This is a genomic window from Brevundimonas sp. SL130, from assembly GCF_026625805.1.
GTDB lineage: Bacteria > Pseudomonadota > Alphaproteobacteria > Caulobacterales > Caulobacteraceae > Brevundimonas.
In genome coordinates, this window is the sequence record NZ_CP113064.1 from 1394342 (window position 1) to 1509684 (window position 115343).

The following is a 115343-nucleotide window of genomic DNA, read 5'->3' on the forward strand; positions in this document are numbered from 1 at the left end:
TCGACCAGCACGACGTCCTGGGGCGTGGCGTGCAGTTCGCCGATGATGAAGTCGCGCAGGTCGTCGGGCATCGACGCCTCGATCTTGACCCGGACGACCGAACCCAGGCGACGCTGTTTCAGCGCCTCCTCGAACTCCAGCACCAGATCTTCGGCCTCTTCCTCGATCTCGATGTCGCTGTCGCGGATCAGGCGCAGCAGACCTCGCTCCAGAACCTCGCAGCCGGGGAAGAGGTGGTCGATGAACAGCAGCAGCACGTTTTCCAGCGTGATGAACCGCTTGCGGCCGGGCGCCGAGCGGCCGTCCGTCGGCAGCTCCCAGAAGCGCCGCACCTGCGTCGGAACCGGCACCAGGGCGTAGAAGGTCTTGGTCTCGCCCTTGCGCTTCAGCTTCAACGCCAGGGAGAAGCCCAGGTTTGGCAGGAAGGGGAAGGGGTGGGCAGGGTCGATGGCCAGGGGGGTGAGGACCGCGAACAACTGGTTCAGGAACTCGGGTTCCAGCCGGTCCCTTTCGGTCTTGGTCAGACGGTTCTGATCGACCACTTCGATATCTGCGGCGGCCAGCTCCTTTTTCAGCAGCCGCCAGCGCACCTGCTGTTCAGCCATCAGCTCCCCGGCGGCGATATTGATCCGCTCCACCTGTTCGGCGGGGGTCAGGCCGTCGGCGGACAGTACCCGCACCCGTTCTCGCAACTGTCCCTTCAGGCCCGCCACGCGGGTCATGAAGAACTCATCCAGGTTATTGGCCGAGATGGAGAGGAACCGCAGCCGCTCGAGCAGGGGATGGTTCGGATTAGCCGCTTCTTCCAGCACGCGCTCGTTGAACGCCAGCCAGGAAATCTCTCGGTTGAAGAACCGAGTGGGCGAGGCCATCAGCTCCTCGTTCAGCGCCAACTGAGGGGCGCGGGAGGCGGGGACTTCTTCACCCCGTGTGGCGTCGTGGATCGCGGCGTCGGTCATGATTCGGTTCTCGCGCGCCCGTGTGACGGCCGCAAGCGGGCTTTGACATTTTCATCAACTACCCTTCGCAGATGCGAAAGGGCTTCTCGCGTTTGCGAAGTTGTGGTTAAGATTCAGGCTCCCGTAGGTAGGTCGACGTGGAGGCCTTGGTGGCGTTTTTGTTCATAGCCTTGGTCGTCGGAACGGCGGCTCTCGTGATTGGCTGGGACATGTTGGGACAGCCGACTCCGAAGCGGATTTACCGCAGATTGAAGCGCCGCCGGAAGCGTGGCGCCTGACGGCGATCAATCGGCCTCGACCTCAGCATCCATCTGATCCAGCGCCTGGCGGGCCAGGACGCGGGTGACGGGGCGGTGCAGGGCGTCAAGCCGGGCGACGACGGTCGCGGCTGTGTCGGCCGACCGGTCCAGGCGCCGCACCAGATAATCGATCACATCCTCGGACGGGGTGATGCTGCGCTCGGCGAAACGGGCGCGCAGTATGGCGGACAGAACCACGTCGTCGGGGGTCGCGATCGCGACGGTGCGAACCGCATCGAGGCGCGAACGCAGGTCGGGCAGTTCAGCCGCCCAGGTCCGCGGCGACGCTCGATCCGCCAACAACAGGGCGCCTCCGCCCCCTTGGGCCAGATTGATCAGGTGAAACAGGCTTTCGTCGTCGGCGTCGCGGGCGTTGTCCAGCAGTACGGGCCGCCCTTCCAGCTCCAGCGGATCGACCAGGGCGGCTTCGACGCCGTTCAGCGGCACGGCGCCCACCCGTTCGGCCCAGTCGGCGGCGATCCGGCTCTTGCCCGACCCCGCCGGCCCATGCAGGGCCAGAACCGATCCGGCGCCGTCGGGCCAGCCGGCCAGAACGCGTGCGGCCTCTGCGTTGCTGTCGGACGTCACGAAGGCCTCGCCCACAAGGGCGCGCTCCAGCGGCAGACGCAGCTGTTGGGCGGTCGTTCGGATCAGGGCGCTCTGCGCGGACATGGGACTGTCATAGCAGAGGCCCGGACGAACCGCGTCACGCCGGGCCTGTTGGTACCGGGGAGGGACGAGCCCCTCTGTGGATGGAATCAGGCGAATTCGGCCAGGGCGGGATTCAGCTTGCCCGCCTTGAACTCTGTGACCTTGTAGTCGGCCAGGCCGTGGACGTGGAAGGGATCGTCCTTCAGCAGGGTCTCCAGCTCTTCCGTCGTGCCGCCGCTACGCACGACAAGGATGCCTCCGGTGCGCGGAACCATGGGACCGGCGGCGATGATCAGGCCGCTGGCGACATGGATGTCTAGCCATTCGCGATGCTCGACCGTCTTGGCTTCGATGGCCTCGATCGGCTGGGTGTAGGTGATGGTGACGATGAACATGGCGTGGCCTCGAACGGATGACCGGACCGCTATCGCGCGCAGCGGCAGGCTTTGCAACGGCTGAAACCTTGACTTTCAGGGGCGATGATGCGCCCTACGCCGCTTCGATTTCGGGCGCTTCGGCGTCAGATTCCACAGCCAGATTTCCAGACGGTCTGTTCATGCACGCCTACCGCTCTCATACCTGCGGCGCCCTGCGCGCCTCCGACGCCGGTTCCACCGTCCGCCTGTCCGGCTGGGTGCACCGTAAGCGCGACCACGGCGGCCTGCTGTTCATCGATCTGCGCGACCATTACGGCCTGACCCAGCTGGTGCTGCACCCGGAGACGCCGGGCTTCGCCGCCGTGGAACGTCTGCGCGCCGAGAGCGTGATCAAGATCGACGGCGAGGTCGTCGCCCGCGACGCCTCCGTGGTGAACTCCAACCTGCCGACCGGAGAGGTCGAGGTCCGCGTCCAGGGCGTCGAGGTTTTGTCGGAAGCGGCCGAACTGCCGATGCCGGTCTTCGGCGAGCAGGAGTATCCGGAGGATATCCGCCTCGCCAACCGCTTCCTCGATCTGCGTCGCGAGCGGCTGCACAAGAATATCGTCCTGCGCTCCAGGGTCATCTCCTCGATCCGTCAGCGCATGGTCGCCCAGGGCTTCCTGGAGTACCAAACCCCGATCCTGACCGCCTCGTCGCCGGAGGGCGCGCGCGACTTCCTGGTGCCGTCGCGTCTGCACCCCGGCAAGTTCTACGCGCTGCCGCAGGCGCCGCAGCAGTTCAAGCAACTGCTGATGGTCTCGGGCTTCGACCGCTATTTCCAGATCGCCCCCTGCTTCCGTGACGAGGATCTGCGCGCCGACCGTTCGCTGGAATTCTACCAGCTCGACGTCGAAATGAGCTTCGTGACCCAGGAAGACGTCTTCGCCGCCATTGAGCCGCTGATGCACGGCGTGTTCGAGGAGTTCGGCGAGGGCAAGCCGGTGTCGCCCATCGAAGGCGCCCATGTCTTCACCAACGATTTCGGCGAGACCTTCGAACACAAGGGCTTCGAGCGCCTGACCTACGCCCAGTCGATGGCCTGGTACGGTTCGGACAAGCCGGACCTGCGCAACCCGATCAAGATGCAGGTGGTGTCCGACCACTTCCGCGACGGCGGCTTCGGCCTGTTCGCCAAGATCCTGGGCGCGGACGAAAAGAACGCCGTCTGGGCCATCCCGGCGCCGACCGGGGGATCGCGCGCCTTCTGCGATCGCATGAACTCGTGGGCTCAGGGCGAGGGCCAGCCGGGCTTGGGCTATATCTTCTGGTCCGAAGACCAGGGCGCCTGGGGCGGTCCCATCGCCAAGAACCTGGGTCAGGAGCCGACCGAGGCCCTGATGTCGTCGCTGGGTCTGGGCCAGGGCGACGCCGCCTTCTTCACCGCCGGCCTGCCGTCCGTCTTCGCCAAGTTCGCCGGCCTGGCCCGCACCCGTGTGGGCACGGAGCTGAAGCTGGTCGACGAGAACCAGTTCAAATTCTGCTGGATCGTCGACTTCCCGATGTTCGAATGGTCGGAAGAAGAGAAGAAGGTCGACTTCAGCCACAACCCCTTCTCGATGCCGCAGGGCGGGCTGGAGGCTCTGGAGACCCAGGATCCGCTGACCATCCGCGCCTTCCAGTACGACATCGTCTGCAACGGCTATGAGCTGTGCTCGGGCGCGATCCGGAACCACAAGGCCGAGATCATGCTGAAGGCCTTCGAGATCGCCGGCTATGACGCCTCGGTGGTCGAGGAACAGTTCGGCGGCATGCTGAACGCCTTCCGCTACGGCGCGCCGCCGCACGGCGGCCTGGCCCCCGGCATCGACCGGATCGTCATGCTGCTGGCCGGCGAGACGGCCATCCGCGAGGTCATCGCCTTCCCGCTGAACCAGCAGGGCGAGGATCTGCTGATGAACGCCCCGACCGAGGCGGAAGAGCGTCAGTTGAAAGACGTCCACATCCGCACGGCGCTGCCGATCAAGGTGTGACGGGCTGACATCGCCGACTACGACAAAGGGGACGCCGCGAGGCGTCCCCTTTTTTGGTTTGGGCGGGCCTAGTTGTCGGCGTTGACGATGTGGCGCACGGCGGGCGGCGCCGGCGGGGTGCGGATCACCCGGATGGTCCCCCGACAGGCGTGGGCCGTCAGACGACCGGGCAGGCGGGTGGAACCGTCGCCGCAAGCTTCGCTGACCTGGTCCTGGGTCAGGTTGCGCGCCCCGGACAGGTCTGCGCCCCGGATGTCGGTGCGGCGCATCGAGGCGTCGCTGAAGTCGGCCCGGGTGAAGGTTCCGCCGGTCAGGCGTGCGCCGTCCAGGCTGGAATCGCGGAAGGAGGCGCCCGAGAAGTCTCCCCCGGACAGGTTGGAGGCGTTGACCTCTGCGTCGCTGAAGTCGGCGCCGACGGCATGGACATTGGCCAGGGTCGCGCCGAACAGTTCGCTGCTTGAGAAGTCGGCGCCGGCCAGGGTCGCGCCGTTGAAATTCACCCCGTGCAGCTCTCCTCCCGAAAGATCCGCACGCGTCAGGTTGGCGCGGACGAAGGACGATCCCTGGGCCTCGGCCCCCGTCAGGACGGCGCCGGTGAAGTTGGCCGAGGAGAAGTTGGCGCCGACGATCTCGACGCCCTGCATATTGGCCCGACTGAAGTCGCTGCCGGTGAAGTTCGAACCGACCATTTCGGCGCCGCGCAGATTGGCGCCGACCAGGGTGGCGTTCATGAAGCTGGCGCCGGTGAAGGTGGCGCCCGACAGGTTGCGGCCGGACAGTTCGCAGCGATTACACGATCCGCCCAGGGATACCGACCGGGCCACGTCGCGGTCCTGAATGGTCATCTCGACCCCGGCGAAGGCGGGGGTGGCGAGCATCAAACCCGCCGCCGCGATCAGGGCGGTTTTCAATCGGATGGGGGTGGGGCGGGCGATCTGTTTCACGAACTCTGAATGCCCCGAAACACCGGCCACACCTACTTAAATCGAGGTAATTTCGTTAAAACCACGCAAGGTGGATGGCCATCAACAGGCGGGAATACGTAGGTTTCCCGACAGGATGGTCGAAGAGTCGCCGCAGGCGCGATTCAGTTGCCCCTGGGTCAATCCGATCGCCCGCGATAGGTCGGCGCCGGACAGATTGGTCCCGATCAACTTGGCGCCCGAGAAGTTGGCCCCTTGCAGATAGGCGCCGACGAAACTGGCGTTGGTCAGGTCGGCCCCCGAGAAGTTCGAGCTGGAGAAGACGCCGCCATAGGCCTCGACGTCGCGCAGATCCGCGTTGGAGAAGCGGGTGCGGTTCATAACGCTAAGACTGAGGTCCGCCTGGCGCAGGCGTGCGCCGGACAGGTTCAGGCCGCGCGCCTCAAGCCCCGAGAAATCGCCCTGAAACAGGTTGCAGCCGGGGCAGGAGGCGCCGCGTTTCACATTGGCGATCTGGCCGGCGTTTTGCGCCAGAGCAGGGCTCGCGGCGGCCGCCAGCAGGACGACGGCGATGGACAGGGCGGTCAGACGAGACATGGGGCGCTCCAGCGAAAACCTCGCTGGGCGCCAGCCTAGAGCCCACCCGTTAACTTAGCCCTGATCGCCGCCGTGCTGCGCCCGCGCGTCGCCGCAGGTGTCGCAGACCCAGACGCCGCCGCGATTCTGCAAGCTGAAGTCCCCGCACGACGGACAGGCGACGGCCTCGGTATTGGCGGCGGTCCTTGGCTCGGGCTCAGCCTTCTTGCCGAAGGGCAGGACCACCAGATTGTCAGGGGCGGAGCCGCGGGCGAAGCCCTTGGAGATGAAGCGCGCGGCGGGAACGGCCTCTCCACCCTCTGTCTTGCCGTGACCCAGGCCGTCGGCGTTCAACTCGTCGGGGCCGGCGTTGGCCAGCTCGTGGCGGTCCAGATAGGAGACGCCCAGCTCGCGGAAGATATAGTCCAGGATCGAGGTGGCCGAGCGGATGGAGTCATTGCCCGTGACCCGTCCGGCGGGCTCGAACCGGGTGAAGACAAAGGCGTCCACGAACTCCTCCAGCGGCACCCCGTATTGAAGCCCGATCGAGATGGCGATGGCGAAATTGTTCATCAGGCTGCGGAAGGCGGCGCCTTCCTTGTGCATGTCGATGAAGATCTCGCCCAGTTCGCCGTCGTCGTATTCGCCAGTGTGGATATAGACCTTGTGCCCGCCCACGGCCGCCTTCTGGATATAGCCCTTGCGGCGGTCGGGCAGTTTGCGGCGCGCGCGGGCGCGCTCGACCACACGTTCGACCCCCCGTTCCGGCGGCGGGACGGGGGCGGGGCGGGGCGTGTCGAAGCGGGGCGCCGCCTCCGCCTTGGGCAGGGTCAGCAGGGGGCCGGCCGGGGGCGCGGCGCGACGCAGGCGGACGGCGCGACGTCCGTCGCCGGCGGCCAGGCTGAGTCGACGCGCGGCCTGGGCGGCGGTTGCACGCCAGTCCAGGATTTCGATCGCGGCGTAGGGGGCGTCGCTGAACGGCTCCAGCGCGCGCCGCAGCGCCGCCTCGGTCCCGACGGGATCGGTCACAAACATGGCCACGGCGGCGGGCGCCTCGGCCCAGTCAGCCAGGTCGCCATGGCCGAAGACCCAGCGCGCGGCCTCGGTCTCGGCCTCTTCCGGCACGCCCAGCAGATTCAGCAGGGGGCCGTCGCCGTCTTCCAGGCCCAGGACATCGCGGATGAAGCCGGGGTCCAGGACCGGAGCGGCGAAGACCGTGTCGAAACTGTCGGCATATGCCAAAGCCTGCTCGACGGCGGCCAGTTCGATGTCGGTGAAGCCGAAGCCGCGCAGGGCGGCGTGATCGACGCCGGGCGCCTCGACCAGGGTGCGGCGGCCGAACAGTCGGCGCTCGGCCGCCTGGACGTCGCCCCCCGCGTGAGCCAGGGCGGCCGCAACGCCGGGCGACAGCCGACGGCCGATCAGGCCGTCGGCTGTCTGGAAGACATCGATGACGGACGGCGCGCTAAGACCCAGACGCAAGCGGGCCTCGGCGTCATCGACGAACAGGCCGATGGCCGCATGACGGCGCGGGGCTCCAGGCTTGATCTGACTCTTGGCCGCCAGGGCGGCCAGCGGGTCCGGATTGGCCTTCAGCCGCGCGCGACGCAGCCTGTCCGCCTCGGCTGCCTGGGTCTTCAGACTATCCCATTCGGCGCTGGGCCCGCGTAGCTGGGCGAGTTCGGCGGAGGTCGCCGCGGCGACCGTCGCCGTCAGACCCGCGATCGCCCCGGCCCGAGCGGACAGATCCCCGCCTGTCGGCGCCACGGCGGCCGACAGGCCATCCAGGCCCAGGGCGATGGAGGCGGTGTCGGACTCGAGGTCCAGCGCCACAGTCCACAGACGGACCAGCTCCGGCAGACGGTCCTGGGATCCGTCGCCCAAGGCGGCGACAGCGGACAGGTCCAGCATGGCGCAACTGACGCCGCCCTCGGCCAGGACGTCGGCCTCGCGCGGGTCGAACGTCAGGATCAGGCCGCCGTCCAGCGCCGCCTCGGCCGCCGTCAGGGTCTCGGGCGCGCCGGCGGCGGTCCGGGTGCGATCGGCCAGGGCGATCAGGGGCGTGGTTTCGTGGAAGGGACGCAGGGCCAGGGCAGGCCGTTCGCCGTCGATGGCGCGCAGGATGTCTGCGTCGGTCGCGCCGCGACGCCTTGCGGTGGCGGCCGCCCGGCCCAGGGCCGGATTCCGCGACGGGTCGGCGCAATCCCCTTCACGTCCCTCGCACCGATCCACGGCGTCAGCGACGGCGGACAGGGCGTCGGCCAGGGCCTCGGCCGACTGAAGGGCCAGCCGCGCGGTCATCCGGTCGGCGCGGTGCTCGGCCAGGCGTTTGGACGCGGCTGGGTCGGCCAGATCGACGACCTCCGCTGCAGCCTTGGACGCCGCCGGCGAGGCCAGGCCCAGCTGGACCGTGGCGGCCAGCTCGGCGGCGAAGACATAAGCCTCGGCCCGGTCGGTGAAGACGCCCGCGGCCAGACCGCGGCCGGCCAGACGTTCGGCCCAGGCGTCGATTGCTCCGTTCAGCCAGCCGCCGGTCGGCAGCAGGGAAGGGCTGAGGGATTCGCTCCAATCCAGCCAGGCCTCGATCCGCGCGTCGGACCAGGCCGCCGGCGCCAGAACCTCTTGAACCGTATCCGCGCGTTCGACGGCGCGCGTCTCCATCGTGACGCGTCGGGCTTGTTCGACGAAGCCGGATTGAAAGCGCATGGACAGCGTCTCCCCGAATGCTTCCGACTAGATTACGGTGTTGTTGGGCCGTGCGCCACTAGATGTAGTAGTTATCAACCGCTGAATCTGTTTGGCGCTTTTACGGCTATCACGGACATTTCTAGCGGGATCGGCCGGCTCGGACGCCGGATGGGGCGCGGCGGGCGGGCCACAAATCGACACAAAGCGATATTGCGCCGCTTGCGGGACCCGCTGTTCCTATGCCATGTAACCGATTACATTATTTATCGACAGACCTTCGATAAGGGGGCTGGGACGATGACGCTCAGAGAGGAAAACGTGGAAATCACCGCCCCGTCAGGCTTGAACGGACATGCGCCGGCCGCCAAGGCTGCGACCATTCGCGACGTGGCGGAACGGGCTCAGGTGTCTGTGGCCTCGGTGTCGCGTGTGCTGAACGGTTCCGACGCCATCACCGAGACCACCCGTCGGCGTGTGCTCGATGCGGTCGAACATCTTCGCTACGTGCCCCATGTCGGGGCGCGCAGTCTGTCCACCAGCCGGACGGACACCATCGGCGTCATCCTGCCGGACCTGTACGGCGAGTTCTTCTCCGAACTGATACGCGGCATGGATCTGGCCGCGCGGGCTCACGGCAAACACCTGATCGTGTCCAGCTCCCACGGCGACACCGAAGAGACCATGGCTGCGCTGCGCTCAATGCGGGGCCGGGTCGACGGCATGATCGTGCTTTCGCCCCACCTGCGCGCCGCCAACCTGGCCGCCGATGTGGCGGGCCGGACCCCGGTCCTGGTCATGAACGGCGGCCTGGACGAGGGCGGTCGGCCGTCGATCGCGGTGGACAACCACGGCGGCGCCGTGGCGGCGGTCCAGCATCTGATCGCCACCGGGCGTCGCCGCATCGCCCACATTCGGGGCGCCGCCGGCAACCTGGAAGCCGACATCCGGGCCGAAGGCTACGCCAGCGCTCTGGACGGGCAGGAACCCATCATCGTCGAGGGCGACTTCACCCAGGCGGCCGGGCATCGCGCCGCCACCCGGCTGATGGCGCTGGATCCGCGCCCGGACGCGGTGTTCGCGGCCAACGACATGATGGCCCTGGGCGCCATGCTGGCCTTCCAGGAGGCGGGCGTGCGCTGCCCCGAGGACGTGGCCGTGATCGGCTTCGACGACGTGCCGCTGGCGGCCCTGGTCCGGCCGACCCTGACCACGCTGAGAGTGAATATCGCGGAAATGGGCCGCCGGGGCGTCGAACGCCTCATCGGCCTGGTCCAGGCCGGCGCCAACGCCGATCCGGACACCGTTTGTGAAATCGTTCGACCGGCCCTGGTCGTTCGTCAATCCACCGCGGCGGCCTCAACCGCCGGGTCAAACCCCGATCAGACAGCAGCGTCGCCGTCGTGAATCGGACCTATCAGGAGGGGACTTCAGGATGATCAAGTTCAAGACACGCAGCGCGGCCCTGGCCGCCGTATCCGCCTTCGCCATCACCGCAGGCTTCGCGGGGGCGGCGACGGCCCAGGTCGCCACCTCGACGATCCGCGGCAACGTCACCGACGGCGCCCAGGTCGAGGCCGGAGTCACCGTCGTCGCCCGCAACGTCGCTTCGGGCTTCACAAACCGCACCACGGCGAACGCCCAGGGCGGCTACACCCTCTCGGGTCTTCGTCCCGGCACCTATGAGGTGACGGTCACCACGGCAGAGGGTGAAACCGCCACCGACACCGTCAGTATCGGCGTGGGCCAGGTCGGCAGCCTGGACCTGGTGGTCGCGGCTCCGGCGGCGGCGGGCGAAGCCGGGGCGGCTGAACTCGGGGAAATCGTCGTCGTCGGCCGGCGTCTGGCCGAGGTGCGGACGCCGGAAAGCGCGACCAACGTCACCACGCAGCAGATCCAAAGCTTGCCGCAGATCAATCGCAACTTCCTGAACTTCGCAGCCCTGGCCCCGGGCGTGCGGGTCTCGCAGAACGATAAGGAAATGACCATTACCGCCGGCGGCCAGCGCGCGGAATCGGTCAACGCCTTCATCGACGGCGCCAGCCTGAAGTCCAACATCATCTCGGGCGGCATCGCCGGTCAGGACGACAGCCGCGGCAACCCCTTCCCGCAGGCGGCGATCCAGGAGTTCCGCGTCGTCAGCCAGAACTTCAAGGCCGAGTACGAGCAGGCTTCGTCGGCTATCATCACCGCCGTCACGCGGTCAGGCACTAACGAGTTCCACGGCGAAATCTTCGGCACCTATCGCGACCAGAGCATGGTCACCCAGGACGCGATCTCGAAGCGGAATGGCGACGAGAAGATTGACCAATCAATCAAGCAATATGGCGTGGCGCTTGGTGGGCCGATTATCGAAGATCGTCTCCATTTCTTTGGCAGCTATGAGCATAAAGAAGAAAATCGCTCGTCCACCGTTGATCTGGGCCGGAAGGATCCAGAGTATCAATCTCAGTTCGCGGACTATCTTGGCAGCTATGAGACCCCGTTTGAGGAAGATCTCTATTTCGGTAAGCTGAGCTTCCAGCCGATGGAAGGTCATCTGATCGACTTCAGCGTCACCTATCGTGATGAGGGCGAGGTTACGGGCGTTGGCGACGAAAACGCCTATGAACGCGCTACCGGTTTACAACAAACGACCAAGAGCGCGAACCTCCGCTATCAGTGGCAGGGACAAGGCTTCCTGAACGAGTTCGCGGTCGATTACCGCAACTACAACTACAATCCGACGGCCGCCAACTTCGACGAAGCCGGCGCAAGCTACCGGATCTTTGAGAACGGCTACGATCCATACGGCGGCGTGACGGTCCTGAACACGGGCGGGGCCAACACCCGTCAGGACATCACCGATGAAGCTCTGACCTTCCGCAATGACCTGACCTTCAACGAGGTCTCCTTCAAGGGTTTTCACACGTTCAAGTTCGGCGCGAAATTCTCGAAGCAGGATTATCACGTCGAGAAGGAGTTCAGCCGCAACCCGGAGTTCTTCTATGACCTGGATGGCGCGGCCAGCGGCGACGCCTCGGTGCCTTATCGCGTGCAGCTGGGCACCGCGACGCCGGTCGTCGATCTGACCAACAACGTCTTTGGCCTGTACATCCAAGACGACTGGGCGATCACCGACAAACTGGAACTGAACCTCGGCATCCGTTGGGACTACGAGGACAACGCCAACAACCCGGACTATGTCACGCCCGATTCGGTGGTCGATGGTTTGAACCAGTGGATCGCCTCGACAGACGGCGGCAAGCCGGCCGGTTACAAGCCCAGCTGGCTGAATGTGGATGATTACGTGTCCACCGGCAGCAACCGCGACCCGTTCGCCAAGGCCTTCCAACCGCGGATCGGCTTCTCATACGACGTGTACGGCGACCGTGGCACGGTCATCTTTGGCGGCGCCGGCCGCTACTACGACCGGGTGAACTTCAACTTCTCGTTCGACGAGATCGCCAAGCCCTACACCACGACGAAGAATATCTTCTTCACCACCACGCCTGGCGCGGTCCAGGACGGCAGCTCGGACAATCCGTACCTATGGAATTCGTCCTATTCGACCACCGAAGGTTTGGACGCCCTGCTGTCCACCGTCAGCGGCAGGGGAGAGGCCTTCCTGCTGAAGAACGATTTCGAGCCGCCGCGGACCGACCAGTTCAATCTGGGCGTCCGCCAGCGTGTGGGCGAATGGCAGACTGAATTCACCCTGGCCTACGGCAAGACCGAGAACGAGTTCACCTGGCAATATGTGACCCGCTGCCGCGAACCCACATATGGCAATGACGGCGACGGCTACGGCGACAACGGCGGCTATTGTGCGCCCGGCGCCAGCAACCCTTACAGCGGCTACTATGTCTCCGATCACAGTAAGGAGCGCGAGTTCAAGGCCCTCTACGTCAAGCTGGACAAGCCCTATACGCATGACTCCGGCTGGGGGGTGAACATCGCCTACACCCTATCGGATTCCAAGCAGAACGGCGGCAGCGACAACTTCTGCTTCGACTGCTTCTCGGTCGAGACCTCGCCGATGCGGAACTCTGCAGAAAACGAACGTCACCGGATCGTCGCCAACGGCATCCTTGATCTGCCGCTGGACTTCCAGCTGTCGGGCATCCTGACCCTCGGTTCGGGCACCCCCTACAATGTCTATGATGGTTCAGGATCGACCTTCTACTACCGGCCGTATGCGGGCTATCCGGAGAAGGAAAACTTCTTCATCCCCAACGCCTTCGCCTATCGGAACTTGGATCTCCGCCTGACGAAGAACATCGACATCGATGGGGCGGGTCAGATGCAGGTCTATGTCGATGCGATCAACATCTTCAATTTCAAGAACTATACCGATTACGACGGTACGGTGACGTCCTCGACCTATGGAAATCCGAGCAACGTTCTTAATCCGACGCGGACGTTCCAGGTCGGCGCCCGCTACTCCTTCTAACTCCCCCTGAGCCTGGGCCGCCTTCCGCTTGCGCGGGAGGCGGCCTTCTTCTTGATACAGACCCAGTGAGCGTGCCCATGAACCGCCGACACTTCCTGATGCGAACCACGGCAGGGGCTGCGGCCCTGGCGGTCGGCGGCATGGTCGCAGGCCAGGCGGCGGCGCAGCAGGCGGTGACGGGCGCAGTCAACGGGACCGAACGCCGGCCCTTGCGGCTGGACCGCGAAATCAACGAGCTTCAGGAACGCACCTTCCGCTGGTTCGAAAAGGTCACGGACCGGCGCACCGGTCTGACGCCCGACCGCTGGCCCAGTCCGTCCTTCTGCTCCGTCGCGGCGGTGGGCTTCGCCCTGACTTGCTGGCCCATCGGCGTCGAGCGGCGCTGGATGAGCCGGGACGAGGCGCGCGAGCGGACCCTGATCACCGTCCGCTATTTCCACAGCCTGCCGCAGGGCCCGGAGGCCTCAGGGACGGCGGGCCACAAGGGCTTCTTCTATCATTTCCTCGAGATGGAGACCGGTCATCGCTACCGGACCAACGAACTGTCCACCGTCGACACGGCCCTGCTGATCGCCGGCATGCTGTTCTCCGCCCGCTATTTCGACGGCGACCACCCGGACGAGGTCGAGATCCGAGGCCGGGTCCAGGCCCTGTACGAGCGGATCGAATGGGATTGGGCTGTGGTGCGCGACAACCGGATCACCATGGGCTGGCATCCCGAGAGCGGCTTCATCCGCTCAGACTGGCACGTCTATAATGAGGGCATGCTGCTGCTGCTGCTGGCCATCGGCAGCCCGACCCACCCCGTCTCGGTCAATGTCTGGCACGAATGGGCCGCCAGCTATGACGAGAGCTGGACCGACCGCTGGGGCAGCTGGCATCTGAATTTCGCGCCGATCTTCGGCCATCAGTACAGCCATATGTACATCGACTTCCGCGGCATCCAGGACGCTTGGATGCGCGGTCAGACGGCCCAGTTGGGCGAGTATCTGGACTATTTCGAAAACAGCCGCCGCGCCGTCTACGCCCAGCAGAAATACGCCCATGACAACCCGGGCCAGTGGGTCGGCTATTCGTCCGAGACCTGGGGGCTGACGGCCTGCGATGGGCCGGGCGATTTCAAACAGACGATCAACGGGGGCGAGCGGGAGTTCTTCAGCTATTCGGCGCGCGGTCCCGGCGACCGGGACGACGGCACCATCGCCCCCACGGCGGCGGCCAGCTCCATCGCCTTCGCGCCCGAGATCGTCGTGCCCTGTATCAAGGCGATGAAGAGCCGGTTCGGCGCGGGCGTCTATACCGAGTGGGGCTTCCTCGACAGTTTCAACCCGACCCTGACCCAGCGCGACGGGCCGTTGCAGCACGGCAAGATCGTTGACGGCGTGGGCTGGGTCGCCGACGACTATCTGGGCATTGACCAGGGGCCCATCGTCGGCATGACCGAGAACCATCGCTCGGACTTCATTTGGCGTTACATGCGCGGCGAGCCCAACATCCGCCGGGCCCTGGATACGGCCGGATTCACCGGCGGCTGGCTGACCGCATGAGGCCTGACCCGCACAGGCGGGGCGCCTTGGCGCTGCTGGCGGGCGGCGCGGCCTCGGCCTGCACGCCGCGAGGGCAGGCCGAGACGGTGCTGCGCTTCTGGGCCATGGGCAACGAGGGCGGGACGGTCGGCCAGTTGATGCCCGAGTTCGAGCGCCGCAATCCCGGCGTCCGGGTCGAGGTCCAGCCCCTGCCGTGGACCGCCGCGCACGAGAAACTGCTGACCGCCTACGCCGGGGCGTCGCTGCCGGACGTCAGCCAGATCGGCAACACCTGGGTCGCGGAGCTGAGCGCCATCGGCGCCCTGTCGCCGACCCCGCCCGAAGCCGCCGACCTGCTGACCGACCAGTTCCCGGCGGTGCTGGAGACCAATCAGATCGCCGGCCGGGCCATGACCACCCCCTGGTATGTGGATACGCGTCTGCTCTTCTATCGCAAGGATCTGCTGGCCCGCGCCGGTTTCGACGCGCCGCCGCAGGACTGGGCTGAATGGAAACGGGCCATGCACGGGATCAAGCGCGCGGCCGGCGAGGGGAACTACGCCATCCTGCTGCCGCTGAACGAGTTCGAGCAGCTGCTCACTTTCGGATTGCAGACCGAAGAGCCGCTGCTGCGCGACCGCAATACGAGAGGCAACTTCTCCAACCCCGGCTTCATCTCGGCCCTGGCCTTCTATCGCAGCCTGTTCGCCGAGGGGTTGGCGCCCCTGGCTTCGGCGGCGCAGATCTCCAACGTCTGGACCGAGTTCGCGCGCGGCTATTTCAGCTTCTATTTCTCCGGCCCGTGGAGCGTCGGCGACTTCCGTTCCCGCCTGCCTGCGGCGTTCCAGCCGAACTGGGCTACGGCCGGCGTGCCGGGCCCGACCGGCCTGGGCGCCTCGGCGCCGGGCGGCTCCAGCCTGGCGGTGTTCAAGTCCTCGCCGCATCAGGACGCCGCCTGGGCCCTGGTCCGCTATCTGTCCGAGCCCGCCGTCCAGGCCCGGTTCAACACCATCGTCGGCGACCTGCCGGCGCGCCAGAGCGCCTGGGACATGGCAAGGATCGAGCGCGACCCGATGCTGGCGCCCTTCCGGGGCCAGTTGGAGCGCGCCAAGGCCGTGCCCAAGGCGCCCGAATGGGAGCGGATCGTGACGGAGATGCAGATCGTCGCCGAACGGATGGTGCGCGGCGAATACAGCCCTGAGACCGCCGCCGCCGAGATCGACCGCCGTGTCGATCGGCTGCTGGAGAAACGCCGCTGGATGCTGGAACAGGGCAGGGCCGTATGACCGTCGCCGATCCGACCCTGGCCCGACCGAAGCCGTCGCGTGGACGCGCGGCGAGAGAGCGCGCAGCCTGGGCCTTCGTCGCCCCGGCCATGATCGCCATCGGCCTGTTCTTCGCCCTGCCGGTGATCGCGGCCCTGCTGCTCAGCCTGACCGACTTCGACATCTACGCCCTGGCGAACCTCGATAATCTGCGTTTCGTCGGCTTGCAGAACTACGAGCGGCTGATGACCAATCCGCTGTTCTGGGGGGCGATGAAGAACACCCTGACCTTCGCGGTCCTGGGCGTGCCTCTGTCCATTGCGGCCTCCCTGGCGGCGGCGGTGATCCTGAATGCACGGGTGGTGAAGTGGCGGCCCATCTGGCGGGTCATGTTCTTCGCCCCCTATGTCACCACCCTGGTCGCCACCGCCGTGGTCTGGCGCTATCTGCTGCACACCCGCTACGGCGTCATCAACTGGGGGCTTGAGAGCATCGGCCTGCCGGCGGTGGACTGGCTGGGCCAGCCCTCGACCTCCATCCCCGCCATCCTGATGTTCGTGGTCTGGAAGATCTTCGGCTACAATATGCTGATCTTCCTGGCCGTGCTTCAGACCGTGCCGGACGACCTGTACGAGGCAGCCCGCATCGACGGCGCCGGGCCGTGGAAACAGTTCCGCCATGTCACCCTTCCGGCCATCGCGCCGACCATGTTGCTGGTCTCGATCATCTCGGTCGCCAGCTTCTTCCAGCTGTTCGCCGAACCCTATGTGATGACGCAAGGCGGGTCGGCCCAGAGCACGGTGACGGTGCTCTACTTCATGTACGAGGAAGGCTTCAAATGGTGGAACCTGGGCTCCGCCAGCGCGGTCGCCTTCGTCCTGTTCCTGTGCATCCTGGCGATTACCCTGGTCCAGTTGGCTGTGGCCAAGCGGGTGGGGGCGTATCAGTGACTTGCCCCACTCACATCCGTCATCCTCGCCCTTGTGACGAGGATCCATACGCCCGGTGTATGGGCCGTGCCCCCGCTCTGAGACCGGGAGTATGGATCCTAGGGACAAGCCCTAGGATGACGGCAATGGGGGAGGGCTGCCTGTGAAAATCCGCGCCATCCTCCTCAACCTCGCCGTCGCCCTGATCGCCCTCATCGTCCTGTTCCCTCTGGTCTGGATGGCGTCCGTCAGCTTCATGCCCACCGGCGAAGCGGCCACCTTCCCACCGCCGCTGGTCCCTTCGCACTGGACGCTGGAGCATTACCGCGACCTGTTCCTGAACCAGGGCATGGGCCGCTATCTGTGGAACAGTTTCGCCCTGGCGACCCTGGCGACGCTCCTGGCGCTCAGCTTCACCGTCCCGGCCGGCTACGCTTTCGCCAAGCTGAAGTTCACGGGGCGCGAGCGGCTGTTCCAGGTCCTGGTCGCCGCCCTGGTGGTGCCGGCCCAGATCGGCACCTTGCCGCTGTTCCTGATGCTGAAGGGGATGGGGCTGGTGAACACCTATGCCGGGGCCCTGGCGCCCTGGCTGGCCTCGATCTTCGGCCTGTTCCTGGTGCGCCAGTATGCGCTGAGCATTCCCGACGAGATGCTGGAGGCCGCCCGGATCGACGGCGCCAGCGAAGGCCAGATCTTCCGCCGCATCGTCCTGCCGACGCTGCAGCCGATCATCGTCACCCTGGGCCTGTTCGTCTTCCTGGGCAGCTGGAACGACTTCCTGTGGCCATTGATCGTCCTGACGGACCAGTCGAACTACACCCTGCCGGTCGCCCTGGCCGCCCTGTCGCGCGAACATGTGCAGGACGTCGAACTGATGATGGCCGGCGCCGTCGTCACGGTCGCGCCCGTGCTGATCCTCTTCCTCGCCCTGCAACGCTACTACATCCGCGGCATGCTCGCGGGCAGCGTGAAGGGGTGACGCCTGTTCCCATTCCCACCCCTCCAAGACCGTCATCCTAGGCCTTGTGCCTAGGATCCATGCGCCGCCCTGATGGCCGCTCCGGCCGTCGTGCGCTAAAGCCCTTTCCCGGCGGGAAAGGGAAGGGCGGGTCAGAAGACCTTGCGGCCGCCCACCCATGTGCCCACGATCTTGCCCTGCAGCCTGCGCCCGTCGAACGGCGAGTTCTTGGACTTGGAGCGCAGCTTGTCCGCATCGACGATGATCGGCGCGCCGGGGTCGAACAGCACCAGGTCGGCGGGCGCGCCTTCGGCCAGCACCCCGGCGTCGAGGCCCAGCAGGGCCGCCGGTCCCTGGGTCAGGGGCCGCAGCACGTCCAGCAGGTCCAGCCCGTCGTCGTGGTGCAGGGTCAGGGCGGCGGGCAGCAGGGTTTCCAGGCCCACGGCGCCGGGCGCGGCCTCGGCGAAGGGACGGCGCTTGTCCTCGGCGGGGGCGGGGGCGTGGGCTGAGGTGATGACGTCGATCAGACCTTCGCGCACCGCCTCGATCAGGGCCTGACGATCGGCCTCGGAGCGCAGCGGCGGGTCCAGCCGGTAGAAGGTGCGATAGTCGCCGATGTCCACCTCGTTGAAGCACAGGTGGTTGATCGAGACGCTGACCGCGACCTCCAGCCCCTTGGCCCGCGCCCGCGCCAAGGTCTCCAGCGCCCCTTCGGTCGAGATCTGATCCACCAGGAACCGGGCGCCCGTCTGTTCGACCAGGGCCAGGTCGCGCTCCAGCCCGATCCGCTCGGCGATGGCCGGGCTGCCGGACAGGCCCAGCCGCGTGGCCAGTTCGCCCGACGCGGCGACCGATCCTTCCGTCAGCCACGGATCGGACGGACGACAGGCGATCAGGGCGTTGAAGGCGGCGGCGTAGCTCATCACCCGCTGAAGGGTGCGGCTGTTGACGATCACCTTGTCGCCGTCGGTGAAATACAGGGCGCCGGCCTCGTCCATCAGGCCGATCTCGGCCATCCGCTGGCCGTCCAGAGCCTTGGTCGCCGCGCCGGCCGCCCGGACATTGACCAGGTTCAGGGCCGCGCCGCGACGCTGGATGAAGTCGATCATCGCCGGGTCGTCCACGGCGGGATCGGTGTCGGGCTGAACCACGATGGTCGTCACGCCCCCGGCCGCGGCGGCCAGGCTGGCGGACTTCAGCGTCTCTTTCGGTTCAGCGCCGGGTTCGCCGGTCTTGACCCGGATGTCGATCAGGCCGGGCGCCAGGCACAGGCCGTCCGCGTCGATGACCTGGTCGGCGTCGATGGGCGATGCGCCGTGAACGACGCGCACGATGCGGCCGTCTTCGATCAAGACGCCGCCGGGACCGTCATAGTCCGTCGCGGGATCCAGCAGGCGGGCGTTTAGGATGGCGACGGTGGTCATCACTTGTCCCCCCAACGGGCCGACAGGGAGGCCAGCACGGCCATGCGGGCGGCGACGCCCATCTCGACCTGATCCTGGATCAGGGAGACGTCCAGGTCGTCGGCCACGTCGGAATCGATCTCGACGCCCCGGTTCATCGGCCCGGGGTGCATGACCCGGGCGCCCGGCTTGGCCCAGGCCAGCTTCTCGCGGTCCAGGCCCCAGAAGCGGAAATATTCGCGGGTCGAGGGCACCAGGGCGCCGGCCATCCGCTCCAGCTGAAGCCGCAGCATCATCACCACGTCGCAGCCGGCCAGCCCCTCGCGCATGTCATGGAACACCTCGCAGCCCCAGCGGTCGGCGTCGCCCGGCACCAGGGTCGGCGGGCCGATCAGGCGCACCCGCGCCCCCATCATCTGCAACATCGCCACGTTCGACCGCGCCACACGGCTGTGGGTGATGTCGCCGCAGATGGCGACCGTCAGGCTGGTTACGTCGCCGAAGGCGCGACGCATCGACAGCAGGTCCAGCAGGGCCTGGGTCGGGTGTTCATGCCGGCCGTCCCCGGCGTTGACGACGGCGCAGCCGACCTTCTGGCTCAGCAGCTCCGCCGCGCCCGAGGCCGAGTGGCGGATGACCAGAATGTCCGGCTTCATCGCATTCAGCGTCACCGCCGTATCGATCAGGGTCTCGCCCTTCTTCACCGAGGACGAGCCGACCGGCATGGTCACCACATCGGCGCCCAGCCGCTTGGCGGCGATCTCGAAGGAAGAACTGGTGCGGGTCGAGTTCTCGAAGAACAGGTTCACCACCGTGCGCCCGTGCAGCAGGTCCAGGGCCTTGGACGACTGGCGATTGAAATCCACAAAGGCGTCGCCGAGATCCAGCAACTGCGGCGTGACGAAGGGGTTCAGGTCCGAGGCGGCCAGGAAGTGGGCCTTGGGGAACGGAACCAGCCGCTCGCGAATGGTCTGGTCGGTGACGTCGTGGGGCTGGGTCATCGAGACGCGCCTATAGGCGGGAGTCGGTGCAAACGCCAGTGTCGGGCGCCCGTCAGGTGAAGTGGAACAGCATCAGAAGGATTGGAATGACCACGGCGCTGCCTACGGTGGTCAGGGCGATGACCCCCGCGATCAGGGGCGCGTCCCCGCCCATCTGGCGCGCCAGGATGTAGGAGGCCGCCGATCCCGGCGCCGCCCCGCAGATCAGGGCGATCCCCTGGGCCAGGCTGTCGCCGCCCAGGGCCCAGGCGATGAACCACATCAGCGGTGGCATGACCCCCAGCTTGACCAGGGTCACGGCGGCGATGGTTCCCTGGCGGCGCTTGACCTCGGCGAACGAAAGCCCCGCCCCGGCGACGATCAGCCCCAGCGGCAGGGCGGCGGCCCCCAGCAGGTCCATCGCGTCCGACAGGCCCGGGATCAGCGGCGCGCGCAACAGGTTCAGCGCCAGGCCGATCAGACAGGCCAGCAGGATCGGATTGGCGAGCATCGATTTCGCCAGCCCCAGGGCCGAGGGCTCGCGTTTCAACGAACCCCATTTGGCCAGCACCGCGACACAGGCGATATTGGTCACCGGAATGATGAAGGCGATGGCGACCGCCGCCATGGCCGTGCCCTCCGAGCCATAGACCGACTGGATCACCGGCACGAAGACGAAACTGTTCCAGCGGATCACCCCCTGAAACACGCTGGTATAGGCCGGCCCGTCCAGCGGGATCAGCGGTTTCGCGGCGAACGTCGCCGCCGCCACGATCAGGGTCGCCCCCACCGCCGCAGCCCCCGCCACCGTCGCCCCGCCGCCCGACAGATCGGCGTGCCAGATCGCGGGGATCAGGAAGCTGGGGTAAAAGATGTTGATCGACAGCTTCTCGATCGGCCGCCACGCCTCATCGGGCAGGAAGCCGGATTTTCGCAGCCCATAGCCCAGGGCGATCATCAGAAAGACCGGCAGGACGCCGGCGATCAGCCCCGTCAAACCCAGGTCGCCTGATCCCGCACCCGATCCAGCGCCCCCTGCAAGATCCAGGCGGCGGCGGTGCGGTCCACGACCTGCGCCCGGCGCTTGCGGTTCAGGTCCAGGTCCTCAATCAGGAACCGCTCGACCGCGCTGGTGGACAGCCGCTCGTCCCAGAAGGCGACGTTGATGGGCCGCAGCCGCTCCAGATTGCGGGCGAAGGCGCGGCACGACTGGGCGCGCGGCCCCTCGGTCCCGTCCATATTGGCGGGCAGGCCGATCACCAGGGCCGAGACCTTGCGATGGGCCATCAGCTTGAACAGCTGCTCGGCCTCCAGGGTGAACTTGGATTTGCGGATCAGCTGGAGCGGAGAGGCGATCAGGCGCGTGGCGTCCGACACCGCCACCCCAATGGTCTTCTCGCCCAGATCCAGCCCCATCCACGGGGTGTCGGGCGGGCAGGCGGCGGGCAGGTCGAGGAGGTCGAGAACGGGCACGGCCTGCGGTTAGGACCGGCGCGGGCTTAAGTCAAAGGCGATGGTTCGAGAAATCTCGGCCGGGGAGGGCGTGATGCGTACGATTTCACGGGTGGTTGCGCTTGTCGTCATGGCGATTGCAGCGAGCCCTGTATCGGCTTTTCCCCCGGTGACTTCGATGAAGTTGAGGCCCGTTGAGGCCGGAGTGCTGACACCCCAAGAGAAAAGCGCGGGCCTCCTTCTCGGCTCGCCCGGCGTTCGCCTGTACGGCAAATCCCAAGGCAGGAACGGACGGGCAGCGATGCTCTACATCGGAGTCCCCGGTCGCGACGGTGAACGGCTGTTCCAGCTTGAACGTGTGGCGAACTGGAGCGGCAGCCAGGTGCCGGTTGGCTGCATAGCGAGGCAACCTGGCGATGAAGAACGGATCATGTCCGTTACGCTCGACCTCGATGTGGTCATCCCCGGCCCGAGCGGCGGCCAGGAAGTCGTGCTGATGCAGTACAATCTGACTTGGCCGGAGCAGCACCCGCATCTCCTGTCTGCCGGGGTCACGGGGCGATCTAACCCCATCGTTTGGCGCGCGCCGCGTGCAGAGCCGCTGCCTGACTGCTTGCGCTGAACAGCGCGGCGACCAGCCGACAAAATTTATTGATCGCCCACGCTGTACTGCGTCTGCACAAGCGTTTGAGGCTGATTTCACGCCCGCCAACCCATCGCTCTTTCCGGCCGGGTTATAGTTTCAGGTCGTAAACGCGGGAGGGCGCGATGCAGTGAGTTTTGGCGGTTTGGCGGTTTGTCACCCTGTTTTTACGACACGGGATGCGACCCATATCCGGCCAGTGGCGCGCCAGCGGGGCGATGTTCTTGTGAATCCGCGCCTGTGCCGCTAATCCCGCCCCCTAGACCCCATTATCGACGTGCATTGGAGGGCCGCATGGCCATCGACGCTGCGACGGTGCGCAAGGTTGCGCATCTCGCCCGCATCAAGACCCCCGAGGATCGGCTGGAGCCGCTGGCCCAGGAGCTGAACGGCATCCTGCAGTGGATCGAACAGCTGAACGAGGTCGATGTCGACGGCGTCGAGCCCATGACCTCGAACGTCGCCCAGCCCCTGCGCCTGCGCGAGGACGTGGTCACCGACGGCGACAAGATCGACGCCGTCCTGTCCAACGCCCCTAAGTCCGCCGACGGCTTCTTCGTCGTGCCCAAGGTGGTCGAATAGTCATGAGCGACCTGACCAAACTGACCCTGAAGGGCGCCGTCGACGGCCTGAAGGCCAAGGACTTTTCCTCGGCCGAAATCACCCAGGCCTTCCTGACCAATATCGAGGCCGCCAATCCGACGCTGAACGCCTATGTCGAGGTGACCGCGGACAAGGCCATGGACATGGCCCGCGCCTCCGACGCCCGCATCGCCGCCGGCGAGGGCGGGGTGCTGGAAGGCGCGCCGCTGGGCATCAAGGATCTGTTCTGCACCGAGGGCGTCCAGACCACGGCCGGCTCCAACATGCTGCGCGGCTTCGTGCCGCCGTATGAATCGACCGTCACCGCCAATCTGTGGCGCGACGGCGCGGTCATGCTGGGCAAGCTGAACATGGACGAATTCGCCATGGGCTCGTCCAACGAGACCTCGGCCTTCGGTCCGGTGGTCAATCCGTGGAAATCGGCCGGCTCCAACGCCGATCTGACGCCGGGCGGATCCTCGGGCGGTTCGGCCTCGGCCGTCGCCGCCGACCTGTGCCTGGCCGCCACCGCGTCCGACACCGGCGGCTCGATCCGCCAGCCCGCCGCCTTCACCGGCACGGTCGGGATCAAGCCCACCTATGGCCGCGCCAGCCGCTTCGGCATGGTGGCCTTCGCCAGTTCGCTGGACCAGGCCGGCCCGATCACCAAGACGGTCGAGGACGCGGCCCTGCTGCTGCAATCCATGTGCTCGTTCGACGCCAAGGACTCCACCAGTCTGGACATCCCGACGCCCGACTGGACCCAGTCGGTCGGCAAGTCGGTCAAGGGCCTGCGCATCGGCGTGCCGCGTGAATATGTCGTGGACGGCATGCCCGCCGAGATCCAGGCCCTGTGGGATCAGGGCGTGGCCTGGCTGAAGGACGCCGGCTGCGAGATCGTCGAGATCAGCCTGCCGCACACCAAATACGCCCTGCCGACCTATTATATCGTGGCGCCGGCCGAGGCCTCGTCCAACCTGGCCCGTTACGACGGCATGCGGTTCGGGCACCGGGCGGATCAGTTCAGCTCGCTGGACGACCTCTACGCCACCTCGCGCGCAGAGGGCTTCGGCAAGGAGGTCCAGCGTCGCCTGACCATCGGCGCCTATGTGCTGTCGGCCGGCTTCTACGACGCCTATTACGTCCGCGCCCTGAAGGTGCGTCGCCGCATCGCCGAGGACTTCGACAATGTCTGGGGCCAGGTCGACGCCATCCTGACCCCCTCGACCCCGTCGGCCGCCTTTGCTCTGGGGGACAAGCAGATCGACCCCCTGACCATGTATCTGAACGACGTCTTCACGGTCACGACCAACCTGGCCGGCCTCCCGGGCCTCTCGGTCCCCGCCGGCGTCGATTCCGGCGGCCTCCCGCTCGGCCTCCAGGTCATCGGCAAGGCCCTGGACGAGGCGACCGTCTTCCAGGTCGGGGCCGCGCTTGAAAAGGCGGCGGGCTTCACGGCCAAGCCGGGCCAGTGGTGGTGAACTGATGGGAAAGCTGTTGCTGGTCGTCGCCGGCTGTAGTCTTTCCCTGGGGAGCCTGTTCTTGGCGATTATAACATCTCCAATCGGAGTCTACCCGATTTGGCAGATGATGCTGGTCTCAACTATTCTAGCTGGGGTGGGGGTGCTTGTCGCGCGCTTGGGATTCATGCCGGACGAGCCGCGCCGACCTATTGATCCGCCCCAACCGATTTCTCCCGATGACTGGGACGGATAGGGCCGCCGCAGCTGCGGCGGCCCTCGCATCTTACTCCGTCGGCAGCGCCTTCAGGTCGGCTTCGATCGCCGCGATCTTCTCGTCGGTGATGTTGCCTTGGGAGTAGGGCGCAACCTGCCGCAGCGTCATGCCCTTGAACTGGCCATAGGCGGGATGCTTGTCCATGCCGGGCAGGTGCTTCTCCAGCACCGCCTTGGTCGCCGGATCGTTCACCAGGGCCTCGATCGGGCTGTCGATGGTCGGATGCGCAGCGTGGTGCTCGTCATGGGCGTGATCTTGCGCCGGAGCCGGGGCGGTCTGGGCCGAGGCGGCGCCGACCAGAAGCAGGGAGGCCGCAGCGGCGGCGAACAGGGTCTTGGACATGGGATTCTCCATTGAGGCGACCGATGTTGAGCGCGATTTCGCGACACCCTCAAGACAGCCTCTTTCTCGCCGCCGCCGACGGCGCTAGGACGAACCCATGACCGACACTGTTCCGAACTCGAAAACGATCAAGGGCCGCACCGGCGATTGGGAAATCGTCATGGGGCTGGAGATCCACGCCCAGGTGGCCTCCAAGGCCAAGCTCTTCTCCGGCGCCGCCGTCGGCTTCGGCGCGGGACCGAACGAACAGGTCTCGCTGGTGGACGCCGGCTTCCCCGGCATGCTGCCGACGCTGAACAAGCACTGCGTCGAACAGGCGGTGAAGACCGGCCTGGGCCTGCGCGCGCAGATCAACAAGCGCAGCCAGTTCGACCGCAAGAACTACTTCTATCCCGATCTGCCCACCGGCTATCAGATCAGCCAGCTCTATTATCCCATCGTCGGCGAAGGCGTGGTCGAGGTGGAGGCCGAGGACGGCAGCTTCTTCAACGTCGGCATCGAGCGGCTGCACCTGGAGCAGGATGCGGGCAAGCTGATCCACGACCTGTCGCCGACCGAGAGCTATGTCGACCTGAACCGGGCCGGCACCGCCCTGATGGAGATCGTCTCGCGCCCCGACCTGCGCACGCCGGAAGAGGCGGTGGCCTACGTCAAGAAGATCCGGACCATCCTGATCTATCTGGGCACCTGCGACGGCGACATGGAGAAGGGCAATCTGCGCGCCGACGTGAACGTCTCGGTCTGCCGTGCGGGCAACTACGAGAAGTTCAAGGCCAGCGGCGATTTCAGCTTCCTGGGCACGCGCTGCGAGATCAAGAACGTCAACTCGTTCCGCTTCATCTCCCAGGCCATCCAGTACGAGGCGCGCCGTCAGATCGAGATTCTGGAGGACGGCGGCTCGATTACTCAGGAGACGCGCCTGTATGATCCGACGGCCGGCGAGACGCGCTCGATGCGGTCCAAGGAAGAGGCGCAGGACTATCGCTATTTCCCCGATCCCGACCTGCTGCCGCTGGACCTGGAAGAGGCCTGGATCGCCGAGATCAAGGCGTCCCTGCCTGAACTGCCGGACGACAAGCGCAAACGGCTGATGGACCAGTACGGCCTGTCCCAATACGACGCCATCGTGCTGATCTCGGAACAGGCCAAGGCCGATTATTTCGAGGCCGCCGCGAAAGGCCGCGACGCCAAGCTGGTGTCCAACTGGGTCACCAACGAGATCTCGGCGCGCCTGGCCGCCGACCACAAGGACTTCAGCGAGAACCCGCTGCCGGCCGCCCATGTGGCCCAGCTGGTCGAACTGATTGAGACCAACGTTATCTCCTCCAAGATCGCCAAGGAGGTCTTCGATCACGTCTGGAACGGCGAGGGCTCGCCCGCCGAAGTGGTCGAGAAGCATGGTCTGAAACAGGTCACCGACACCGGCGCTATCGAGAAGGCGGTCGATGAGATCATCGCCGCCAACCCGGACAAGGCGGCTGCGGTCGCCGAGAAGCCCCAGGCCCTGGGCTGGTTCGTCGGTCAGGTGATGAAGGCCACCGGCGGCAAGGCCAATCCCGCGGCGGTCAACGACATCCTGAAGGCCAAGCTGGGGCTTTGATTTTGGGGGCTGCGGCCCCCAAACCCCCGGCTGGCCGCTAACGCTCGCGGCGCGGCCGCTCTCTGCTTGAGCGACCCATTCTAGTAAAAAGGCCCGGAGATCGCTCTCCGGGCCTTCTTCGTCGAGACTACCAGCGCCAGGCGTCCCGAATGACGTCGATGATATAGCCGTCGTACTCGTCGATCAGATAGATGGTGTTGTCGACCAGCACCCAGCGCGTGCCCTCGGGCGGATAGCCCAGGCCATAGGTGCGCCAGTCCTCCAGCCGGTAGCGCCAGAAGACGTCCGGCAGATAGTTGCCTACCGACCAGTAGCGACCCCAGTAGGAGCGCGGGACGCTGTAGTAGCCCCAGCCCGGCGCGAAATAGAAGCCGATCCGCACGCCGCTGTAGCCATGGAAGCGTCGGTCGTTCCGCCACCAGTCAGAGCGGTGGTTCCGATAGAAGTCGCGCCGCCACTGATCGCTGTTGAAGCGGCGCCGGAAGTCGTCATGCCGGTCACGGTCCTGGTTCCAGCCCGAGCCGGGACGGTCAGGGCGGCTGGGTCGGTTCCAGTTGTCATTCGGCCGGTCCGGCCGGTTCCCGCCATTGCTCGGACGATCTGGACGCCCCGCATCGTCGCCTGGCCGCTCCGGCCTGCCGCCGGCGTCGGGCCGGTCAGGACGACCGGCGCCGTTTTCCGGCCTGTCGGGCCGGTTCCAACCGCCTTCCGGCCGATCGGGGCGGGAAGGGCGGTCAGAGCCGCTGCCGGTGTTTGGACGGTCCGGCCGCGAGGGGCGGGATTCGTCGGTCCTCGGCCGATCTGGGCGAGGTGCGCTGTTCTGAGGCCGTTCCGCCGGGGGCGCGGCTTCCGGGCGAGACGCGTTCGGACGGTTGGGCGTCGGACGTTCACCGCGCGAGATCTGCGGGCGTTGGGGGCGGTCGGCGTCGCGCTGTTCGCGACGAGGCTGATCCTCCTGCGCCAGGGCCTGGACCGGGGCGGCGAGCGGCCCTGCTACGGCGGCGACTGCGGTGAAAGCCATAAGGAGGCGTTTCATGGTCTTTTGTTCCTGCACGCCGGTTCTCCGGCGGCTCGTGGGGATGATTGCGCCCTGTCGATGAACCCTGACTGAACAGTTTTCTCATCGAAATCCGCCTGTCAAAAAGCCCCGCGAACGGGTCTCGCGGGGCTTTCAGCTTCACCTATCCGGCATCTTTAATAGACGTTGGCCAGGACGCTGGCGATCAGGCCGGTGGCGACCGCGATCAGCACAATGTCGCTGCCGGCGTGGACATAGCGGTAGCCGCGCGGAGCCGGCCTCAGATTGTAGAAGTAGGGGTCGCTGACATAGTAGCTGCGGTACTGAGCCGGCAGGTATCCGCCCGTTCTCCAGCGATAGCCGGAGTAGCGCGGTTCGACCCTGTAGTAGCCGTAGCTGGGCGCATACCAATAGCCGGAACGCGGGCCGTTATACCCACGGAAGTCCGACCGCCCGCGCCACCAATCGCGATTGCTGCGATCCCAACGGTCGTTGCGATAGTCGCGGCGGTCATCGCGATAATCACGCCGGTCGTCACGGCGGTCCTGACGATAGTCCTGGCGATTGTTGTAGTCGCCTTGACGCCAGTCCCGGCGGTCGTCCCGACGTTCGTCACGATAGTCACGCCGGTCATCGCGGCGATCTTCACGATATTCCCGACGGTCGCGGTTCTGGGCCTCGGCCAGCATGGGGACGGCCGTGGTGGACAGGGCGATGGCGACGACGGCTGCCTTGGTGAAGCGGTTCATTTTCTTGCTCCATTCTGGGCCGCCGACGGAAACGACGAACTGGCCCGTTGATGAGGGCCAAGCTCGGATTTCTCGCCTGAACGCCTCCTGAACGATCGTGTCAGGAATGAAACGCCCGTTGCGGGGGGCCGTCGACGCGCCCAAATGTCAGCAAGACATTCATTGAGGCCGTCGATGACCGCACCGATCCAACTCTGGTACTGGCCTACGCCGAACGGATGGAAGGTCTCTATCGCGCTGGAGGAGATGGCGCTCCCCTATGAGGTCAAGCCGCTCGATATTGGCGTCGGCGAGCAGTTCGACCCGGCGTTCCAGGCCATAAGCCCCAACGGGCGAATGCCGGCCATTGTCGATCCTGCCGGACCGGGGGGCGAGCCGATCTCTATCTTCGAGTCCGGGGCTATCCTGCAGTACCTCGGGAACAAGTCGGGACGCTTCTATCCTACGGAGACGCGCGCCCGGGTCGAGGTCGATCAGTGGCTGTTCTGGCAGGTCGGCGGGCTGGGACCTATGGCGGGCCAGACGCACCATTTCCGCCAGTATGCGCCGGCCATGATCCGGGATCAGCGCCAGATCGCCTATGGGGTGCGACGCTATACGAACGAGACCCATCGGCTTTACGGCGTGATGGATCGGCGCCTGCAAGACCGTGAATACCTGGCCGGCGACTACTCCATCGCGGACATGGCCGCCTGGCCGTGGATCTTGCCGAAATTGCAAGGCCAGACCCTGGACGAGTTTCCAAATCTTGCGGCCTGGCTCGAACGGGTCGGGGCGCGGCCGGCGGTCAAGATCGGGCGAGCCCTGCTGGAAGATCGACGGGGAAATGCGGGCGCGTCCGGCAAGGATTCGGAAGCGGCGCGGGCGATCCTGTTCGGTCAACGGGCTCGAAAGTCGTAAACAAGAGATTTCCAACAGATTTCAAACTTCTGAATCGTCGTGGGAGTATTCATTCCTGCTTTACTTAAAAGTTTGGCGGCGGATTTCGCTGTTAACTTTAACTTCAAACCGGCGGTATTTGATGCGTGATCAGAGGCGGGCCCAGAACGGAGCCCGTTCAGGAGATACGGTGATGAACGCGCAAGAAATGGCGCACGACCTGCAGGCCAACTCGGAGACCGAGGGCCTGCCGCTGCCGACGACCGATATGTCGGGCGACGACCTGTTCAAGCTGGGCATGATGTATTCGGCCGGATCGGGCGGTTGCCCGATGGACCGGGTCTCGGCCCACATGATTTTCAACCTCGCCGCCATGAAGGGTTCGATCGAAGCGCGCGTCTATCGCCGCGAGATGAGCCTGGAGATGGAACGCGAAGAGATCGCCGAAGCGCAGAAGGCCGCGCGCCGGTATATCGACATGGGCGTGGTGCGGCTGGCCGCCTGATCTCTAGAAGGTGGCGTAGCCGTTGCCGTTCGATCCGTTGATCGAATAGCTGAAGCCGATCGGCATGGCGGCGCGCACCTGAGTGAAGAAGGCGGCGAGTTCGCCGAGCGTCGAACGCGGCACGAAGATGATGTCGCCGCGACGCAAGGCCACGACCTCGCCGCGACGTGGGCGCAGATCGACCACCCGCATCATGCGCGACCCGCCGGGGCCGCGCCGGATCAGCGCCACGCGATCCGGCTTGCCCGAGGGCAGGAAGCCGCCCGCCTGGACGACGGCCTGATAGGCGTCCAGGTCGCCGGTCATCTCGATGACGCCCGGGGTCCGCACCTCGCCGTCGATCCAGACCCGGATCGGGCCGGCCTGCTTCAACGTCACCTCCACCACCGGACGCACCAGTTGCGAGGCGTAGGCCGAGGAGGCGTCGCGCTCCAGCTCGGGCAGGGTGCGGTCGGCCGCCATCACCTGACCGATCAAAGGCAGGGCCACGCGTCCGTCCGGGCCGACCTTCAGCGTGCGGGTCAGTTCGGTTGCAGTGGGTAGGGCCACCTCGATCTCGTCGCCGGGGTAGAGCAGGTATTCCGGCTCTTCGTCGGTCCAGTCGGCGAAGGGGATCGCCGGGAAGTCCTCGCGGCTGGAGGTCTGCACCCTGTCGGTGCGAGCGATGGGGCGCGGCATGCGGGCGGCGTTGCCCCCGCCGCAAGCGGCCAGGGTCGCGGCGGCCGATCCGAGGGCCAGCAGGAACAGTCGGCGATCTGGCGTCATGGAATCGGTTTGGTCCGACGAAAACAGGTTGATTGCAGCCTCGCGCCTTATGGGTAACCGATGGTTAACGCCGGTGGGCGAAAGGTGAAACGGACCAAGAGTTTCCTGGATTCGCCCGCCCATGCGTTCGACGGCCTATGTCACGACCCGACCGCGTTACGGCGTGCTGGATGTCGTCGGCCTGCTGTTCCGCGAACTGCTGCTGATGATCGTCGTCTTCCTGGTCATCTTCGCCTTGGGTACGGCGGCGGTGTTGACGCTGAAGAAGACCTATACGGCCCAAGGCGCGGTGTTTGCGGGCGTGGGCCAGGAATATGTCTATCAGCCGCGCGTCGGCACGGCGGAGCGGGGGCAGGCGCCGCAGGGGGACGAGGTCGCGAGTTCTGAGGCGGCGATCCTGAGTTCGGGGCAGGTGCGCCAGCGCGTGGTCGAGGCCTTGGGGGCGGCGGCGATCCTGGGCAAGACGCCGACGGGATCCAAGGCGCAGGCCGAGGCGGCGGCCCGAAAGGTGGTCGGCGGAAGCCTGGGCGTCGGCACGGCGCCGGGCAGCGCGGTCATCCGCCTGAGCTATGAGGCCGACGATCCCGAACGGGCGGCGCGGGTGCTGAACACGGTGATCGAGCAATACCTCGCCTATCGCCGCGAGGTGTTCCAGGACAAGACCCCGGCGATCGCCACCCAGAGACTGGCGTTCGAAGGCGATCTGAGCGCGGCGGATCAGGCCTATGAGCAGTTCCTGACCAGCAACGATATCGGCGACTTCACCGCCGCCAAGACGACCCTGGCCGCCGTCTATCAGACGGTCTTCACCGACCGGATGTCGACCCAGAGCCTGTTGAATCAGACCAGCCAGAGGCTGAACACCCTGGTGGCGCAGCAGGCGGCGACGCCGGCCGAAGTGGCGCTACAGCAGGACCTGAACATCTCGGCCCAGGACCAGGTGCTGCAACTGCGGACGGAGCGGGAACAACTGCTGTCCCGCTACCAGCCCGACGCCCAGCCGGTGAGGGACATCGAGGCGCGGATCGCCCAGCTTCAGGCCTATGTGGGTACGGGTACGGCGGTGGGGCCCAAGGAGGTCCGCACGGGGCCGAACCCGGTCTGGACCGAGCTGGAGACCAATCGGATCAACACCCAGGCCGACCGCGACGCCCTGGCGGCAAGGCTCTCGGCCCTGGATCGTCAATTGACGGACATTCGGGCGCGGCAGGCGCGGCTGACGGCGCTGGAGTCGGAAAACGCGACCCTGGCGGGCAATCGCGAAGTCCTGACCGCCAACATCCGCGAGTTCCAGCAGCGCGAGAGCCAGAGCCGCGCCGACAACGCCCTGGTCGCCGCCGGCGCCGACAATGTCACCGTGATCGAGCGGGCGCAGCCGCCGGCGACCGGCAAGAGCCTGAAGGTTCCGGCCCTGGCCGCCGTCTTCCTGTTCGCCGGCTTCACGGCCCTGTGCCTGGGCCTGCTGCGGATCTTCACGCGGCGGGGCTTTTCGACGCCGGATTCGGTGCGGCGGACCCTGGACATGCCGGTCCTGGCGGTGGCGCCGGCCAAGGCGCACTGACAGCGTGGCCGTGATAGGCTGGGACCTGGTGGAGCGCGCATAGCGATTCGATGGTCGATTTGACGTCAGAGATGGCTGGCCTGTGGGCGGCGCTGGGGCCTGCTCCGGCGCATCGCGCCCGCGTGATCCAGTTCGCCGCCGCCACGAGCGGAGAAGGCGTCTCGACCGTGGCGCGAGAGTTCGCGCGTCTGGCCGCCGTGCGGGCGCGCAAGCCGGTCTGGCTGGTGGACGGCGACCTGGCCCAGCAGGGCCAGCTGGACGCCATCGCCGCCGAACCGGACCGGTTTGGCCAACTGGGCAAGCCGGCCCAGGCCTCGCCCGACGGCTCCAGCTTCTTCGCCGTCACGCCGGCCCCGACGGGGCGGGACGGCAAGCCCATTCCGCCCGCGCGCCTGCTGACCGCACGCCCTTGCCTGGGCGGGCGATTGTGGACGACCCAGTTCCATATGGAGTCCCTGCGGTCGGGCCACCGCGTCGAGGCGGTGGGGGAGCCCCGCTACTGGGACGCCCTGAGGCCGCACGCCGACACCATCGTCATCGACAGCCCGGCGGCCGACCGCAACGATATGGCGATCATCCTGGCGCCCTTCGTCGACATGACGGTGCTGGTGGTGGCGGCCGGCGGGGCGACCGCGAGCGGACCGGTGATCCTGCGCGACGAGATCGAGGCCGTCGGCGGCCGTATCGCCGGGGTGGTCATGAACCGCTCGACCTATAAGCCGCCGAAGTTCCTCAGCCGGCTGGCGGGCTGACGTAGAGCCGACGTCGGTGAGTGGCGCTCGAGAAAAATGAGTGCAATCTGTGCAATTTGAGGCAAGTCTCTGTTATTGAGGCGGAAAATGCTGCGCTCAAATTGTACTGTGCAATGAGTCCCACCTCAGTGGCGTTCACGCTCGGATCCGATAGCGATGTCAAAGACCAGCGCCAGATCATACTTCTGATCCGCAGAGTGGTGGTTTGACCGCCGTTTTTATTTTCAACCGCTTGATAAGACGGCGGTTCGTCTTCGGAATTGTGCGCGCTGACCCATAGTCCCGGCTCAGGTCGTGCTCCGCCGCACCATCGCCGCGCCATAGAGTTTCGGCTCGAACCCCTTGGTCCAGAAGACCTTTCCCAATCCCCGCGCAGTGCGGTCCAGGGTTTCGGCGCGGGCGGGGCGGCGGAGCAGGGTGAGGGCGAAGGAGGCGAGGCCCCAGACGGCGGCCTGGGCGGCGCCGATCAGCATCCAGCGGGCGACGCCGGGCCAGTCGCGGCGGGCGGCGGCCATCTGGCTGGGGCTCTGGCCATAAGCGAAGGCGCGCAGCAGGGCGTAGTTCAGGGTGGCGCGGTCGGGGGGCGCGAACTCGTCCACCCAGGCGTCGGCGGCCCAGCCGAACCGGCCGCCGCGCGCTTGCAGGGCGGTGAACAGGCGGTCGTCCTCGCCGCCCGTCTGGTCCATGGCGGCGTCGAAGGGGGCGGGGCCGGGCAGGGCCGTGGCGCGGACCATCAGACTGTTGCCGCAGCCGTGGACCTGGTCGGTCAGGCCGCTCTCTGTTGGGCCGTCCCGGCCGAAGAAGCGTTCCAGATAGGCGGTGGTCCATCCCGTGCCCTCAGGCACGCGGCCCCGGATCGGGCCGAACAGGACGTCGGCGTCGGTCTGAACCTGGGCCTGCAACAGGGCGGCCAGCCAGCCGGGGGAGGCGGCCTCGTCGTCATCCAGGAAGGCGATCAGGGGGGCGTCGGCAGCGGCCAAGCCGATGTTGCGGGCCGTGGCGACCCCGGGGACGGGGGCGTGGGCGTAGGTCAAGGGAACCGGCGCCTCGGCCCGGAGGCGGTCGATCAGGGCGGCGGCCGAACCGTCGGGGTCATTGTCGGCGACGACCACGGCGGCGATCCGGTCCAGGGATCCGACCTGGTCGAAGACCGAACGCAGGGCCCGCTCCAGCATGACCGGGCGACGCAGGGTGGGGATGACGACGGCGACATCCCGCATCAGATCGCGTCCGCATAGACGGCCGCCCGGTAAAGACGCAGGGCGAAGGCGCGGGTGCGGGTCGGCAACAGGGGCGACAGGGCCGCGCCCCGGGCCATGCGACGGATCAGGGGCAGGGACGGCAGGCGTTTCAGGGCGCGGGCGGCCTTGTAGCTGGGGTAGGTCTGGACGATGGCGGGATGAAGGGCGACGACGCGGGCGAAGTTGGCCGCGCCCTGGTCGAACTTGCGCGCCAGGTCCGGCACGGTGTCCAGGCCCATGTGGGTGGCCGGATTGTCGATGTGGACCACCTGGAACCGGCGGGCGACCCGCATGGCCCATTCTACATCCTCCCACCCCCAGCCGGTGAAGCCGGGGTCGAAGGATTCGACGGCGAAGACATCGCGCCGGACCAGCAGGTTGGAGGTGTAGACGTATTTCTCGGGCGTCTTGGCGCGCTGGGCGGCCCGAACGCACTCGCTGGCGCCGGACAGGGCGCGGTGGACGGCGAAGCGGCGGTCGCGCGGCGCCTGTTTCAGCGAGAAGCCGCCGAAGGCCACGGCCGGGTCGTCGCGCGCGATCAGATCGACCCAGGTCTGGAGGAAGCGCGGGCTGTCGGGCTTCATGTCGCTGTCGAGGAACAGCCAGGATCCGGCGCGGGCGGCGATGGTCAGGCGGTTGCGGCCCCGCGCCCGGCCTTCGTTGGCGGACAGGGTGACGAGGCGGGCAGGCAGGGCCAGGGCGTCCAGCGCGGTCTTCAGTCGGGCGGTCAGGGCCGCGTCGCCCGTGCCGTCGTCCAACAGGATCAGCTCGACTCGGGCGGCCAGGGTGGGGGCTTCGGTATCCAGCCGGCGCAACAGCGGCTCGGGATCGTCGCCCAGGAAGGGGATCAGGACCGACAACCGGGGCCGGGCGGCGACCCAGCCGGGATTGTCGTGGATGTCGGCGCGGGAGCCGCTCATGCCTGCGCCCCCCGTCGGGACTGGATCAATCGGTTCAGCACGTCGCGCACCCCGGCGGCGTTCAGGGTGAGCGCCAGGGCCGCATAGACCAGCCCGCCGACGCTCGCGTCCAGCACCAGTTCGACAAAACCGCCCAGGGGCGGAAGGCGCCAGACCACCAGGGCCATGCCGACCGAGGCGAGGCCGCAACGGATCAGGGCCTCCCATGGGATGGGCAGGGCGATGGCGCGGCGGCTGATCAACAGGCAGGCGGTCAGGCCTATGGCGAAGCTGAAGGCCGTGGCGACCGCGGCGCCCAGAACGCCAAGACGGGGGATCAGCACCAGGTTCAGGACGATATTGGCGAAGGCGGGTATGGCCATGGTGACCAGCAGCAGGCCGGTCTTTTTGGCCAGGGTGAAGCCGAAGCCGAAATAATAGGCGATCAGGCCGGACATGAAGGCCGAGGCCGCAATCCAAGGCGTGACCAGGGCGGCGGCGACGCGCAGGTCGGGGCCGATCATCAGCTCCGCCAGGGGGCGGGCGACCAGGGCCAGGCCGACGGCGGCCGGCAGGCCGATCAGGATCAGGGTCGAACCCTGTTCCTGAGCCGTCTGGCGCAGGGCCTCGCGGCCGCCGCGCTCCAGCGCCATGACCATGGCCGGGGCGCCGGCCGCGCCCAGCCAGATGAACATCACATCCAGGGTGCGGTTCGCCAGGCTGTAGCTGGCGTGATAGGCGCCGACCGCCCCCGCATCCATGAAGGCGGCCAGCAGGAAACGGTCGGTCGAGGCCAGGACCAGGGTCAGGGTCAAGGAGGCGGCGATGGGATAGCCGTAGGCGGCGTAGGTCTTCAGCCGCGCGCGATCCACGGTCCCGCCGGCCGACTGGCGCAGTTCGCCGGGCAGGATGAAGGGCAGGGCGAACAGGGGGCCGATCATCAGCCCCAGCATGGGCGAGGCGGCGCCCGCGCCGGCCAGGGCGAAACCGGCCCCGACCAGAAAGCCCAGGACGGCGACGGCGATGTCCACCGAAGCGGCCTTGGACACCTCGCCGGCGGCGCGATAGCGTTCCTGCGCCAGCTTGGCCAGGTTGCGGATCGGCGCCCCCGCCAGGCCGAAACCGACCGCCAGCTTGAGGGCCGGGGTCAGGGGCAGAAGCCAGACCGTCAGGGCGGCCAGCGGCACGAAGACGGCGATGACGGCGAAGGAGGTGCGGTACAGGCTGGCGAAATGGATCGCCAGGCCGCTCGGCGTGCGTTCGGCGGCCCAGAAGCGCGCCATCGAGGCCTCCAGCCAGGTGAAGCTGACCGTATGGGCCAGGGACGTCACCGAGAAGGCCAGGGCGTAGTGGCCGAAATCCTCGGGGCTGAGCAGGCGCGTGAAGACGACGATGGTCAGGAAGCCGACCACGCCCTGGACAATCTGGGCCGGCAGATAGCCCCAGACGCCACGCCAGAACATGCGTTTCTCGCTCACCTGACGGCGGCCCGGTCGCCCAGCAGGACGGGCACGGTGATCAGGAGGATCCACAGGTCCAGCCAGAAGGACTGGCGCTCGATATAGTCCATGTCCAGCTCGACCCGGCGGCGCACCTCGGCCTCGGTATTGACCGGGCCGCGCGAGCCCTTGACGGCGGCCCAGCCCGTCATGCCGGGCTTGATGCGGTGACGATGGGCGTATTCGGCGACCAGAAGGGCCGACTCGGTGTCGCCGGTCTTCATGCCGATGGCGTGGGGGCGGGGGCCGACCAGAGACATCTCGCCGGTCAGGACGTTGAAGATCTGAGGCAGTTCGTCCAGGCTGGTGGCGCGGATGAAGCGGCCGACGCGGGTGACGCGGTCATCGCCGGCGGTGATCTGGCGGCTGGCGGTGGCGTCGGCGGCGGCATGGCGCATCGAGCGGAACTTCCACACTACGATGGCCTCCTGGTTGAAGCCGTGGCGTCGCTGACGGAAGAAGATCGGGCCGGGGCTGTCCAGGCGGATGGCCAGGGCGATCACGGCCATGACCGGCGCGGCGGCGACCAGGGCCAGGCCGCCGATGATCAGATCCTGCAGCCGTTTGACGAAGGCGCGACCGTCGGGGCTGACGCCACCGCCGATCTGGGCCAGAGGGGCGCCGGCCAGCCGGGTCAGGACCGCGTTCCGCCCGGTCTCTGAATCGACCAGGATCGTCAGCGGATTGGGCAGGGTCTCGAGCCGCTCCGTCAGCGCCCGCACGCGAGGGCCGGCCTCTGCGTCGATGGCCAGGATGATTCGGTCGATATAGGGCAGGATCCGGTGGCTGAGCAGGGCGTCGGCGGCCCCGAGCACGGGGACGCCCGCCAGGCTGTCGGGCGACCGGGCCAGGCGGTCGTCGAACACGCCCAGCACATTGAGATCGCGCCGCTCTAGCGCCCGTTCGATCAGGGCCTCGGCGTTGCGGGTGGCGCCGACGACGACGATATTGGGCGACAGGGCCCCCTGACGACGCCAGCGCGCCACCAGCGCCAGCCACAGGCTGTGCAGGACGATCAGGACGACGGTCGTTCCTACGCCCCAGGGAATCACCGGGCCCAGACCCTGGCCCAGCGCCAGGCCCAGGCCGCACGCCGCCCCGGTCGCCGCCACCCCCGCCACAACCACGCAGGCCAGATGGATCAGGGGCGCCGGGTTCGGTCCGAATCGGTAGAGGCCCAGGCCGCGCAACAGGCTCAGCAGCGCGACCGCGCCCAGGGCCAGCGGCATGACGGCGCCCAGGGTCAGGGTCCGGGGATCCAGGTCGCCCAGCGACCAAAGGGCCGCCAGGGCCAGGCCGACCGTGACGACGACATCGACGGCCCTGAAATAATAGACGGCCAGACGCACGCTCGACCGCTGGCGGGCGTTCAGCCAGGCCTCGGGCCTGAACGGACCTCGTCCGGCGAGGCCGGGCGCCGCCCCGTCGATCATGGTCGCGGGGGCGGGGGAAGAGGCGCAGTCAGGCATGGCGATCCGTGGTTCTGGAATGGTCGCCAGCCTGCACGGTTCGCCTCTATGTCGCGTTAACAACAGGTCTTTGCTTCGAAGCGGATTGCACGACGCATCATGCTCGGCTATCGAGCCCTTCGCTGGAGACGTGGCCGAGTGGCTGAAGGCAACGGTTTGCTAAATCGTCGTACCCTGTAAGGGGTACCGAGGGTTCGAATCCCTCCGTCTCCGCCATTTTTTCCTCAAAAAATAGTAGCTTACGGCCGACTTGCCAAATCGTGCCATGGCAAGCCGTCCTTGTGGCCCGGTTTTGGTACGGTTTTCAGAATCGCGCCGAAAGGCATGGCACGGGATGGTGGGCTAGCTAAGCTAACCAATCGCTGCCGTTACGGCTGGATATGCGGGTCGGCGCAGACAGCGGTGAAGAGGCAATCCATATATTCGCGGAATTTCTCTATTGTGTCGGAGATGTCGCTAAAGCTGAGGTCCAGCGCTTCATCGTTGTGGTGGACGATCTTGTTGCGCTTCTCGACCTTGCTTACGATCAAGTCTTTGAACGTAATAACATTCGAGGCCGATAGATCGATCCCAACGGTCTCGAACGCTTTGATGGTCTTCCAGTAATTCGGGGAGATCATTTCGGCGATCTCCTTTTTGCCTTTCGTCGCAGCGAAGGGCTTGAACTGAAGTTTTCCCTTTTCATGCTCGACGTGCCAAACGACCAGATTGTGGGGGAGGTTAGCTGCGGCGATCCTAGCTTCGATCTCTTCGACATAGGCAGTCGCGAGGTCTTGAATAAACGCTTCCAGCATCGAACACGCGCTTACGAGATACGATTTTATGAAAACGTTCTGATGTTCGTAAAACAAGGCGTCGGGCGGGTCTTGGATTGATCGAGCGCTAGACTCCGCAACAACCTGTTTCAGGTTGTCCAATTGGGCCTGGAAGTTGGTGAGAAGGGCGCCGTCTATCACGCTATGGCGGCCGACAATTTAGTCTTCCAAAGCGCGTTTCGTCGCGCGATTGACGTCTTGCGCTGGACGCCCCCTGCGGTCAGTCGTCGGAAATCGGGCGAAGCGCAGAGTTCTGTGAAAGCGGTGCGGATTTGCTCACGTCTGTCCTTCAGAACGGCCGGATCAATCGCACCGAGTGACCCCATTAAGAGGTCATAATAGACCACGCCCTGGCGACGGCGATCTCGGCTGATATCCGAAAAAATCTCATCGTCAGCGAATAGGATTTTGCAAGCGGCCAAGCTGCTTTGGAATTCGTTTCGAAGGTCATTGATGCGTTCGTCATCAAACTGGAGAGACCGCTCCATAAACTTGTCCAAGAACTTGGTCAGGTTGTCGCCGTAGTCGCCCCCGTTTTCCTTGAAGGCGAAATACCGCAGGACAAGTTCTTCGCCTTCGCGAGAGTCTTTGGGCGACTGACCGGCCTTACCCATTTTGAAATTCGTAATTGTGGGAATGGCCGATAGCTCACCCAGCAGTCTGTCGAACTTTCCGGCAAAGAGCGCGTGCCTGATTTCCTGATCCGACAGTTCGACAGCGCCCTTGTTAAGGCGTGAGAAGATCTCGGCAATTAGCTCAGGAGGATTTTCATTTCGAAGAACGACGCAACGAATAGTGGTCGACTCGAAGTCCGCGCCCAATGTCCCAAGCTCGGAGAATTTTTTGCCTTCAAGTTCAGGAAACGCGGACATGCCCTCAAGCGCGAATTCGTCGTCCATGAACCGGATGATTGTCGTGATGCGCTGAACGCCATCGATTACGAGGTGCGCTCGATCTTCATTCTCGGCAAAGTAGCAGGACGGCAGGGGGATCCTCATCAAGCATGACTCGATGAACTTTGACGCGCGGCCCCAGCCATCTTTGTCCCATTTGTATTTGCGCTGAAAGTCGGGGTCGAGAATTAGCTTGGGCGGTGAAGCCTTCGCCCGCTGAGATAGTGTCTCAAACGGATAATCGACGGTATGTAGGCTCAGCGTTGCCGATTGCGTCATCACACATCCAAAGTCTTAGGTTGTTCTGTTGTGCACTTTTCGACAAGGCCGCCGCAAGTGCTAGAGCGTGCTTCCTTCACACGGAACCGTATCCTGAGTTGACGAGGTAGTTCGCACATTCGGCGGGGCTGAAGAGATTGATGATCTCTCCGGCCTTTCGCCATGTGGCTTCAAAGGTTCTGGGCTGGGCGTTGCGCATGAGGTGTTTGAGCTTGGCGAAGACCTGTTCGATGGGGTTCAGGTCGGGGGAGTAAGGGGGCAGGAAGATCATGTGTGCGCCCTTGGCCCTGACAGCGGCGCGGGCGGCCTTGCCCTTGTGACTGCCGAGGTTGTCGAGGACGACGACGTCGCCAGGCGACAAGGTCGGAGCCAGTATTTTCTCGATGTAGACGAGGAAGATCGCGCCGTTGATCGGACCATCGATAACCCAGGGCGCGTCGATCCGGTCATGGCGCAGGGCGGCGATGAAGGTCAGGGTTTTCCAGTGACCGAAGGGCGAGTGGCCCTTCAAGCGTCGCCCCCTCGGCCCCCAGCCGCGCAAGGGCGCCATGTTGGTCTTGACCCAGGTCTCGTCCAGGAACACCAGTCGCGACGGGTCGATCCGCCCCTGATGCGCCTTCCAGCGTGCGCGGCGGCGCGCGACGTCAGGCCGGGCCTGCTCCTCAGGCAGCAGTGTTTTTTTTGAAGCTCAGTCCTTCAGCGTGCACGAACACCCACACCGCTCGAGGGCCGGTCTTGATCCCGCGCGCGGCAAGTTCGGCCGTCAGTCCTCTGAGCGTGAACGGCCCTGAGGCGATGCGGGTGCGCAGCCATTCGGCGCAGTCTCCTGACAGCGTGCGAGGCTTGTGGCCGCCGACCTGGCCCGGCGCCACCGAACCTGTCTCTCCAACTCGCTTCGTCCACTTGGACACGCAAGACGGACTGATCCGAAGCGCCGCCGCGATCTCCCGGTGTGTCTCGCCCTCCGCCTTACGCGCCAACGCTCGCTCACGAAGATCCATCGAATAAGGAGCCGTCATCCGGGCTGGCCTCCCATCCAGCACGGATGTTGAATCAGATCACCGCAAACTTGGGAATCCCGATTCCGTCAAAGCGAGCCATGCTCTAGGAGGGATTGTTGGCGACCGGGTCTCTCAATCCAGACGTCGATTATGGAGGAAGTATGCTTCACCATATTCGGCAGCCTCGACGATTGCCGCCGCGAACACGACCAGATCGGTCGCCAGACCGTGACAGAGGCCTGTGGCTGGGATCCGACACCCTTATTCACTTCTCGGCGTGATGGATGTTCGGCCTGCGCGGGCCAGGGCCACGACCCGGTCGCGCACCTGCCGGTAGAGAGCGGCGGGTAGCAGGCCGTAGCTATAGGTTTTTGCGCCCCGGCGGATGGGGCGGAGGTCAACGCCCGGCCAGATAAATCGGTTGAGGTCGGCGGCGATCACCCAGGAGCGTTCGCTATCGAGCCCGAGGCGCTGTTTGGTCGCCGCTGGAATTTCGATGGCGCTTTCCGGATGGGTAGGGGGCGCATGTGTGACCGGCGCGACGGTGACGACGGTTCGCCCACTGCCTTCCTCGACCGCAAGAATGATGACGCAGGGACGATCCTTGCGGCCGTCTTCCTGACCGCGCAGGGCTTCGTCGCGCCAGAGATAGGCATAGGAAATGATGAGGCCGGGAACTGGCTCGGGCAATGACACCGGCGATCAGCGGACTTCGTGATCGAAATCGGCGGCCTCGGCGGGCGACTCGGCGGCGGCAAGGGCGTTCAGCGCCGTATTGTCCAGTTCCCAAGGGTAGAGCGCCGTGCGGTCGTTCTGTTTGAGACGGCGGTATTCTTCGGCGGAAAGCAGCACCAGCCGTTCGCGGCCATGGCTGGTGATCGACACCGGCTCACGCAGCGCCACTTCGGCGATGCGGCCGTAGGATTTCAGGAAATCGGCCGACGAAACGGTATGGGTCATCAGTTACCTCTCTAACCTCAGGTTATCTGAATTATTCGAATAATTCAAGTTTTGGGTGGGGTAGGCCCTCAATCCCTTGCAACGGACGGGCCCCCGCCTGGGCCGTAGTCCGACAGGGCGGCGCTCATGCCGTGCTGTCGGAACCGGATGCATGCAGGATCGGATCACCTACCGGGTCAATGAAGTGCTGGCCCTGACCGGGCTGAGCCGTTCGACGCTTTACCGGCTGGTCGCGCAAGGCGAACTGCCGCTGGTGAAGGCGCGCGGTCGGACGTTGATCGCGCGCGACGATCTGGAAGCGATGGTGCAGCGGATAGCCACCCAGTCAATCACGAGGAGTGCTCGCCTCGACAAATTGCCCTTCCACAAGTTGAAAGAGAATTCGTCCGACTAGGCCGCTTCGTATTCCGCTGCGATTGGATACTCTGAATTGCGCACCTTGGGCTTCGGTCAGGGTGTGAACGATCGCCAGGCCGAGGCCGGAGCCGGACGCCTGGGATGAGTTGGCGCGGAAGAAGCGGTCGGTGAGGTGGGGAAGCGTGGCCTCATCGACGCCTGGTCCGTGATCCCAGACGCAGACCGCACCTGTCGTTTGCACATGCACCATCACAGGTGGTGCGCCGTGGTGAAAGGCGTTGTCGATCAGGTTGAGGATCTGTTCGGTGATGAGGTCTTCGGCGCCGAGGACCGTGACCGGCTCGGCCGGCAGGCGGAGGCGCAGGGCGCCGTCGGGAAAGGCGCGGCGCTCCCTAACGGCTTGACAGGCGCGGCGTGCGGCGCGGCCAAGGTCGGCGGAGGACGATATCCGCGCGCCATCGGCGCGGGCTGTGGAAAGCAGTTGTCCGACGAGGCGCGTCATACCGCTGACGGCGTCGCGCGAATCGGCGATCAGCCGCTTCTCCTGAGGCGTCCAGGGACGCGAAGCCCTCTCCAGAAGCTCGAGATTGGCGGCGACCACCGAAAGCGGGGTGCGCAGTTGGTGCGAGGCGTCGGCGGCGAACCGCTGGACGCCGGAGGTCGAGGTCTCCAGCCGCGCCAGGAGATGGTTGAAGGCGGTCAGAACGGGCCACAGCTCGCGGGGGGCGAGATCGACATTGGCCGGCGCAAACTCGGCCGAAGGGCCGCCGCGGCGCGTCAGATCGTCGATCAGACGCTTCAGCGAGTTTAAGCCCCATTGCAACGCAGGCCAGACCAGAAGCGCGGCGAGCACCACCAGCAGGGCCGGCAGAAGCAGCATGCTGCGGTAAAGTTCGCGCAGGCTGGCGTGTCGAGAATCCAGGCTCTGGGCGACCGAGACGCGCACGGGGACGGGGCGGCCGGGTATGAGGAGGGTCTGTTGCGCCATGCGCACCGAAACCCCTCTGACGGACAGGTTTGAAAAGACGGGCCGGTCCGCCTGGGCCTGGGGAAGGTTCGGCAGTTCGGCGTAGCCGGTGACCAGACGGTCGCCTTCGCGGACGCTGTAGAAGACGGCGTCGCGTTCGGGGCCGTCCAGCAGGGCCAGGGCCCAAGGCGCGACGTCCACGGTGATGCGGCCGTCGGCGACCGACACCGTCTCGCGGATGGTCTGGAGCGCGCCGGCCAGAAGACGGTCGGCATTGTTCGCCACCACCCGCTGGGCCGTCCAGGCGCCGACAGTCAGAACCACGACAGCGAAGAGCGCCAGGGGAGCGACCTGGGCGATCAGCAAACGTATGACGAGGCTGTGGGGCCGGGCGGGCCTGGCGCGGCTCATGGATCGAGACGATATCCGCGGCCACGGATGTTGGTGACGGCAGGGCCGTCAGGCTGAAGCTTGCGCCGCAACCGCCCGACATGGATCTCCAGCGCATTGAGCGAGGGCGCCTCGTCCTGGGGGAAGACTTCGGCGGCCAGCAGATCGCGGTCCACCACCTGTCCCGGCCGGGACGCCAGGACACGCAGGGCCGCCCATTCGCGGGGACGCAGGGCGAGGTCGCGGTCGTTGACGTGGGCGCGGCCGGTGCGCCAGTCGCAGAAAAGGGTTCCGACCACGACGGCGCCGGCCGCCTGTCCCTGGCGTCGACGCACGATGGCGCGCAGACGGGCGACCAGTTCGGACGGGGCGAACGGCTTGACCAGATAGTCGTCGGCCCCGAGATCCAGGCCCGCGACCCGGTCGCCGAGGGCGTCGCGCGCCGTCAGCATCAGCACCGGCGTCGACGATCCGCGAAGCCGCAGGGTCCGTAACACTTCGAAGCCGTCGATGTCGGGAAGTCCGATGTCCAGGATGGCGGCGTCGAAACCCTCAGCGGCCTCAAGCTGCAGGGCCTGTTCGCCGCCTTCGACGCACCTTGCGTCGAAACCCGCATCGTGAAGACTGGCTTCAAGTGAATGCCGCAACGCCTTGTCATCTTCTACGACGAGTATTCTCATGGCGAACAGAGGGGGCGATGGATCATGCGTGACACATAACCAGAAAGCCGGAGCGGTGAAAACGGATCGACGACATCTGCTTCTCGGCCTGGCCGGGTTAAGCGTCGCCGCCTGCTCGTCCGAGCCGGAGGGCGCGGGGACGGCGCCGCGGGTGCGCTGGCTGGCGCGGCGGGAAGGGGCGCTGCACATCCTGACCAACACAAGCCTGATGGGCCCCGTGCTGGCGGCCTTCCGCCGTCACTGGCCCGAGATCCAGATGCGCCTGGAGGACATAAACTCCACCCGGATCGCCGAGAAAGTGCGGCGGCTTGCGGACAGCGGACGGGATGGGCCGGACCTGGTCTGGAGCACGGCGATGGATATGCAGGTCAAGCTGATCAACGACGGCTATGCCCAGGCCTATCGATCACCGCACCGCGCGGCCATGCCCGACGGGTCGGTATGGCGCGATCAGGGCTATGGGCTGACGGCGGAGCCGATCGTGTTCGCCTATAATCGAAACCGGATTGCGCCCGATGTCGCGCCCCGCAGTCATGCGGCCCTTCTCCAACTGCTCACGACCCGGCCGGAGGTGTTTGACGGGCGTGTGACCCTGTATGACGCCGAGCAGAGCGGCGTGGCCCTGATGCAGCTGTCGGCGGACGTGCAGATCTATCCCGACGCCTGGCCTTTGATGGAGGCGTTGGGCGCCCAGCGTCCGCGGCTGGACACCTCGGGACAGAGGATGATGGGACAGATCGCCGATGGGCGGATGGCGTTCGTCTATAATATGAACCAGTCCTACGGCGCCTCCTGGGCGGCGCGCGCGCCAGAGATCGGACTGATCACGCCCGACGATTATCACCTGTCTGTTTCGCGGGTGGCCTTCATCCCGCGCAACGCCGCTCATCCGAATGCGGCGAGGCTGTTTCTGGACTTCCTCCTGTCCCGAGAAGGACAGCGGGCGATCGGCGCCCTGGGTGTTCGACCGGTCCGCAACGACGTGGAGGCCCCCATGCGTCCCGCCGCGCCGGGTGTTCGGCCCATCCGGGTGGGGCCGGCCCTGCTGGCCAATCTGGATCAGGCGCGCCGCGCGACCCTGCTGACCCGATGGGGTGAAGCGATGCGGAGCGGCGTCAGGGCGCCGTCAGATCCTGCCGCGCCCTGATCATTCCTGTGGATAAGTCCGAAGGCGCTGAATCCAGGCTTTCTGTCACCACGCCGTCATGGCGGCGGGCGCCGTGAAGCAGCGGCGGATCGAGACGATAGGATCGGTCTGCAAATAGCAAGGTGATGCGAAAATTGCGCTAATTTGGGCAATAAAAGTGCATTCGTGGCGTATTTGACACCAAAGGCCGGGTCGATTTTACTCAATCTTAGCAAGGCGGGAGAGATCGGCTCCGGCCGACGCCGAAGGCGCAACCGCCCCGGAAACGCTCAGGCAAACGGACCGTCTTGCTGAAGGAACGCTGGAGAGAAGGCCGGATCCGGGGGATGCGGTCTCGCCGAAGGAGAAAGGGTCGGCGACGGCTCGAAACTCTCAGGCCCAATGACAGCTGGGGTGAACGGACGCCGCAGAGCGTCAGTCGCATTGGGCATCCCTGGGGAGGGGCGTCGTCGCCATGAGGAATCTCGCTTTGTCTCGCTTAAACCGCCATCTGACCCATTATTGCAGCGCCATTGCGCTATTGGCCTGCGCCACTTCGGTTCATGCCCAGGAAGCTGATGGCGCCGCCGACGCCGACTCTTCCGTCGACGAGATCGTCGTGACCGCCTCGCGCATCGACCGCGCCGGCTTTGAGGCGCCGACGCCGACCATCCACCTGTCCGCCGAGGATCTGTCGGTCGGGGCCCGTTCCAATATCGCCGCTGCGCTCAACGACATGCCGCAGTTCCGCGCCACCACCTCCGCCCAGACGACCGGCACCAACACCGGCGCCGGCAACGCGCCGGTGGATCTGCGGGGCCTGGGCATCAACCGGACCCTGGTCCTGATCGACGGACGCCGGGTGTCCAGCGAGAACGACCTGAACGCCGTGCCGTCGGTCCTGGTCAAGAGCGTCGATGTGGTCACCGGCGGCGCCTCGGCCGCCTGGGGATCGGGCGCCGTGGCCGGCGTCGTCAACATCGGCATCGACCGCTATTTCACCGGTGGCAAGATCGGCGCCGAGTACGGCATCTCGTCCTATGACGACGCCGAGCAGGAGCGGTTCGAAGGCGCCTGGGGCACGGACTTCGCCGACGGTCGCGGTCACTTCGTCATCGGCGGCGAATATATCGACAATGAAGGCGTCATTCCCAAGACCTCGCGCCCGAACATCGGCCGGTGGGCCACGGTCAACGGTGCGATTACACCCGACGTGGGCTTCGCCAACGCGGCCTATGGCGGCCTGATTATGTCGGGCGTCAACGCCGGCAAGGTGTTCAACTCGGACGGCACGCTGCGCGCCTTCGACTACGGCACGGTCAGCGGGACCAACTCGATCGGCGGCGAAGGTCCGTCGAACGACGATCTCAGCCCGTTGGTCACGCCGCAAAGGCGCTACACCGGCCTGGCCAGCGTCACCTACGAGATCAATGACAAGCTGCGCTTCACCGCCGACGTCCGTCATTCGCGGATGTGGAACAACTACATCTGGTTCGGCGACCACAATCGCGGCAATCTGACGATCAAGAGCGACAACGCCTTCCTCTCGGACGAGATCAAGGCTCAGATGGCCGCGGCCGGCCAGACCAGCTTCACCATGGGTCGGTTCAACTCGGACCTGTCCTATTCCAGCATCGACTTCGAACGCGTCACCACTCAGGCGACCGTCGCCCTGGACGGCGAGTTCGGCGACAACTGGCGCTGGGACGCCTATTACAGCCACGGCGAATACGACAACAATATCGACACGCCCGGCTTCCTGCTGACCACCAACTACGCCCAGGCGGTGGATTCGGTCATCGATCCGTCGACCGGCCAGGCGGTTTGCCGCGTGACCCTGACCAACGCCAACTCGGGCTGCGTCCCGATCAATCTGTTCGGTCTCGGCTCGCCGTCGCAAGAGGCGATCGACTACGTCACCGGCACCCCCAGCATGCGCGCCAACACCACGCTGGACGTCGGGGGCGTCAGCCTGCGTGGCGAGCCCTTCAGCCTGCCGGCGGGTGATGTCTCAATCGCCGTCGGCCTGGAGGCCCGCAAGGAGTCGGTTGATCAGACCGTCGGCGCGCTGGATGCGGCCAAGGCCTTCACCACCTTCAGCTTCTCGGCCATGTCCGGCGAGTTCAGCGTCAAGGAGGCCTTCGGCGAAATCCTGGTTCCCATCGTCCGTGACCTGCCGGTTCTGAACGACCTGCAGTTCAACGCCGCCGTGCGCGTGTCCGACTATGACACCACGGGTTCGATCTGGTCCTGGAAGGTCGGCGCGACCAATGAGTTCTTCCCGGGCTTCCGGGGTCGGGTGACGCAATCGCGCGACATCCGCTCGGCCAATCTGTCGGAACTCTTCACCACGACGACGACCGGATACAACAACCTCAACGACCCGGCCAAGAACGGCGCCCTGGTCTATGTGCTGAACAACGGCGGCGGAAATCCCGACCTTCGCCCCGAGACGGCCGACACCCTGACCCTGGGCGTCACCTATGCGCCGCCGTCCATTCCCGGCCTCAACCTGTCGCTTGACTATTACGACATCAAGATCGACGACGTGATCACGACCATCGCGGCCCAGGACCTGGTCAACCGCTGCTACAACGGCAACCTCGACCTCTGCTCAAAGGTCGAGCGGGATGCGGCGGGCAACCTGACCCGCACCCTGTCCACCTATGTGAACCTGGCCGAGTACCATACCGACGGAATCGACGCCGAGGCCTCTTACGCCTCTGACGCAGATCTCTGGGTTCCGGGCGCCACGGGTCGGGTGACCATGCGTCTGGTCGGCACCTGGGTGAACAGCCTGACCACCGACGACGGCGTGACCGAGATCGAATATGTCGAATCCCAAGGCTATTCCTTCGGTCTGGGCGTGCCCAAGCTGCGCGTCAACGCCAGCCTCGGCTGGAAGGGCGAGGTGTTCGGCGCGAAGCTGCGAGCGCGCTACATCTCGGCGGGCGACTACAACAGCACCGTCGCGATCTCGAACAACCACATCGACGCCTTCACCTATGTCGATCTGGGGCTGACGGCCGACCTGGCGCACTACGGCGCGAACGGGGTCGAGCTGTACGCCAACGCCACCAATCTTTTCGACAAGGACCCGCCGGTCGGGTCGCTCTATTCGCCGTACTACGACGTCATCGGTCGGTACGTCACAGTTGGCGCGCGGTACCGCTTTTAGTTCTGGTCCCGCGCTCCGGGTCGCCGGCTCCGCTCCTCCAATGGGGCCGGCGATTCCCCCTTTTTCTTCCCCCTTTTCCATGCGTGCTGTTCCATGATTATGCGTCTGCCGATGGCCTTTCTGCTCGCGCTGAGCGTCGCTCCTGCGGCCCTGGCTGAAGCGCCGAAGCCCGCCGCCATCGTCGCCGACGGACTGCCCCCGGTGCCCGATGATCTGGTCGCCGCCACCCAGCCCTATCTTCAGGCCCGCCGCGCCGCCTTCCTGGGTTGGAACGCCGCAGATCGGTCTATGCTGATCAAGACCCGGTTCGGCGCCACCGATCAGCTTCATCTCGTCTCAGCCCCCGACGGCGCCCGCACCCAGATCAGTTTCGAGGCGGAGCCGATTCTGGCCGGCGCCTTGTCGCCTGCGGGCCAGACCCTGCTGGTGCAGAAGGACAATGGCGGCGACGAATTCTATCAACTCTACACCCTGTCCGCCGGACGGTTGGCGCGCATCACCGACGGCAAGAGCCGCAACTGGTTCGGCGCCTGGAGCCGGGACGGAAAAGGGGTCGGCTATGCTTCGTCGCGCCGCAACGGCGCAGACATGGACCTGTATGTCGTCGATCCCGCAGACCCTTCGAGCGACCGGCTGGTCGCACAGGTTTCCGGCGGCGGCTGGAACATCGCCGACTTCTCGGCTGATGGGACCAAGGCCCTGGTCCTGAACCGGATGTCGATCAACAACGCGGTGGTCTATGAACTGGATCTGGCGTCTGGCCGGATGACCGCTCTGACGGATCCGGCGGAGGAGGTGTCCTATGTCGATCCCAAATATGCGGTCGACGGCGCCGTCTGGGCGACCTCGAACAAGGGGTCCGACTTTCTGCGCCTGGGGCGCATCGGGCGGAGCGGGTTCGTTCCGGTCAGTCGCGAGACGCGCTGGGATGTCAGCGATTACGCCCTGGCTCCCGATGGAAGCTTCGTCGCCTATGCGGTCAACGAGGCGGGCGTCTCGCGGCTTAAGGTCATGGATGTCGCCACCGGATCCGTGCGCATCGTCACCGGCCTGCCGGAGGGCGTCATCCCCTATAGTATCGGCCCGGCCATAGACATCGCGCCGTGGGGGGCGATCGGCCTGAGCCTGTCCTCGGCCCGCGTATCCGGCGACGCCTTCTCGATTGATCCGACGACCCTGGCGGTCACCCAGTGGACCCACAGCGAAACCGGCGGCCTGGATCCTGCGATCAACATCGAGCCCCAGTTGGTCGAGGTGAAGAGCTTCGACGGCGAGACCGTGTCCGGCTTCCTCTATCGACCTGATCCGACGAAATTCCCCGGCAAGCGCCCCCTGATCGTCGATATCCACGGCGGGCCGGAAGGCCAGACCCGTCCCGACTTCCTGGGCGCGCAGAACTATCTGCTGAACGAGCTGGGCGTGTCCCTCTTCTTCCCCAATGTGCGCGGATCTTCCGGCTATGGCGCGCGGTTCGTCAATCTGGACAACGGCCCGTTCCAGCGCGAGGACTCGGTCAAGGACATCGGCGCCTTCCTCGACGTGCTACAGATGGACCCCGCCCTCGACGCGTCTCGGTTCGCGGTGACCGGCGTCTCGTACGGCGGCTATATGTGCTATGCTGCGGCGGTGCATTACAGCGACCGGCTGAAGGGGGCGAGCTGCTACGTCGGCATCTCCAACTTCGTCACCTTCCTCCAGAACACCCAGTCCTATCGTCGGGACCTGCGCCGCGTCGAATACGGCGACGAGCGTGATCCGGCCCAGCGCGCACAGCTGGAGGCGATCTCGCCGCTGAACAGCGTGGACAAGATCACCATCCCGCTTCTGGTCGCCACCGGCGGCAACGACCCTCGCGTGCCGGCGTCCGAAGCCGACCAGATCATCCGCGCCGTGCGCGGCAACGGCGGCACGGCCTGGCACCTGCTGGCGCAGAACGAGGGCCATGGTTTCCACAAGAAGGAAAACGAGGACTACTATTTCTGGACCAGCCTGCTGTTCTGGAAACAGACGCTGCTGGGCCAGGCGCCGCGCTGACCGCGAGGCCGGTCTTCCTGCTCAATGCTGTTCAAACGCATTATGGCGATGGGCGCGGTTCTGACCTCGCTCATCGCCACCCCCGGCACGGCGCAGCCCCTCGGTCCGGTTCACACCGACCATCACGTCCATGTCCATTCGCCGGCCATTCTGGAAATCCTGGCGGCCTATTGCAGCAGTCCGGGACGGCTCGCCGCCTGCGATCCGGCCTTCGTCGCGCCGCAGACGGCGGATGATCTGCTCGCCGACATGGACGAGGCGGGGGTCCAGACGGCCTGGATGATGTCCACGGCCTATCTGGCCGAAAGCCCCCTAATGGCTCCTCCACTGGCCGACGCCGCCACGCGGGTTCATCGCGCCAACGCCTTCACCGTCGCCACGGCCGCCGCCCACCCCGGACGGCTGATCGCCTTCGTCTCGGTCAATCCGCTGGCCCCGGACGCCCTGGCCGAAATCGCCGCCTGGAAGGATGAGCCCTTCGCGGGAGGATTGAAGCTGCACCTGACCAACTCGGGCGTCGATCTTCGCAATCCCGATCACGTCCGGCGTCTGACGGCCGTCTTCGACGCCGCGTCGGACGCCCGAATGACCATCCTGATCCACATGCGCACCCGCGCCGACGACTATGGCGCGCGCGACGTTCGCGTCGTCTTCGAACAGATTCTGCCCCATGCGCGCGGCGTCCCCGTCGTCATCGCGCACGCCGGCGGCTGGGGTGGTCTGGACGCGAACACCTGGGACGCGCTGGAGGGGTTTCGACAAGTTCTGGCCGAACAGCCTGACGCCGCACCCAACCTGTTCTTCGACCTGGCTCAAGTCTTTGATGCGGACACATCGCCGGAAAACCGGGCGAGACTGGTCGAGGTGATGAGGGGCGTCGGCGTCGAACGGTTCGTGCCTGGCTCAGACTGGCCGTTCTCCGGCCCTCTGGACGGCTATCTGAACAAAGCGATGGCGCTTCTGCCGCTTGCTCCACAGGAGGCCGAGACCTTACGGCAACGATCTGTCGCGGCGAGATGCTGTGGGGAGTGCGTCCTGTCGCCTGGGATCAGAGCGATATGCTCGAATCCAACGCCGTCGAACCGAGAAAGGCCGCCGGGGAGTTAGGTGACCTGCCCCTTCTGGACCTCTCATGGGCGGCTGCGGCCCCTGGCGAGCGCGTCAATGATGTTCATTCTTTCATGAATGATCGTTGACGGGGGCGGCCTTCGGTGAAACACCTTTGCGCATGGCGACGGAGATCGTCCCGGAAACACCAGCAAGAAGGGGCCTATGATGGGTCGCGGCATTTGGATTTCGAGTTCAGCCTTGGCACTGATCTGGTGCGGAGCGGCTCAGGCGCAGCAGGCGGTTCCGGAGCCGGACACGAGCCCGGCGCTGGAGGAGGTCGTGGTCACGGCCGAGCGCCGCACCAGCAACCTGCAGCAGACGCCGATCGCGGCGGCGGTCTTCAGTGGCGAGCAACTGCAGAACAAGGGTGTGACCAACATCGAATCCCTGCAGTTCGCCGCGCCATCGGTGACGGTTCAGAACTCGGGCATGGGCAACAGCTTCAATATCCGCGGGATCGGCAAGACCGAGAACTCCTCGAGCATCGGCGTGGGGGTCATCACCTACCGGGACGGCGTCGCGGCCTTTCCGGCCTATCTGCAGAACGAACCTCTCTATGACATCGCAAGCCTGGAACTGCTCCGCGGTCCCCAGGGGACGTTCGCCGGCCAGAACGCCACGGGCGGAGCGGTCTTCATTACCGAGAAGAACCCCGACCTGTCGGATGTCGGCGGCTATTTCACCGGCCAGTTCGGCAACTACGACCAGGTCCGCCTGCAAGGCGCATTGAATGTGCCGGTCACCGACACCCTCGCCGTGAGACTGGCCTTCAACACGGAACAGCGCGACAGCTTCTACAATGTCGTCGAGGGGGCCCCCACCGCCGGCGATCCGGGGGCCGTGGACAACCAGAGCTACCGCGTCAGCGTCTTGTGGCAGCCCACCGACGCTCTGCGCGTTCTGTTCAAGACCGATTACAGCAAATTGGATCTCGGGGGCTATCCCACCACCCCCGTCGGCTCGACGGACGGTCTGTTCGACATCCGCACCAACGGGCCGTTCGCGGCTCAGGACGAGATGCTCCGGTCCGTTCTGAATATCAGTTATACGTTCGACAACGGCATCATACTGCGGTCGATCTCGGGCTATCAGGACGGCAGCTCGCTGGTCGATTCCGATACGGATGGGACCGCGACCCTGCCGTTCACCTCCCACATCGATGTGAGCCAGAGGCTCTGGTCACAGGAGTTCAATCTGATTTCGCCCGACACCGGCCCGCTGCGCTGGATTGTCGGGGCCTATTATCAGGATGATCTGATCACCTTCCCCGAGGGGGGGTACATCACCACCCAGTATCTCTCATCGACCGTGCCCCTCCTGGTCGCGACCACCCTTGTGGGACGCAATCCGAAGACAACCGCGGCCGTCTTCGGCCAGGTGAGCTATGACCTCACGGACCGGTTGGAGCTTCAGGTGGGCGCACGCTTCTCGCGCTCGACGGTCGAGAACGAGGCCGTCAGCGCCATCCCGGCCCTGGGGCTTTCGATCACTCAGGACGACCGGGTCGTGGATGAGAAGGTCACGGGCAAGGTCGCGCTGAACTGGACGCTCGATGAGGACAACTTCCTCTATGGCTTCGTGGCGACCGGCTACAAGGCCGGCGGGCTGAACGGCCCGAACATCCTGGGCGTCACCCCGGGAGCCTTCGAGGGCGAGGAGGTCGTCGACTTCGAGGCGGGCTGGAAGGCCACCATGCTGGACGGGCGCCTGCGGACCCAAATCGGCGGCTATTACAACATCTACGAGAACTTCCAGGTCATCATCGGCGACCCGACCACCCCGACCATCACCACCATTTCCAATGTCACCGGCGAGACGAAAATCTACGGTCTGGAAGCCTCGGCTCAGGGGCGTTTCGGAGCGCTCGGGCTGGATGCCGGATTGTCGCTGTCGCACTCGGAGCTGGGGGACTTCTTCGCCATTGACCAACGGGGCTCGCTGACGGGCGGGTGCGACCCGGACACCGGTCCGGCTTCGTCAAACTGCGTCAATGTCGGCGGCAACGCCCAGACCTATGCGCCGGAGATGACGGTCAATCTGGGCCTCGAATACGACTTCGCCGTCGCCGGCGGCGTGCTGACGCCTCGTGTCGATTACAGCCACATCTCCGAGACCTTCGGCACCATCTTCGCCAACGAGGCCCGAGGCGACCGGTTGGAGCCCCGCAACATCGTCAACGCCCAGCTGACGTTCGAACCCTCGGGGGACGCCTGGAAGGTGCAGGCTTACGGGACCAATGTCTTCGACGAGGAATACATCGGAGCCGTGAAGAGCGGACAGCGCTATGCGGGACCGCCGCGCCAATATGGCGTGCGCATCACCCGCAGCTTCTAGACGCCAAGGCGGGAGCGGCCTTCGGGGCGCTCCCGCCACTCAGCCCCCTGTTGCCGGTACCGGGTAGATTAGAGATGACCACATCGTCCATGGAGCCGGCCGCCCCGGTGGCGCCTCAGCCCTCGGGCGGCAGGTTTCGCAAGACCGGCTGGAGTGTCATCTGGCTGCTGACCCTGACCATCTTTTCGGCCCTGACCGTGGGCGGGCTTTTGGCCCCTTTGCAGGAAGCCGCCAAGGCTGACCTCGGGCTCTCGGACCTTCAGCTCGGCATGATCATCGGCACGGCGACGGCGGTTCCGGTCGCCGTCCTGTCCCTGCCGATCGCCTGGATGGTGGATCACGGGATGCGAACCCGGCTTCTGATCGGGCTCGCTGCGCTCTGGGCCGCCGGGACCATCGGCACCGCCTTCGTGCAGGATTTTTACGGCCTGTTCGCCGCCCGGCTGGTCGCCGGCATCGGCGCCGGCACTGTCTTTCCTGTCGTCGTCTCCATCCTGGCCGACGTCTGCATGCCCGAGCGTCGGGGGCGGTCGATGCTGCTGGTCTCGATCGGGGCCTGGGCCGGGGCCGCCGCCGCCTTTGCCCTCGGTGGGGCGCTGTTCGGCTATCTTTCCGCCCATCCAGGGGCCGGCCTGTTGGGCCTCGCCCCCTGGCGCGAGAGCCACCTGCTGGTCGGCCTAGGCGCCGCCTTGCTGGTCCTGCCTCTGTTCCTGATGAAGGAGCCGGCGCGGCACGAGGTCGAACAGACAAGCACGGCGCTGGGCCCGACCCTGCGCGCCTTCTGGAAACGCCGTCGGTTTCTCGGGCCGTTGTTCGTCGGTCAGTTTTCCGGATCGCTTGCTGAAGGCGCAGCCGCGCTCTGGGTCGGCTCGGTCCTGATCCGCCAGTATGGCCTGGGGCCCGCCGAGTTTGGAACCTGGATCGGGCTGGTTATCCTGGGATCTGGCGTCCTCGGGTCCCTGATCGGGGGGTATACGGCCGACGCCGGCCAGAAGCTCAGGATGCGCGGCGGCATTCTGCTGCCGGCCCTGATCGCCACCGCCGTCAGCATACCGGCCAGCCTGTACCCGATCATGCCGACGGTCAGCGGTTTCGCCCTGGTCCTGTTCGTCCTGCTGGTGGGGGGGACTATCGTCAATCTGGTCAACGCCGCCGCCATCGCTGTGCTGATCCCCAATGAGGAGCGCGCCACGAGCCTGGCCGCCCTGAAGATTATCGGCACCCTCGTGGCCGGGTTGGTGGTCCCGCCGGTCATCGCCGGAATGACCACGCTCCTGCCGGGACCGTCGGGCCTGGGCCAGGCCCTTGCCTGGCTGGGGGCGGTGACGGGTGTGATCTCGCTGATCGGCTACTGGCTGGCCATGATCAATGCGCCCGAGGCCGTTGCGCCCGAGACCGTTGCGTTCAGGACCAGCGCCTGATCGCCGGTTTCGGACCGCGTCCGAGTGTCGGACATCCCCCTGCCGGGGCCGTCCCGGCGCGTTTCCCTTCTTCAGTGGCTGAAATTCATGTCTGAACGTGACGACAAGGCGAGGGGGGCGGCCGTCGCCTCCCTGACTCGGATCGGCCTTGGGGGAGGCGCCTTTCGGGATGAGCTGGGGCGCGATCTGATGCTGCGCGGCGTCAATTTCGGCGGCGACAGCAAGGTCCCGTTCAGCCCGAGCCAGCCGACCTATCTGCCGACGGATTTTGCGGATCACAGGACGGTCAGTTTCGTCGGGCGGCCCGCGCCCCTGGACGAGATCGACAGCCATTTCGCCAGACTGCGGCGCTGGGGCTTCAACTGCCTGCGGCTGCTGACAACCTGGGAGGCGGTCGAACACGCTGGGCCGGGACTCTATGATGACGCCTATCTCGACTACTATGCCGAGGTTTGTCGAAGGGCCGGCGCTCACGGCCTCTATGTTCTCGTCGATTTTCACCAGGACGCCTGGGCCCGGATGTCCGGGGGCGACGGGGCGCCCGGCTGGACCTTCGAGGCGGCGGGGCTCGATTTCACCCGCTTCCATGCCTCCGGCGCGGCCCATGTCATGCAGCACGCCTATGATCCGGTGCTGGGCGGACGCCAGGACAGCTACCCGGTCATGAGCTGGAGCGGGAACTACGCGCGGCCCGCCAATGGCGTGATGTGGACCCTGTTCTTTGCTGGCCGGGATCTGGCGCCGGGCGCGACGGTCGCAGGCGTTCATCTGCAGGACATGTTCCAGGACCACTATCTGGGAGCCATGCAAGCCCTGGCCGCCCGGCTGGTCGGCATGGATCATGTTCTGGGATTTGACAGCCTGAACGAGCCGGGCGCCGGCTATATTGGCAAGGCCCTGTCTGATCCCATCGTCCGCTACCGGGGGCCGATCTGGTCGCCGCTCGACGGTCTGGCCCTTCTTTCGGGCCTGTCCTGCACCCTGCCGGTCGTGGCCCCCGGTCAGGGGATCTGCGGCGAGACCCGCCTAAACACCGACGGGATCTCCGTCTGGCTGCCGGGACGCGAGGATCCGTTCCGCGCCGCCGGCGTCTGGGACATCCGCGAGGGGCAGGCCGTCGCGCTGAAGGAGGACCATTTCAAACTCAGGTCCGGCCAGCCCATCGACGTGGCCCGGGACTGTATGGCGCCCTTCTTCCACCGTGTCGCCGGGACCGTGCGCGCGCTGCGTCCGGATTGGCTTCTGTTCGCGGAGGTGGACCCGTTTGAAGCCTTCATGGGGCATGGCTTCCCCGACGGATGTCCGCCCAATACGGTCAACGCCAGCCACTGGTATGATCTGACGACCCTGGTGACAAAGCGGTTCGAGTTCGGGGGCCGGCATGTGCTGACCGGTGAGACGCGAGACACGCGGGCCGCAATCGAACAGAGCTACGTCGTCGAGATGGGCCGGATCAAGTCCGCAGGGGACCGGTTGAACGGCGAGGCGCCGACCCTGCTCGGGGAATGCGGCATCCCGTACGATCTGAACGGGGCGGAAGCCTACCGGCGCTGGGCCGAAGGAGAACGTGGCCCGCAACTCTGGGAGTCACACACCCTGGCCCTGGACATGATGTACAATGCGATCGACCAACTGGGCCTGTCCTCGACCCAGTGGAACTATACGGCGTCCAATCGCAACGATCCGATGATCGGCGACGGCTGGAACCAGGAAGACCTGTCGATCTGGTCGGCGGATCAGGCGACGACGCCGGACGATCCGAACAGCGGCGGGCGCGCGGTGGAGGGCTTCTGTCGCCCGTTCGTCCGGGCCGCTCAGGGGCGCCTCGTCCAGCAGCGTTTTGATCGCGACAGCGGCGTGTTCGACGCCGAGATCGAGGTGCGCGGGACCGCGACAGGCCCGACGGAAATCTATGTGCCGTCCGTCCAGTACCCGAACGGTTATGATCTTGCCGTGAGCGGCGGAGCGGTGGTTCGAAACGACGGCCAGATCGTCAGCATTGCCGCGGACGGCGAAACCCTGGTCGTGAGGGTCACGCGCCGCTGACCTTCGCACGGCCTGACCGAAGGTGGTCTTTAAAGCTGCGGCTCCGGTCCGTCGGCCGGTCGGGCCTCTTCAAAGAAGGTCTCGACCAGGGCGGTCCAGAAGGCGACGCCTGATTCCAGAGCGCCGTCATTGAAATCGTATCGGGGATTGTGGAGCAGGCATCCGCCCTCGCCTGGGCCGTTTCCGAAGCCGAGGTAGGCCCCGGGGACATGTTCCAGCATGAAGGCGAAGTCCTCGGACCCCATGACGGGTGCAATGTTCGTCGCGACGCGCTCATCTCCCACGGCGCGGCGCGCGGCGCGGGCTGCGAGCTCCATTGCGGCAACATCGTTCAGAAGTGCGGGATACCGCTCGCGATAGGCCATGGTGATCCGCACGCCATAGGCCGTGGCGACCCCCTGACGATGCGCCTCCATCCGGCGCCGGATCTCCTCGATCACCGGGCGCTCGAACCAGCGCAATGATCCGCCCAGCGTCACCGCGTCCGGCAGGATGTTGTGCGCCGTCCCGCCTGATACCATCGTCACAGCCAGAAGCGCGGCCGAACTCGCCGGCGTCTGACGCGGCACGATGGTTTGGAACCCCATGATCAGGGCCGCCGCCGCGACGACGGCGTCGCCGCCATCGGCGGGATTGGCCGCATGTCCGCCGTCAGCCTCGATCCGGATGTCGAAGGTGTCAAAGCCCGCAAGCATGGCGCCGGGCCTTGTCACGAACCGGCCCACCTCCAGGCCTGGAAGATTGTGCAGGGCGAAAACCTGACGAACCGGGAACCGCTCGAACAAGCCTTCCTCGACCATGCGCTGGCCGCCGCCTTCATTCTCTTCGGCGGGCTGGAAGATGAAGACGACGTCGCCGGCGAACCGGCCGCGGTCCTGCACCAGATCGACGATCCTGCGCGCCGCGCCCAAGAGCATGGCGGTGTGGCCGTCGTGGCCACACGCATGCATCACGCCGCGGCGCTGCGAGCTGTGGCTGGCGCCGGTCGCTTCCTCGATCGGCAGGGCGTCCATGTCCGCCCGCAGGCCGAGGGCAGGCGCGTCCGGCCCGCCCGTTCCACGCAGGACCCCGACAACCCCGGTCCCGGCGATCCCGGTATGAACCTCCAGCCCCCAATCACGCAGACGCTCGGCGACGAAGGCCGAGGTTCTGTGTTCTTCGAAGGCCAGTTCAGGGTGGGCATGGAGATCCCGCCTCCAGGCGACGATCTCGGCTCCATGCCGGGCAAACCAGGTCCCGACGTCCGCCATCACGACTTCCCCTTCGCTGCCGTGTCCCAAGATGTCGAGGGATGCCGGATCGCTTCGAACCCCCCGGTGAAGACGACTTCCATCGCCTCGCAGATGGCCAGCATCTCTGATGATCGGCACTCGCCGCCCGACAGGACGTCGATCCGTCCGGTCTGGGCGAGGGAGAGGGTCAGGGCGCCGGAGAGCAGATGGTAGAACCAGAAAAGCTGGCGCTCGGGCACCTCCGGGGCGATGCGTTTGAGCAGGGCGATGAAGCGCTGCACCACGGGATCGAAATGTTGGTGCATGGTGTCGCCGCCCCAGACAGGGGTGTTGTTCACCTGCGCCACCAGGGCCGCATAGTTCAGCCAGGCGGGATCCCCATCTTCCAACAGCATGAACATGGGCTTGAGGAAGGACTCGAGGAGCCCGCGCACGGTCATCGCTTCGCCCTGTTCCGCCTCGTAGCGGTTCAGGCTGTCCAGACGCATCTGGTTCACCACCTCGGCGCGGCGGCCGAAGGTGGCGCTGAACAGCCGTGTCTTGTCCTCGAAATAATAGTGGACCAGTGCCGTATCGACGCCGGCTTCGGCGGCGACCGCCTTCAGGGTGACGCCGTGCAGGCCGTCCCGCGCAAACAGGGCTTCGGCCGCATCAAGGATGCGGTTCATCGCCTCTTCGCGCCTTTGCGCCTTGGACTTGATCGGCGGGCGGGGGCGGGCGGTGCTGGTCGTCATCAAATACCCCTAGCTGAAAGAAGCCGTCGCAGGCGATCCCGAGCCCGTATCACAAGGATCAGCAGGCGAGCCTTGCGTTCGTGGTGGTCCAGAGACGCCTTCCACCAGCCCCGACGCATTGTTCCGCCCGGCGTCGCATCGAAGACGCGCCACGCATCCTGCGTTCGGTCATAGGCGGGCCAGTCCGCGCCGGGATCTCCGTCCCGGGCGAACGCAACCCAACGCGCGTGGAGGGCCGCAGCGACCGCGCGATCCGCAGCGCTTGCAGGCGGCGCCCCGTCCGGCCGATGATCCAGGGTCTCGAAGACGTGAAAAATCTCGGCGCCGTGGGCCGCTCGGCTCATGGTGTCGCGGCGCGCCTCTTCCACATAGTCGAAGGCATAGAGCCATGCCCTGGACCGGCGGGGGCGCGCGGCGATCCAGCGCGCGGGGCCGGCGAATCCGAAGTCGCGGAAACCCAGGCGGACAAGCTGGTCCTCATCACCCCCAGCCTCAGGGTACAGCCGTGCGAGAGCCGCGTTCGGCTTGATCATGGATCGGAACCGCTTCACGCCGTCACCATAATTCAGCAGTGAATCCTCGCCACTGTTGACCCCGATCATCAACGGGATGTCGGCAAAGTCTCCACGAGCGAAGGCGTTGATCGGGTCGCGCACCAGAAGGCGGCCGTCGATAACCGGTCCGAAACCGCCCTCGACCCCGGCAAGACGGCCCGAAGGCACAGCGCGCAGGTCTGCAACGTCCGTCCCGGCCACGCCCAAAGCGGTCATGGCCGCCACGCCCCGGGCCTCGGCCGTCTTCAGCGGCGTCGCCGGCAGCCAGCCGCCGCCGGACTGGACGATCGCCTTTTGGAACAGGCCCCGCGCGCGCGGGGTCGTCATCAGCGCCAGGATATCCAGTCCGCCTGCCGATTCCCCGAACAGGGTGACATTGGCCGGATCCCCCCCGAAGGCCGGTATGTTGTTACGGATCCACTCCAGGGCCGCAATCTGATCGAGCAGACCCTGAGCGCCCAGGGGCTGGTCTCGCGGGGCCTCGCGCGTCAGGGCAGGGTGGGCGAAGAATCCGAAATGACCCAGTCGGTAGTTGACGGTGACCAGAACCACGCCGTCCCGGGCAAAGGCCTGGCCGTCGTAGAAGGGCAGAGATCCCGCGCCCATGCGGTTAGAGCCGCCGTGCAGCCAGACCATGACGGGCGCCCCGCTCGCGACCTGCGTCGGAGCCCAGATGTTCAGCGTCAGGCAATCCTCGGACGTCGGTTCAGGCGCGCCGCCGATTGAGACAAGGTCGGCGACATCGGCGGGACCGGCCTGCGGCCCAGGGAGTCCGAACTGACCCGCGTCACGCTCGCCCTGCCAGCCCGGATGCGGCTGCGGCCGGCGCCACCGAAGATGATCGACCGGCGGCGCCGCATAGGGCACCCCGCGCCACACCCTGGCGTCGCCCTCGCGCCGTCCTCTCAGCAATCCCGCAGGAGCGTGAACAAGCGGCTGCGCCTCATCCATTCTGATTCGATCCCTTGTCTTCATCACGGCCCGACCTGTCGGCGTGTGCTTCATCCTGCCCTTGGATGATCATGGCAGAAGCCCCATCGGTCTGCATAGGTCGTTCATTACATAATGAACGATTGCTGCTGTCGCTGTCGCCGTGGGATCGGCAGGCGCCTTATAGCCGCCTTCAGCGGAGACAAATTCGCCTCAGCCTGACAGCGCCGTCATTCCCTCAAGTCGCTAAACCAAATCGGCGGTTGATCGTCGCAGCGCTATAGTGACGCCTTTACGGGGGACCGGCGGTCCGATCAGTTGAAGCGCGAAAGCCGAGGCGATGATCGGTGTGGCGAACGTCGGATCCGTTCGGAGCGCCGGATGCCTATGGCGAATTCGCGTTAACACAGTTGCCGCTCGACGCCGGCCGGGCGACATAGAGGGTTCTGGGGAGAGGCGGCGATGTCCGAGACTTTGGAACTGCTGACGGCGCGGGAGCGGGAGTGTCTGCGGCTGGTCCATGCTCACCATAATTCGAAGCAGATCGCGCGGACCCTGGGGATCAAGCCCGGGACGGTGGACAAGCATTGCGAGAACGCCGCGCGCAAGCTTGCGGTCGAGAATCGGGTGGCGGCTGCTTTGGTGTTGGCGGCGGTCGAGGGCCCTCCGAACGATTCCCAATACGAAGGGATCGCAATGGCGACGACTGTGGCGATCGGGCCAGTTGGAGCGGCTGAAAGGACGCCCCATGACACCTCTCGACGACACGATCCCGCCCATAAGCTGGCGCGAAATGGAAGCCATCCTAGCGACGATGGCGACCACGGAAACGAAGCGGCTGATGATCCGGCATTTGGTGGAGGGCACGCGCAAGCAGGCCCCGTTCCTGACGCCTGGCGGGGTGATGACCGAACTGTTCTACATCGCGTCCGCGATGTTGGACGCCAAGTTCAGTCCTTCGACTCCGGACATGGACGGCTCGGAAGCATCCTCATTGTCTTCGGCGTCGCAGCCGTAGCGGTCTGGATCGTGACAGCCCTCGCCGGGGCCGAACAGTTCGCCTTCCTGCTGCAGACGCTGCGCTACGGCGGCTGACGAGCGGCTCCGGCTTCTCATAATGGATATGCTCATGAAACGCGCTGAACAGGCGGCGGCTATCGCTGCTCGCCTCAACCATGCCCTGCACCTGGCGGAGGCCGGACAGGATCAATCGATCAACCGCCTTGGAAAGCTCGCTCAGGCGCTTACTCGAAGTCGTAAGGACGCGGGGTTGTCCGCAACGGTCGGCCAGCCCGCCTTCAACGCCCTGGCCCGCGCCATGGCGGCGCAGATCGAGGCGCAGGAGGCGATGGTCGAACTGCACCACGCCCTCGCCGAGGTGAAGGAAAATACAAAATTCCGCAGCGTCCGACTGGGCGGGCTGGATAAACAGGATGAACCTGTGCCGCGCGAGACGCGTCTGATGGTGGTCGATAACGCCGCCTGAATCACCGCAACGGTGATACGGTTCGCCCATGTCGCCCATCTATCTGTTCACCTTGAGCCTTCTTCTGCTGGCCGCCGCACTCGCTTTCTGGCGAGGCGGCCGTTGGGAGAAGGCCGCTGCGGTCGTGCTGGGCCTGGCGTGGGCGGTGACGGCGCTCAGTCCTTTCGATCATCGAAACGCCCCGTGGGTCGCCATTGCGGCCGATGGGGCGGTCTTCCTGTTCCTGCTCTATGCGGTGTTGCAATCGGGTCGGCGGTGGACTCAGGTTGCCGCCGGGTTTCAGGTACTGGTGTTGGCGACGCACTATGTCTTCGCGATCAATACGGCCCTGGAGCAATGGGCCTATGTCTCTGCCTATTATGTTTGGAATATCGCGCTTATCGCTTCGCTTCTCGGGGGTGTCCTCTGGCGCCCGAGGGAAGCGACGCTATAACGGGATTGTCTGACTACAGAGAGAAGCTTGATGGCCGTACAGCATGATGCGCTTGACCCGATTGACGTCCATGTGGGGTCACAGCTCAGGGCATTGCGCCAACGCGAACGCCTGACGCAGGCCAAGCTGGCCCAGTCGCTGGGGGTCACGTTTCAACAGGTGCAGAAGTACGAGCGCGGCGTGAACCGCATGGCCGCTTCGACCCTGGCTAGGGCGTCTGCGGCGCTGGGCTGTTCGGTGATGGATTTCTATCCGAAGGTGGACGGGGCCGGAGAGCCGTCACGCGGCGAAGTCCTGGACGAACTGGCCAGCCTCTACGACAGCATGGGCGGCCGGCAGCGCGCCGCCTTGCTGGGTACGGCGCGCGCCTTGGCGACTGTGCGCTGAAACATTGGTCCTGGTTGAGGTCGGGTGGTCTGCGGAAGCGGCGGCCCGACGTCGCTTAGGCTCTAAGCGCCTTGCGTCCCCCGCCTGCGGCCCCGCAGAAACAGCGCCGCCGCCACGGCGACCAAAACCATGCCGATGATGCTGGTGGCGTAGGCGGCGGTGATGAAGAAGGGGAGCCAGGGCAGGTCGATGGCGGCGAAGTTGCGGACCAGCAGCAGGGCGACGCTGCCCATATAGCCTGAGGCGTCGGCGACATAGATCAGGAAGCCGGCGGTGGCGACCGTGCCCGTATAGGCGATCATACGGTCGAACAGCATGGCGTTGAACGGGGTGTAGGCCAGGTACAGGCCGGCGCCGCTGGCGATCATCCAGGCGATCGGCGACAGCAGGTGCTGCTGGAAGGCCAGGGTCGACAGACCCATGATGGCGAAGCCCGCCAGGATCACCCCGTGGATCAGCAGCAGGGCTCGGCCATTGTTCTTGACCAGAATCAGCAGGCCCATCGTCACCAGGGACAAGGCGGCCACGGGGCCTTCGCTGGCGGTGAAGACGTCGGCGGCGTCGCCGTAACCCAGGGCGCGCCAGATCTCGGCGGCGAAATTGTCGCGCAGGTCGCGGAAGGCGGTCAGGGCGACATAGGCCGAGACCAGAAGCAGCAGGGCCGGCCAGTGGGCCGCCAGGAAGGCCGACCGTTCCTTGGCCATCATCGGGCGGCGGGCGACGCGTTCGGCCTCGTCGGCGGGGCTGGGCGGGGGCAGGGCGGCCAGGGCCAGGACCGAGATCGCCAGCAGGGGCATGAAGACGACGCCGGTCGCCGCCGGCATCCAGAAGGGGCTGACGCTGGCGGTGTCCATCAGGGCCTTGCCCACCGACTTCACCACGCCGGACGACAGGATGAAGCTGGCGCAGAGTATCGCCCCCAGGACTTCGCTGGTGCGTCGGCCCTCCATGAAGCCGAACACCAGACCCCAGATGAGGCCCAGCGGCAGGCCGTTCAGGAACAGGGCGGCGACGTTCCAGGGCGCGGGGATGACGGCGAACATCACCAGGGCCAGCCACGAGACGCCGATCAGCAGCAGGATGGCGATCGCGCGCCGCTCGGGCCGCATTTCGGCGATCAGCTTGACCCCCGCCAGCTTGGACAGGGCGTAGCCGGCGACCTGGGCGATGACCAGGGCCACCTTATAGTCCAGGGCGAAGTCCCAGCCCGCGACGACGTCGAAGGTGGCCGCCGTAAAGGGTTTGCGGAAGGCGTACATCGAGAAATAGGCGCAGAAGCCCGCCAGGCCCGCGAACAGGACGAAGGCGACGGGGTGCGCCCGCGCCAGCCAGAGTCGTAGCCGATCCATCACGTGTCTTGCCCCTGTTGCATACGCGTGGTCTAGACCAGACGTACGACGGCTGGATGACGGAGCGGCGGGTAGTGAAGACGGTTTACGACGTGGCTGTGGTGGGGGCGGGGATCGTGGGCCTGGCCGCCGCCCTGGCCGCCGCGCGGCGCGGGCTGTCGGTCGTGGTGATCGACCGCGACGCCCAGGCGAACGGCGCTTCGATCCGCAATTTCGGCTTTATCACCGTGACGGGTCAGCCGCGTGGCGCAGTCTGGAAACGCGCGATGCGTAGTCGCGACGTCTGGGACGAGGTGGTGGGCGAGGCCGGGATCGCGGTGGTGCAGCGGGGGCTGTGGATGTCCGTGCGCCGGCCCGAATCCCTGGCGGTGCTGGAGGCTTTTCTCGAGACGGAAATGGGCGAGGGGTGCCGGCTGCTGACGCCGCAGGCGGCGCGCGAACGGGCGCCCGAGGTGGTCGGCGACCAGACCGTCGGGGTGTTGTGGAGTCCGCACGAACGTCGGGTCGAGTCGCGTTCCGCCATTCCGAAGCTGGCCGAGTGGCTGGCCGCGCGCTTCGGCGTGGTCTTCATGCGCCAGACGGCGGTCCATGCGGTCGAGCCGCCGCGAATTGTCACCGGGCGAGGCGTGGTCGAGGCGGAGGCGGTGGTGGTCTGTCCCGGCGACGATCTGGTCAGCCTGTATCCCGAATATCTGGCCGATACGGGACTGAAACGGTGCAAGTTGCAGATGATGCGGCTGGCCGCGCCGGGGTTCGCCCTGCCGGCGCCCGTCATGTCGGACCTGGGGCTGGTGCGCTACGGCGGCTATGCGGACCTGCCACAGGCCGCCGTCCTGCGCGCGCGGCTGGAAGCCGAGCAGGGCGAGGCCCTGGCGAACGGGGTGCATCTGATCGCGGTGCAGGACGCCGACGGCGCCCTGGTGGTCGGGGACAGCCACCACGACGCCGACACGCCCGATCCCTTCGCCAGCGAGGCGGTCGAGCGGCTGATCCTGGACGAATGGCGCGCCGCCACCGGCCAGGCCGCGCCGCCGGTGCTGGACCGCTGGGTCGGCGCCTATGCGAAGGGCGCGACCGGCAGTCTGATCGCCGCCCCCCATCCCCGCGTCCGACTGGCGGTGGTCACCGCCGGCAACGGCGCCTCCACCGCCTTCGCCTTCGCCGAGGAGGCGATCGCCGATCTTTTCGAGGAGACCTCCCCGTCATGACCCGTATTCGCGACTGTTTCGACATGGTGGTGTTCGACTGGGCCGGCACCATGGTCGATTTCGGCAGCCGGGCGCCGGTCCTGGCCCTGATCGAAGCCTTCGCCGGCCTGGTCGTGAGGGTCGATGAGGCGGAGGCGCGCAAGGATATGGGCCGGGCTAAGGCCGACCATGTGCGCGCCCTGTTCGAACAGGCCGAGGTCGCCCAGGCCTGGCGCGCGGCCCAGGGGGCCGCTCCCGATGCGGCGGCGGTCGATCAGGTCATGGCCGCGCTAGAGGCGCCGATGATCCGCCTGGCGCAGGAGACGGCCGCCCTGATCCCAGGAGCGGCGGACACGGTCGTCTGGCTGCGCGCCGAAGGGCTGAAGATCGGCTCCTGCACCGGCTATACGCGGGCGATGATGCAGGCGGTTCTGCCACGCGCGGCGCAACAGGGGTACGCGCCTGAGACGGTGGTCTGCGCGCACGAGACGCCGCAGGGACGGCCGTCGCCGCAGATGATCTACAAGGCCTGTCTGGACCTGGACGTCTGGCCCCTGTCGCGGGTGGTCAAGGTGGATGACGCGGAAGTGGGCATGGCCGAAGGGCGCAACGCCGGCTGTTTCACCGTCGGGGTGGCCGCCTCGGGCAATATGGTCGGGCTGACTGAACAGGCGTTGGCGGATTTGCAGCCAGAGGCGCGTGCGGCTTTGCTGTCCGCGGCGTCGGATCGGCTGTACGCGGCGGGCGCCGATCTGGTGGTCGATACGGTCGCTGATCTGAGACCGGCTCTGGAAGCCGAGGCGGCCCGCCGCGGGGCCTAGAGGTCCCGTGCGGCGAGCGCCGTCAGCATGGCCTTGTAGGCGGCGAGGGGGGCGATGACGGCCCCTTCAGTCTTGCCCATCTCGTCGTAGCGGCGCAGGCGGATGGCCGTGTCGAAATGGGGGTGGGTGCGGAAGACGGCGGCCTCGTCCTCGTTCATCGGGCCGCCCTGGAGGTGCAGGCTCTGGGAAGAGGCGGGGCTGAGGGCGGCCGCATAGCCGGGCTCGGCGGTCGCCAGATAGCGTTTGGCCTCGACGTGCAGTCGGACCGGTTCCGACACCTCGGGCGCGAAGCCCTGGGCCAGCCAGGCGGCGCCGATCCGTTCGTGCACGGCGTCGATGCCGCGGTCGGCGGCGTCCTGCCCGTGTTTTTGCAGCAGGTGGCCGATGTCATGCAGGAGGGCGGCGGCGACCAGAGAGTCCGCTTCCCCCGCCTCGCGGGCGTGATGCGCCGTCTGAAGGGCATGGTCCAATTGCGTGACGGCCTCGCCGTAATGGTCGCCGCCCATTCGCTCGAACAGATCGAAGATGGTGGCCACGAAATCTTCGGGAGAGGCAGGGCGTGGCATGGGCGCTCGATGAGTGTTTTTTGGTCTGTACCAGAATGGTCTGGGTGCGGGTAGGCCTGGTGATCGAGCGGGGCGACCCCGCTCGATCACTGGCTTATGCCCTCAGCGTGGGGTCAGCCGGTTCGGGTCGATGAACTGGCGCGGAATGCCCGGACCTTCGAAATAGGCGCCCAGCCAGGCGCCGCCGCCGCCGTTGAACCATTCGACCCGAATGGCGTGTTGACCGGGTTCGAGGCGGATCGTGCCGGCGGCGGTGATCACGCCGTGATCGCCGTCATTGTCCACGACCGTCTTGCCGTCGATATAGAGTTTGCTGCCGTCGTCCGAGGCGGTCGAGAAGCCGTATTCCCCGGCGGTGTCGATCTGGATCTGGCCTTCGAACACCACGGCGACGGCGTCTTCGCGCGGCAGGGTCAGGTCGTCGACCGTGATCTCATGCGCCTTGCCGGACGCGACCGGCGTCAGACGGGAGAAGTCGGGCAGCCGCACCGGGCTCTCCGGCAGCAGATAGACGCTGTAGGTCACGCCCCGGCTCGCGGCGATGCGCGGGTCCAGAACGCGGAAATAGCCGACCGACGGAACGCTGGCCGGCTTTCCATCGACGAACAGACCGGCGCGCACGATGGTGTTGCGGCTGATCTCGACCGGAGCGGCGTAGAGGGGGGAGGCGGGCGTCGGCGTCGAGTTGTCGAGCGTGTAGCGCACCTCGCCGACGGCGTTCGGGTTTTGCAAGCTCATCCGGGCCGGGCCGTCGACGAACAGGCCGCCGGGCGGGGTGTTGCCCGATCCGGCCGGCAGGATGACTGGTGCGGTGTAGAAGCTGCTGGTGCGATAGGCCTGGACCGGCATGGCCTCGCCCTGAAGGATCGGACGCACCGGCCGGCCCAGCCAGGCGTAGGGAACGTCGGCGCCCAGTAGCCAGGCGACGGTCGCGCCCGTGTCGAAGGTGTTGATGGGCAGGTCCAGTTCGACGCCCGGTTTGACCCCTTCGCCATAGGCGATCCAGGGGATTTCCAACTCGGCCAGGCTTTCGCCGCCATGGCCCTTGCCGACGCCGCCGTGATCGGAGGTCACCAGAATGACCGTGTCCTCGGCGATTCCGGCGTCCACCGTCGCCTGGCGAATGCGGCCGATCAGGGCGTCGGCCTTGGTCACCGCTTCATAATAGTGGGGCGTGCCGTGGCCGTCGGCGTGTCCGGCGTGATCGACGTGGTCCAGGTGGATGAAGAGGAAGTCCGGATGCCGGGCCTTGATATAGTCTATGGCCAGGTCGGTGGTCCTGTCCTCGTCCGCGCCATGGGCGTCGTAGTCGACGAAGCGGTGGTCGTAGAGACGGCCGAAGCCGTCCCAGTTATAGATGGAGCCGATCTCTAGGCCAGGGTTCTGATCGGTCAATACCTGGAAGATCGAAGGGAAGAAGCCGCCGGAGCCGGTGACCGAGGTGGGGAAGTTGAACTCGCCCACCTGCCAGTCATTGCTGGTCACGCCATGTTGCTCGGGGCCGGCGCCGGTGAGCATCGAAGCCCAGTTGGCGCCGCTGGTGGTGGGAAGCACCCCGCGGGCATGCAGGCTCCAACTGCCCTTGGCCATCATGTCGTCGAGGACGGGCGTATCCGCCTTGATCACGCCGTCGGGGCTGAGGCCGTCCACGCCGATGATGATGACATGGCCTGCCCTGCGGGGCTCGGCGTGGGCGACACTGACCGAGAGTACGGCGGCGAGGGCGGTCGCCAAGACAGGCAGAGATAGCAGAGGCGTACGCATGAAGGGGCTCCAGAAGGCGGCGGCGGGTCGGCGGCGGCTGCGCGGTGTCCCGCCCCAAACCCCAGGTCGCCCCGCCCACCGGATTTGCGATGAAGGCGTATCTGGTACATACCAAATGCGAGAGCCTTGTTTGACGAAGCTTTCGTGAAATGGCGTCATTCTTGGATGCGGTTTAATGATAATCGTCTGTTGTCGGATGAACTGCCGGCCGATCAGGAACCCACATGGCGAACACTGCTCTCGATCAGAGGATGGACGGCCTCCACTATCTCGACATGCGCGACCGCGTGGCGGGTCGGATTGCGTCAGGCGAGCTGAAGCCGGCCGATAGACTGCCGTCCGAACGGAGATTGCAGGAGGAGATGGGCATGGCACGCGGCACGATCCGCGAGGGCCTGTTTCAGCTGGAAGCCGAGGGACTGATCTATCGGCGAGACCGCAGTGGATGGTACGTGTCGCCGCCGCCGGTGGTCTATGATCCGACCCGCTGGGAAGGCTTTATCTCTTATGTGGAGGCGCAGGGGCGGGTTCCGGCGACCGAAACCATCTCTGCGGAAACCATCAGCGCCGATCCTCTGTTGGCCGAGGTGTTCGCACGACCTGCGGGCAGCCCGCTGCACATGATCCGGCGCCGACGACATGTGGATGGACGCGCTGTCCTGGTCGAGCAGATCGTGGTGGATGCGGCGCTGACGCCCGATCTGTTGCGGCATTCCTTCGATCAATCGCTGACGGATATATTGAAGAACGCCTACGGGCTGTCGGTCGCCCGTAATGTGGTCAGCATGCAGCCATGCGCCCTGACGGGATATGAGGCCGAGGCCTTGCGGCTGAAGTCCGGCCTGCCGGGCCTTGCGGTTCAGCGCACCAGCTATGACGCCCAGGGGCGGGTGGTGGAGTTTGATCGCGAACACTGGCGCCATGACGCCGTGCGGATCAGTGTGGATACGCGCGTCCGCTGAAGCCGCTAGGCCGGGTCCGCGACGTGCAGACGGGTGTCCCATTGGGCGGCGGCGCGGGCGAGGGCGTTTGACGGGGGCAGGTCCGTCACCAGGTCCTGAACGTCGCGGAAGGCCGCGACCTGAATGAAGCCCGACTTGGCCAGTTTGGTGTGGTCCGCCAACACGACCACGCGCCGCGCCGGCTCGAGCAGGCTCTGTTTGAACGAGGCCTCGTCGGCGTCAAAGTCCAGGAAGCCCCGCTCGGGGTCCACGGCGCCCATTGAGAGTATCGTCAGGTCGGGGGCGAAGCGGCGGCAGAAGGCTTTGGATTCCGGGCCGAAGGCGGCGTTGTGAACCGGATTGACCTGTCCCCCCGCCAGCAGCAGGCGTTGACCGGGATGACCCAGGACCTCGTGGGCGATCTCGACACTGTTGGTGACGATGGTCAGGTTGCGTACCGACGCCAGGGCGCGGGCGAGCCAGTGGCAGGTGGTGCCGGAATCGAGCAGCAGGGTCATGCCTTCGGTGACAAGGCTGGCGGCCTTCTGGGCGATTTTCTGCTTCGCCTCGGCGTTTTCGCGAAGGCGGATGCGATAGGGCGCCTCGATCAGATTGTTGGTCGAGGACAGGCCGCCGTGCACCTTCTGCACGACGCCGCTGCGCTCCAGCTGGCGGGCGTCGCGGCGAATGGTCTCCTCGGAGACGTCAAACCGCTCGGCGAGCTCGGACACCGTCCAGAAGACCTTTTCCTCAAGCAGCTGAAGGATTTCGGCCAGCCGGGCGCCCTGGCTGAGGTGTTTTGAATCTTTGGCGGCGGTCTGGCTCATGGTCGATCACCTGTAACAACGCCAAATCTCACAAACAACCACATAATTTCCCACAAGACTCTCATATAAATGGGGTTATGGGCGGCCTCGTCTTTCGTTCAGGGGGCGGACTAAAACGTCACATATGTGTCTAATGCGAGTTATTATGTTTAATAAACAATAATATAGACGGTTTTTGCACTTGGTTGTGACACGGCGCGAATTCCCACACGGATCAACATAATTCAACATAAATCCCTCAAACCGTCACATGACTGAAACGCCCCGGACCTATTCAGGTCGCGCTTGGTGACGGCGGCCAGACGGGTCGTGCGGTCGGACCGAGCCGCTTGGTTCACACCAGTTTGTCGGGGGACACCTAATCATGTCGAAGCGATATCCCGTTCGGGTCATGGGCCCGAACCTCAAGAAGGTTCTATTGGCGACGGTGTCGGCTATTGCGGCCGGCGTCAGCGCCTCCGCAGCCTTCGCCCAGGAGGCGCCGGCCGCCGAGGTGGACGAAATCGTCGTCACCGGGTTCCGCAAGTCGCTGAGCGATGCGCGCGCGATCAAACAGGACTCGGTCATTCAGGTGGACGCCATCGTCGCCGAGGACATGGCCAAGTTCCCGGATCTCAACCTGGCGGAGTCGCTGCAGCGCCTGCCCGGCGTGCAGATCAACCGTGAAGCCGGCGAAGGTCGTCGGATCTCGCTGCGGGGCCTCGGCCCGGACTTCGCTCGGGTTCAACTGAACGGCATGGAAGTGCTGGGCAATGTCGACTCCGCTCAGGACAGCCGTGGTCAGCGCTCGCGCGACCGTGCGTTCGATTTCAACATCTTCGCGTCGGAACTGTTCTCGCGGGTTGAAGTCGAAAAGACCTTTGAGGCGGCTCAGAAAGAGGGCGGCATGGCCGGGACTGTCGGTCTCTTCACCGGCAAGCCGTTCGACTACGCCGTCGGCGCCGACGGCGCCTTGTCGATGAAGGTCGGCACCAATGAATATACCGAAGACACCCAGCCGCGCATCGCCGCCCTGTTCACCCAAAACTGGGACAATGTGTTCGGCGTCTCCTTCTCGGCCGCCTACAGCAAGCGCGAGACGACGGAGCAGGGCCACAACACCTACAACTACTCCAAGCCCAGCGCGGCGACGCTCCAGAGCCTGGTCGATAAGGGACTGGATATTTCCAACCTGAGCGCTGCCCAACAGACCAAGTTCCTGTCCGGCGACCTGTATTTCGCCGACGGCAACCGTATCTCGTCCTGGAACGCCGAGCAGGAGCGTTTGGGCCTGACGGCGGCGGTGCAGTGGCGTCCGATGGACGGCATGGAGCTGACGCTCGACATGCTGCACGGCGAGTTCACGACGCGCCGTGACGAGTATCACCTCGCCACCCGTCCGCTGGCCTCGACGGGTTCGGTCGCCTTCGACACCGCCGCCGGCGGCGTCTGGCCTTCGATCTTCCAATCGGCCTCGGTCATCAACGATCTGACCTGGGACAGCGACAACTACGTCACCATGACCGACGTCACGGGCACGACCTTCGGCAGCGAGCATCGCCGGTCGCTGAACGAGAACAAGTTCAACCAGGTCGCCCTGACCGGCGAGTGGGAGATGTCGGACCGTCTGAAGTTCGACGGTCATGTGGGCTGGGAAAAGTCGACCTATGACACCCCCTACGACGACAAGCTGTATATGCGCGCCAAGGGCAATCTGATCGCCAACTATGGCGAGAACGGCCAGTCGGTTTCGTTCGAATATCCGAACTGGGATCCGACCGATCCGGCCAACTACGCGATGGACTCGTTCTATTACCGCAGCTTCAGTAATGAATCGGAACTGCACGAGGGTGAGTTGAACGCCCGGTACGCACTGAACGACACCTGGACGCTGCGCGCCGGCGTCGCCTATCACAAGTTCCGTCAGGAAGGCATCGACATCTTCTACGACGACAACGTCAACGGCACGCGGTCGAAGATGCGCGGCACGTCGGTCAACGACGTCACCTCGGTCTTCACCAACGCCTTCGGGTCGTGGCTGGTCGGCGACTACGACAAGGCCTTCGCCAAATACAACGAGTACCACCGTCTGGAGCCGAACAAGGACGGCACCGGTGGCGCGTTGCAGGACATCGAGAACGTCTACGAGACGACCGAAGAAACCCTGTCGGGCTTTGTGCAGGCCGACTGGGACAGTGACCTGGGCGGCCGTCGCTTCCGAGGCAATATCGGCGCGCGCGGCTACAGCACCGATACCCACAGCACCGGCTGGATCCAGGGCGACAGCTACGCCTATCTGGGCACGACCGATGTCGAGGGCGGCTATGACGGCGTCCTGCCGGCCATGAACTCGGTGCTGGAAGTGACGCCGGAGGTGCTGGTGCGCTTCTCGGCGACACAGAACCTGAACCGTCCGGGCCTCAGCTCGATGGCGGCGGAAGGCAGCGCCTTCCAGGATCCGGACACCGGCGAGATCACCGCTTCGCGCGGCAATCCGAACCTGGAACCCTACAAGGACACCACCCTGGACTTCGCCGTCGAATACTATTTCGGCGATGTGGGCCTGATGTCGGCCAGTGTCTTCCATAAGGACATCAAGAACTTCATCGGATCGGTGACGCTTGAGAATGTCCCGTTCAGCGAGACGGGCGTGCCCTTCTCGACGATCCCCGGCGCAACGGCCGCGACGATCGTCACCGAGTTCTCGATGCCTGTGAATGTGGAAGGCAACAATCAGCTAACGGGCCTGGAGCTGGCGGCGCAGAGCCAGCTTTCCTTCTTGCCGGCGCCGTTCGACAATCTGGGCGTGGTCGCCAACTACACCTATGTCGATGCGGACGACGCGCTGACGGGCATCTCTAAAACCAGCTATAACGCCACCGTCTATTACGAGACCGATCAATGGGGCGCGCGCGCCTCGCTGAACCACCGTGACAAGTGGTATTCGGGTCGCAACGACAGCATCATGAGCGCCAGTACGCGCGGGTTCGAAGGCGGCACCTATATCGACGCCGCAGCCTTCTTCAACATCACCGACGACATGCAGCTGACGCTGGACGCCGTCAATCTGACGAACGAGAAGGACACCCAGTTCTGGGGTCAGAACGAGTACCTGTACAATCAGAACCAGAGCGGAACGACCTATACGGTCGGCCTGACCTACAAGTTCTGATCCGACGCTTAGACTAGGCTGGGCGCTCCGCTCCCCTTCGGGGGCGGGGCGCCCTTTTCTGGATGTCCAGAAGCATGATCGTTTCCCACCGCCACCGGTTCATCTTCGCCGCCGTGCCCAAGACCGGCACCCATGCGGTGCGGCGCGCCCTGCGCGAGCAGATGGGCGAGGAGGATCTGGAGCAGGTGGGGCTGTTCATCGACAAGCGCTTCCCGTGGGAAGACCTGGCGGCCATCCGCCATGGGCATCTGTCGTTGCGGCAGATCCGGCCTTACGTCGGCGAGGAGGCGTTCGCCGACTATCTGAAGTTCGCCTTCGTGCGCAATCCGTTCGACCGCTTCGTCTCCTACTGCGCCTTCATGCTGCGCGACGGCGACGTGTTTCAGCGCCAGCCGCGCGAGGTGATGCGCCATTTCCTGTTTCAGAAGCCGCCGGAACAGCATGTCCTGTTCCAGTCTCAGGCGTCGTTGCTGGTCGATGATGACGGCAAGACCCTGCTGACCGATCAGGTGGGGCGGGTGGAGGAGATGCAGGCTTCGTATGACGCCCTGTGCACGCGGATCGGCATAGACTCGCGTCCGTTGGACCGGGTGAACGGCACGGAGCGGAAGGATTACCGCCTCTATTATGACCAGGCTCTGATCGACGGCGTCGCCGCCCGTTATGCTCAGGACCTGGATCTGTTCGGCTATGGGTTCGAAGGACTGAGGTGATGGCCATGACGCTTGCGCCCGCCGCCAATCCGAGAAAGACAACGACGGTCCGGAGGCTGGGGGCTGTCGATATCACCGCCTTGCACGCCGCCGTGCTCGCGATCCCCGAAACGGTCTGGGATGCGGAAAACCAGAGCAAGCCGAACAAGTTTGAGGTTCTGGACCAGACGCGGCACATCGTGTTCCGCTTCATCGACAGTCCGCGCGACTGGCGCGGTTCGCATGATCGCCCGCTCTGGAGCGAATGGCGCGACCTGCTGGAGCCGGTGCTGGCCAGGGCGGTTCAGGCCTATGGCTATCAGCGCGGCGTCTTTCCCCGCGTGATGCTGGCCCGGATGCCGGCGGGCGGGCTGATCCATCCGCATATCGACGCCAATCTGGCCGCCAAATGGCCGCACAAGATCCATGTGCCGATCACCACCAATCCTGGCGTCGTCTCCTTCTTCGGCGGAGAGGAGCACCGGTTCCCGGCGGCCGAGGCTGTCGAGGTCAATAATCTGGGGCCGCACTGGGTGCGCAACGACGGCGTGACGGACCGTATTCATCTGATCTTCGAATACTATGACGCGGACCAGCAGGATCCGGACTGGCTGGCGCCCTTGCTGGCGGCCGGCGCGGCGCGATGACGGCGGCGGTCGGGGTGGACGGCTCGCCGTCGCAGCGCGACGACCTGTTGCGTCAGGCGAGGGACCTGCGTGTGGCGGGGCAGCCGGCCGAGGCGCTTGCGGTGCTGGATCGGTTGCAAGCCCTGTATCCACGGTTCAGCCGGGGGCTTCACGAGCGCGGCCATTGTCATGTGATGGTGGGCGACGCGGCGGCGGCGCTTGAGGCGTTGCGCGAGGCGGTTCGGCTGAATCCCAGCCTGCCGGCCGGCTGGGACATGCTGGAACAGCTGCACCGGATGCGGGGCGAGGTCGGGCCGGCGGAGGCGGCGGCGCAGAGATTGGCGACGCTGACGCGGTTACCGCCACAGGTCGTGGCGGCGGATAGTCTGCTGGCCGACGGCGATCTGGCGGAAGCCGAGACGGTGATCCGTGATTTTCTGAGCCGTCGGGGCGCGTCGGCGGGGGCCTTGCGTCTGCTCGCGCGGATCCGCGAGGCCAGCGGCGCGGCGGATGAGGCGCTGGCGCTGCTGGAGGGCGTGCTGGAGAGCGCGCCGGACTATGACGCCGCGCGGTTCGACTACGCCATGATCTTGCTGCAGCGGCAGCGACCCCAGGCGGCGCTGTGCGAGGCGGAACGGCTGTTGGCGGGCGAGCCGGCGCGGCGGGACTATCTGAAACTGTTCGCCACCGCCTGTGTCGCCCTGGGCGACTATGAGCCGGTGATCGAGGTCTACCGGCGTTTGCTGGAGGGCGCGCCGGCCCTAGGCGGCGAGACGGCGGAGCTGAGGCTTTGGCGGGCGAACGCTTTAAAGATCACGGGGCGGCTGGAGGAGGCGGTGGCGGACTATCGCGCCGCGCTGGCGGCCCGGCCCGACTATGGCGTCGCCTGGTTCAGCCTGGCGAACCTGAAGATCCACAGTTTCACAGACGCCGATATCGAGCGATTGCAGATCGCCGCGGCGCGACCGGACCTACAGGCGATGGACCAAGTCTATCTGGCCTTCGCCCTGGGCAAGGCGTTGGAGGACCGGGCGGATTATCAGGCCTCCTGGCGGTGGTACGGGCAGGGAAACCGTGTCCGAGCCGCGATCGGCCGATACAGGCCCGATGTGGCCGAGGCCTGCGCCGCGCGCACCGCAAAGGCGTTCGATGCGGGACTGTTCGACAATCGCGCGAACTGGGGCGCGCCCGATGCCGATCCCATCTTTGTCGTGGGTCTGCCACGATCGGGGTCGACGCTGATCGAGCAGATCCTGGCCTCGCACTCTCTGGTCGAGGGGACGCAGGAGCTGACGGAGATCGGTCGGTATGCGGGCGAGCTGTTCGGGCGCGACCCCGATTGCGGTCTGCCCGTGCGGCCGGAGGCGGCGCATCAGATGTCGGCGGATGAAGTCCGCGCCCTGGGCGAGCGGTTTCTGGCCGAGACGCGGATCTATCGCCGCGAGGGGCGGCCCTTTTTCATCGACAAGATGCCGAACAATTTCTGGCATATTGGCCTGATTCATCTGATCCTGCCCAGGGCCAGGATCATTGATGTGCGCCGCGAACCCATGGCCTGTTGCTTCAGCAATCTGAAACAGCTGTTCGGCACGACCAATCAGGAATTCACCTACGACGGCGATCATATCGCGCGCTATTACCGCAGCTATCTGGACCTGATGCGGCATTGGGACGAGGTGCTGCCGGGGCGTGTGCTGCGGGTGCAGTATGAGGATCTGGTCGAGGATCTGGACGGTGGGGTGCGGCGCATGCTGGAGCATTGCGGTCTGGCGTTCGAACCGGCCTGTCTGGAGTTTCACCAGACCCGACGCAGCGTGCGCACGCCCAGTTCCGAACAGGTGCGACAACCGATCAGCCGAGACGGCCTGGCGCAATGGCGCAACTACGAACCCTGGCTCGCGCCGCTTCAGGCCGCGCTGGGGGACGCCTTGATCCGTTACAGGGACTGACCCCATGCGACTGTCGCAGCCCTTCTATCAGCTTCCGGTTCTGTTCGATGTCGAGCGTCTTCAGGCCGAGGTCGCGGCCCTGCCGGACGAGGCGTGGGGGCCGCATCCGGATCGCGTGCGCGGCAACAGTGCGGCGCGTCTGATCAGCGCCGGGGGGGCGGAAACGGATTCGGTCCATGGGCAGATGTCGCCGACCCGATGGCTGGAGCAGATGCCCTATCTGCGTCAGGTCCTGGCGGGCTTCGGCGTGGTGTGGAGTCGGTCGCGGCTGATGCGTCTGGCGCCCGGCGCCGGCGTGCCGGAACATGCCGACATTAATCATCACTGGCATACGCGGGTGCGGCTGCACATCCCGGTCTTCACCCGGCCCGAGGTGCGTTTCCACTGCGACGGCGAGGCCATTCACATGGCGGCGGGGGAGGCCTGGATCTTCGACAACTGGCGCCGGCACCATGTGGAGAACCGGTCCGAGGCCGAGCGGATTCACCTGGTCGCCGACACCACCGGCACGGCCGCCTTTTGGCAGTTCGCCTGTGGGAAGACGCCGCCGCGCGATCAGTGGCGGACGGTGGGGTGGGATCCCGCCGCACGGTCTCAACTATTGACAGAAGCCGACCAGAGGTTCGCGATCATGCCGGCGGCCGAGGTGCAGTGGCTGGTGGACGATCTCTGTGAAGAACTGACGCCCGCCGTCGACAGCGTCGAAGCCCAGGCGCGCGCCGAACGGTTCCGGGCGGTGCTGGCGGGCTTTGTTCAGGATTGGCGTCAGCTGTGCGCCCTGCACGGAGTGTCTGGTCGGGCGCGACCCGATTTCGCGCGTCTTGCCGGCGCCGTGCATCAGGCGGTCAGGCCGCTGGCGGAGGGGCTGGTGATGCGCACCAACGGCGCCGGCGCCCTGCTGGTGCTGGAGAAGCGGGTGCTGCAGCATCTGGTCGCGGAACAGGGCGTCGGCTGAGGGCGTGCTTGCCGCCTTAAGGACGGCGACCTAGGCTGGCGGGGTGTCGCCGCAAGGCGGCGTCTCCGGAGCCTTCGCATGTCCGACGCCTCGCTGATCCTGTCCCGGCGCGATCTGGATTTCATTCTGTACGAATGGCTGGAGGTCGAGCGCCTGACGCAGCGGGCGCGGTTTGCGGATCATGATCGGGTGTCGTTCGACGGGGTGCTGGACACCTGCGCCCAGCTTGCGGCGGATATGTTCGCGCCGCACAATCGCAAGGCCGACCAGAACGAGCCGACCTTTGACGGCGAGCGGGTGACGATGATCCCCGAGGTGGCCCAGGCCCTGGCGGCCTTCCGCGAGGCGGGGCTGTTCTCGGCGGCGCAGGATTATGAGCTGGGCGGGCTGCAACTGCCCAATGTGATCGAGCGCGCCGGCTTCGCCTGGTTCCAGGCGGCCAATGTGGGGACGGCGGCCTATCCCTTCCTGACCATCGGGGCGGCCAATCTGCTGAAGACCCATGGCACGGCCGCGCAGATCGACGCCTATGTGCGGCCGATGCTGGAGGGGCGGTTCTTCGGCACCATGTGCCTGTCGGAGCCCCAGGCGGGGTCGTCGCTGGGGGATATTCGCACTCGCGCAGTTCCGCAGGCCGACGGCAGCTATCGGCTGTTCGGATCGAAGATGTGGATCTCGGGCGGGGATCACGACCTGTCGGAGACCATCGTCCATATGGTGCTGGCCCGGATGGAGGGGGCGCCGGCGGGGGTGAAGGGGATTTCGCTGTTCGTGGTTCCCAAACACCTGCTCGACGAGAGCGGCGCGCCGGGCGAGCGCAACGACGTCGTCCTGGCCGGGCTGAACCACAAGATGGGCTATCGCGGCACGACCAACACCCTGCTGAACTTCGGCGAAGGACGGCATGCGCCAGGCGGGCAGGCGGGCGCGGTCGGCTGGCTGGTCGGGGCGCCGCACCAGGGGTTGGCCGCCATGTTCCACATGATGAACGAGGCGCGGATCGGGGTCGGGGCGGGGGCGGCGGCCCTGGGCTATACCGGCTATCTGCACGCCCTGTACTATGCGCGCGGCCGGCCGCAGGGACGGCCCCTGTCGGCCAAGGATCCCGCCAGTCCGCCCGTGCCGATCATCCAGCACGCCGACGTGCGTCGAATGCTGCTGGCGCAGAAATCCTATGCCGAGGGGGCGCTGGCGCTGAACCTGTATTGCGCCCTCCTGACCGACGACCAGACGACGGCGGAAGACGCGACCGAGCGGGAGCGGGCCGGGCGGCTGCTGGACATGCTGACGCCCATCGCCAAGAGCTGGCCGTCGCAATGGTGTCTGGAGGGCAACAGCCTGGCGATCCAGGTGCTGGGCGGATACGGCTATACCCGCGACTATCCGGTCGAGCAGTTCTATCGCGACAATCGGCTGAACCCGATCCACGAGGGGACGCACGGGATCCAGGGGTTGGACCTGCTGGGCCGCAAGGCGATCATGGACGGCGGCGCGGGCCTGAAGCTGCTCGGCGAGACCGTTCTAGAGACGGTGGCGCGGGTGTCGGGCGACCCCGAGTTGGAGCCCTATGGCGAGGCCCTGGCCAAGGCCATGGTCCGTATCGGCGAGGCAACGGCGACGGTGTGGCGCGACGGGGATCCGGAGCGGGCCCTGGCCAACGCCTCGACCTATCTGGAGGCCGTGGGCCATGCGGTGCTGGCCTGGATCTGGCTGGAGCAGGCGCTGGCGGCCGTGGGCAAGACCGGCGACTTCTATGACGGCAAGCGCCAGGCCGCGCGCTACTTCTTCCGGTGGGAACTGCCGAAGATCGGGCCGATGCTGGATCTGCTGGTCAGCAAGGACGACACCACTCTGACGATGCAGGACGCCTGGTTCTGATCAGGCGGCGGCGGTTCCGGGCCAGAAGGTCCGGTCGACCAGGCCGCGCACGCGGCTGAAGGCGGCCGAGGCCCCGGCCATGACCCGGGCCTCTTCGTCGACCGTCAGGTCGAGGGCGTCGAGGGCGGCGGTGAAACTGCGCCAATGGTTGGCGCGGCCCTCGGGCGAGGCGGCCAGGTGGCGGGCGCCGAACTCGGCTGACAGGCCCAGGCCGGCGGCGGCCTTCAGCAGGAAGGCGGCGCCCAGGTTCGAGCCCTCGGCCACATAGAGCCAGCCCAGGGCGGTGGGCGCGTCCAGCGGCGCGTCGGGCTCGAACCGGAGCCGCTCGCCTTCCGGCGCAGGGGCGGCGCCCAGATCGGCCAGATCCGCGCAGACCTGCTCATAACGACGGCGGTCCGCCAGATCGGGAATCTTCGTCGCCAGCTCGGGCGCGCCATAGAGGGCGGCGATGTCGCGGTGGAATAACTGCTGGACCCGCAGGAAGTCGGCATAGGATTCACGGCTGGCGAAGGGCTCGGCCTTCATGATCGTCTGGTCCAGCCCGTCGTGAACGCCATGGGTCGCCGCCTTCAGACGTCTGGCGCGGCTCGTATCGACTTCGGTCATCAAATGCCTCGGGTTACTGAGGCTGGAGCTAACCTACTTGCGAACAAATCGCAAGTAGGTCGGGGGCGTCACGGGCGGATGAAGTGCGGCACGAAGCGGGAGGCGTTGCGGGTGATGCGGCCCGTGTCCTCGCGCAGGCTGATGCCGGCGGGCTCGGTTCCCACGACCCAGGAGCCGACGATGACGTGGTTGCCGTCGAACAGGGGCGGATTGCAAAGGGCCTGACGGATATAGCGCCCCTCGCCATAGCCGCCGTCCACGACCTCGGCCGCGCTGTGGCCCTGGTCGATCAGTTCGACATTGTCGCCCTCGCGCGAGAACAGGGGCTTGCGGACATAGGATGAGCCCAGCGCCGTCTCGGCCGGATCGCCTTCGAAATAGGATTCCAACAGGTTGGGGTGGCCTTTGTGGCGTTCCCACAGCAGGGGCAGGATGGCCTTGTTGGACAGGATGCTCTTCCAGGCCGGCTCCAGCACCGTGACCTCGGCGGTGGGCAGGGGGGCGGCGTAGTCGTCGCGCAGCATCTGCTCCCACGGATAGAGCTTGAACATCGCCTGGATGATCCAGTTCTCGTGGTCCACGAACCGGCCGTCGGCGTTGAGGCCGATCTGGTCGATGGCGACGAACTGGGGCTCCAGCCCGGCCTGACGCGCCAGGTCTTCGAGAAAACGGACCGTCTGCCGGTCCTCGACAAACTCGGCGTCCGAGGCGAAGTGGACGAAGCCGCCGTTGGGGAAGATGGCGCGGAAGCGGTCGACCAGCTTTTCGTGCAGGCTGTTGAACTGATCGGCGTCGGCGGGCAGGGCGCCGGCGGCGATCTGATCCTCCAGCCACAGCCACTGGAACACCGCCGTCTCATAGATGCTGGTCGGGGTGTCGGCGTTGTACTCGTACAGCTTGGCCGGGCCCTTGCCGTCATAAGCGAAGTCGAACCGGCCATAGAGGGACGGGTCGCCCCGTTTCCAGCTGGCGGCGACATAGTCCCGCATGGTCTCGGGAATATCGAGCTGCTCCATCAGCCGCTCGGACTGAACGGCCTCATTGACCAGCTCCAGGCACAGGCCGTGCAGTTCCTCGGTCGGCGCTTCGATCCCGTCCTCGATCTCGGGCAGCGAGAAGGCGTAGGCCGCCGTCTCGTCCCAATAGGGTTTGCCGTCGGTATGGCGCCAGGTGAAGCCGAGTTCCTCGGCCTTGGCGTCCCAGTCGGTGCGGGGATCGAAGCGCAGACGCTCCATGGTTCAGGCCGGATCTTTATCAGGCGTGGATTGACCGATGCGCGGCGTGACCACCGTCACCTCCGGCTGGCTGAGGCGAGCCAGGACGTCGTCGGCCGACGAATGACCGGGCAGGATGCCGGCGTCGCGCAGCTTGGCGTCCAGGTCGGCGCCGGTGCGGCGGTCTTCCAGGGCCTGGCTGGCGTTGAGCTTTTCTTCCTGGATGGCCTGGCGCTGCTTGATGCGTTGCAGGCTGTCGGCGGCCGAGCCGATGCGCGACTGGGCGCCGGCCGAGTTCAGGGCGACCGAGGTCTGGGCGCGCTGGACGGAGTCGTTGACCTTGACGATGTCGATCTCGCGACGGAGCGTCTCAATCTTCTGGTCGGTCGAGGCGATGGCCGTGCGCAGGCGGGTCTCGGCCGTCTTCATATCCTCGATCAGCGGGCCGCGGCTGGTGATCTCGACTTCCAGCTCGGCGATGCGGCTGGCGACTTCGCGGGCCAGGTCGGTCTTGCCCTGACCCAGGGCCGAACGGGCCGAGCTTTCGTATTTGGCGATCTGGTCGCGGAAGCTGACCATTTCGTTTTCGGCCATCCGGCGGCGCGCCACCAGGCCGGCGAGGTCGTCGCGGGCCTTGCCCTGGGCGTTGTCGGCGTCGCGGATTTCCTGGTCGAGGATCTTCAGCGCATTGGCGTCGACGACGCCCTGGGCGGCGTCATGGGCCGAGCCGCGGAACAGGGCGGAGAGTTTTCTGAGCATGGACATGGTCTGGCTTCCGGATCAGGCGGCGTCGGCGCCGAAGGTTTCACGCAGTTCAGTGGCGTCGATCGCGTTCTCGGCCAGGGTGCGCAGTTCGATGAGGATGGTCTGAAGCGTCGTCTTGCACGACAGTTCACCCATCAACTCATACACGTCTTCGCCGCCGACGTTGGTGATGGCGAAGTTGGACAGGGGCACCACGCGCTGGGCCTTCAGCAGGAACTCATTGAAGGCGTGGCGGTCGGTCTGTTCCGACACGGGCCACAGCAGGACCGAGCAGACGATCTGGGCGCCGCCGACGCTGAGATAGACCGGCAGGTCGCCGTATTCGTGCATGGTGGCCAGGAGTACGGCGTCCGCGCCCTCAAGCACGCGCAGGGTCATTTCCCCTTCACGTAGCAGGGCCGACTCGTCCAGCGCCGCCTTGATGGCGGGCACGGTCCAGGGGGTTTCGATCACGGCGTCCATATGGTGGTCGTCTCCAGAAGTGATGGAATGAGAAGTGGGGCGGCGCGCGCGGCCGGCAAGATGAGGGCCACGGGTGGAATCGGTGATGATGGCGCGGACGGCGGCCTTGACGTCGTCGCGGGCGGATTCGGGCACCCAAAGCTCCAGCTTGACCAGGCCTGCCTCGCGACGCGCCTGTCGCCACGCACGGATGCGATCATTGGCGGCGGACGAGGGTGGGGCGCTGTTCGGCATGTGGTTACATGAAACGCGTAACATGTATGCTTGACTTGAAGCAAGATCGGACGGAAGTTGGCGACATGAACCGCATCTTTCGGTCGCATCGTCGCTGTTCGCTCGCCGTCGGCGCGCATCGGGCCTAGATAGTCGTCCATGTTCAAGAAACTTTTTGGATCACCAGACAAAGTTGAGCCCGTCTCCAAGCTGGCGACGGTGCGCAACATCACCGTCGGGCGCACCGTGTCGCTAGACCCGCTGGCCTGGCGCCGGCTGGGGGACGAGACGCATTTCACCCTGGATCGCGACGTGCTGGATATCTCGGCCCAGGGGCTGGTCAGCCTGGACGGCGGACAGTTTGTCCACCGCTTCTATACCGACGACCACGTCATGCTTCAGGCCATGAGCGACGACGAGGCGGGGCTGGAAAGCTATGACTTCAGCCTGTTCATCCCCTGGACCTCGGCCTATCCGCCGGGCGAGCGGGAGCGGCGGGTCTGGCGCGACCGGCTGTCGGCGCCGGTATTCCATGGTGCGGCCGAGGAACTGCCGGACTATCCGCGCTTCTGGTTCGCCGAGAGCGACGCCGTTCAGCCGCCGGTCACTCTGTGGGAAACCATCTGGGACGACCGGGCGGCGACCAAGCCCTATGCCAAGATCTTCCAGACCTGCATGCTGTACGCACGCGAACTGGCGGATGGACGCGAGCTTATGATCGCCCTGGAGCAACAGCCCGAGGGTGGCGAGACGACGCACGAAATCATGATCGGCATTCCGCTGGAAATGGCCGAGTTCCGCGCCTGAGGGCGCACATTGAGGGGCAAGACAGAATGTTCGACTGGTTCGTATTTCAGCAGGGGGCGATCGCCTTCATCATCGCCTTTGCGGCGGCCGGCGCCTTCACCGTGGCGTTCAAGCTGGTCTATCAGTGGGTCACGCCGTATCACGAGCACACGCTGATCCGCGAAGGCAATACGGCCGCCGCCATTGCGCTGGGCGGGGCGCTGATCGGCTATGTCCTGCCCCTGGCCTCGGCCCTGTCGCATACGGTCAGCCTGATGGAGTTCGCCGCCTGGGCCCTGCTGGCCGGGATCATCCAGATCGTCGTCTTCGTCGCCATCAGCCGCATGGCCTTCCGCAATCTGGTCGGCCGAATTGAGGCAGGCGAAATCGCGGCGGCTGTCTATCTGGCCTCCATTTCCATCTGCGTCGGCCTGCTGAACGCCGCGTGCATGACGTCGTGACCGCCATGACCGCCATGACCGATCCCAAGGATTTGCCGCAAACCACGACCATGCGCCGGCTGAAGCGGTCGCGCGTGCTGCACGTCAGCAGTCTGATGGCCACCGCCAGCTTCTCGCTGGCGGCCTGCGGTGCGCCGGATGTCCCGACGCCTCAAGCTGAGCCCGTGCCAACCTTGGCCTATGCCTCTCTGGAGGAATGCCGCACAGCCAACGACATTCCCGACGACCAGTGCGCCGCCGCCCTGGCCAAGGCTCAGGAGGATGCGGCCAAGACGGCCCCCCGCTACGCCACGCGCGAGGAATGCGAAGGCCAATGGGGGCCGTCGCAGTGCCAGCCGAACAATCAGGGCGGCAACGGCTCCTTCTTCACGCCGCTGCTGGCCGGTTTTGTGGTCGGCCAGATGCTGAACGGCGGCGGCTATCGGGGCGGCGGCCCCCTGTATCGCGACCGCGAGGATCGCTATTCTAACGGCTATGGCGGCGGCTACACCTACCGCGACTACCGCACCGGTCGGACCGTCACCAATGCGCGCGAGCACGGCGATGTCGTCAAACAGGCGCCGGCGCGGGTGCAAAGCCGAACGACGGTGGTTTCACGCGGCGGTTTCGGCGGCGGTGGGCGCAGCTACGGCGGCTGATCGACGTCTCTCAAGATGCTTATCGACGGCCCGCAGGATGCGCCTGCGGGCCGTTTTTCGTGTCGAAATCGGTCGAACGCGACAGCGCCGTGAAGTTTGAGTGAAAAGCCCTGTCACAGATTGAGGGGGGCTGAGAGCCCGTCGTTGAAGCGCCTAGAACTCACTGGGGGCTACTCAAATGAAAAACCGAATTCTGGGCACGACGGCGTTCGCCGTGGTCGCCGCAACGCCGTTCGTCGCCTTGGCGCAATCCGCCGCGCCGGCTGGCGATAGCGCCGTCGTCACCGCGTCCAGCCAGGCCGATGCGGCCACGCTCGAAGAGATCGTCGTCACCGGCTCGTATCGTCGCAGCCTCGAAGAGGCGGTGGACATCAAGCGCAAGACCGTCGGCTTCTCGGACTCCATCGTCGCCACCGACGTCGCCAACTTCCCCGAGCAGAACCTGGCCGAGGCGTTGCAGCGCATCCCCGGCGTGACCATCGAACGCAACAAGGGCCTGGGCCAGCGCGTCAGCGTGCGCGGCCTGCCCAGCGAGTTCACCTTCGTCAGCATCAACGGCTTGGCGACGGCTTCGGGCAGCGGCGGCCGGGACGTCGAGTTCGACATCTTCGCCTCGGAAATCATCCAGCAGGTGACGGTCCAGAAGTCGCCGCGCGCCGCCGATGAAGAGGGCGGCATCGCCGGTTCGGTCAATATCTCGACGGCGCGTCCGTTCGACTACGCCGGACGTCGGGTCGTCGGCTCGGTCGAGGGCGCCTACAACTCAGTGTCCGAAGAGGTCGATCCCAAGATCGCCTTCCTGGCCAGCGACACCTGGGGCGATTTCGGCGCGCTGGTGTCCTTCTCGACGGCGCGCCGCACCAACCGCACCGACTCCGAGTCGGGCATCAATTTCCGCCCGATGTCGCGCTTCCTCGCGACCTCTACGGGCGCCCGGGGCACGCAGGCCGCTGCGGTTCTGTTGCGCGACGCCGGCATCTCGATTCCGAACCGTGCTGACACCAATGTGACCAACCGCATCATCTTCCAGGACAAGGTCGGCGACCGCGCCTATCTGAACACCCAGGACCAGTGGGGCGGCACGATCGCGCTGCAGTATCGCCCGTCCTCGAACTTCAGCCTGGCCTTCGACGCCATGGTGGGCGGTTACGAGGCCACCGAGGACGAGTATGACGCGGCGGCCTATTCGGCCTCCAGCCGTTCGACCCTGGAGACCATCCACGAATATGACGCCACCACCCTGGCCGATTACGGCATGGTCGTGCTGCGCGACGTTTCCTACACCGCGACCCAGCACGAGATGCTGAGCAAGGAGCGGATCAACAATACGGACTACCAGCAGTTCGGAACCGAGCTGAACTGGAGCGGCGACAGCTGGAAGCTGCACGCCATCGCGGGCTATTCGGGCGCCGAGAAGACCCTGGACTACGCCAACCTGAAGCACGTCGCCTATGCGCCGTCGCGGACGCGTTGGACGGCTGAGGGTGGCGAGACGGTCAAGAGCGCCAATCCGGCGTCGATCGACATGTACAACTCGCCGTCGCGCTATTTGTTCGAGGCCTATGAGACCACCTACGAAGCGATCAACGACGACAAATACGCCGCCCAGGTCGACTTCACCAAATATCTCGATTTCAGCGTCTTCCCGGCGCTGAAGAGCGTTCAGTTCGGCGCGCGCTATACGGATAAGTCCAAGGAGCGTCAGTATGGTTCGCTGAACATCCAGGGGCCTTCGGCCGGCAGCACCGCCTGGCTGAACACCCGCACCCTGGCGCAGAGCGAGCTGACCCCGATTGGCGATCTGGTCCCCGGCGGCGACTTCAGCGTCCGTGACCTGAACTGGAGCCAGGTGTCGAACGACTACGCCCGTCGCACCTTCCGCTATGACGGCTTCTTCACCCCGTTCAACGTCGGCGACTATTACGAGGTGACGGAAGAGGTTCTGTCCGCCTACGCCATGGCCGATCTGGAGTTCGACCTTGGGCCGGTGCCGGTCGCGATCAACGGCGGCGCCCGCTATGTCGATACCTCGATCACCTCGTCCGGCTATCACCAGATCCAGAACCCGAACGGCACTACGGGCTATACGCCGGAACCGGTGTCGAGCGACGGCAGCTATGACAAGGTCCTGCCCAGCCTGAACATCACGGCCGACCTGACCGACAGCCTGATCTTCCGCGCCGCGGCGTCGGAAACCCTGATCCGCCCGGCCCTGACCGACCTGGCCTACAAGCGCACGGCCAGCTGGAACTCGTTCCGCTTCACCGACGGCAACCCCAATCTGAAGCCGACCTACGCCAAGCAGTGGGAAGTGGGCCTGGAACAGTATCTGGGTGAAGGCGGCCTGCTGGCGGTCTCGTACTTCTGGAAGGAAATCGAGGGCGTCGTGCGCCAAGCCCTGACGGGCACGGTGTCGAACGTGACCAAGTACAACGCGAACGGCACAATCGACGGCGTCTACACCTTTGACGTCTATCAGCCGATCAACGAGCCCGGCTCCTATGAGGTCAGCGGGGTCGAACTGGTCGCCGTGGTGCCGTTCGGGCAGTTCTTCGCCCCGCTGGAAGGCTTCGGGATCAACGCCAACTATACGGTGCTGGACAGCTCGCTGACCGGCTCCTCGACCCTGGGCATCCCGACGCCGCCCATCGGTCTGGCCGACAACACCTACAACGTCACCCTGTTCTACGAGAACGCCAAGCTCCAGGCGCGCGCCTCCTACAACTACAAGGACGCCTATGTCGAAGCGATCGGCTACGAAATGTATCCGATCACCCGCGAGGGCTATGGCCAGGTCGATCTGTCGGCCAGCTACCGCGTGACCGAAAGCCTCCAGATCAACTTGGAAGGCATCAACGTCACCGACGAGGCGACCAAGGGCTATACGATGGATCCGTCCTTCCCGACGATGTACGAAAAGTCGGGGCACCGGATCAACTTCGGCCTGCGGATGGAGTTCTGATCCATTCCAACACGCGACTGTCATGTTGAAGGCGGGGGGCGATTGACGTCGTCCACCGCCTTCCCCGGCTGCGAGACCGCCTTCGCCCTTCGGGGCGGCGGGGGCGCGCCTCGGGACAAAGCCTGGCGTGACGCCCCTTCCGCGAGGAAGGGGCGTCTTCGCATATGCTCGGCTGCCGCCCGGCAAAGAGGCGACCATGGCGGTTGATCAGCTCTTCGCAGCCCTGCGTCGCGACCTTATGGCCTATGTCCAGCGCAAGGGGCTGTCGGTCGAGGACGCCGAGGACGTCGTGCAGGAAGCCTTCACGCGGTTTCACCGGGCCGGACACGACCTGTCCGGGCCCGACGCCCGGCCCCTGCTGTTCGTCATCGCCCGCAACCTTCAGACCGACCGCTGGAAGGCGGCGGGCCGGGCGGGTGTTCGCGGCACAGACGATATCCACTCGCTGGACGCCGGGCCGCGCGCCGTCGCTAGCGACACGCCGGCGGCCGACCAGCACCTGATCGGGCGCGAGAATCTAGCCGCCGCCGCCCGCGTCATTCGGGCCCTGCCGCCGCGAACCCGCGACGCCTTTCTTCTGCACCGGTTCGAAGATCAGACCTATGGCCAGATCGCCAAACGCCTGGGCGTGTCGGTGAGCATGGTCGAGAAACATATCGCCGAAGCCCTCCGTCAGCTGAAGATTTCACGGGATGGCTGAGGTGTGCGGCGGTCCTGTCGTTGTGAGTATTGAAGGCGTCGGCGCCCTGTCCCCCAGCCACGTCCCGGAGCGTTTCGTTCGCGCATGATCCAGCGCCTGACATCTCTGTTTGATCGTCGGCCGCAGACCGCCGAAACCTGGTTGGCGCGCATGCGCCGGCCCGGCGTCTCTGCGCGTGATCAGGCCGCCTTCCTCGACTGGCTGGAGGCCGACGAAGACCATCTGAGCCAGTACGAGGCCGCCAAGACTGGCCTGGCGAAGCTGTCGCTGTTGAGCGGCGCCTTCTCGGCCGATCTGGCGCGGTTGCGGGGGGGACGGATTGTCCGGTCGCAGCGGCGTCTTGTGATCGCAGGCGGTTTGGCGACAGGCGCGGTCGCGGCCCTGGCCGCCTTCGTTCTGGTTCTGCCCGGCGTGGGCCGGGAACCCGGTGTCCCGGCAGGTCGTCTCTATGTCAGCGCGCCGGGTCAGATCACCGACGTTGCGCTTGAAGACGGGTCTCGCGTCACCCTGGATTCCGACACGAGGATGCAGGTCGCCTACAGCCGGGACGCCCGGCGTGTGGTGCTGTTGCAGGGCGCGGCCTATTTCGACGTCGCTCATAACGCCGAACAGCCCTTCCAGGTCGCCGTCGAGGATCGCCGTGTGATCGTCACCGGCACACGGTTCGCCGTGGCGCTGAGAAAAAATCAGGCGGAGGTGTCCCTGCTGGAAGGGCGGGTCGCCATCGGCCGGACGGACATCGGCAAGGCGCGCGCGCTGGAGCGGGCCGTGGCCCTGGCCCCCGGCCAGCAGGCGGTATTCACGCCGGGACGGGATGGACTGCGGGTTCGCCGGATCGACGTCGAGGCCGCCACCGCCTGGCGTGAGCGCAGGCTGGTCTTCCACGATACGCCGCTGTCGGTGGTGATCGATGAGGCTGGGCGTTACGCCGGCAGGCCGATGGTCATCGCCGATCCCGCTCTGGCCGATATGAGGGTCACGGCCGTCCTGCCCCTGACCGGTGAGGCGGGCCTGATCGATCGCATGGACGCGCTGCTGCCGATCACTGTCGAACATACCGCAGACGGTCGCGCCCTGATCCGCGCCGACTAGGTCTATCGCAGAGCTGTCACGCAAGCGCGCTAAGCGTTGCGCTTCTGTTGTTCGCTCTCTTGTCGCAAGGCACGGCCCGCGTGAAACCGCCCGCACCATCGACGCCGTTCGGTGCGCGACGTGGCGTGGTCGCGACGGTCGCAGCCCTGTCTTTCCTGATGGTCGGCGGGTGGCCCCTGTCCGCCCAGGCGCAGGAGGGCATGCGCGCCTTCGACATTCCTGCGCAAGACGCCCGACGCGCCCTGGTGCAGCTGTGCGTTTCGGCCGGTTGCGAACTGGCGTTTGTCGCGCCTGCGGACGAGGTGTGGCGCAGCCGACCGGTGCGGGGGCGGATGTCCTGGCGTGCGGCCGTCCGCCAGATGCTTGAAGGAACGGGCTTGAGGCACCGGTTCATCGGCGCCCGTGGGGTGCGCGTCTGGATGGAGGCCTCGGCGCCGCCCGAGCCGCTGCCTGTCCTGGCTGCTGAGCTGGAATCGATCACGGTCGTCGGGCGGTTGTCGGAGCAGATTGAAGAGTCCCTGCGCCGCAAAAAAGCGGCCGAGGTCATATCCGACAGCGCTTCCTCGACCCGGATCGGCGAACTGCCCGCCGCGAATCTGGCCGAGGCCTTGCAGCGTGTGCCGGGCGTGGCCATCGAGCGCGAGGTGGGCGAGGGGCAGTTCGTCAGTGTCCGAGGATTGGGGCCGCTGTTTCAGTCGGTGACGCTGAACGGCGCGCCGGTCGCCTTCAATGAGAACATCCGCAACTCGACCCAGAGCGGTCGGCAGTTCCGGTTCCGCGCCCTGTCGGCCGATCTGCTGGCGGGGGCGCAACTGACCAAGTCGGCGACGCCGGATCTGATCGAGGGCGGGATCGGGTCGAATATCGACATCGAGACCATCGGGGGGCTGGACGGCGATCCCTTCCTTAGTCTGAGGGCGGGCGCGGCGCTCGAAGCGCGTACGCGGCGGCCCGAGACGGATATCTCCATCGCCGGCCGGTTCGTGTCCGAAAAGGGGGATTGGGGTCTGGTCGGCGGGCTGTCGCAGCAGGGGCGGTCGGTTCTGTATGATCGGTTCCAGATCCAACGCTACACGCCGGTGATGATCGACGGCCAAGATGTCATGGCGCCCAGCGACGTCCGCACAACCGTCGAATACGAGGATCGGCAACGGCGAAGCGCCTTCATGGGCGGGGAATGGCGGGCGTCCCCTTCAGTCCGACTGAGGGTCGACGGCCTGGTCACGACCTTCGACAACGCCATTCGCGAGGACCGGATCGTTTATGGATTGGGCGCTCTGCTGGAGGCGGCCGATGCGACGGTGGCGATCCAGGATGGCGTGGTCGCCGCAGGCTCTGTTCAATCCGGCACGATCGACAACAACACCGAGTTTTCGGAACAGGCGCATCTGAACGTCGTGGTGTCGGGCGTTACGACGGTGACGGTCGGCGAATGGACGCTCGAGCCTCGCGTCAGTCTGTCATACGCACGGTCGCGGTTGGATACGCCGCTCGAGCGGATCTCCTTCCGTGCGATTACGCCATCCGCCTATGAGTTTGACGTCCGCCACGCCGCGTCTGACCGTCAGGCGGCGCTGCTGGAGACCGACTTCGACCTCACCGACGCTTCGGCTTTCGGGTTTAAACGGCTGGGCGTGCGGGCGATCGAATCCGCCGACGACGATCTTACGGCGCTGATCGACGTGCGGCGTCCGGTCGATGTCCGGATGGGTGTTGCGAGCCTGGTCGATGTCCGGTTCGGCGGCCAGATCAGCGATCGGTCGCGCGACTATCAAAGGCGGGATCGCGAGGCGGCGCTGAGGCCCGGCGCGGAGGTGGCGCCCGCATTCTTGAGCGCGCGGGTTCACGACGGCGTCTTCGACGGATTGATCCGACGCCATTCCGGGCGTTGGGCTGCGGCCGACTTCGACCTGTTCCAGGACGCCTTTTTCATTCTCGGGGAAAGCGACGTCCTGAGCGTAAGCGCCGATGCCCTGGTCCCGACGGGCGCCGATCTGCAGAACTCCTATGCGGTCGGAGAACGCGTCGGCGCCCTGTACGGTCGTGCGGACTTTGAGGGGCTGGCCGTCGGAACACCCTTCTTCGGCAACCTCGGGCTTCGTCTGGTTACGACGCGCACAGAGGTGAATGGGGCTTTTCTGAACGCCGGTCAGAACGGCGTCGCGGCCATCCGTCCGGTGTCGCACACCGGCGCCGACACGGCCCTGCTGCCCAGTTTCAACATCGCCTTCGATCTTGATCAGGGGCGCCGGCTGCGGCTCGCGGCGTCGCGGACGATGACCCGGCCGTCGCTGGCCGATCTGCGTCTGGCGACCGTGCCCGCCAGCTCCCTCGTCTCGAATATCTACGAGCGGGGACAGGCCGAGATCGACGCTCCGTCTCCGGGGTCGATCTTCACCGGGGTCGGCGGGAACCCGGATCTCAGTCCCTATATGTCGACCAATCTCGACGCTTCGTATGAGTGGAGCTTTCCGCAGGGGGCGCTCAGCGTCGCGATCTTTCATAAGGCCATCGACGACTTCATCGGCCTGGTGGAGACCCCGGAGAGCCTGGTGTTCGAAACCCGCGCCGGTCCCCTGGTGCGCGCGGAGGTGCTGATGTCCCGGCCCGCAAATCTAGGCCGCGCCACGAGTCGAGGTCTGGAGATCGGGCTTCATCGCCGGCTGCCCTCCGGTTTCGGCCTATGGGCCAGCGGCACCTTCACGGATGGCCATGGACCTGGAGGGCGCAGCCTGGCCGGGGTGTCGCGCCTGGCCTATTCGATCAATCCCTTCTTCGAACGCGGACCGGTCGCGGTCGGTCTGTCCTGGTCCTGGCGGTCCGCCTTCCGGTCCGAGGCGGACATGCAGGGGGGAGGGGTGTCCGACTTCACCGTCGGCGCCGCCGGCTATCTGGACGCCCAGGCCTCGTTCGAAATCGGATCGGGCGGGGCGTTGGTGATCGCCGCCTCGAACCTGACCGACACGACCGACCTGGCCTACGAACACGATACGCGACGTCTGCTGCAGCTGGGGCGTGTCGGGCCCAGTGTGACCGCCAGCCTGCGCTGGTCGCTTTGAACCTTCTCCAGCCCTTATGAAAAATTCGAGGATCTCATGCTCAATCTGATGGCCGCCCTGATGGCTGGTTCCGCTCTGGTCGGTGCGGCGCCGGCTTGCGATCTGGACGCCGCCGACGTGCGGGCGGCGGGCGGCGACGCCTGCGCCGAGGCCTGGATGGACCGGCGCCTGGGCATGAACGACCTGACGGCGGTGGGCACCCACAACAGCTACAAGCTGGCGATCCCGGACGCCGAGCTTCAGGCCATGATCGCCGTCAACCCCGGCGCCGTCGCCTTGGACTATTCGCACCGGCCGTTGGCCGAGCAATTGGACGCCGGCGCACGCCAGATCGAGATCGACGTGCTGAATGATCCGCAAGGCGGGCGATACGCCCATCCCCTGTCGGCCCTAGGTCGGCCGGGTCAGGGCGCGCCGGTCAGCGCGGCCTTTGCGGAGGCGATGGCCAGGCCGGGCTTCAAGACCCTGCATATGCCGGACGCCGACTTCCGCAGTTCCTGCCTGACCTTCGTCGCCTGTCTGACCCAGATCCGCGACTGGTCGCGCGCCCATCCGGATCACGCGCCGATCCTGATCATGCTGAACGCCAAGACGGGCGGCGCTTCCATGCCGGGCGGGACGACGCCGCTGGACTTCGACGCGGCCGCCTGGGACGCGCTGGACGCCGAGGTGCGTTCGGTGTTCGACGCCGAGCGGCTGATCACGCCCGATCAGGTTCAGGGACATCACGCCACCTTGCGCGAAGGGGTGCTGGCCGGCGGGTGGCCGAAACTGGGCGCGGCCCGTGGCAAGGTGTTCTTCGCCCTGGACGAGGGGCCGGAGAAGGTCGCCGCCTATCGCGGTGCGCGGCGGTCGCTGGAAGGCCGGGTCTTCTTCGTCAATACCGACGAGGCCTCGCCCGCGGCCGCCTATCTGACGCTGAACGACCCAGTGGGCGAGCAGGCGCGGATACAGGCCGCCGTTCGCGCCGGCTTCATCGTCCGCACCCGAGCCGACGCCGACACCATGCAGGCGCGTGCGGGCGACGTCAGCCAGCGCAGCGCCGCCTTCGCCAGCGGGGCGCAATATGTATCGACCGACTATGTCTGGGCCGATCCGCGCTTCCCCGCCTATGAGGTGCGGCTGACCGGCGCGGCTGCGGCCGTCTGCAATCCGTTGCGAACCGAGGATCGGTGCGACGGTCTGGCCGTCGAGCGGACAGGCGAGGGGACACAACGTGGCTATCTGGCCCAGGCCGAGCGGCCGGACCTGACTAAGGTGCTGGCCCCGCCGCCCGAGCCGGGTTCGCCCCGCGCCCTCGCCGACCAGGGCGTCTTCCTCCAGACCCGCGCCCTTCAGGGAACGCCCCGATGGGCGTTGGCGACGTCGGATGTCTCAGGCGAAGTCTACGACGACTTCGCCCAAGCCCTTGGCGTACGTCTGACGCCCGAGGAGGCTCCGGTTCTGACAGCATTACTGGACCGGGCGGGCAATGACCGTTCGGTGGTGGGCGCCGCCAAGACGCACTGGGGAACCAAACGGCCCTATATCGGCACGGACCAGCCGATCTGCGAAGCCAAGACCGATCATCTGGCCGGCAATCCCGACTACCCCTCCGGCCACTCGGCCCACGGCGTCCATGTGGCCATGATTTTAGCGGAACTCGCGCCCCAGCGCGCCGACGCCCTTTATGCCCGCGGGCGTGAGTTCGCCGAGAGCCGCTATATCTGCGGCTCCCATAGCTACAGCGCCGTTGAGGCCGGCATCTTGTCGGGAATGGTCATCTATGGCGCCGAGCAACGCTCCGACGTCTTCCGCCGCGACATGGAAGCCGCCCGCGCCGAGGTCCAGGCGGCGTTGGCGCGGGCGGGGCTGGGGCAATAGTCCGTCGATCAAAGGCCGCTTGAGCGCCGCCTTGACTTGCGTCTGACCCCCAGTGGGACGACCTGAGGCGCGCGGCCAGATCAGACAGGCGGAACCGGGGCGCGCCCGTAACGGGATAGAGTGTCAGGTCGGCAACCTGGCCGCCGCCGAGCATGGCCGCGACCCCGGGATTAGATATGCTGAGTGCAAGAATCGCTCGATTCAACGCCTCGCGTATCTGCGCTGCGCCTTATCAGACGAGGCTGGCCTTGGTATTGGACCGCCTGCGCTGGCTTGCCGAAGCGTTTGGCGCATCCGCTCCCTTGAGGTGGGTAAATCATAAGGGTGCAGGGCGCTGGATTGGAGAAAAAAACTACAAAAAGAGATTTTTGTCGCACGTTCTGGGCGGCGGTTCGCTCTTTTTAGCCTCGGTCCGGTCATAACCACCATGTCGCCATATTGACACAGCCTTGTCGAAAACGTGTCGCCAGTTCGGCTTATTGGCATTAAATTGGGCTCTTCGTGCCGCCATTGGTATTGACACCTGTCGTGTGTCTGGGCGTGTTTCAACACCGTCAGTTTTTGGCGGTCTTCGCGACTGAGGGGCACGATGAACAATACGATTTTGAAACTGATGCTGACGACAAGCTTGTTGGCCTTGGCGGGGCAGGTGCAGGCGCAGACGACAAGCGCCGCCCAGAACACGACCGCCGACGACAAGGCCGAGGTTGGTGAAGTGATTGTGACCGGCACGCGGATCGTGCGGCCGAATAACCAGTCCGCGGCTCCGATCACCAGCGTCACCGCAACGGAAATCGAGGCTGCGGCCGCGGTCAATATCGAAGAAATCCTGAACCGGCTGCCGCAGATCGCGCCGGACAGTCAGCAGAACTATCAGGATTCCGACGGCCGCCAGCGCATCAAGCTGCGCAACCTCGGCTTTGAGCGCACCCTGGTTCTGGTGGACGGCAAGCGCCTCGGCACGATGAACGGCCAGGACGCCGGCATCATCCCGACCTCGATGGTCCAGCGGATCGACATCCTGTCGGGCGGCGCCTCTTCGGTTTACGGCTCTGACGCCATCTCGGGCGTGGTCAACTTCATCCTGAAGGATGATTTCGAAGGCCTGCAGCTGGATGCGAACTACAGCTTCTACAACCACGAGAACAAGACCACGATCGTCACGCCGGTCGCGCAGGCCTCGGCCTTCCCCACGCCGATCGGCACGGTCAACGACGGCGGCCGCAAAGACATCACCCTGACCTACGGCAAGCATCTGTTTGACGATGCCTTGCAGGTGTCGGGCTTCGTGAACTACCGCGATGCAGAACTGGTGCCCTATGCGGATCGCGCCACGTCGGCCTGCTATCTGCTGCAGAGCGCCGCAGACGGCCCCTTGAGCTGCCAGACATCGACCTATTCGCCATCGGGCTACCTTTCGCCCCAGGGCGGCAGCAACGCCGGTTCGGTGTACCTGAACAATCCAGACGGTACGCGCACCTTCGTGCCCTATGGCATCGGTGAAGGCAAAGCCGCGAACCCCTTCGACGGCTATTCGTACCAGCGGGAATCGGAGCGCCTGAACGCCGGCCTCTTCGGCGCCCTGAAGCTGAACGACAGCGCCGAGATCTACGGCAACGTCATCTGGTTCAAGGATGAATCCTACAACCGCTTCCCCACGCGGGTTTACAGCTACACGGCGTACGGCAGCACGCCTTACAGCGTGAATTGTAACAACCCGCTCATGTCCGCTGCGCAAGCCACAGGGATCTGCGGAACCCAGGCCGGCACCTCGACCATGATGCCGCTGGAAGTCCGCTATCGCTTCGACGATCTGCCGTACACGCTCGACACCTATGTGAATGAAGGCGTGCGGGCCACCGGGGGCGTGCGCGGCGTGGTTGCCAACGTCTGGAACTATGACATCGGCGCCGTCTATGCGCGCAACCAGATGGATTATACGTCCGGCGCCTTCGCCGAATTCGAAAAGGTCAATCGTTCGCTGAACGTCGTCAACGTCAACGGCACGCCAACCTGCGTTTCGAAAGTTGACGGGACCGACCCCAACTGCGTTCCCTTCGACGCCTTCCAGGCGGGCAACAACGACCAGGCCCTGGCTGACTATCTGTTCACCGGCCAAAGCGGTACGACCACCGGCGTCGGCACGCTGTACGATCTGGTCGCCACGGTTTCGGGCGACCTAGCCGAGTACGGGATCGTCAGCCCCTGGGCGGATCAAGGCGTCGCGGTTTCGGCCGGCCTCGAGTACCGCGAGGAGCATTGGGAATCGACGGCCGACGCGATCTATCGTCGTGAAAACGGCGGGTCCGACGTCAGCCTGTCGCAGAGCGTCGTCGAAGGAAACATCGAGTTCCAGGCTCCGCTGATGGAAGAGCGCAAATATGCGCACCTGCTTCAGGTCAACGGCGGCTATCGTCTGTCGCGCTACGACACCAACCCGGAGACCTTCAATACCTGGAAGATCGAAGGTCTGTACGCGCCGGTTCAGGACGTGACCTTCCGTGCGGCCTTCAACAAGGCCCAGCGCGCCCCGACGGTGATCGAGATGTCGCAGGCGTCGAACATCAGCTTCACCCGCCAAGGCGGATCGCAAAACGACTTCTGTGCGGGCATCGCTCGCCAGGTTCAGGATCCCAACGATCCGACGAAGCAAATCACCATCATCGACGCGCCGACCGCTTCGCGCGAAGTCTGCCGTGCGACCGGCCTGAGCGACGCCCTGTACGGCAGCACCAGCCTGTCGTGCCCCAACTCGCAATGTACGGTTCGCACCGGCGGCTTCACGGTCGATCCCGAAACCGCCAACACGACCACCTTCGGCGTCGTGCTGCGGCCGCACTTCCTGCCGGGCCTGACCCTTTCGATCGACCGGTTCATTATCGATCTCGATGACTCGATCAACTACAACGACTACAGCTACTATCAGAACGGGTGCCTGAGCAGCGGCGGCGACGCCTACTTCTGCGACAAGATCGTTCGCGATCCGGTCACGGGCGCTCTGTATAGCGACGCTGGCTCCAACCCGACCACCGGCTTCATCAGCCAAGGCACGACCAACGCCTACAAGTCGAAATCCCATGGCTGGGACTTCCAGGGCCAATACGGCCTCGAGCTGGAGAATTTCGGCAAGTTCGACTGGGTGTTCAACGGTTCGCTGTCCACGCGTCAGAGCTGGCAGGATTCGCCCCTGCGGCCTGAGATCAACTGCGTCGGCTACTTCGGCTCGTGCGGTGGTCAGTTCGTGCCTGAGTGGACGCACGGCCTGCGTACGACCTACACCATCCCGAACGATCGTCTGAGCGTCTCGGTCAACTGGCGCTACGTCTCGTCGCTGACCCACACGTCGAACTCGGGCGACCCGCTGCTGGGCTGGGTCGAAGGCGCCGAGCGCAAGACCTTCTACAACATCCCGGCCTACAACTACTTCGACGTGTCGGTGGCCTATAAGGTGACGGACGACGCGAAGCTGCGGGTCTCGGCCAACAACATCCTGGACGAAGAGCCGCCGGTCATCCCGAACTCCTACAACGTCAGCCTGGCGCGGAATAACACCCTGCCTCAGCGTTATGACTCCCTGGGACGTCAGATCTCGATCGGCCTGACGGTCAACTTCTAAGCGGCTGATTTCAGCCTCTGAGGCCTGAGTCGTTTCGGCGGAGCTGCACCAGCAGCTCCGCCGATTCAATTGGGGTGAGGGGCGTGTGGGGGGGGGGCTGAACAGCCGACCAGCGGAGACAAGTCGTTTCATCGCTCGCCGGGCTTAAGACGAGGTCGTTGCTGACATGGGCGCTAGCGCCCCATAATGAACCGCCCCGGGTTTGCCGAATTCAAAGCTCATCGCGCTCGCGAGCGCCTTGATCAATCAGCGCTGATCATGGGCTCAAAAGGCTCCCTGATAATCACGGATACTCTAGAAGCTGGCTCTTGCGACGAACAAGACCTCGCGGGGCCGACCGATGTCCAAGCCTGCCTGATAGATTGTGCCAGCGTAGTAGTATTCGTTAAACAGGTTCTTGGCCATGACGCGGAACTGAACAGGGGTGCCGGCCACATGCGTGTCGTAGGTGACGCCAACGTCCACGAGCGTGAAAGACGGAATGAACCCGCTGTTCTGCGCGTCCACCGGACGTTCACCGACGTGGCTTACCGTGGCGTCGAGCGCCAGACCGGGAAGGGCGCTGATCCTGTATTGTGTGCCCAGGGTCGCCTGCCACTCCGGGACGCCTTCGCTGCGCTTGCCAAGCGTGGTGGTGTCGACGACGCCGAGCAGTTCGGTGTCTTGCAGGGCCAAACCGCTGGAAATGGAAAGGTCGGACGTCACCCTGCCGGAAGCCGTCAACTCAATACCACGATGACGATAGGTGCCGTCCGCAACGAAATCGTTGGCGACGTTCAGATAGCTGGCGTCGCGCTCAATCTCGAAAGCGGCGAGCCCCAGCGAGAGGCCGGAGAACACATCGGCCTTCAAGCCGATCTCATACTGGCGGCTTTCGATGGGGCTGGTTGGTTGATTGGCGTTGTTGGCGAGGAACGGCGCCACATCACCGTCCTCAAAACCCTTCGAATAGCTTGCGTAGGCAAGCACATTCGCCGTCGGTCGATACATCACCGCACCCGTAGGCACGAAAACATTTTCACTTTGCGCCGGAGATGTCGCCGTCTGTTCTTCGGCGCGGAACCAGATGTAGCGGCCACCTAGCAAGATTTGGAACTTGTCTGTGACCGAGATCAGATCGCTGGCGAAGACCGAGTCTTCTTGGACGGTCGACCGGTACTCGATCGGCTGTGCAGGCCCGAAGTCGAAGTGTGACGGCTGGGTCGGATTCAGGATGTTGCGAACTGTGAGGTCGTCCACGCCCAGCGAACCGGTCGTATCGATGTAGTCCCAGAAGGGAGCCTTATCGTGAAACACGCGGTGCGAGGCGCCGAAGAATAGGTCGTGGCCGATGCCTCCGGTCTCGAGTTCGCCGGAGATATAGCTCTGGATCGTATAGGTGCTGAACACTTCGCCTCGGGAGGCAAAGAGGTCGCCGAAGCCGATATCTCCGTTGGGTTGAATATCGAACAGGTCAGTATAGCCCCCGTTCCGCTCGGCTCGCGAGTAGTTGGCCTGGGTGACTGAAACCCAATCGCCCGCCAGATCGATTTCAAACCTGGCGTCGATGTTCCGGCCCTCGGTTTTGTGACGATACCAGCCGCCGGTAAGGAGGTCGCGCCGATCAACCTCGGGCGGCAGAACGAAGGTCGCCGGATCGAGCGGATCGGCCCGGCCGCTTTGGTCGGCGCGCAACAGTGGGTCGGCGATGGCCGTCTTCTCCGACCAGTCGGCATTCAGTTGAAGCAAGGCCCTGTCGTTGATGCGGATATCAGCTGCCACGCCAAAGAAGGCCCGCTCCAGATCGCGAGCGTGGTCGAAGTTCCCGACCTTTTCATAGCCGGCGTTCACCCTGTAGCCCAACGCGCCATCGAAAGCGGTGGCGCTGCCGTCCATGGCGACGTAGCGCTGTTCCAGCGTGGATGCACCCACCGTGGCCGTTAGAAACGATTGCTCGGTCGGCCGCTTCAGAATGTAGTTGATGGTCCCACCGGGCGAGTTGAAGCCATAGAGGAAACCCGACGGTCCTTTGAGGACATCAATGCGCTCAATGTTCTCTAGCTGAACGTCGTGGTGCGCCGCGAGGGCCAAGCCGTCACGCCGCACAGTACTGAAGTTGTCCATCGCGAAACCGCGAAGGCGCAGATTATCAAAACCGCCGCCGTAGGACGCATTAAGCACCGAAGGGTCCAACACCAAGATATCTGCTAGAGCATTTTCCGATCAGTCTGCATCATAGCCGGCGGCGGCGAAGTAGTTGGCGCATTCTTGGGGAGAGTAGGTCTGGATGATGCGGGCGATGGCGTCCCAGAGTTGGTCGATTGTCCGAGCGGCGGCCTTTCTCAGCAGGGCCTTGAGCTTGGCGAAGGCGTTCTCGATCGGGTTGAGGTCGGGACTGTAGGGCGGCAGGAAGAGCAGCCGTGCGCCGACAGCCTCGATGGCGTCCCTGATGGGCGTGCTCTTGTGGGCGGCGAGATTGTCCATGATCACCACGTCGCCGGGCTTCAGGGTCGGGGCCAGCACCTGTTCGACATAGGCCAGGAACCAGGCGCCGTTCATCGGGCCGTCGAGCACCATCGGGGCGGTCATGCCCGTCAGCCTCAAGGCTCCGACGAAGGTGGTCGTCTTCCAGTGACCGTGCGGCACGCTGCACCTCAGCCGCTGCCCGCGCGGCGCACGTCCGTGGCGGCGGGCCATCTTGGTCGAGGCTCCCGTCTCATCGATGAAGACGAGCCGCTCGGGATCGAGGTCGAGCTGGCTGTCGAACCAGGCCTGACGCCGGCTCAGGACGTCGGGGCGGCTCTGTTCGTCCGCGTGCGCCGACTTTTTTTGAGCGAGATCCGGCGGCGCACGAAGAACCGCCACAAGCTCGACAGGCTGGTCCCCACGCCCTGTTCGGCCAGAGCCGTCTGAAGCTCCGCCAGGGTGATGTCGCTCTTGCGCTCGACCAGGCCCAGGATCAGGTCGGCATGGCCTTCAATCCGCCCAGAGCGCCGATCTCCGCCCAGAGGCCCCGGCCGCACGTCGCCCTGCCTGCGGACCCGCGAGCGCCAGCGGATCGCGCTGGCCGCGCTGACCCCGAACCGGGCCGCCGCCTGACGGCACGACATCCCGCCCTCAATCGCCGCGATCACACGATCACGCAAATCTACCGATAGCGCCTTGCTCATTCATGCTGGCCTCCGCCTCCAGCACGAAGGTTGAATCAGAACCCGGACCCCTTGGGAATCCCAAACGATTCAATCAGGTCGCCAAATGCTCTAGAGTTCTCGGCAGCGCTGCTGAGATCGCGCGGGCGTCATAGCTCTGGATCGCCAGCGGCACGTCGAGCGAGTGGCGCGAACCGAAGGCCCCGACATTGACTTGGAAGATATCATTCAGCGGGCGTGCCGTTACGACAATCTCGCCAATTTCGGTCGGCTCGTCGTCCTGAACGCTTTGAATGGGGGGCGAGCTCTCAGCCGCTACCGTACTCGCCATGGCGAGTACGGAAAGGCTACAGGCAACAAGTAGGGCCCGGCGCCCGGATAAACGCTTTATAAACATAGTGCCTCCCGCAATTCACTGACGGCTCTATGCGTGATACTTTATATCATTACAATATGGATACGCAGCGGAGATGGCGCTGGGAGTGCAGGGTTGCGGTGGGGTTACGGTGACACGATTGCGGTGACAGCGCGCTAAGGGGGGCTGCCCGATCCATGCGAATCTCTTTGATGATTTCGTCACGCATGGGACGAAGTACGCGATAGCGTCGTTATCTAATCAAGACCGGACGCGCGGAAACTAAAACAGGGAAAGGCCATCGCCCGCATGTCACACAAAGCGTCACACAAACCGCCGCCGGGGCGCGTTAAGCGGTTTATTTTATTGAGTTTTCAGGAAAATGGCGGGCCACGCCCGACGATGATGAGCACTACGTCTACGCTATAGCTCTCTAATGCCGCATAAGTCTCGGCTCGACCTCATCGGCCTGATAACCGGAGCACACGACCAACCAGCATCGCGTCAGATGATACCGTGTTTGGTCCGAGCAGCCTCAATGGCGGCCTCAATCTGTTCCGTAACGCCGATCGCCCGGCTTACCCTTCGGCACCTGCACGTTGGTGAGAAACCAGCGTGCGATCTCGACGCCTTCCGCCGCCCACCGGGGGTCTTCACTCTCTAAAGGATCGAGGATGCGGCGTATGATGACGGGATTGCGTGACGAACTGCCGGATCGAAGCGGTTCGTGTTGATAGTCATCCGGCGCAAACGCCATGTTGAGATTTAACGCCGCCGCACGCTTCGGCGATTCCTCCCGAGCGCCGATCAGATCGTCCAGTGGCATGAAAAGACGTCCGTAGTATTTTGGCTGACGGACAAGCAGTTCACGGTTCGTAAACGTCGGCGCTTCCGGCTCTTGGCTCGGCAGCCAACGCTCGTCCAACTCGCAAATGAGACGCCGAATGGCAAATACCATCGCGTCCAGCATGTGCAGATCCTGACTGCGGGTGACGTAGCCATAGATCAGGTAGCGATTGTCGGCATTCCCATTGCGGCGCAGGTGTTCCATGAACTGCTCGGGCGTTCGGTCGGACCAGTGATAGATGTCGAGATCGGTTGGCTTTGCGAGATTGTCTGGCAGCAACGCGCCAGCCAGAGTTTTCACATCCGCGTAAAGCCGAACAATGTCGTGGCTATATGCCTTCTGATCGGCAGCGCTTCGTCTGGACGAGCCGCCATTGAGCAGAATCACGGCCTTGAGATATTTCTCAAGCGCATGAACCGTAAGCCAAAGAAAGTCTGTGTTGAGTTGATTGATCGCACACCAGCGCGCGGTGACATAGTTTTCGTCGGCGGTGCGGACGAAAAGTTCGAGGACCAGATTATGTTTCGATGCTGATACGCTCAAGCCGATGTCCTTACAGACCGAGCGCGTATTTGGCCGCAATCATATTGGGCGCATAGCCAAGGTTGATCGTGCCAAATTCCGCCGCGATGTCGGGCTTCAAAACCTTGCTTTCGGTCAAATACTCATTGGTATTCGACGACAGAAAGACGATCGGCGTCGTCACCCCAGCGCCCCGCAAAGCTGATACGGCCTCAAGATAAGTTTCATAGACCAGGCAATCTTTGGAGGACTCCTTGCCGCGTCTCGCGGGAGCGATGCCCGCGTTGACCCGAGCAAATGCTTTGGAGGGGACAACAGGGCTGGGCGTGACATTGCCGAGCTTGGCGAGCCAACGCCCGACAACGGCCCTTGCACGCCCGACATGATCGTCAAGATGCGTAAGGTTGACGTTGCCTGGAGCGCCGAAGACGGCGGATAGCTTGTTGATGCGCTCGACTTGCTCCCGAACCCTTCTGAGATTGCGCTCAGCCTCATCCTGGACGGGCTGGTCGTGATCGGAAAACTCGATCGCTACCTGTTCCGCCATAAGGCATATGAGACGACCCGATTCCGCCGCCGCCACGAGATCGATGGCCGCCTGCCGATCGTGCGGTTTCGCCGTCTCGCGCGTCGGATCACGCATGACGTCCAGAATGGAGCATGTGTCGATGCACAGCACCGGAACGCCCGCTGATGCAATCGCGTGTGCGTCCATCCGGCTCAGTGCTCGTCGTAGTAGGCAAGAAGAGCGATGGCGGTCTCAAAATCGCCTGCAAGATTGTGAGCGGAGTTCTCGTCCCAATCGTCAACTTCATGTAGCCAACGCGCCAATCGATCAGCGCCGGGCTTGTCGCCACTGCGATGCACAGCGACAAGAAAATCGAACCAGCGACGTTCATCCGAAGGATGGCTCGCTCCCGTCGACTTATTGGCCGCGCCGGAGAAACGCTTGAGTTTTAGCGCAGCGTCCGGAGACAACCAGTCATCGAGTGTTTGTCGAGGTTCCGTCGTCGAGATTGTGAAACCGTATTGGGCTGTGACCGGCGCAGCGATGCGCGCAATAAAATCTGTGAGCACGGCATTGTATTGGGCGAAAGTGAGGCTTCCCATCTCCAAAGGAACGATGTTCGGGACATAGTAGCCGTCTTCGGTTCCCCACAGGGTAAGCCCGGCCGCCGGATAGTCTTGGCCAGCATCTCGACGAAAAAGGACGACATCCTCCGAGGTCACAGCGTTCCGCGCTACCTCCGCCGACCGTTCCAGATCCACGCGCCAAGGTTCGATCGCCGCCGCGATGAGCGCTTCGCGCAAGTCGGGCCGTTTCGCGATGGGGCCACGGATGGCCATATCTTGGAAAACTTCGAGTTTGTCTGTCATATCATTTCTTTCGGATTATCTTTGGCTACTGTCGCCTCCTAAGCATCGGCCTGCGGCCAACGCAGTTTTCCGCGGCCGACACGAAGCGCCTCCACCAGTCTTGTGTTGCCGGGCAACCGACCCGAAAACAGGCTGGGCTTGGGATCAACCGCAGCCTTCTTGAAGGCGGCGACACGCTGGTAGTCGGGCGTCGTCAGCCAAGTCCGCCCATCACCCTCATCGGTGACAATCCTATACAGGCCGGCAGGCGGAGCGACGGCGATGTCGAGTAGTCGCTTATAGTGTTCGACCGACCACTTCTGGATGCCTCCGCTAAGGGCCTCGGTTCGGAACCGCGCCCATAGCGCAGCCGTATCGGGCGTTGGCCAATCGCCAGCGTCGGTGTAGGCCGTGATCTCATCAGATTCGAGCCAGGCCCGCATCTCGGCAGGCGTAACGAAGACTGGCTTGGCGTCCTCGACCGCCGCCATGGCGGCGCGCCTCGACGGAAGACCGGCCCGGATCAACATCGACATCATGAATTGCGGAACGCCGGTTTCGACCGCAGCAGCGGCTCCACCCGCCACCGTATCCGGCGACCAGCCGAGGGACATGCGGCGGGTACGGACAGCTTCCAAGGCCCAAACCAAACGATAAGTGAAGGCATCTTCGACCGCCCGCATGTTCTGCGGCCCGATATTGGCAACATCCTCGCCGGACACCCAACTGCGTAGGATTGCCTTCCAATTGGCTGGTAGCGCGTTCGCCTTGTCAGGAATGAAAGGACGCATGAATAGCAGGCGGTCGCCGAGACCACCGAGGCTATCGACAAGTTCGTCGATGTCGCCGCCCAGCGCCGCTTCGTCTGCGCGGTCGAGGAGTTCGGCCAACTCGTCGGCCATGGCGTCGATGGTGAGGCCCGCCTCAAGTCCTACGCCCATGGCGAAATGTCCGCGCCGCGCCTGCGCCGTGGTGGTCTTCCAGATAAGGTCGGCGCGCGCTTCGAATATCTTTATGTGCAGCGGTGCGATGTCCTCGTCCTCGCGGGCAATCTGGCGTGCCCAAAGCGATCCCTTGAGCGCCTCGTCCAGAAGCTTGGGTAGGTCGGCCCGATCAGCGTCCAGTGCCTCGATCAGACCGAACACGGTCGCATCAAGGCGTTCGACAATCTGCGAAAGCGGCTCCTCGTCAATGGTCTCTTCCTCGTCATCGCCGCCGTCTTCATCATCGTCGTCGCCATCGTCGTATTGTACGCCGGCGGCCAGACGCTCGGCGACCGCGGCTTCCTCCGTCGGCGATCTCCAGGCTTCGCGGGCATTGGCGAGATATTCCCAAGCGTCGTGACGGTCCAGCACCCCCTCTCGTGACAAGCGGTCAAGAATCTCGGCGACGATCTGGATGAGGCCGCTCTTCAGCGTGCGGGCCTTTGCGGAGGCGACCAGCTTCTTCCATTCCCTCTTTCGCCAATCAATCTTATCGAACATCACGTGAACGATGAGGCCTTCGACATCGACGAAGGCGCGTCCGGCGCGACCCGCCACGTTCGCAAACTCCTCGCCCTTGATCTTCTCGGACGCCCGATACAGCGCTGGCACCAGCAGGACGGCGGCGTTGAGGTTGAGGCCTTGCGATAGCGTCGGTGACGCCACGATGACCTTCAGCACCCCCTCGGACAAAAGCGCTTCCAGCTCACGAAGGAATGGACTCGGCAGCCGGCCATGGTGGACGGCAACGCCCGCTTTCAAACAAGCGACAGCCGGATGGTCTTCGCCCAACCATTCCTTGCCGACCTCCAGAGCGCGGGCAATCGACGCCTCATCTTCCAGCAGCGAATCCAGATAACCGCGCTTGCAGAGGTCCACGACCTGTTTGCCATAACTCTCGACCCAATTAGCCTGGGTGGAGAAGATCAGGGTCCGCTTGCCTTGGCTTGCGAACTCCCATGCCGCAAACAACGCGAGATGCGAGTTCTTGCGCGGATAAGGCTTCTTCTCCTTTCCGAGTGCCGGCTTCTCCAAGACAAATTTGTCGAGGAACGGGCCATCGTCATCGAGATCCAGCCGGAGCAGTGCATCCTTGCCCCGCCACGTGAGCGCGCCGAACCGTTGCCGCGTCGGCCGCCAATCGGAACGCACCGGCTCGCCCGGTTCATCGGAACGAATCCATGCGGTAAGATCGTCGAGTTCGTCGCCGCTTGGCAGGATGGCGGAGAGGCAGACCATTCGGCGTTCACCCGCGTCCGCACGCCGGAGCAGGCGCTGTACGAGCGTCTCGTAACGGATCTCACGCTCGCTCGGGCCGATCATATGGCCTTCGTCGAGGACGATCAGGCCGACATCATCGATCAGAGACGGGTCGCTTCTCAGTGCGAAGTCAAGCTTTTCGGGTGTCGCGATGATGATCTCGCGGGAGCGCAAGGCGTCTTCATCTCCAGCCGAAAGACCGCTGGCGCCGTAGAGCGAGGAGACGCTGAAGCCGAGGGGCGCGAAGGTTTTTCTGAAGGAGCGCTCGGTCTGAGCGGACAAAGCGCGCAATGGCGTAACGATCAACACCCGGCGAGCCGACGACAGCGTCATCAGCGCGGCGATCTCGGCCACACGCGTCTTGCCGGCGCTGGTCGGCAAGGCGACGACCAGGTCGTCCGTGACGTCCGTGGAGCGCTGCGCCGCCTCGCGCTGCGATGGCCACAACTCCACCTCGGAGGTCTTGCGCGCATAGAGCGACGAGATAAACAGCCGTCGCAGGTCTGGATATTTTTCCTCCGTCCCCTCCGGCGGGTCGGTCGGCAGAGTCTGGTGGAGCGAATGCTGCCAAAGGTCGTCGATCAGATGGCGGCAGAGGTTCGAAATCCACCACAGCGGCACATTCTCCGCGTTGTCAGCCAGACTGACCGCGGTGCTAAGAAGCGCGCGCGCGATCTCGATCGGCTCGGGTTCGCCGGTCTCCAGTGCAAAATCAAAATGGGCCAGCGCCCGGCAAATCGTCGTGTTGAGGATCGTCGATATCGCTTCATCGATATCGGGTTCTTCGCCCGTCAGGGCGGCAGCGACTTGCGCATCGCCATGAGCCTCGTCGGCCAGCCAGTCGCGAACATATCCGCGCAACTGGCCGAGATCGCGCACGATCAGGTGTTGGATCGCCGTCTCGCCCGGAGATGCATTGAGGTCCCCCGCCTTCTCGTTAAACAGGGAATAGGCGACGGCCGAGAAGCCGGCCAGGTGATAGGCTGCGGCGGCGATTGTGCGGCGAAAACCGCGATCGGGTGATTCCGGATCGCCGTTGCGCACCAACGCCTCAAAAGCATTGGCAGCGCGCTCAAATGCCTTGCCGGTCAAGGGCAAGGCACCGGCCTGCGCCCGCAAAGCCATTGCGCCCCGAAGCAGGGCGAAGCCGTGTTCGGCGAGGTCCGTTTCGATCGTCGCGCCGAGGGGCGGCGCATTCGCCGGCAGCACCCCTTCTTCGCGCATCAACGACCAGGCCGCGCCGCGATAGAGGAGACGGCCGAGAATGCCGTCAACCGTCGCTGTCGCTAGGAATGCCGTCAGTTCGTCAATCGTCTCCAAGGTCTTCCGCCTCCTGGTACATGGCTGCGATGAAGTCCTGATGATCCTCGACGTGAATGTTCAGGACATAGTGGTCGCGATTGGTCCCCGTGGCATCGAGATCGACTTTTAGCGAAGCGTGCGGGCCGTTGCCCGACACTGTGAAGAGCATATGATCGATGCGATCGGCACGAAGGGACTTCAGGCCCACCTCGTCACGCAGGCTGCGCCCCAATGCGTTGTCGTCCGGGTCATTGCTCTCCAACAGGCGGTTGGCGACAAAAAGCAGGGAATCGGGCGTGCAGCGGCCGTTGTCGCGGTCGAGCACCTTGCGGGCGCTCGTGACCGTGGCCTTGCCGAGCACCTTGTTGCTTTTGGCTTCGCCTTTCAGGAGCCATAGCTTTTCGCCAGCCGCATCGTATCCCGCGCCGATAAAATCGTCGCCTCGCATCGCCATGTTGCGACCATCCTTGTAGCGGAGGCGGCGAACGGGAACGCGCAGGCCGATTTCTTCCTCGACCAGTTCGGTCGCGAGAATCTCACCAAGATCGCCGGAGCGTCCCTTGGGTGTCTGGGGCATTGCCGCGCCGAGGATTTTCGCCGCGACCTTGTAGCCGAGCCGCTCCACGTCTTCGGCAATGCGTTCCAGTCGGTCGTAATGTGAGCGGATCGTCTCGGCGAGGACATCGCGAATTTCGTCGCGCCCGCCATCCTTCTCGACATAAGTCCAATAGTGCTTTCGCTTGTCTTTGTTCTTGGTGGCATCGCACCAGCTTTCATACAGGCCCATGCGATCCTCCTTTGGCTGTTTTGTTCGTTGGCGCTTCTCCATCCCAAAGGCTCGACAATGGTGCCGCTGCTAGCCTGTCGCCGAACGGCACGACATCCACGCTATCATAGAGGACTACGCCGAAAGCAAAGCGATCTCCGCACGCTTCGGCCAAAGCGCGCAGCCCCCCGAAATCACCAGCCTTCACCGTAGCGCTGGCCTTCACCTCGATCCCGACAATCATGCCGTCATCGCGCTCCAGCACGATGTCCACCTCGCGCATGTCTCGATCGCGGAAATGATGCGGAGTCAGCCGCAGGTCCGAAGCGCTCATCAGCTTCAGAGTTTCCGAGAAGACGAAGCTTTCGAGAAGCGCGCCGAATGGTCCGCGATCAGCCTTCACCCTGTCGAAGGTCAGACCGCGCGCGGTCGCCAGCAAGCCGGAGTCGAGGAAGTGCAGCTTGGGCGTCTTGGCGATGCGTTTCAGAGTATTGGTGAACCAGGGTTGCACGGTTGAGACTAGGAACACTTGTTCGAGCAGCCCGACATAGCGCTGCCCCGTCTTGTGGGTGACGCCGATGCCAGCGGCAAACTGGGAATAGTTGACCAACTGTCCTGAGTGCTCGGCAAGCAGCCGCACGAATTTCGGTAACTCAGTCAGTTTCTCGATGTCCGCGATGTCGCGCAGGTCGCGCGTCAGGATCGATGTAAGATAGGATCGCAACCAATCCTGCCGCCGTCGCTCGTTGTCACGACTGATGGCTTCGGGAAAACCACCGAGCAGGACGAGTTGGACCAAATCGTCACCGACGATAGCATTCCGCTGACTCCGGAGCTTTCCTTCGAACAGCCGTTCCAGAAAATTTGGCGTTCGGCCTTCCACCTCGGCCTTGGCCAATGGCAGCATCTGAATGGTTTCCATCCGTCCAGCCAGGCTATCGGCGATGCGCGGCAAGGTCAGCACGTTCGCCGAACCCGTCAGCAGGAATCGTCCCGGCCGATAGTCCTCATCGACCGTCTTTTTGATCGCTAACAGCAAGTCGGGCGCGCGTTGGATCTCGTCGATGATGGCTTGATCCAGCCCCCGGATGAAACCGGCCGGATCGGATTGGGCGGCTGCAAGAACCGTTTGATCGTCCAGCGTGATATAGGTTCGGCCAGCCTCGCCCATCTTGCGGACGAGCGTGGTCTTACCGGCCCGGCGCGGTCCTACGATCAGGACCACGGGCGTATCCGAAAGGGCTTCTTCCGCCCGTCGTTCTACAAACCGTCCGTACATGCCAACTCCGAGACTTAGCAGATTGAGACTATCTGCTTCGGCAGATTGGGAGTCAATGACCCGCATATTGGTAATCACAAGACCGCGATTCGGGATGGATGGGGAAAAGCCTTCCCCTGCGGCCGAGCCACGGTCTCGACCGACCCCTTCTGCGGGGACACCCCGCAACGCCCCGAGGCGATATGACGATCAGGGTTCATTGGGGTCGGCATCGAAGACCTCGCACCCTGATCCGGTTTTTATGCCCGGCTTCCGCTGACGCTCACGCAGGGCGGGTTGCTTGGGGGCGCTGCCCCCTGGCGCGGTCAAGGGTAAAGCGCCGGCGAGCCGGCGCCGTCCGGGGTGGTCTCCCCGACCTTCCGCGCGGATACGATGTTCAGCACAGCCGTCATGACGGACATCCGTTTGTGCAGGTCGGGTGATCCCCCTCCACCCCGGCCGCCCTGGCCCTTGCACCCCCCGGTCTCGCCGACGGGCAGGGTTTCAGCGCGGCGCTTCGCTGCGCAAAACCCAAGCCCATTAGGAGCAAGACCATGACGACCACTGCCACTGACACGATCGCCACACCCGTTGCCGTGACCGGCGCGGAGGTGTTCATCCCGCTCAACAAGCTCAAGAAGCACCCGAACAACGCCCGCAAGACGCCGCACAGCGAGGCGTCCATCGAGGCGAAGGCGGCGAGCATCCACGCCAAGGGCATCCTGCAAAACCTCGTGGTGGAACCGGAGGTTGACGCCGAAGGAGCCGCGACCGGCTTCTATCTTGTCAGCATCGGCGAAGGCCGCAGGCTGGCGCAGTTGCTGCGCGTGAAGCGCAAGCAGATCAAGAAGACGGAAGCCATCCGCTGCGTCATCGACACCATGAACGACGCCAGCGAAATCAGTCTGGACGAGAACGTCACCCGCGAAGACCTCTCGCCCGCCGACCAGTTCGAGCGCTTCCGCGAGCTTGCCGAAACGCGCGGTTGGGGCGCGGAGGAAATCGCGGCCCGGTTCGGCGTAACGGCCCATGTCGTGCGCCAGCGGATGCGATTGGGTGCGGTCAGCCCCAAGTTGATGCAGGTCTATCGCGAAGGGGGATTGACCTTGGAGCAGTTGATGGCCTTCGCCATCGTGGATGACCCGGCCCGGCAGGAGCAGGTTTACGAGAACCTGTCGTGGAACAAAGACCCTTCGACTATTCGACGCGACCTGACCCGGATGCACATCGCGGCGACGGATCGGCGGGCGATCTTCGTCGGCGCGGAGGCCTATGCCGAAGTGGGCGGCGTCATCCTGCGCGACCTGTTCACCGAGGATCGCGGCGGCTTCTATGAGGATGCCGCGTTGCTGGACCGGCTTGTCATCGAGAAGCTGGACGGGATCGCGGAGAGCGTGAAGGCCGGGGAAGGCTGGAAGTGGGCGGGTGTTCATATCGACTATCCGCACGGCAACGGCCTGCGTCGCACCTATCCGCATCCCGTGGCGTTGTCGGAGGAAGACGAGGCAGCCTATGCCGCTGCGCAGGCGGAATATGATGCGCTGACCGAGCAGTATGACAGCGCCGATGAACTGCCCGACGACGTGGATCAGCGATTCGGGGAGCTGGAAGCAGAGATCGAGCGCATCGACGCTTTGCGTCACGCCTATGATGCCGACGAGATTGCTTGCGGCGGTGTGTTCGTCATCCTTTCCCATGATGGGGAAGCCCGCATCGAGCGCGGCTTTATCCGGGCCGAGGACGAAAAGCCTGAAACCGTGGAAAATGCGGACGGTGAAGGCGGAAGCGTGATCGATGGCGTTCGCGTCAACGGTGATGGCGAGATCATCGAGGATGGCGAGCGGGACGAGGACGGTAACTCGGCTTCCGCGCTCGAGACGGAGGACGAGGACGCTGGGGATGCGGGCAAGCCGCTGTCGGACCTGCTCATCCGCGATCTGACCTCGCACCGGACGCTGGGCCTTCGCCTTGCGCTGGGCGAGCAGCCGGACATGGCGCTGATCGCCGTCACCCATGCGCTGGCGGCGCAGACCTTCTATCGCGGGACGGACGCCGCCTGCCTAGAAATCCGCCCGACCAGCAGCTATCTCGCTTCTCACGCGGACGGCATCGAGGATACGGCGGCGGGCAAGGCGCTGGCGGATCGTCATGCCGGATGGGCGGCGGACATGCCGCGCGACGTGGCCGACCTGTGGGGCTTCATCGCCGGTCTGGACCATGCCAGCGTTATGGCGCTGTTCGCCCATTGCGCGTCGTTGACCGTCAATGCCGTGAAGCAGCCTTGGGAGAAGAAGCCCCACGCCCATGCGACGGCGGACAGGCTGGCAACGGCGGTGGCGCTCGACATGACGGCGCACTGGACGCCCACGGTGCGGACCTATCTCGGTCGCGTCACCAAGGCGCACATCCTCGCCGCCGTGCGCGAAGCCGTCAGCAACGAAGCGGCGGAACGGATCGCGGGCTTGAAGAAGACGGACATGGCGGAGGCTGCCGAACAGCTTCTGGCCGGAACCGGCTGGCTTCCCGCCGCCCTGCGGACGGCGCGGCCCGCATGGCTGGACGAGCGGCAGCAGGACGGTGACGCCTTTCAGATCGCCGCCGAGTGAGGACCGGGCCGGGATCGCAGCAGCGGTCCCGGCCTTCCGTCCGTCCGACACCCCCGAAACTCCGGTCGCGCGGTGTTCACCGCGCGACCGGCTGACCTCGACTGTCCGATGACGGCCACCGTCATCGACGCTATGGAGACCCATCATGATCGCCGTGATGTTGATGAGCGTGGCCTTGATCGCGGGACTGTGCGTTCTCGCCTATACGCTCGCCGTCTATGCGCTGCCCTTCATGCTCGGCGTCGAAGCGGCGCGCTTCGCCTACGCCACCGGCTCCGGCCTGATCGGCGCGGGCCTCGTCGGCCTCGTCGCCGGGGCCGCAGCCTATGGCCTGCTGGTGTTCGCCTTCGCCTCGCTGCGCTCGCCGGTCCTGCGCCTGATCGTGGCGCTGGTCTTCGCCGCGCCCGCCGCCGTTGCGGGCTATGCGCTTGTCCACGGTGTCACTGGCGAGGCCGTGCCGTCCGAGGTGTGGCGGCAAATCTTCTGCATCATGGCAGGAGGCTTCGTCGGCACGTCGGCGGTATTGCGATTGGCGGGCGTGGCGCTCGCTCGCGCCGAATAGGCGAAACGTCGCGACGGTGGCCTACCGGCGCCAGTTCTCCCTGAACTCGTCATCGAACCACATCTCGACATCATAAGAAACGGACGTGGTGGTCCGGAAATCGAGATAGGACGAATAGTTCTGCCGGACCCATGACAGAAAGGTCGAGAAGCTAAGTTGATCGGGTGGCAGGTCTGCCAGTCCGCTTTCCTTGCGCCTTTGATGGCACAGGTGCCGGATCGCGGTTTCGCAGTCGTCCCTCTTCATCGATCACCGCCCATTCGCCGCCAGTATCGTGATCTCCGGCTCCCAGCCTTCGGGAAGGTCCGGCGGGCTGATCGAATCCAGATCGAGCCGGATGAAGGATGTGAGGATCGACTGGAACGTCTCGGTGTCGCGCGCCCAATGGATGACCCCGTCGAAATCCTTGGCGAGATGGTGTGTCAGATCGAGCGAGGAGCGGCGATTGATCCCGACCGGGCTATCCACCTGAACGATGGCGATCCTGTCGCCACCGACCCAGCGCGTGATCTCTGCCGGAAACTCATGGGCATAGTCACGCCGCCCGTTCCACACCGCCGTGCGGATAACCTTTCCGGCGGGCGTCGCCAATCGGAATATCCACGGCGACTCCTCCTGGGCGATGCCGGTTGTCGCATAGAAGGGCGGCGGCGGCGGACGGTCGAGAATTGCCGCCTTCCGCTCGCGAATCTTGCGGCGCTGGGCCGCCGTCAGCCGTCCCAGCGGCGTACCGTCCGCGTCGAACTGCCGGATGTCCTGCGAATAGGAAACCTCGGCGGTGCCGGCGTCGTAAATATCCGAATCCGGAAAGGCGAAGAGCAGAACCTGCCCGGTGAAACTGCGCAGGTGCCGCAGCACGATGTCCCATGCGATTTCGCCATGAACGACGGGCACGACATGAAGCGCCGCGCCAGGCGCTTCCATCATCAGCCGGTCGATGACCGCGATCCCGATCGCGCTGAAACTCTCGCCATCGCCGAGACAGAAGCCGACATGGAAGCTGCGCTCGCCGACCACGGCCCGGAACGCGCGAAGAATAATCTGTGCGTCGTCGGGGATCGCCACGTCACCCGTGAGCGCGCGAATGCGCGCGCCATTGATAGCGGCGACCGGCGGGAGCGCGTGCAGGTCGATGATGCCCCGAAAGCCGTCCGAGCGCGGCCAGGCCGATTGTTGCTGCTGCCTCTTTCGCTTGGCTTCGCCCATCGCGACCGTCTCCCAATCTAGCTGAACGCTGCGATCACCGTTTCGATGGGCAGAAACAGGGTGCGGCTGTCCGCCGGATATTCGGTGAATTCGGCACAGGCCATGTAGAAGCGCTTCGCGTTGTCATCCTTCGCCTGCACCAGCACCGCGCCGATCCCGATGCTCTGAGATGCGACCGCGATGCGGCGCAGGGCATCCGACAGGATATCCGCGCCTAGGCCCCGACCGGCATAGGCACGGCTGACCGCCAGACGCCCGATCACCGAAACAGGAATAACGTCAGGTGCATTGCGCCGGACCTTGCCCGGCGCAGCCGTCCGTTCCACCGACCCGGCGGCGATGCAGAAATAGGCGACCACCGCATTGCCGTCACAGACGACATAGGTCCGGGAGAACCGGCTTTCGTTCTTCAGCGCCCGATGCTTCAGCCAGTCGTTCAGGACCGGCTCGCCGCAATCGAAGTCCGTCAGGTCATGGTTCGTCGTCAGAGGAACCGGGGCCGAGAGCTTCGTTTGCGGATGCTCGGGATCAGGGGTTACGTTTCCCATGCCGGAACTCGACGCAACAGCGCACGCAGCTTGGGTCCGGGCGCCGGGGGATTGTCAAGCGCATGGACGAAGGCGTCATACCGATCGGAATCCAGCACGAACAGGCGCTGATCCAAGAGCACGTCGATCGCCAGTGAGCGTGCACTGTCGACCATAAACTCGGTGCGCGTCTTGCCCAGGATCGCCGCCGCATCGTCGATGAGCTGGCGCGTATGCGACTCGATGCGCAGATTGATGCTGCCTTTGGGTTCAGACGACATGGGCCGCTCCGCAACCGCGATGGTCGCAGGACGCAATCGTTCGGGAGAGGACGCGCGAGCCTTTGTCATGACCGGCAATATGATGGAGCGTATCCACAATGTCAATACGGTGTGTGGGCGGGTAGAGAGCCTGTCGGCGTTATGGCGTTGCCCTGCGGGCCGCGCTTTCGGCTACGCCGGAACCACGCCGAGGGCGCGTTTCCGCCATTCGGCTTCAATCGCTAAC

At 65.3% G+C, this 115343-nt stretch carries 95 protein-coding genes, 1 tRNA gene and 1 riboswitch (1 of these 97 cut by a window edge); of the genes, 48 read left to right on the plus strand and 48 right to left on the minus strand.

Going from position 1 to position 115343, the window contains the following annotated elements; genetic code table 11:
• From OU998_RS07040 to OU998_RS07050, 3 genes are all read right to left on the minus strand, one after another.
• Window positions 1-959, minus strand: partial view of an RNA degradosome polyphosphate kinase gene (locus OU998_RS07040; protein WP_267516218.1) — the beginning only. Its footprint begins 1258 nt before the window's first position; only the first 959 of its 2217 coding nucleotides appear in the window; it begins with the start codon at window positions 957-959; the stop codon falls past the left edge of the window.
• 284 nt (window positions 960-1243) lie between these two features.
• Window positions 1244-1930 carry a chromosomal replication initiator DnaA gene (locus tag OU998_RS07045; RefSeq protein WP_267516219.1) on the minus strand — a complete coding sequence of 229 codons (687 nt, stop codon included), beginning with the start codon at window positions 1928-1930 and terminating at the stop codon, window positions 1244-1246.
• Between the two features lie 86 nt (window positions 1931-2016).
• Complete coding sequence (locus tag OU998_RS07050; RefSeq protein WP_267516221.1) at window positions 2017-2304, minus strand: YciI family protein; 288 nt, start codon at window positions 2302-2304, stop codon at window positions 2017-2019.
• A 161-nt stretch (window positions 2305-2465) separates the two neighbouring features.
• On the opposite strand from OU998_RS07050, the gene aspS reads away from it, so the two are divergent.
• Window positions 2466-4298, plus strand: a complete 1833-nt coding sequence (gene aspS / locus OU998_RS07055) for an aspartate--tRNA ligase (protein WP_267516223.1) — start codon at window positions 2466-2468, stop codon at window positions 4296-4298.
• A 68-nt stretch (window positions 4299-4366) separates the two neighbouring features.
• On the opposite strand, the gene OU998_RS07060 is transcribed toward aspS, so the two are convergent.
• The 3 genes from OU998_RS07060 to OU998_RS07070 form a co-directional block, all read right to left on the minus strand.
• Entirely contained in the window at window positions 4367-5242 is an 876-nt protein-coding gene (locus tag OU998_RS07060) for a pentapeptide repeat-containing protein (RefSeq protein ID WP_267516225.1), read from the minus strand.
• A gap of 81 nt (window positions 5243-5323) precedes the next feature.
• Window positions 5324-5818: a pentapeptide repeat-containing protein gene (locus OU998_RS07065; RefSeq protein WP_267516227.1), complete on the minus strand. Its 495-nt coding sequence runs from the start codon at window positions 5816-5818 to the stop codon at window positions 5324-5326.
• A 54-nt stretch (window positions 5819-5872) separates the two neighbouring features.
• A complete protein-coding gene (locus tag OU998_RS07070) occupies window positions 5873-8503 on the minus strand; it encodes a TSCPD domain-containing protein (protein ID WP_267516228.1) in 2631 nt (876 codons plus the stop codon).
• Between the two features lie 300 nt (window positions 8504-8803).
• Between OU998_RS07070 and OU998_RS07075 the strand changes: the two genes are divergently transcribed.
• From OU998_RS07075 to OU998_RS07100, 6 genes are all read left to right on the plus strand, one after another.
• Window positions 8804-9889 carry a LacI family DNA-binding transcriptional regulator gene (locus tag OU998_RS07075; protein ID WP_267516229.1) on the plus strand — a complete coding sequence of 362 codons (1086 nt, stop codon included), beginning with the start codon at window positions 8804-8806 and terminating at the stop codon, window positions 9887-9889.
• Between the two features lie 28 nt (window positions 9890-9917).
• The gene (locus tag OU998_RS07080; protein ID WP_267516231.1) at window positions 9918-12914 is read left to right on the plus strand and encodes a TonB-dependent receptor; all 2997 of its coding nucleotides are present in this window, start codon (window positions 9918-9920) and stop codon (window positions 12912-12914) included.
• A 77-nt stretch (window positions 12915-12991) separates the two neighbouring features.
• Window positions 12992-14461: a glucoamylase family protein gene (locus tag OU998_RS07085; RefSeq protein WP_267516233.1), complete on the plus strand. Its 1470-nt coding sequence runs from the start codon at window positions 12992-12994 to the stop codon at window positions 14459-14461.
• Window positions 14462-14487: 26 nt separating this feature from the next.
• A complete protein-coding gene (locus OU998_RS07090) occupies window positions 14488-15726 on the plus strand; it encodes a sugar ABC transporter substrate-binding protein (protein WP_267516235.1) in 1239 nt (412 codons plus the stop codon).
• Window positions 15723-16655 carry a carbohydrate ABC transporter permease gene (locus OU998_RS07095; protein WP_267516236.1) on the plus strand — a complete coding sequence of 311 codons (933 nt, stop codon included), beginning with the start codon at window positions 15723-15725 and terminating at the stop codon, window positions 16653-16655. The genes OU998_RS07090 and OU998_RS07095 overlap by 4 nt, the downstream gene beginning before the upstream one ends.
• 142 nt (window positions 16656-16797) lie before the next feature.
• A complete protein-coding gene (locus tag OU998_RS07100) occupies window positions 16798-17613 on the plus strand; it encodes a carbohydrate ABC transporter permease (protein ID WP_267516237.1) in 816 nt (271 codons plus the stop codon).
• Window positions 17614-17744: 131 nt separating this feature from the next.
• Here the strand turns inward: OU998_RS07100 and pyrC are convergent, their stop codons facing one another.
• From pyrC to ruvX, 4 genes are read right to left on the minus strand one after another with little or no spacing between them, the layout of a single operon-like run.
• Window positions 17745-19016, minus strand: coding sequence for a dihydroorotase (gene pyrC, locus OU998_RS07105; protein ID WP_267516239.1), 1272 nt, complete (start codon window positions 19014-19016; stop codon window positions 17745-17747).
• Window positions 19016-19996, minus strand: coding sequence for an aspartate carbamoyltransferase catalytic subunit (locus OU998_RS07110; RefSeq protein WP_008260068.1), 981 nt, complete (start codon window positions 19994-19996; stop codon window positions 19016-19018). Before OU998_RS07110 ends, pyrC begins: the two co-directional genes overlap by 1 nt.
• Window positions 19997-20048: 52 nt before the next feature.
• Window positions 20049-20972 (minus strand): AEC family transporter, encoded by a 924-nt coding sequence (locus tag OU998_RS07115; RefSeq protein WP_267516241.1) that lies wholly within the window; start codon window positions 20970-20972, stop codon window positions 20049-20051.
• Entirely contained in the window at window positions 20969-21448 is a 480-nt protein-coding gene (gene ruvX, locus OU998_RS07120) for a Holliday junction resolvase RuvX (RefSeq protein WP_267516242.1), read from the minus strand. Before ruvX ends, OU998_RS07115 begins: the two co-directional genes overlap by 4 nt.
• Before the next feature lie 73 nt (window positions 21449-21521).
• Between ruvX and OU998_RS07125 the strand changes: the two genes are divergently transcribed.
• From OU998_RS07125 to gatA, 3 genes are all read left to right on the plus strand, one after another.
• Complete coding sequence (locus OU998_RS07125; protein ID WP_267516243.1) at window positions 21522-22049, plus strand: hypothetical protein; 528 nt, start codon at window positions 21522-21524, stop codon at window positions 22047-22049.
• Between the two features lie 315 nt (window positions 22050-22364).
• Window positions 22365-22652, plus strand: coding sequence for an Asp-tRNA(Asn)/Glu-tRNA(Gln) amidotransferase subunit GatC (gene gatC, locus OU998_RS07130; RefSeq protein ID WP_267516244.1), 288 nt, complete (start codon window positions 22365-22367; stop codon window positions 22650-22652).
• Between the two features lie 2 nt (window positions 22653-22654).
• Entirely contained in the window at window positions 22655-24133 is a 1479-nt protein-coding gene (gatA, locus tag OU998_RS07135) for an Asp-tRNA(Asn)/Glu-tRNA(Gln) amidotransferase subunit GatA (protein ID WP_267516245.1), read from the plus strand.
• 265 nt (window positions 24134-24398) lie between these two features.
• Here the strand turns inward: gatA and OU998_RS07140 are convergent, their stop codons facing one another.
• Window positions 24399-24731 carry a hypothetical protein gene (locus OU998_RS07140; protein ID WP_267516246.1) on the minus strand — a complete coding sequence of 111 codons (333 nt, stop codon included), beginning with the start codon at window positions 24729-24731 and terminating at the stop codon, window positions 24399-24401.
• A 97-nt stretch (window positions 24732-24828) separates the two neighbouring features.
• Between OU998_RS07140 and gatB the strand changes: the two genes are divergently transcribed.
• On the plus strand, window positions 24829-26331 hold the full coding sequence (gene gatB, locus OU998_RS07145; RefSeq protein WP_267516248.1) for an Asp-tRNA(Asn)/Glu-tRNA(Gln) amidotransferase subunit GatB: 1503 nt from the start codon (window positions 24829-24831) through the stop codon (window positions 26329-26331).
• A gap of 127 nt (window positions 26332-26458) precedes the next feature.
• Here the strand turns inward: gatB and OU998_RS07150 are convergent, their stop codons facing one another.
• A complete protein-coding gene (locus OU998_RS07150; protein WP_267516249.1) occupies window positions 26459-27367 on the minus strand; it encodes an RcnB family protein in 909 nt (302 codons plus the stop codon).
• 158 nt (window positions 27368-27525) lie between these two features.
• Window positions 27526-28098, minus strand: a complete 573-nt coding sequence (locus tag OU998_RS07155) for an RcnB family protein (RefSeq protein WP_267516251.1) — start codon at window positions 28096-28098, stop codon at window positions 27526-27528.
• Between the two features lie 174 nt (window positions 28099-28272).
• Between OU998_RS07155 and OU998_RS07160 the strand changes: the two genes are divergently transcribed.
• The gene (locus OU998_RS07160; RefSeq protein ID WP_267516252.1) at window positions 28273-28998 is read left to right on the plus strand and encodes a glutathione S-transferase N-terminal domain-containing protein; all 726 of its coding nucleotides are present in this window, start codon (window positions 28273-28275) and stop codon (window positions 28996-28998) included.
• Between the two features lie 172 nt (window positions 28999-29170).
• A complete protein-coding gene (locus OU998_RS07165; RefSeq protein WP_267516253.1) occupies window positions 29171-29482 on the plus strand; it encodes a sel1 repeat family protein in 312 nt (103 codons plus the stop codon).
• 3 nt (window positions 29483-29485) lie between these two features.
• Here OU998_RS07165 and OU998_RS07170 read toward each other — a convergent pair whose 3' ends face one another.
• Entirely contained in the window at window positions 29486-30247 is a 762-nt protein-coding gene (locus OU998_RS07170; protein WP_267516254.1) for a polysaccharide biosynthesis/export family protein, read from the minus strand.
• Window positions 30248-30368: 121 nt separating this feature from the next.
• Here OU998_RS07170 and OU998_RS07175 point away from each other — a divergent pair, with 121 nt between their 5' ends.
• Window positions 30369-31808 carry a GumC family protein gene (locus tag OU998_RS07175; protein ID WP_267516256.1) on the plus strand — a complete coding sequence of 480 codons (1440 nt, stop codon included), beginning with the start codon at window positions 30369-30371 and terminating at the stop codon, window positions 31806-31808.
• 50 nt (window positions 31809-31858) lie between these two features.
• Window positions 31859-32560, plus strand: coding sequence for a hfsB (locus tag OU998_RS07180; protein WP_267516258.1), 702 nt, complete (start codon window positions 31859-31861; stop codon window positions 32558-32560).
• A gap of 287 nt (window positions 32561-32847) precedes the next feature.
• Here the strand turns inward: OU998_RS07180 and OU998_RS07185 are convergent, their stop codons facing one another.
• Genes OU998_RS07185 through OU998_RS07200 form a run of 4 tightly spaced genes read right to left on the minus strand, consistent with a single transcriptional unit; the run spans window position 32848 to window position 37668 of the window.
• Window positions 32848-33780, minus strand: a complete 933-nt coding sequence (locus OU998_RS07185; RefSeq protein ID WP_267516260.1) for a glycosyltransferase family 2 protein — start codon at window positions 33778-33780, stop codon at window positions 32848-32850.
• A complete protein-coding gene (locus tag OU998_RS07190) occupies window positions 33780-34721 on the minus strand; it encodes a glycosyltransferase family 2 protein (RefSeq protein ID WP_267516261.1) in 942 nt (313 codons plus the stop codon). The genes OU998_RS07185 and OU998_RS07190 overlap by 1 nt, the downstream gene beginning before the upstream one ends.
• Window positions 34718-36178, minus strand: coding sequence for a lipopolysaccharide biosynthesis protein (locus OU998_RS07195; RefSeq protein WP_324287981.1), 1461 nt, complete (start codon window positions 36176-36178; stop codon window positions 34718-34720). The genes OU998_RS07190 and OU998_RS07195 overlap by 4 nt, the downstream gene beginning before the upstream one ends.
• A complete protein-coding gene (locus OU998_RS07200) occupies window positions 36175-37668 on the minus strand; it encodes an exopolysaccharide biosynthesis polyprenyl glycosylphosphotransferase (protein ID WP_267516263.1) in 1494 nt (497 codons plus the stop codon). Before OU998_RS07200 ends, OU998_RS07195 begins: the two co-directional genes overlap by 4 nt.
• Before the next feature lie 124 nt (window positions 37669-37792).
• Between OU998_RS07200 and OU998_RS07205 the strand changes: the two genes are divergently transcribed.
• Window positions 37793-37884: transfer RNA gene (locus tag OU998_RS07205), tRNA-Ser, on the plus strand.
• A gap of 152 nt (window positions 37885-38036) precedes the next feature.
• On the opposite strand, the gene OU998_RS07210 is transcribed toward OU998_RS07205, so the two are convergent.
• From OU998_RS07210 to OU998_RS07230, 5 genes are all read right to left on the minus strand, one after another.
• A complete protein-coding gene (locus OU998_RS07210) occupies window positions 38037-38624 on the minus strand; it encodes a HEPN domain-containing protein (RefSeq protein ID WP_267516264.1) in 588 nt (195 codons plus the stop codon).
• On the minus strand, window positions 38621-39655 hold the full coding sequence (locus OU998_RS07215) for a DUF262 domain-containing protein (RefSeq protein WP_267516265.1): 1035 nt from the start codon (window positions 39653-39655) through the stop codon (window positions 38621-38623). Before OU998_RS07215 ends, OU998_RS07210 begins: the two co-directional genes overlap by 4 nt.
• Before the next feature lie 76 nt (window positions 39656-39731).
• Window positions 39732-40674, minus strand: a protein-coding gene (locus OU998_RS07220) for an IS630 family transposase (protein WP_267513427.1) whose coding sequence is annotated in 2 segments (ribosomal slippage) — window positions 39732-40337 and window positions 40339-40674 — 942 coding nt in all. Because the reading frame shifts where the segments join, the coding sequence is not laid out codon by codon here.
• Between the two features lie 243 nt (window positions 40675-40917).
• A complete protein-coding gene (locus tag OU998_RS07225; RefSeq protein ID WP_267516266.1) occupies window positions 40918-41352 on the minus strand; it encodes a growth inhibitor PemK in 435 nt (144 codons plus the stop codon).
• Between the two features lie 6 nt (window positions 41353-41358).
• On the minus strand, window positions 41359-41616 hold the full coding sequence (locus OU998_RS07230; protein WP_267516267.1) for a type II toxin-antitoxin system prevent-host-death family antitoxin: 258 nt from the start codon (window positions 41614-41616) through the stop codon (window positions 41359-41361).
• Between the two features lie 151 nt (window positions 41617-41767).
• On the opposite strand from OU998_RS07230, the gene OU998_RS07235 reads away from it, so the two are divergent.
• A complete protein-coding gene (locus OU998_RS07235; protein ID WP_267516268.1) occupies window positions 41768-42010 on the plus strand; it encodes a helix-turn-helix domain-containing protein in 243 nt (80 codons plus the stop codon).
• On the opposite strand, the gene OU998_RS07240 is transcribed toward OU998_RS07235, so the two are convergent.
• Both OU998_RS07240 and OU998_RS07245 read right to left on the minus strand, forming a co-directional pair.
• Window positions 41942-43351 (minus strand): sensor histidine kinase, encoded by a 1410-nt coding sequence (locus OU998_RS07240; protein ID WP_267516269.1) that lies wholly within the window; start codon window positions 43349-43351, stop codon window positions 41942-41944. The genes OU998_RS07235 and OU998_RS07240 overlap by 69 nt on opposite strands.
• Window positions 43348-44010, minus strand: coding sequence for a response regulator transcription factor (locus OU998_RS07245; protein WP_267516270.1), 663 nt, complete (start codon window positions 44008-44010; stop codon window positions 43348-43350). Before OU998_RS07245 ends, OU998_RS07240 begins: the two co-directional genes overlap by 4 nt.
• A 55-nt stretch (window positions 44011-44065) precedes the next feature.
• On the opposite strand from OU998_RS07245, the gene OU998_RS07250 reads away from it, so the two are divergent.
• The 7 genes from OU998_RS07250 (at window position 44066) to OU998_RS07280 (ending at window position 57259) form a co-directional block, all read left to right on the plus strand.
• Window positions 44066-45157: an ABC transporter substrate-binding protein gene (locus OU998_RS07250; protein ID WP_267516271.1), complete on the plus strand. Its 1092-nt coding sequence runs from the start codon at window positions 44066-44068 to the stop codon at window positions 45155-45157.
• Between the two features lie 207 nt (window positions 45158-45364).
• A riboswitch (glycine riboswitch) is annotated at window positions 45365-45452 on the plus strand.
• A gap of 174 nt (window positions 45453-45626) precedes the next feature.
• Window positions 45627-48314: a TonB-dependent receptor domain-containing protein gene (locus OU998_RS07255; RefSeq protein WP_267516272.1), complete on the plus strand. Its 2688-nt coding sequence runs from the start codon at window positions 45627-45629 to the stop codon at window positions 48312-48314.
• Window positions 48315-48425: 111 nt separating this feature from the next.
• A complete protein-coding gene (locus OU998_RS07260) occupies window positions 48426-50348 on the plus strand; it encodes a S9 family peptidase (protein ID WP_267516273.1) in 1923 nt (640 codons plus the stop codon).
• A 24-nt stretch (window positions 50349-50372) separates the two neighbouring features.
• Window positions 50373-51455 (plus strand): amidohydrolase family protein, encoded by a 1083-nt coding sequence (locus OU998_RS07265; protein ID WP_267516274.1) that lies wholly within the window; start codon window positions 50373-50375, stop codon window positions 51453-51455.
• Window positions 51456-51656: 201 nt separating this feature from the next.
• Entirely contained in the window at window positions 51657-53792 is a 2136-nt protein-coding gene (locus tag OU998_RS07270; protein WP_267516275.1) for a TonB-dependent receptor, read from the plus strand.
• Between the two features lie 74 nt (window positions 53793-53866).
• A complete protein-coding gene (locus tag OU998_RS07275; RefSeq protein WP_267516276.1) occupies window positions 53867-55213 on the plus strand; it encodes an MFS transporter in 1347 nt (448 codons plus the stop codon).
• Window positions 55214-55300: 87 nt separating this feature from the next.
• The gene (locus OU998_RS07280) at window positions 55301-57259 is read left to right on the plus strand and encodes a cellulase family glycosylhydrolase (RefSeq protein WP_267516277.1); all 1959 of its coding nucleotides are present in this window, start codon (window positions 55301-55303) and stop codon (window positions 57257-57259) included.
• Window positions 57260-57288: 29 nt separating this feature from the next.
• Here OU998_RS07280 and OU998_RS07285 read toward each other — a convergent pair whose 3' ends face one another.
• From OU998_RS07285 to OU998_RS07295, 3 genes are read right to left on the minus strand one after another with little or no spacing between them, the layout of a single operon-like run.
• Entirely contained in the window at window positions 57289-58509 is a 1221-nt protein-coding gene (locus OU998_RS07285; RefSeq protein ID WP_267516278.1) for an amidohydrolase, read from the minus strand.
• Window positions 58509-59225, minus strand: coding sequence for a TetR/AcrR family transcriptional regulator (locus OU998_RS07290; RefSeq protein ID WP_267516279.1), 717 nt, complete (start codon window positions 59223-59225; stop codon window positions 58509-58511). The genes OU998_RS07285 and OU998_RS07290 overlap by 1 nt, the downstream gene beginning before the upstream one ends.
• The gene (locus OU998_RS07295) at window positions 59225-60730 is read right to left on the minus strand and encodes a carboxylesterase/lipase family protein (protein WP_267516280.1); all 1506 of its coding nucleotides are present in this window, start codon (window positions 60728-60730) and stop codon (window positions 59225-59227) included. The genes OU998_RS07290 and OU998_RS07295 overlap by 1 nt, the downstream gene beginning before the upstream one ends.
• A gap of 441 nt (window positions 60731-61171) precedes the next feature.
• Between OU998_RS07295 and OU998_RS07300 the strand changes: the two genes are divergently transcribed.
• Genes OU998_RS07300 through OU998_RS07315 form a run of 4 tightly spaced genes read left to right on the plus strand, consistent with a single transcriptional unit; the run spans window position 61172 to window position 63015 of the window.
• Complete coding sequence (locus OU998_RS07300; RefSeq protein WP_267516281.1) at window positions 61172-61804, plus strand: helix-turn-helix domain-containing protein; 633 nt, start codon at window positions 61172-61174, stop codon at window positions 61802-61804.
• Window positions 61805-61838: 34 nt separating this feature from the next.
• Window positions 61839-62195 (plus strand): hypothetical protein, encoded by a 357-nt coding sequence (locus OU998_RS07305; RefSeq protein WP_267516282.1) that lies wholly within the window; start codon window positions 61839-61841, stop codon window positions 62193-62195.
• A 28-nt stretch (window positions 62196-62223) separates the two neighbouring features.
• Window positions 62224-62628 (plus strand): hypothetical protein, encoded by a 405-nt coding sequence (locus tag OU998_RS07310; RefSeq protein ID WP_267516283.1) that lies wholly within the window; start codon window positions 62224-62226, stop codon window positions 62626-62628.
• Window positions 62629-62658: 30 nt separating this feature from the next.
• The gene (locus tag OU998_RS07315) at window positions 62659-63015 is read left to right on the plus strand and encodes a helix-turn-helix domain-containing protein (RefSeq protein ID WP_267516284.1); all 357 of its coding nucleotides are present in this window, start codon (window positions 62659-62661) and stop codon (window positions 63013-63015) included.
• A 62-nt stretch (window positions 63016-63077) separates the two neighbouring features.
• Here the strand turns inward: OU998_RS07315 and OU998_RS07320 are convergent, their stop codons facing one another.
• Window positions 63078-64364: a DUF5690 family protein gene (locus OU998_RS07320; RefSeq protein WP_267516285.1), complete on the minus strand. Its 1287-nt coding sequence runs from the start codon at window positions 64362-64364 to the stop codon at window positions 63078-63080.
• A gap of 74 nt (window positions 64365-64438) precedes the next feature.
• Between OU998_RS07320 and OU998_RS07325 the strand changes: the two genes are divergently transcribed.
• A complete protein-coding gene (locus OU998_RS07325) occupies window positions 64439-65572 on the plus strand; it encodes a TIGR03364 family FAD-dependent oxidoreductase (protein ID WP_267516286.1) in 1134 nt (377 codons plus the stop codon).
• Complete coding sequence (gene phnX / locus OU998_RS07330; protein WP_267516287.1) at window positions 65569-66372, plus strand: phosphonoacetaldehyde hydrolase; 804 nt, start codon at window positions 65569-65571, stop codon at window positions 66370-66372. Before OU998_RS07325 ends, phnX begins: the two co-directional genes overlap by 4 nt.
• Here the strand turns inward: phnX and OU998_RS07335 are convergent.
• Together OU998_RS07335 and OU998_RS07340 are read right to left on the minus strand one after the other, a co-directional pair.
• Window positions 66369-66938, minus strand: a complete 570-nt coding sequence (locus OU998_RS07335) for a phosphonate degradation HD-domain oxygenase (RefSeq protein WP_267516288.1) — start codon at window positions 66936-66938, stop codon at window positions 66369-66371. The genes phnX and OU998_RS07335 overlap by 4 nt on opposite strands.
• Window positions 66939-67040: 102 nt before the next feature.
• Complete coding sequence (locus OU998_RS07340; protein WP_267516289.1) at window positions 67041-68702, minus strand: alkaline phosphatase family protein; 1662 nt, start codon at window positions 68700-68702, stop codon at window positions 67041-67043.
• A 224-nt stretch (window positions 68703-68926) separates the two neighbouring features.
• Here OU998_RS07340 and OU998_RS07345 point away from each other — a divergent pair, with 224 nt between their 5' ends.
• On the plus strand, window positions 68927-69664 hold the full coding sequence (locus OU998_RS07345) for a UTRA domain-containing protein (protein WP_267516290.1): 738 nt from the start codon (window positions 68927-68929) through the stop codon (window positions 69662-69664).
• A 5-nt stretch (window positions 69665-69669) separates the two neighbouring features.
• On the opposite strand, the gene OU998_RS07350 is transcribed toward OU998_RS07345, so the two are convergent.
• A complete protein-coding gene (locus tag OU998_RS07350) occupies window positions 69670-70470 on the minus strand; it encodes a DeoR/GlpR family DNA-binding transcription regulator (RefSeq protein ID WP_267516291.1) in 801 nt (266 codons plus the stop codon).
• Between the two features lie 364 nt (window positions 70471-70834).
• Here OU998_RS07350 and OU998_RS07355 point away from each other — a divergent pair, with 364 nt between their 5' ends.
• From OU998_RS07355 to OU998_RS07380, 6 genes are all read left to right on the plus strand, one after another.
• Window positions 70835-73621 carry a TonB-dependent receptor gene (locus OU998_RS07355; RefSeq protein WP_267516292.1) on the plus strand — a complete coding sequence of 929 codons (2787 nt, stop codon included), beginning with the start codon at window positions 70835-70837 and terminating at the stop codon, window positions 73619-73621.
• A 74-nt stretch (window positions 73622-73695) separates the two neighbouring features.
• Window positions 73696-74334 (plus strand): sulfotransferase family 2 domain-containing protein, encoded by a 639-nt coding sequence (locus OU998_RS07360; protein ID WP_267516293.1) that lies wholly within the window; start codon window positions 73696-73698, stop codon window positions 74332-74334.
• Complete coding sequence (locus OU998_RS07365) at window positions 74334-74960, plus strand: aspartyl/asparaginyl beta-hydroxylase domain-containing protein (RefSeq protein WP_267516294.1); 627 nt, start codon at window positions 74334-74336, stop codon at window positions 74958-74960. The genes OU998_RS07360 and OU998_RS07365 overlap by 1 nt, the downstream gene beginning before the upstream one ends.
• Window positions 74957-76888 carry a tetratricopeptide repeat-containing sulfotransferase family protein gene (locus tag OU998_RS07370; protein ID WP_267516295.1) on the plus strand — a complete coding sequence of 644 codons (1932 nt, stop codon included), beginning with the start codon at window positions 74957-74959 and terminating at the stop codon, window positions 76886-76888. Before OU998_RS07365 ends, OU998_RS07370 begins: the two co-directional genes overlap by 4 nt.
• 4 nt (window positions 76889-76892) lie before the next feature.
• Window positions 76893-77843, plus strand: a complete 951-nt coding sequence (locus OU998_RS07375; RefSeq protein ID WP_267516296.1) for an aspartyl/asparaginyl beta-hydroxylase domain-containing protein — start codon at window positions 76893-76895, stop codon at window positions 77841-77843.
• A 78-nt stretch (window positions 77844-77921) separates the two neighbouring features.
• Window positions 77922-79721: an acyl-CoA dehydrogenase gene (locus OU998_RS07380; protein WP_267516297.1), complete on the plus strand. Its 1800-nt coding sequence runs from the start codon at window positions 77922-77924 to the stop codon at window positions 79719-79721.
• On the opposite strand, the gene OU998_RS07385 is transcribed toward OU998_RS07380, so the two are convergent.
• From OU998_RS07385 to OU998_RS07400, 4 genes are all read right to left on the minus strand, one after another.
• Window positions 79722-80327, minus strand: coding sequence for a biliverdin-producing heme oxygenase (locus OU998_RS07385; protein WP_267516298.1), 606 nt, complete (start codon window positions 80325-80327; stop codon window positions 79722-79724).
• Window positions 80328-80395: 68 nt separating this feature from the next.
• Entirely contained in the window at window positions 80396-81562 is a 1167-nt protein-coding gene (locus OU998_RS07390; protein ID WP_267516299.1) for a glutathionylspermidine synthase family protein, read from the minus strand.
• Window positions 81563-81565: 3 nt separating this feature from the next.
• The gene (locus tag OU998_RS07395) at window positions 81566-82306 is read right to left on the minus strand and encodes a PspA/IM30 family protein (RefSeq protein ID WP_267516300.1); all 741 of its coding nucleotides are present in this window, start codon (window positions 82304-82306) and stop codon (window positions 81566-81568) included.
• Window positions 82307-82321: 15 nt separating this feature from the next.
• A complete protein-coding gene (locus tag OU998_RS07400) occupies window positions 82322-83026 on the minus strand; it encodes a YjfI family protein (protein WP_267516301.1) in 705 nt (234 codons plus the stop codon).
• Window positions 83027-83140: 114 nt separating this feature from the next.
• Between OU998_RS07400 and OU998_RS07405 the strand changes: the two genes are divergently transcribed.
• The 9 genes from OU998_RS07405 to OU998_RS07445 all read left to right on the plus strand — a co-directional run bounded on the left by OU998_RS07405 (window position 83141) and on the right by OU998_RS07445 (window position 98158).
• Window positions 83141-83788 (plus strand): DUF2491 family protein, encoded by a 648-nt coding sequence (locus tag OU998_RS07405; protein WP_267516302.1) that lies wholly within the window; start codon window positions 83141-83143, stop codon window positions 83786-83788.
• A 26-nt stretch (window positions 83789-83814) separates the two neighbouring features.
• The gene (locus OU998_RS07410) at window positions 83815-84228 is read left to right on the plus strand and encodes a DUF350 domain-containing protein (protein ID WP_267516303.1); all 414 of its coding nucleotides are present in this window, start codon (window positions 83815-83817) and stop codon (window positions 84226-84228) included.
• A complete protein-coding gene (locus OU998_RS07415; protein WP_324287982.1) occupies window positions 84213-84866 on the plus strand; it encodes a DUF1190 domain-containing protein in 654 nt (217 codons plus the stop codon). Before OU998_RS07410 ends, OU998_RS07415 begins: the two co-directional genes overlap by 16 nt.
• A 178-nt stretch (window positions 84867-85044) precedes the next feature.
• A complete protein-coding gene (locus OU998_RS07420; RefSeq protein ID WP_267516304.1) occupies window positions 85045-87828 on the plus strand; it encodes a TonB-dependent receptor in 2784 nt (927 codons plus the stop codon).
• Between the two features lie 196 nt (window positions 87829-88024).
• On the plus strand, window positions 88025-88528 hold the full coding sequence (locus tag OU998_RS07425; RefSeq protein ID WP_267516305.1) for an RNA polymerase sigma factor: 504 nt from the start codon (window positions 88025-88027) through the stop codon (window positions 88526-88528).
• An 84-nt stretch (window positions 88529-88612) separates the two neighbouring features.
• On the plus strand, window positions 88613-89620 hold the full coding sequence (locus tag OU998_RS07430) for a FecR family protein (protein ID WP_267516306.1): 1008 nt from the start codon (window positions 88613-88615) through the stop codon (window positions 89618-89620).
• 80 nt (window positions 89621-89700) lie between these two features.
• Window positions 89701-92679, plus strand: coding sequence for a TonB-dependent receptor (locus OU998_RS07435; protein WP_267516307.1), 2979 nt, complete (start codon window positions 89701-89703; stop codon window positions 92677-92679).
• Between the two features lie 36 nt (window positions 92680-92715).
• Window positions 92716-94542 carry a Ca2+-dependent phosphoinositide-specific phospholipase C gene (locus OU998_RS07440; protein WP_267516308.1) on the plus strand — a complete coding sequence of 609 codons (1827 nt, stop codon included), beginning with the start codon at window positions 92716-92718 and terminating at the stop codon, window positions 94540-94542.
• Between the two features lie 589 nt (window positions 94543-95131).
• A complete protein-coding gene (locus OU998_RS07445; RefSeq protein ID WP_267516309.1) occupies window positions 95132-98158 on the plus strand; it encodes a TonB-dependent receptor domain-containing protein in 3027 nt (1008 codons plus the stop codon).
• 294 nt (window positions 98159-98452) lie between these two features.
• Here the strand turns inward: OU998_RS07445 and OU998_RS07450 are convergent, their stop codons facing one another.
• The 9 genes from OU998_RS07450 to OU998_RS07490 form a co-directional block, all read right to left on the minus strand.
• A complete protein-coding gene (locus tag OU998_RS07450; protein WP_420709833.1) occupies window positions 98453-100339 on the minus strand; it encodes a TonB-dependent receptor in 1887 nt (628 codons plus the stop codon).
• Window positions 100340-100360: 21 nt separating this feature from the next.
• Window positions 100361-101307, minus strand: a protein-coding gene (locus OU998_RS07455) for an IS630 family transposase (RefSeq protein ID WP_267515250.1) whose coding sequence is annotated in 2 segments (ribosomal slippage) — window positions 100361-100971 and window positions 100971-101307 — 948 coding nt in all. Because the reading frame shifts where the segments join, the coding sequence is not laid out codon by codon here.
• Window positions 101308-101380: 73 nt separating this feature from the next.
• Window positions 101381-101617 (minus strand): hypothetical protein, encoded by a 237-nt coding sequence (locus tag OU998_RS07460; protein ID WP_267516311.1) that lies wholly within the window; start codon window positions 101615-101617, stop codon window positions 101381-101383.
• A 571-nt stretch (window positions 101618-102188) separates the two neighbouring features.
• On the minus strand, window positions 102189-103031 hold the full coding sequence (locus OU998_RS07465) for a hypothetical protein (protein ID WP_267516312.1): 843 nt from the start codon (window positions 103029-103031) through the stop codon (window positions 102189-102191).
• 10 nt (window positions 103032-103041) lie between these two features.
• Entirely contained in the window at window positions 103042-103725 is a 684-nt protein-coding gene (locus OU998_RS07470) for a PIN domain-containing protein (RefSeq protein WP_267516313.1), read from the minus strand.
• 5 nt (window positions 103726-103730) lie between these two features.
• Entirely contained in the window at window positions 103731-104387 is a 657-nt protein-coding gene (locus OU998_RS07475) for a hypothetical protein (RefSeq protein WP_267516314.1), read from the minus strand.
• A 38-nt stretch (window positions 104388-104425) separates the two neighbouring features.
• Window positions 104426-107929 carry a DEAD/DEAH box helicase gene (locus tag OU998_RS07480; protein ID WP_267516315.1) on the minus strand — a complete coding sequence of 1168 codons (3504 nt, stop codon included), beginning with the start codon at window positions 107927-107929 and terminating at the stop codon, window positions 104426-104428.
• Window positions 107916-108698, minus strand: a complete 783-nt coding sequence (locus OU998_RS07485; RefSeq protein ID WP_154706283.1) for a DUF1837 domain-containing protein — start codon at window positions 108696-108698, stop codon at window positions 107916-107918. The genes OU998_RS07480 and OU998_RS07485 overlap by 14 nt, the downstream gene beginning before the upstream one ends.
• Complete coding sequence (locus OU998_RS07490; RefSeq protein ID WP_267516316.1) at window positions 108685-109902, minus strand: ATP-binding protein; 1218 nt, start codon at window positions 109900-109902, stop codon at window positions 108685-108687. Before OU998_RS07490 ends, OU998_RS07485 begins: the two co-directional genes overlap by 14 nt.
• A gap of 587 nt (window positions 109903-110489) precedes the next feature.
• Between OU998_RS07490 and OU998_RS07495 the strand changes: the two genes are divergently transcribed.
• Both OU998_RS07495 and OU998_RS07500 read left to right on the plus strand, forming a co-directional pair.
• On the plus strand, window positions 110490-112541 hold the full coding sequence (locus OU998_RS07495; protein ID WP_267516317.1) for a ParB/RepB/Spo0J family partition protein: 2052 nt from the start codon (window positions 110490-110492) through the stop codon (window positions 112539-112541).
• 145 nt (window positions 112542-112686) lie between these two features.
• Window positions 112687-113103: a hypothetical protein gene (locus OU998_RS07500; RefSeq protein ID WP_267516318.1), complete on the plus strand. Its 417-nt coding sequence runs from the start codon at window positions 112687-112689 to the stop codon at window positions 113101-113103.
• 249 nt (window positions 113104-113352) lie between these two features.
• Here the strand turns inward: OU998_RS07500 and OU998_RS07505 are convergent, their stop codons facing one another.
• Genes OU998_RS07505 through OU998_RS07515 form a run of 3 tightly spaced genes read right to left on the minus strand, consistent with a single transcriptional unit; the run spans window position 113353 to window position 115117 of the window.
• On the minus strand, window positions 113353-114309 hold the full coding sequence (locus OU998_RS07505; protein ID WP_267516320.1) for a hypothetical protein: 957 nt from the start codon (window positions 114307-114309) through the stop codon (window positions 113353-113355).
• Window positions 114310-114326: 17 nt separating this feature from the next.
• Window positions 114327-114857 (minus strand): GNAT family N-acetyltransferase, encoded by a 531-nt coding sequence (locus tag OU998_RS07510; protein WP_267516322.1) that lies wholly within the window; start codon window positions 114855-114857, stop codon window positions 114327-114329.
• Complete coding sequence (locus OU998_RS07515) at window positions 114845-115117, minus strand: DUF1778 domain-containing protein (RefSeq protein ID WP_267516324.1); 273 nt, start codon at window positions 115115-115117, stop codon at window positions 114845-114847. The genes OU998_RS07510 and OU998_RS07515 overlap by 13 nt, the downstream gene beginning before the upstream one ends.
• Window positions 115118-115343: the final 226 nt, after the last annotated feature.

Coding starts and splice junctions, on each gene's coding strand:
- OU998_RS07155 (WP_267516251.1), bottom strand. CDS start 28,098: ATGAACCGCTTCACCAAGGCAGCCGTCGTCGCCATCGCCCTGTCCACC.
- aspS (WP_267516223.1), top strand. CDS start 2,466: ATGCACGCCTACCGCTCTCATACCTGCGGCGCCCTGCGCGCCTCCGAC.
- OU998_RS07245 (WP_267516270.1), bottom strand. CDS start 44,010: ATGAGAATACTCGTCGTAGAAGATGACAAGGCGTTGCGGCATTCACTT.
- OU998_RS07180 (WP_267516258.1), top strand. CDS start 31,859: ATGGTCGATTTGACGTCAGAGATGGCTGGCCTGTGGGCGGCGCTGGGG.
- OU998_RS07085 (WP_267516233.1), top strand. CDS start 12,992: ATGAACCGCCGACACTTCCTGATGCGAACCACGGCAGGGGCTGCGGCC.
- OU998_RS07190 (WP_267516261.1), bottom strand. CDS start 34,721: ATGAGCGGCTCCCGCGCCGACATCCACGACAATCCCGGCTGGGTCGCC.
- OU998_RS07240 (WP_267516269.1), bottom strand. CDS start 43,351: ATGAGCCGCGCCAGGCCCGCCCGGCCCCACAGCCTCGTCATACGTTTG.
- OU998_RS07150 (WP_267516249.1), bottom strand. CDS start 27,367: ATGAAACGCCTCCTTATGGCTTTCACCGCAGTCGCCGCCGTAGCAGGG.
- OU998_RS07380 (WP_267516297.1), top strand. CDS start 77,922: ATGTCCGACGCCTCGCTGATCCTGTCCCGGCGCGATCTGGATTTCATT.
- OU998_RS07395 (WP_267516300.1), bottom strand. CDS start 82,306: ATGTCCATGCTCAGAAAACTCTCCGCCCTGTTCCGCGGCTCGGCCCAT.
- OU998_RS07185 (WP_267516260.1), bottom strand. CDS start 33,780: ATGCGGGATGTCGCCGTCGTCATCCCCACCCTGCGTCGCCCGGTCATG.
- OU998_RS07305 (WP_267516282.1), top strand. CDS start 61,839: ATGAAACGCGCTGAACAGGCGGCGGCTATCGCTGCTCGCCTCAACCAT.
- OU998_RS07310 (WP_267516283.1), top strand. CDS start 62,224: ATGTCGCCCATCTATCTGTTCACCTTGAGCCTTCTTCTGCTGGCCGCC.
- OU998_RS07400 (WP_267516301.1), bottom strand. CDS start 83,026: ATGTTACGCGTTTCATGTAACCACATGCCGAACAGCGCCCCACCCTCG.
- OU998_RS07350 (WP_267516291.1), bottom strand. CDS start 70,470: ATGAGCCAGACCGCCGCCAAAGATTCAAAACACCTCAGCCAGGGCGCC.
- OU998_RS07295 (WP_267516280.1), bottom strand. CDS start 60,730: ATGGATGAGGCGCAGCCGCTTGTTCACGCTCCTGCGGGATTGCTGAGA.
- OU998_RS07140 (WP_267516246.1), bottom strand. CDS start 24,731: ATGTCCAAGACCCTGTTCGCCGCCGCTGCGGCCTCCCTGCTTCTGGTC.
- OU998_RS07230 (WP_267516267.1), bottom strand. CDS start 41,616: ATGACCCATACCGTTTCGTCGGCCGATTTCCTGAAATCCTACGGCCGC.
- OU998_RS07375 (WP_267516296.1), top strand. CDS start 76,893: ATGCGACTGTCGCAGCCCTTCTATCAGCTTCCGGTTCTGTTCGATGTC.
- OU998_RS07445 (WP_267516309.1), top strand. CDS start 95,132: ATGAACAATACGATTTTGAAACTGATGCTGACGACAAGCTTGTTGGCC.
- OU998_RS07260 (WP_267516273.1), top strand. CDS start 48,426: ATGGCCTTTCTGCTCGCGCTGAGCGTCGCTCCTGCGGCCCTGGCTGAA.
- pyrC (WP_267516239.1), bottom strand. CDS start 19,016: ATGACCACCGTCGCCATCCTAAACGCCCGCCTGCTGGATCCCGCGACG.
- OU998_RS07275 (WP_267516276.1), top strand. CDS start 53,867: ATGACCACATCGTCCATGGAGCCGGCCGCCCCGGTGGCGCCTCAGCCC.
- OU998_RS07285 (WP_267516278.1), bottom strand. CDS start 58,509: ATGGCGGACGTCGGGACCTGGTTTGCCCGGCATGGAGCCGAGATCGTC.
- OU998_RS07300 (WP_267516281.1), top strand. CDS start 61,172: ATGTCCGAGACTTTGGAACTGCTGACGGCGCGGGAGCGGGAGTGTCTG.
- OU998_RS07385 (WP_267516298.1), bottom strand. CDS start 80,327: ATGACCGAAGTCGATACGAGCCGCGCCAGACGTCTGAAGGCGGCGACC.
- gatA (WP_267516245.1), top strand. CDS start 22,655: ATGAGCGACCTGACCAAACTGACCCTGAAGGGCGCCGTCGACGGCCTG.
- OU998_RS07505 (WP_267516320.1), bottom strand. CDS start 114,309: ATGGGCGAAGCCAAGCGAAAGAGGCAGCAGCAACAATCGGCCTGGCCG.
- OU998_RS07475 (WP_267516314.1), bottom strand. CDS start 104,387: ATGACAGACAAACTCGAAGTTTTCCAAGATATGGCCATCCGTGGCCCC.
- gatC (WP_267516244.1), top strand. CDS start 22,365: ATGGCCATCGACGCTGCGACGGTGCGCAAGGTTGCGCATCTCGCCCGC.
- OU998_RS07215 (WP_267516265.1), bottom strand. CDS start 39,655: ATGACGCAATCGGCAACGCTGAGCCTACATACCGTCGATTATCCGTTT.
- OU998_RS07470 (WP_267516313.1), bottom strand. CDS start 103,725: ATGGACGCACACGCGATTGCATCAGCGGGCGTTCCGGTGCTGTGCATC.
- OU998_RS07390 (WP_267516299.1), bottom strand. CDS start 81,562: ATGGAGCGTCTGCGCTTCGATCCCCGCACCGACTGGGACGCCAAGGCC.
- OU998_RS07355 (WP_267516292.1), top strand. CDS start 70,835: ATGTCGAAGCGATATCCCGTTCGGGTCATGGGCCCGAACCTCAAGAAG.
- OU998_RS07160 (WP_267516252.1), top strand. CDS start 28,273: ATGACCGCACCGATCCAACTCTGGTACTGGCCTACGCCGAACGGATGG.
- OU998_RS07515 (WP_267516324.1), bottom strand. CDS start 115,117: ATGTCGTCTGAACCCAAAGGCAGCATCAATCTGCGCATCGAGTCGCAT.
- OU998_RS07050 (WP_267516221.1), bottom strand. CDS start 2,304: ATGTTCATCGTCACCATCACCTACACCCAGCCGATCGAGGCCATCGAA.
- OU998_RS07485 (WP_154706283.1), bottom strand. CDS start 108,698: ATGGGCCTGTATGAAAGCTGGTGCGATGCCACCAAGAACAAAGACAAG.
- OU998_RS07125 (WP_267516243.1), top strand. CDS start 21,522: ATGCGTACGATTTCACGGGTGGTTGCGCTTGTCGTCATGGCGATTGCA.
- OU998_RS07460 (WP_267516311.1), bottom strand. CDS start 101,617: ATGGCGAGTACGGTAGCGGCTGAGAGCTCGCCCCCCATTCAAAGCGTT.
- OU998_RS07095 (WP_267516236.1), top strand. CDS start 15,723: ATGACCGTCGCCGATCCGACCCTGGCCCGACCGAAGCCGTCGCGTGGA.
- OU998_RS07165 (WP_267516253.1), top strand. CDS start 29,171: ATGAACGCGCAAGAAATGGCGCACGACCTGCAGGCCAACTCGGAGACC.
- OU998_RS07175 (WP_267516256.1), top strand. CDS start 30,369: ATGCGTTCGACGGCCTATGTCACGACCCGACCGCGTTACGGCGTGCTG.
- OU998_RS07370 (WP_267516295.1), top strand. CDS start 74,957: ATGACGGCGGCGGTCGGGGTGGACGGCTCGCCGTCGCAGCGCGACGAC.
- OU998_RS07405 (WP_267516302.1), top strand. CDS start 83,141: ATGTTCAAGAAACTTTTTGGATCACCAGACAAAGTTGAGCCCGTCTCC.
- OU998_RS07495 (WP_267516317.1), top strand. CDS start 110,490: ATGACGACCACTGCCACTGACACGATCGCCACACCCGTTGCCGTGACC.
- OU998_RS07425 (WP_267516305.1), top strand. CDS start 88,025: ATGGCGGTTGATCAGCTCTTCGCAGCCCTGCGTCGCGACCTTATGGCC.
- OU998_RS07080 (WP_267516231.1), top strand. CDS start 9,918: ATGATCAAGTTCAAGACACGCAGCGCGGCCCTGGCCGCCGTATCCGCC.
- OU998_RS07500 (WP_267516318.1), top strand. CDS start 112,687: ATGATCGCCGTGATGTTGATGAGCGTGGCCTTGATCGCGGGACTGTGC.
- OU998_RS07510 (WP_267516322.1), bottom strand. CDS start 114,857: ATGGGAAACGTAACCCCTGATCCCGAGCATCCGCAAACGAAGCTCTCG.
- OU998_RS07065 (WP_267516227.1), bottom strand. CDS start 5,818: ATGTCTCGTCTGACCGCCCTGTCCATCGCCGTCGTCCTGCTGGCGGCC.
- OU998_RS07345 (WP_267516290.1), top strand. CDS start 68,927: ATGGCGAACACTGCTCTCGATCAGAGGATGGACGGCCTCCACTATCTC.
- OU998_RS07365 (WP_267516294.1), top strand. CDS start 74,334: ATGGCCATGACGCTTGCGCCCGCCGCCAATCCGAGAAAGACAACGACG.
- OU998_RS07420 (WP_267516304.1), top strand. CDS start 85,045: ATGAAAAACCGAATTCTGGGCACGACGGCGTTCGCCGTGGTCGCCGCA.
- phnX (WP_267516287.1), top strand. CDS start 65,569: ATGACCCGTATTCGCGACTGTTTCGACATGGTGGTGTTCGACTGGGCC.
- OU998_RS07280 (WP_267516277.1), top strand. CDS start 55,301: ATGTCTGAACGTGACGACAAGGCGAGGGGGGCGGCCGTCGCCTCCCTG.
- OU998_RS07200 (WP_267516263.1), bottom strand. CDS start 37,668: ATGCCTGACTGCGCCTCTTCCCCCGCCCCCGCGACCATGATCGACGGG.
- OU998_RS07410 (WP_267516303.1), top strand. CDS start 83,815: ATGTTCGACTGGTTCGTATTTCAGCAGGGGGCGATCGCCTTCATCATC.
- OU998_RS07335 (WP_267516288.1), bottom strand. CDS start 66,938: ATGCCACGCCCTGCCTCTCCCGAAGATTTCGTGGCCACCATCTTCGAT.
- OU998_RS07045 (WP_267516219.1), bottom strand. CDS start 1,930: ATGTCCGCGCAGAGCGCCCTGATCCGAACGACCGCCCAACAGCTGCGT.
- OU998_RS07110 (WP_008260068.1), bottom strand. CDS start 19,996: ATGACCCAGCCCCACGACGTCACCGACCAGACCATTCGCGAGCGGCTG.
- OU998_RS07265 (WP_267516274.1), top strand. CDS start 50,373: ATGCTGTTCAAACGCATTATGGCGATGGGCGCGGTTCTGACCTCGCTC.
- OU998_RS07070 (WP_267516228.1), bottom strand. CDS start 8,503: ATGCGCTTTCAATCCGGCTTCGTCGAACAAGCCCGACGCGTCACGATG.
- OU998_RS07315 (WP_267516284.1), top strand. CDS start 62,659: ATGGCCGTACAGCATGATGCGCTTGACCCGATTGACGTCCATGTGGGG.
- OU998_RS07360 (WP_267516293.1), top strand. CDS start 73,696: ATGATCGTTTCCCACCGCCACCGGTTCATCTTCGCCGCCGTGCCCAAG.
- OU998_RS07320 (WP_267516285.1), bottom strand. CDS start 64,364: ATGGATCGGCTACGACTCTGGCTGGCGCGGGCGCACCCCGTCGCCTTC.
- OU998_RS07290 (WP_267516279.1), bottom strand. CDS start 59,225: ATGACGACCAGCACCGCCCGCCCCCGCCCGCCGATCAAGTCCAAGGCG.
- OU998_RS07340 (WP_267516289.1), bottom strand. CDS start 68,702: ATGCGTACGCCTCTGCTATCTCTGCCTGTCTTGGCGACCGCCCTCGCC.
- OU998_RS07430 (WP_267516306.1), top strand. CDS start 88,613: ATGATCCAGCGCCTGACATCTCTGTTTGATCGTCGGCCGCAGACCGCC.
- OU998_RS07170 (WP_267516254.1), bottom strand. CDS start 30,247: ATGACGCCAGATCGCCGACTGTTCCTGCTGGCCCTCGGATCGGCCGCC.
- OU998_RS07440 (WP_267516308.1), top strand. CDS start 92,716: ATGCTCAATCTGATGGCCGCCCTGATGGCTGGTTCCGCTCTGGTCGGT.
- gatB (WP_267516248.1), top strand. CDS start 24,829: ATGACCGACACTGTTCCGAACTCGAAAACGATCAAGGGCCGCACCGGC.
- OU998_RS07235 (WP_267516268.1), top strand. CDS start 41,768: ATGCAGGATCGGATCACCTACCGGGTCAATGAAGTGCTGGCCCTGACC.